The sequence below is a fragment of the Streptomyces sp. NBC_00249 genome (genome assembly GCF_026342355.1).
In the GTDB taxonomy this organism is placed as follows: Bacteria; Actinomycetota; Actinomycetes; order Streptomycetales; family Streptomycetaceae; genus Streptomyces.
Genome location: NZ_JAPEMV010000002.1, coordinates 287,209 through 402,551 on the forward strand (window position 1 = coordinate 287,209; position 115,343 = coordinate 402,551).

General features: G+C 72.6%; 93 protein-coding genes and 1 riboswitch (1 of these 94 running past the window's edge). Of the genes, 47 read left to right on the forward strand and 46 right to left on the reverse strand.

Translation table 11 applies throughout. The annotated features are described in order from the left end of the window. On the forward strand, positions 1-65 hold the 3' end of the coding sequence (locus tag OOK31_RS10115) for a hypothetical protein (RefSeq protein WP_267012094.1). The gene continues 454 nt to the left of window position 1, outside the view; 65 of the gene's 519 nt are visible here — the last part of the coding sequence; the start codon falls outside the window, past its left edge; the stop codon is at positions 63-65. 74 nt (positions 66-139) lie between these two features. On the opposite strand, the gene OOK31_RS10120 is transcribed toward OOK31_RS10115, so the two are convergent. Beyond that, the gene (locus tag OOK31_RS10120) at positions 140-1,300 is read right to left on the reverse strand and encodes a GDSL-type esterase/lipase family protein (protein WP_267012095.1); all 1,161 of its coding nucleotides are present in this window, start codon (positions 1,298-1,300) and stop codon (positions 140-142) included. Positions 1,301-1,454: 154 nt separating this feature from the next. On the opposite strand from OOK31_RS10120, the gene OOK31_RS10125 reads away from it, so the two are divergent. Then, positions 1,455-4,298, forward strand: a complete 2,844-nt coding sequence (locus tag OOK31_RS10125; RefSeq protein WP_267012096.1) for a BTAD domain-containing putative transcriptional regulator — start codon at positions 1,455-1,457, stop codon at positions 4,296-4,298. Here OOK31_RS10125 and OOK31_RS10130 read toward each other — a convergent pair whose 3' ends face one another. Together OOK31_RS10130 and OOK31_RS39525 are read right to left on the reverse strand one after the other, a co-directional pair. Further along, on the reverse strand, positions 4,299-5,027 hold the full coding sequence (locus OOK31_RS10130) for a flavodoxin family protein (protein ID WP_267012097.1): 729 nt from the start codon (positions 5,025-5,027) through the stop codon (positions 4,299-4,301). It lies immediately after the preceding gene. A gap of 144 nt (positions 5,028-5,171) precedes the next feature. Continuing rightward, positions 5,172-5,318: a hypothetical protein gene (locus OOK31_RS39525; protein ID WP_353962691.1), complete on the reverse strand. Its 147-nt coding sequence runs from the start codon at positions 5,316-5,318 to the stop codon at positions 5,172-5,174. A 253-nt stretch (positions 5,319-5,571) separates the two neighbouring features. Then, positions 5,572-5,767: riboswitch (cobalamin riboswitch) on the forward strand. Positions 5,768-5,795: 28 nt separating this feature from the next. Here OOK31_RS39525 and OOK31_RS10135 point away from each other — a divergent pair. Genes OOK31_RS10135 through OOK31_RS10155 form a run of 5 tightly spaced genes read left to right on the forward strand, consistent with a single transcriptional unit; the run spans position 5,796 to position 9,063 of the window. Continuing rightward, positions 5,796-6,494: an energy-coupling factor ABC transporter permease gene (locus tag OOK31_RS10135; RefSeq protein WP_267012098.1), complete on the forward strand. Its 699-nt coding sequence runs from the start codon at positions 5,796-5,798 to the stop codon at positions 6,492-6,494. Further along, positions 6,494-6,871 carry an energy-coupling factor ABC transporter substrate-binding protein gene (locus tag OOK31_RS10140; protein WP_267012099.1) on the forward strand — a complete coding sequence of 126 codons (378 nt, stop codon included), beginning with the start codon at positions 6,494-6,496 and terminating at the stop codon, positions 6,869-6,871. The genes OOK31_RS10135 and OOK31_RS10140 overlap by 1 nt, the downstream gene beginning before the upstream one ends. A 2-nt stretch (positions 6,872-6,873) precedes the next feature. After that, complete coding sequence (gene cbiQ, locus OOK31_RS10145) at positions 6,874-7,623, forward strand: cobalt ECF transporter T component CbiQ (protein WP_267012100.1); 750 nt, start codon at positions 6,874-6,876, stop codon at positions 7,621-7,623. Next, positions 7,620-8,441 carry an energy-coupling factor ABC transporter ATP-binding protein gene (locus OOK31_RS10150; protein ID WP_267012101.1) on the forward strand — a complete coding sequence of 274 codons (822 nt, stop codon included), beginning with the start codon at positions 7,620-7,622 and terminating at the stop codon, positions 8,439-8,441. The genes cbiQ and OOK31_RS10150 overlap by 4 nt, the downstream gene beginning before the upstream one ends. Before the next feature lie 58 nt (positions 8,442-8,499). After that, a complete protein-coding gene (locus OOK31_RS10155; RefSeq protein WP_267012102.1) occupies positions 8,500-9,063 on the forward strand; it encodes a PadR family transcriptional regulator in 564 nt (187 codons plus the stop codon). Positions 9,064-9,125: 62 nt separating this feature from the next. Here OOK31_RS10155 and OOK31_RS10160 read toward each other — a convergent pair whose 3' ends face one another. Beyond that, on the reverse strand, positions 9,126-9,338 hold the full coding sequence (locus OOK31_RS10160; RefSeq protein ID WP_267012834.1) for an EF-hand domain-containing protein: 213 nt from the start codon (positions 9,336-9,338) through the stop codon (positions 9,126-9,128). 254 nt (positions 9,339-9,592) lie between these two features. Between OOK31_RS10160 and OOK31_RS10165 the strand changes: the two genes are divergently transcribed. Both OOK31_RS10165 and OOK31_RS10170 read left to right on the forward strand, forming a co-directional pair. Next, a complete protein-coding gene (locus OOK31_RS10165; RefSeq protein WP_267012103.1) occupies positions 9,593-10,342 on the forward strand; it encodes a tRNA-dependent cyclodipeptide synthase in 750 nt (249 codons plus the stop codon). Then, positions 10,323-11,564 (forward strand): cytochrome P450, encoded by a 1,242-nt coding sequence (locus tag OOK31_RS10170; protein ID WP_267012104.1) that lies wholly within the window; start codon positions 10,323-10,325, stop codon positions 11,562-11,564. The genes OOK31_RS10165 and OOK31_RS10170 overlap by 20 nt, the downstream gene beginning before the upstream one ends. A gap of 235 nt (positions 11,565-11,799) precedes the next feature. On the opposite strand, the gene OOK31_RS10175 is transcribed toward OOK31_RS10170, so the two are convergent. The 8 genes from OOK31_RS10175 to OOK31_RS10210 form a co-directional block, all read right to left on the reverse strand. Next, complete coding sequence (locus OOK31_RS10175) at positions 11,800-12,987, reverse strand: YncE family protein (protein WP_267012105.1); 1,188 nt, start codon at positions 12,985-12,987, stop codon at positions 11,800-11,802. After that, positions 12,984-13,763: a polysaccharide deacetylase family protein gene (locus OOK31_RS10180; protein WP_267012106.1), complete on the reverse strand. Its 780-nt coding sequence runs from the start codon at positions 13,761-13,763 to the stop codon at positions 12,984-12,986. The genes OOK31_RS10175 and OOK31_RS10180 overlap by 4 nt, the downstream gene beginning before the upstream one ends. A gap of 400 nt (positions 13,764-14,163) precedes the next feature. Then, positions 14,164-14,667, reverse strand: a complete 504-nt coding sequence (locus OOK31_RS10185; protein ID WP_267012107.1) for an ATP-binding protein — start codon at positions 14,665-14,667, stop codon at positions 14,164-14,166. A gap of 240 nt (positions 14,668-14,907) precedes the next feature. After that, positions 14,908-15,675: an enoyl-CoA hydratase/isomerase family protein gene (locus OOK31_RS10190; RefSeq protein ID WP_267012108.1), complete on the reverse strand. Its 768-nt coding sequence runs from the start codon at positions 15,673-15,675 to the stop codon at positions 14,908-14,910. Between the two features lie 87 nt (positions 15,676-15,762). Continuing rightward, on the reverse strand, positions 15,763-16,989 hold the full coding sequence (locus tag OOK31_RS10195) for an Ig-like domain-containing protein (RefSeq protein ID WP_267012835.1): 1,227 nt from the start codon (positions 16,987-16,989) through the stop codon (positions 15,763-15,765). Between the two features lie 133 nt (positions 16,990-17,122). Then, complete coding sequence (locus tag OOK31_RS10200; RefSeq protein ID WP_267012109.1) at positions 17,123-17,824, reverse strand: L,D-transpeptidase; 702 nt, start codon at positions 17,822-17,824, stop codon at positions 17,123-17,125. A 137-nt stretch (positions 17,825-17,961) separates the two neighbouring features. Further along, positions 17,962-20,148, reverse strand: a complete 2,187-nt coding sequence (locus OOK31_RS10205; protein ID WP_267012110.1) for a choice-of-anchor A family protein — start codon at positions 20,146-20,148, stop codon at positions 17,962-17,964. 153 nt (positions 20,149-20,301) lie between these two features. Then, the gene (locus tag OOK31_RS10210) at positions 20,302-21,513 is read right to left on the reverse strand and encodes an Ig-like domain-containing protein (protein WP_267012111.1); all 1,212 of its coding nucleotides are present in this window, start codon (positions 21,511-21,513) and stop codon (positions 20,302-20,304) included. A 292-nt stretch (positions 21,514-21,805) separates the two neighbouring features. Here OOK31_RS10210 and glgX point away from each other — a divergent pair, with 292 nt between their 5' ends. Next, on the forward strand, positions 21,806-24,010 hold the full coding sequence (gene glgX / locus OOK31_RS10215; protein ID WP_267012836.1) for a glycogen debranching protein GlgX: 2,205 nt from the start codon (positions 21,806-21,808) through the stop codon (positions 24,008-24,010). A 15-nt stretch (positions 24,011-24,025) separates the two neighbouring features. Here glgX and OOK31_RS10220 read toward each other — a convergent pair whose 3' ends face one another. Continuing rightward, positions 24,026-24,553 carry a MarR family winged helix-turn-helix transcriptional regulator gene (locus tag OOK31_RS10220; RefSeq protein ID WP_267012112.1) on the reverse strand — a complete coding sequence of 176 codons (528 nt, stop codon included), beginning with the start codon at positions 24,551-24,553 and terminating at the stop codon, positions 24,026-24,028. An 85-nt stretch (positions 24,554-24,638) separates the two neighbouring features. Between OOK31_RS10220 and OOK31_RS10225 the strand changes: the two genes are divergently transcribed. Beyond that, on the forward strand, positions 24,639-25,871 hold the full coding sequence (locus OOK31_RS10225; RefSeq protein ID WP_267012113.1) for an MFS transporter: 1,233 nt from the start codon (positions 24,639-24,641) through the stop codon (positions 25,869-25,871). 59 nt (positions 25,872-25,930) lie between these two features. Beyond that, the gene (locus OOK31_RS10230; protein WP_267012114.1) at positions 25,931-26,653 is read left to right on the forward strand and encodes a CDP-alcohol phosphatidyltransferase family protein; all 723 of its coding nucleotides are present in this window, start codon (positions 25,931-25,933) and stop codon (positions 26,651-26,653) included. On the opposite strand, the gene OOK31_RS10235 is transcribed toward OOK31_RS10230, so the two are convergent. Next, on the reverse strand, positions 26,634-27,137 hold the full coding sequence (locus OOK31_RS10235) for an adenylyltransferase/cytidyltransferase family protein (RefSeq protein ID WP_267012115.1): 504 nt from the start codon (positions 27,135-27,137) through the stop codon (positions 26,634-26,636). The two genes, OOK31_RS10230 and OOK31_RS10235, sit on opposite strands and share 20 nt — an antisense overlap. A 157-nt stretch (positions 27,138-27,294) precedes the next feature. Here OOK31_RS10235 and OOK31_RS10240 point away from each other — a divergent pair, with 157 nt between their 5' ends. The 3 genes from OOK31_RS10240 to OOK31_RS10250 are packed head-to-tail and all read left to right on the forward strand — an operon-like array spanning position 27,295 to position 31,417. After that, positions 27,295-28,500 (forward strand): glycosyltransferase family 4 protein, encoded by a 1,206-nt coding sequence (locus tag OOK31_RS10240; RefSeq protein WP_267012837.1) that lies wholly within the window; start codon positions 27,295-27,297, stop codon positions 28,498-28,500. After that, complete coding sequence (locus OOK31_RS10245; RefSeq protein ID WP_267012116.1) at positions 28,497-30,188, forward strand: lipopolysaccharide biosynthesis protein; 1,692 nt, start codon at positions 28,497-28,499, stop codon at positions 30,186-30,188. The genes OOK31_RS10240 and OOK31_RS10245 overlap by 4 nt, the downstream gene beginning before the upstream one ends. Continuing rightward, the gene (locus tag OOK31_RS10250) at positions 30,185-31,417 is read left to right on the forward strand and encodes a hypothetical protein (protein ID WP_267012117.1); all 1,233 of its coding nucleotides are present in this window, start codon (positions 30,185-30,187) and stop codon (positions 31,415-31,417) included. Before OOK31_RS10245 ends, OOK31_RS10250 begins: the two co-directional genes overlap by 4 nt. A gap of 18 nt (positions 31,418-31,435) precedes the next feature. On the opposite strand, the gene OOK31_RS10255 is transcribed toward OOK31_RS10250, so the two are convergent. The 5 genes from OOK31_RS10255 to OOK31_RS10275 form a co-directional block, all read right to left on the reverse strand. After that, positions 31,436-33,112, reverse strand: a complete 1,677-nt coding sequence (locus OOK31_RS10255; RefSeq protein ID WP_267012118.1) for a hypothetical protein — start codon at positions 33,110-33,112, stop codon at positions 31,436-31,438. Positions 33,113-33,275: 163 nt separating this feature from the next. Further along, positions 33,276-34,742, reverse strand: a complete 1,467-nt coding sequence (locus tag OOK31_RS10260; RefSeq protein ID WP_267012119.1) for a CHAP domain-containing protein — start codon at positions 34,740-34,742, stop codon at positions 33,276-33,278. Positions 34,743-34,808: 66 nt separating this feature from the next. Next, positions 34,809-36,257, reverse strand: coding sequence for a M23 family metallopeptidase (locus OOK31_RS10265; RefSeq protein WP_267012120.1), 1,449 nt, complete (start codon positions 36,255-36,257; stop codon positions 34,809-34,811). A 29-nt stretch (positions 36,258-36,286) separates the two neighbouring features. Beyond that, positions 36,287-37,582, reverse strand: coding sequence for a transglycosylase family protein (locus OOK31_RS39365; RefSeq protein WP_323188200.1), 1,296 nt, complete (start codon positions 37,580-37,582; stop codon positions 36,287-36,289). Positions 37,583-37,854: 272 nt separating this feature from the next. Continuing rightward, entirely contained in the window at positions 37,855-39,366 is a 1,512-nt protein-coding gene (locus OOK31_RS10275) for a hypothetical protein (protein ID WP_267012121.1), read from the reverse strand. 92 nt (positions 39,367-39,458) lie between these two features. Here OOK31_RS10275 and OOK31_RS10280 point away from each other — a divergent pair, with 92 nt between their 5' ends. Then, positions 39,459-39,998 (forward strand): WcaF family extracellular polysaccharide biosynthesis acetyltransferase, encoded by a 540-nt coding sequence (locus OOK31_RS10280; RefSeq protein ID WP_267012122.1) that lies wholly within the window; start codon positions 39,459-39,461, stop codon positions 39,996-39,998. Beyond that, a complete protein-coding gene (locus tag OOK31_RS10285) occupies positions 39,995-41,107 on the forward strand; it encodes a glycosyltransferase (protein WP_267012123.1) in 1,113 nt (370 codons plus the stop codon). The genes OOK31_RS10280 and OOK31_RS10285 overlap by 4 nt, the downstream gene beginning before the upstream one ends. 61 nt (positions 41,108-41,168) lie before the next feature. On the opposite strand, the gene OOK31_RS10290 is transcribed toward OOK31_RS10285, so the two are convergent. The 3 genes from OOK31_RS10290 to gmd all read right to left on the reverse strand — a co-directional run bounded on the left by OOK31_RS10290 (position 41,169) and on the right by gmd (position 45,997). After that, positions 41,169-41,858: a hypothetical protein gene (locus OOK31_RS10290; protein WP_267012124.1), complete on the reverse strand. Its 690-nt coding sequence runs from the start codon at positions 41,856-41,858 to the stop codon at positions 41,169-41,171. 104 nt (positions 41,859-41,962) lie between these two features. After that, entirely contained in the window at positions 41,963-44,737 is a 2,775-nt protein-coding gene (locus OOK31_RS10295; RefSeq protein ID WP_267012125.1) for a LamG-like jellyroll fold domain-containing protein, read from the reverse strand. Between the two features lie 246 nt (positions 44,738-44,983). Further along, positions 44,984-45,997 (reverse strand): GDP-mannose 4,6-dehydratase, encoded by a 1,014-nt coding sequence (gene gmd, locus OOK31_RS10300; RefSeq protein ID WP_267012126.1) that lies wholly within the window; start codon positions 45,995-45,997, stop codon positions 44,984-44,986. Between the two features lie 443 nt (positions 45,998-46,440). Here gmd and OOK31_RS10305 point away from each other — a divergent pair, with 443 nt between their 5' ends. Further along, the gene (locus OOK31_RS10305) at positions 46,441-47,385 is read left to right on the forward strand and encodes a GDP-L-fucose synthase (RefSeq protein WP_267012127.1); all 945 of its coding nucleotides are present in this window, start codon (positions 46,441-46,443) and stop codon (positions 47,383-47,385) included. A gap of 13 nt (positions 47,386-47,398) precedes the next feature. On the opposite strand, the gene OOK31_RS10310 is transcribed toward OOK31_RS10305, so the two are convergent. Then, entirely contained in the window at positions 47,399-48,886 is a 1,488-nt protein-coding gene (locus OOK31_RS10310; RefSeq protein WP_267012128.1) for a sugar transferase, read from the reverse strand. Between the two features lie 383 nt (positions 48,887-49,269). On the opposite strand from OOK31_RS10310, the gene OOK31_RS10315 reads away from it, so the two are divergent. Then, positions 49,270-51,540 carry a M4 family metallopeptidase gene (locus OOK31_RS10315; protein WP_267012129.1) on the forward strand — a complete coding sequence of 757 codons (2,271 nt, stop codon included), beginning with the start codon at positions 49,270-49,272 and terminating at the stop codon, positions 51,538-51,540. Positions 51,541-51,988: 448 nt separating this feature from the next. On the opposite strand, the gene OOK31_RS10320 is transcribed toward OOK31_RS10315, so the two are convergent. Together OOK31_RS10320 and OOK31_RS10325 are read right to left on the reverse strand one after the other, a co-directional pair. Beyond that, positions 51,989-52,567, reverse strand: a complete 579-nt coding sequence (locus tag OOK31_RS10320) for a hypothetical protein (RefSeq protein WP_267012130.1) — start codon at positions 52,565-52,567, stop codon at positions 51,989-51,991. 179 nt (positions 52,568-52,746) lie between these two features. After that, positions 52,747-54,270 carry an MFS transporter gene (locus OOK31_RS10325; protein WP_267012131.1) on the reverse strand — a complete coding sequence of 508 codons (1,524 nt, stop codon included), beginning with the start codon at positions 54,268-54,270 and terminating at the stop codon, positions 52,747-52,749. Between the two features lie 149 nt (positions 54,271-54,419). Between OOK31_RS10325 and OOK31_RS10330 the strand changes: the two genes are divergently transcribed. Continuing rightward, positions 54,420-55,424 (forward strand): Lrp/AsnC family transcriptional regulator, encoded by a 1,005-nt coding sequence (locus OOK31_RS10330; RefSeq protein WP_267012132.1) that lies wholly within the window; start codon positions 54,420-54,422, stop codon positions 55,422-55,424. Between the two features lie 10 nt (positions 55,425-55,434). Here OOK31_RS10330 and glgP read toward each other — a convergent pair whose 3' ends face one another. From glgP to OOK31_RS10345, 3 genes are all read right to left on the reverse strand, one after another. Further along, complete coding sequence (gene glgP / locus OOK31_RS10335) at positions 55,435-58,071, reverse strand: alpha-glucan family phosphorylase (RefSeq protein WP_267012133.1); 2,637 nt, start codon at positions 58,069-58,071, stop codon at positions 55,435-55,437. A gap of 173 nt (positions 58,072-58,244) precedes the next feature. Further along, entirely contained in the window at positions 58,245-59,072 is an 828-nt protein-coding gene (locus tag OOK31_RS10340; protein ID WP_267012134.1) for a hypothetical protein, read from the reverse strand. Positions 59,073-59,345: 273 nt separating this feature from the next. Beyond that, positions 59,346-59,927: a GNAT family N-acetyltransferase gene (locus OOK31_RS10345; protein ID WP_267012135.1), complete on the reverse strand. Its 582-nt coding sequence runs from the start codon at positions 59,925-59,927 to the stop codon at positions 59,346-59,348. Positions 59,928-60,261: 334 nt separating this feature from the next. Between OOK31_RS10345 and OOK31_RS10350 the strand changes: the two genes are divergently transcribed. The 4 genes from OOK31_RS10350 (at position 60,262) to glgB (ending at position 67,826) form a co-directional block, all read left to right on the forward strand. Next, positions 60,262-62,256, forward strand: a complete 1,995-nt coding sequence (locus OOK31_RS10350) for an alpha-1,4-glucan--maltose-1-phosphate maltosyltransferase (RefSeq protein ID WP_267012136.1) — start codon at positions 60,262-60,264, stop codon at positions 62,254-62,256. Then, positions 62,253-63,959, forward strand: coding sequence for a maltose alpha-D-glucosyltransferase (gene treS / locus OOK31_RS10355; protein WP_267012137.1), 1,707 nt, complete (start codon positions 62,253-62,255; stop codon positions 63,957-63,959). The genes OOK31_RS10350 and treS overlap by 4 nt, the downstream gene beginning before the upstream one ends. A 157-nt stretch (positions 63,960-64,116) precedes the next feature. Next, positions 64,117-65,550, forward strand: coding sequence for a phosphotransferase (locus tag OOK31_RS10360; RefSeq protein ID WP_267012138.1), 1,434 nt, complete (start codon positions 64,117-64,119; stop codon positions 65,548-65,550). Continuing rightward, positions 65,547-67,826 (forward strand): 1,4-alpha-glucan branching enzyme, encoded by a 2,280-nt coding sequence (gene glgB / locus OOK31_RS10365; RefSeq protein ID WP_267012139.1) that lies wholly within the window; start codon positions 65,547-65,549, stop codon positions 67,824-67,826. Before OOK31_RS10360 ends, glgB begins: the two co-directional genes overlap by 4 nt. Here glgB and OOK31_RS10370 read toward each other — a convergent pair. Together OOK31_RS10370 and OOK31_RS10375 are read right to left on the reverse strand one after the other, a co-directional pair. After that, positions 67,816-68,184 (reverse strand): thioredoxin domain-containing protein, encoded by a 369-nt coding sequence (locus OOK31_RS10370; RefSeq protein WP_323188201.1) that lies wholly within the window; start codon positions 68,182-68,184, stop codon positions 67,816-67,818. The genes glgB and OOK31_RS10370 overlap by 11 nt on opposite strands. Before the next feature lie 70 nt (positions 68,185-68,254). After that, the gene (locus tag OOK31_RS10375; RefSeq protein ID WP_267012140.1) at positions 68,255-68,647 is read right to left on the reverse strand and encodes a MerR family transcriptional regulator; all 393 of its coding nucleotides are present in this window, start codon (positions 68,645-68,647) and stop codon (positions 68,255-68,257) included. Positions 68,648-68,964: 317 nt separating this feature from the next. Here OOK31_RS10375 and OOK31_RS10380 point away from each other — a divergent pair, with 317 nt between their 5' ends. Next, entirely contained in the window at positions 68,965-69,693 is a 729-nt protein-coding gene (locus OOK31_RS10380; protein ID WP_267012141.1) for a helix-turn-helix domain-containing protein, read from the forward strand. A gap of 138 nt (positions 69,694-69,831) precedes the next feature. Here the strand turns inward: OOK31_RS10380 and OOK31_RS10385 are convergent, their stop codons facing one another. Next, positions 69,832-70,857: an ATP-dependent 6-phosphofructokinase gene (locus OOK31_RS10385; protein ID WP_267012142.1), complete on the reverse strand. Its 1,026-nt coding sequence runs from the start codon at positions 70,855-70,857 to the stop codon at positions 69,832-69,834. Positions 70,858-71,171: 314 nt separating this feature from the next. Here OOK31_RS10385 and pta point away from each other — a divergent pair, with 314 nt between their 5' ends. The 5 genes from pta to OOK31_RS10410 all read left to right on the forward strand — a co-directional run bounded on the left by pta (position 71,172) and on the right by OOK31_RS10410 (position 80,506). Then, a complete protein-coding gene (gene pta / locus OOK31_RS10390) occupies positions 71,172-73,262 on the forward strand; it encodes a phosphate acetyltransferase (RefSeq protein WP_267012143.1) in 2,091 nt (696 codons plus the stop codon). A gap of 38 nt (positions 73,263-73,300) precedes the next feature. Beyond that, positions 73,301-74,515 carry an acetate kinase gene (locus tag OOK31_RS10395; RefSeq protein ID WP_267012144.1) on the forward strand — a complete coding sequence of 405 codons (1,215 nt, stop codon included), beginning with the start codon at positions 73,301-73,303 and terminating at the stop codon, positions 74,513-74,515. A 62-nt stretch (positions 74,516-74,577) separates the two neighbouring features. Then, positions 74,578-76,008, forward strand: a complete 1,431-nt coding sequence (pyk, locus tag OOK31_RS10400; protein ID WP_267012145.1) for a pyruvate kinase — start codon at positions 74,578-74,580, stop codon at positions 76,006-76,008. Positions 76,009-76,346: 338 nt separating this feature from the next. Further along, entirely contained in the window at positions 76,347-80,126 is a 3,780-nt protein-coding gene (locus OOK31_RS10405; protein ID WP_267012146.1) for a hypothetical protein, read from the forward strand. 20 nt (positions 80,127-80,146) lie between these two features. After that, positions 80,147-80,506, forward strand: a complete 360-nt coding sequence (locus OOK31_RS10410; protein WP_267012147.1) for a hypothetical protein — start codon at positions 80,147-80,149, stop codon at positions 80,504-80,506. 64 nt (positions 80,507-80,570) lie between these two features. Here OOK31_RS10410 and OOK31_RS10415 read toward each other — a convergent pair whose 3' ends face one another. The 4 genes from OOK31_RS10415 to OOK31_RS10430 form a co-directional block, all read right to left on the reverse strand. Further along, entirely contained in the window at positions 80,571-81,890 is a 1,320-nt protein-coding gene (locus tag OOK31_RS10415; protein WP_267012148.1) for a hypothetical protein, read from the reverse strand. Then, the gene (locus tag OOK31_RS10420) at positions 81,880-82,449 is read right to left on the reverse strand and encodes a DUF6114 domain-containing protein (protein WP_267012149.1); all 570 of its coding nucleotides are present in this window, start codon (positions 82,447-82,449) and stop codon (positions 81,880-81,882) included. The genes OOK31_RS10415 and OOK31_RS10420 overlap by 11 nt, the downstream gene beginning before the upstream one ends. 107 nt (positions 82,450-82,556) lie before the next feature. Then, positions 82,557-83,210: a DUF6230 family protein gene (locus tag OOK31_RS10425; protein WP_267012150.1), complete on the reverse strand. Its 654-nt coding sequence runs from the start codon at positions 83,208-83,210 to the stop codon at positions 82,557-82,559. Between the two features lie 587 nt (positions 83,211-83,797). Continuing rightward, entirely contained in the window at positions 83,798-84,793 is a 996-nt protein-coding gene (locus OOK31_RS10430) for a tetratricopeptide repeat protein (RefSeq protein ID WP_267012151.1), read from the reverse strand. A 250-nt stretch (positions 84,794-85,043) separates the two neighbouring features. Between OOK31_RS10430 and OOK31_RS10435 the strand changes: the two genes are divergently transcribed. Beyond that, positions 85,044-85,682: a TetR/AcrR family transcriptional regulator gene (locus OOK31_RS10435; RefSeq protein WP_267012152.1), complete on the forward strand. Its 639-nt coding sequence runs from the start codon at positions 85,044-85,046 to the stop codon at positions 85,680-85,682. 115 nt (positions 85,683-85,797) lie between these two features. Here the strand turns inward: OOK31_RS10435 and OOK31_RS10440 are convergent, their stop codons facing one another. The 4 genes from OOK31_RS10440 to OOK31_RS10455 all read right to left on the reverse strand — a co-directional run bounded on the left by OOK31_RS10440 (position 85,798) and on the right by OOK31_RS10455 (position 89,827). After that, entirely contained in the window at positions 85,798-87,498 is a 1,701-nt protein-coding gene (locus OOK31_RS10440) for a methylmalonyl-CoA mutase (RefSeq protein ID WP_267012153.1), read from the reverse strand. An 87-nt stretch (positions 87,499-87,585) separates the two neighbouring features. After that, positions 87,586-87,915: a DUF3817 domain-containing protein gene (locus OOK31_RS10445; RefSeq protein ID WP_267012154.1), complete on the reverse strand. Its 330-nt coding sequence runs from the start codon at positions 87,913-87,915 to the stop codon at positions 87,586-87,588. Positions 87,916-87,993: 78 nt separating this feature from the next. Then, complete coding sequence (locus OOK31_RS10450; RefSeq protein ID WP_267012155.1) at positions 87,994-88,503, reverse strand: MarR family winged helix-turn-helix transcriptional regulator; 510 nt, start codon at positions 88,501-88,503, stop codon at positions 87,994-87,996. A gap of 43 nt (positions 88,504-88,546) precedes the next feature. After that, positions 88,547-89,827, reverse strand: a complete 1,281-nt coding sequence (locus tag OOK31_RS10455; protein ID WP_267012156.1) for an MFS transporter — start codon at positions 89,825-89,827, stop codon at positions 88,547-88,549. A gap of 92 nt (positions 89,828-89,919) precedes the next feature. On the opposite strand from OOK31_RS10455, the gene OOK31_RS10460 reads away from it, so the two are divergent. Further along, positions 89,920-90,912, forward strand: coding sequence for a DUF5937 family protein (locus OOK31_RS10460; RefSeq protein WP_267012157.1), 993 nt, complete (start codon positions 89,920-89,922; stop codon positions 90,910-90,912). 107 nt (positions 90,913-91,019) lie between these two features. Next, entirely contained in the window at positions 91,020-92,045 is a 1,026-nt protein-coding gene (locus OOK31_RS10465; RefSeq protein WP_267012158.1) for a glycoside hydrolase family 6 protein, read from the forward strand. A 99-nt stretch (positions 92,046-92,144) separates the two neighbouring features. On the opposite strand, the gene OOK31_RS10470 is transcribed toward OOK31_RS10465, so the two are convergent. Then, positions 92,145-92,441, reverse strand: a complete 297-nt coding sequence (locus tag OOK31_RS10470) for an MTH1187 family thiamine-binding protein (RefSeq protein ID WP_267012159.1) — start codon at positions 92,439-92,441, stop codon at positions 92,145-92,147. After that, a complete protein-coding gene (locus OOK31_RS10475) occupies positions 92,438-92,785 on the reverse strand; it encodes a DUF3817 domain-containing protein (protein ID WP_267012160.1) in 348 nt (115 codons plus the stop codon). Before OOK31_RS10475 ends, OOK31_RS10470 begins: the two co-directional genes overlap by 4 nt. Before the next feature lie 174 nt (positions 92,786-92,959). Here OOK31_RS10475 and OOK31_RS10480 point away from each other — a divergent pair, with 174 nt between their 5' ends. From OOK31_RS10480 to OOK31_RS10500, 5 genes are all read left to right on the forward strand, one after another. After that, complete coding sequence (locus OOK31_RS10480; protein ID WP_267012161.1) at positions 92,960-93,598, forward strand: AIM24 family protein; 639 nt, start codon at positions 92,960-92,962, stop codon at positions 93,596-93,598. Continuing rightward, positions 93,598-94,248, forward strand: coding sequence for an AIM24 family protein (locus OOK31_RS10485; RefSeq protein ID WP_267012162.1), 651 nt, complete (start codon positions 93,598-93,600; stop codon positions 94,246-94,248). The genes OOK31_RS10480 and OOK31_RS10485 overlap by 1 nt, the downstream gene beginning before the upstream one ends. A gap of 11 nt (positions 94,249-94,259) precedes the next feature. After that, positions 94,260-95,063 (forward strand): AIM24 family protein, encoded by an 804-nt coding sequence (locus OOK31_RS10490; RefSeq protein WP_267012839.1) that lies wholly within the window; start codon positions 94,260-94,262, stop codon positions 95,061-95,063. 74 nt (positions 95,064-95,137) lie between these two features. Next, positions 95,138-95,614: a MarR family winged helix-turn-helix transcriptional regulator gene (locus tag OOK31_RS10495; RefSeq protein ID WP_267012840.1), complete on the forward strand. Its 477-nt coding sequence runs from the start codon at positions 95,138-95,140 to the stop codon at positions 95,612-95,614. A 96-nt stretch (positions 95,615-95,710) separates the two neighbouring features. Further along, the gene (locus tag OOK31_RS10500; RefSeq protein WP_267012163.1) at positions 95,711-96,316 is read left to right on the forward strand and encodes a PepSY domain-containing protein; all 606 of its coding nucleotides are present in this window, start codon (positions 95,711-95,713) and stop codon (positions 96,314-96,316) included. A gap of 105 nt (positions 96,317-96,421) precedes the next feature. On the opposite strand, the gene meaB is transcribed toward OOK31_RS10500, so the two are convergent. Then, positions 96,422-97,384 (reverse strand): methylmalonyl Co-A mutase-associated GTPase MeaB, encoded by a 963-nt coding sequence (meaB, locus tag OOK31_RS10505; RefSeq protein WP_267012164.1) that lies wholly within the window; start codon positions 97,382-97,384, stop codon positions 96,422-96,424. A gap of 8 nt (positions 97,385-97,392) precedes the next feature. Further along, the gene (locus OOK31_RS10510; RefSeq protein ID WP_267012165.1) at positions 97,393-98,595 is read right to left on the reverse strand and encodes an acetyl-CoA C-acetyltransferase; all 1,203 of its coding nucleotides are present in this window, start codon (positions 98,593-98,595) and stop codon (positions 97,393-97,395) included. Between the two features lie 135 nt (positions 98,596-98,730). On the opposite strand from OOK31_RS10510, the gene mce reads away from it, so the two are divergent. From mce to OOK31_RS10545, 7 genes are all read left to right on the forward strand, one after another. Continuing rightward, the gene (gene mce / locus OOK31_RS10515; RefSeq protein WP_267012166.1) at positions 98,731-99,159 is read left to right on the forward strand and encodes a methylmalonyl-CoA epimerase; all 429 of its coding nucleotides are present in this window, start codon (positions 98,731-98,733) and stop codon (positions 99,157-99,159) included. Between the two features lie 180 nt (positions 99,160-99,339). Next, the gene (scy, locus tag OOK31_RS10520) at positions 99,340-103,995 is read left to right on the forward strand and encodes a polarized growth protein Scy (protein ID WP_267012167.1); all 4,656 of its coding nucleotides are present in this window, start codon (positions 99,340-99,342) and stop codon (positions 103,993-103,995) included. A 195-nt stretch (positions 103,996-104,190) separates the two neighbouring features. Beyond that, positions 104,191-105,129 carry a cellulose-binding protein gene (locus OOK31_RS10525; protein WP_267012168.1) on the forward strand — a complete coding sequence of 313 codons (939 nt, stop codon included), beginning with the start codon at positions 104,191-104,193 and terminating at the stop codon, positions 105,127-105,129. A gap of 100 nt (positions 105,130-105,229) precedes the next feature. After that, on the forward strand, positions 105,230-106,240 hold the full coding sequence (locus OOK31_RS10530) for an ABC transporter ATP-binding protein (protein ID WP_267012169.1): 1,011 nt from the start codon (positions 105,230-105,232) through the stop codon (positions 106,238-106,240). A 2-nt stretch (positions 106,241-106,242) separates the two neighbouring features. Next, complete coding sequence (locus tag OOK31_RS10535) at positions 106,243-107,022, forward strand: ABC transporter permease subunit (protein ID WP_267012170.1); 780 nt, start codon at positions 106,243-106,245, stop codon at positions 107,020-107,022. Positions 107,023-107,201: 179 nt separating this feature from the next. Beyond that, positions 107,202-108,428, forward strand: coding sequence for an ABC transporter ATP-binding protein (locus tag OOK31_RS10540; protein WP_267012171.1), 1,227 nt, complete (start codon positions 107,202-107,204; stop codon positions 108,426-108,428). Next, a complete protein-coding gene (locus tag OOK31_RS10545) occupies positions 108,425-109,255 on the forward strand; it encodes an ABC transporter permease (protein ID WP_267012172.1) in 831 nt (276 codons plus the stop codon). The genes OOK31_RS10540 and OOK31_RS10545 overlap by 4 nt, the downstream gene beginning before the upstream one ends. A gap of 11 nt (positions 109,256-109,266) precedes the next feature. Here OOK31_RS10545 and OOK31_RS10550 read toward each other — a convergent pair whose 3' ends face one another. Continuing rightward, positions 109,267-109,593, reverse strand: coding sequence for an ATP/GTP-binding protein (locus OOK31_RS10550; RefSeq protein ID WP_267012173.1), 327 nt, complete (start codon positions 109,591-109,593; stop codon positions 109,267-109,269). Positions 109,594-109,837: 244 nt separating this feature from the next. Between OOK31_RS10550 and OOK31_RS10555 the strand changes: the two genes are divergently transcribed. Next, positions 109,838-110,872 (forward strand): LLM class flavin-dependent oxidoreductase, encoded by a 1,035-nt coding sequence (locus tag OOK31_RS10555; protein ID WP_267012174.1) that lies wholly within the window; start codon positions 109,838-109,840, stop codon positions 110,870-110,872. A 92-nt stretch (positions 110,873-110,964) separates the two neighbouring features. Here the strand turns inward: OOK31_RS10555 and OOK31_RS10560 are convergent, their stop codons facing one another. After that, the gene (locus tag OOK31_RS10560) at positions 110,965-111,357 is read right to left on the reverse strand and encodes an SCO5389 family protein (RefSeq protein WP_267012175.1); all 393 of its coding nucleotides are present in this window, start codon (positions 111,355-111,357) and stop codon (positions 110,965-110,967) included. Positions 111,358-111,577: 220 nt separating this feature from the next. Between OOK31_RS10560 and nucS the strand changes: the two genes are divergently transcribed. Beyond that, positions 111,578-112,249, forward strand: coding sequence for an endonuclease NucS (gene nucS / locus OOK31_RS10565; protein ID WP_267012176.1), 672 nt, complete (start codon positions 111,578-111,580; stop codon positions 112,247-112,249). A 383-nt stretch (positions 112,250-112,632) separates the two neighbouring features. Here the strand turns inward: nucS and OOK31_RS10570 are convergent, their stop codons facing one another. Beyond that, positions 112,633-115,275: an ATP-binding protein gene (locus OOK31_RS10570; protein ID WP_267012177.1), complete on the reverse strand. Its 2,643-nt coding sequence runs from the start codon at positions 115,273-115,275 to the stop codon at positions 112,633-112,635. Between the last annotated feature and the right edge of the window lie 68 nt (positions 115,276-115,343).

The window sequence follows — 115,343 nt, forward strand, 5'->3', positions numbered from 1 at the left end:
GGACCACGGTCCTGCACTCGCCGGAGCGGGTCGTGGTGGACATCTCCCACCCGAACACCTGCTGACACCGCTGACAGCGGGTACCGCCGGGGGCGGGCCCGGAGCCGCACACGGCCCCGGGCCCGCCCCCGTACGGCGGTCAGCTCGCCGGGCGGATCCGCATCAGGGCCGGGTCGCCGTTGCCGAACCAGTCCTGGGTGCAGGACCAGCGGCCCGGGGCGGCCGCGGCCACCAGGCCCAGGCAGGCCGCCAGGGCCCGCTGCCCGTGGGCGTTGGGGTGCATGGACTCCTCCAGCGTCCCCTGGGTGTTCGCGTGGTCCAGGAAGCGGAACCACTCGTGCCGGCGGGAGTCCGGGCCGCTCTGCCCCACCTGCTCGGTCCCCACCGCGCACACCTCGTGCCCGGCCAGGGCGTCCCGGACGTCCAGGTGGTCGGTGCCGCGCGCCCCGGCGACGGCCCGGACCATGTCGCCGATCTGCGGGACGAGGGTGTACGCCGCCCAGGTCGCGTCGCGGTCGTTGAAGGGGCAGCCGTCCTTGAACATCCGGTCCGAATCGTTCTGCGAGAGCCGGAAGGACTCTCCGCCGGGGATCGGTGACGGGTAGGACTGCAGGACGAGCCGGTAGTCGCCGTCGGCGTACCCGGCACCCCTCATCGCGGCGCGGATGTCGTCGACCACGGCGGTCACCTTGGCCTTCACGCCCGGCAGCTTCTGCTGGACGAGGGGCGCCCGGGTCTTGGAGCACAGCCTCTTGAAGTACCAGTCGTAGGCGCAGTCGCCGATGATCTGCCCGAAGCCGAGGTCGTTGCCGCCGATGGACAGGGCGATCAGCTTGACCCGCTTGGTCCGGGCGAGTGCGGCGAGCCGGTCGGTCTGCGGGGCCTCGCCGTTGTACGCCTGCCCGCCGGCGGCGGCGCTCAGGACGTGGACGGTCTCGGCGCCGGAGCAGGCCAGGTTGATCCGTTCGTCGATGCCGGGCAGCGGGGCGGCCGCGATCTCCGACCCGTCGGAGCGGTGGCAGCCGCCGACCGCTGCGCTCGCCCCGTACACCTTGGCCGGGTCGTAGGACGAACCGCCGGTCCAGGCGCGGTCGGTGCCGTTGCGGCTGCCCGCGTAGCGGTCGGTGTTGCCGAGCCAGCGGCCGCCCTCGCCGGAGATGAAGCTGTCGCCCATCGCGACGGCCACGGCGGGGCCCGAGGGGGCCGCCGAGGCATCGGGGGCGGTGAGCCCGGCCAGGCCGAGGAGGGCGACGGTCAGCAGCGCGGCGCCACGGGAGGCGGTGCGCCTGCGGGTACGCATGGGGGATTCCTCTCTGAGGAAGGGGAAGGGCCGGTGCGCCCGGGAGCCGGAACCGGAAGGGCTCCGACCCCTGCTCCGGGCGGTGGCCAGAGGTTAGGATCGGCGGCCACCGGCGGCCCATCCGACGGCCACCCGTCCGCCACGGAGCCCCTCCATGACCCTGGTCGTCTCCCTGCTGGGCCCGGTCCGGATCGCCCTCGGCGGCGCGGAGTTGGAGCCGGGCGGGCCGCGCAGCCGGCGGGTGCTGGCGGCGCTCGCGCTGGAGGCGGGGCGGGTGGTGCCGGCGGGCGGGCTCGCCGGGGCGGTGTGGGACGACCCGCCCGCGACGGCCCGCGAGCAGCTGCAGAACGTGGCGGGGGCGCTGCGCCGGCTCGGCGTGCCGGTGGTCCGCACGGAGGCCGGGTTCCTGCTGGAAGCGGGCCACGCGGTGGTGGACGTACGGGAGTTCGCGCGGCTACGGGAGCGGGCCCGGGCGGCGGACGGGCCCGGCGAGGCACGCCGGCTGCTCGGGGCGGCCCTGGACCTGTGGCGGGGCCCGGTGGCCCTCGCCGGGCTGCGCGGGCGGGTGTTCGAGGCGGCCGCCGCGCGGCTGGCGGAGGAGCGGCTGGACTGCGCGGAGCGGGCCCTGGCGGCGGACCTGGAGCTGGGGCGGCACGCGGGGGCCTGCGCGGAGCTTGCCGCGCTGTCGGCCGAACACCCCCTGCGGGAGCGGCTGGTGGAGCTGCACCTGCTGGCCCTGTACCGGTCGGGGCGGCGCGGGGAGGCCCTGGAGGCCTTCGACCGGGCGCGGCGCCGGATCGCGGAGCGGGCGGGCCTGGACCCGGGCCCCGCCCTGCGCGCCCTGCACGCCCGGCTGCTGGCGGACGCCCCGCCGCCGCCCGGGCCCCGCGCGAGCGCCACCGGGCCGGGGGTGCGGCCCGCGCAACTGCCCGCCGCTCCGGTGGCGTTCACGGGCCGGGAGCGGGAGGCGGCGCTGCTCGCCGAGGGGCTGCGGGCGGCGGGCGGCAGGGTCTGTCTGGTGACCGGGCCGCCCGGGATCGGCAAGACGGCGCTCGCGCTGCGGGTGGCGCACACCCTGCGCGGGGAGTTCCCGGACGGGCAGCTCCACGTGGACCTGCGCGGCGCCGACCCCGCGGCGGCGGCCGATCCGACGGAGGTGCTGGCGGGGTTCCTGCGGGCGCTGGGCGTGGACGGCCCGGCGGTCCCCGCCGGGGCGGGGGAACGGGCGGGGCTCTACCGGAGCCTGCTCGCGGAGCGCCGGGTGCTGGTGGTGCTGGACAACGCGGCCTCGGCGGCGCAGGCCGGGCCGCTGCTGCCCGGCGCCGGGGCCGGGTCGGCGGTGCTCGTCACCAGCCGCCGCCGGCTGACCGGGCTCGACCCGCGCCTCGCGTTCGGGCTGCCGCTGCTGGAGGAGGCCGCCGCGCTCGGGCTGCTCGCCGGGGCGGCCCGGGTGGCGGCGGAGCCGGGGGCGGCGCGGGAGCTGGTGCGGCTGTGCGGGCGGCTGCCGCTGGCGCTGCGCGTCGTCGGGGCGGAACTGGCGGCGCTCCCCCACCGGGACCTGGCCTCCCTGGCGGCCCGCCTGGGGGACGAGCGGGCCCGGCTCGACGTGCTGGACGGGGTCCGGGCGGGACTGCGGCTCAGCTACCGGGCCCTGCCGGGGCCCGCCCGGGCCCTGTTGCGCGGGCTGGCGGCGCTGGACGCCCCCGACCACGCCGCCTGGACGGCGGCGGCCGTGCTCGACGGGACCCTGGCCGCCGCCGAGGAGGCCCTCGACGCCCTGACGGCGGCGCACCTGCTGGAGCCGGCCGGACGGGACGAGGCGGGCCGGGTCCGCTACCGGATGCACGACCTGGTCCGGGCCTTCGGGCGGGAGCTGGACCCCGGCCCCGATGTCCTGCCGCGGGTGCTGGCCTGCTGGACGGCGCTGGTGCGGGAGGGCCGCCGCGCCCACCAGGGCCTCGACTACCCGGGGCTGCCCGGGCCCGGCAGCCGGGCCCGGGTCCCCGACCCCGCGCTGCTCGACCTGCCGCGCGCGGAGCCGGTGCGCTGGCTCGGCGCCGAACGGGAGGCCCTGGTCGCGACCGTGCGGCAGGCCGTACGGGCGGACCCGTACGCGGCGCGGGAACTCGCGGCGGCCGGGGAGTACGTGTTCGACCTGCGCAGCGACCTCGCGGGCTGGCAGGCGGTCCAGGAGGCGGGGCTCGCGGCGGCCCGCGCGGCCGGGGACCGTACCGGGGAGGCCCTGATGCTGGTCGGGCTGGGCCGGCTGCGGGCCTGCCGGGAGGAGTGGGGGCCGGCCCGGGAGACCGTCGCCGCCGGGGAGGCCCTGTTCGAGTCGCTCGGGGACGCGCACGGGGCGGCGTACGCGGGCTGGGTGCTGTCCTACCTCGACCGGGTCCAGGGTCGCCTCGACGAGGCGGCGGGGCGGTGCCGCCGGGGAGCGGCGGTCTTCGAGGCGGCCGGCGACCGCTACGGCCAGGCCCACGCGCTGCGCGGGATCGGCCAGGTGCTGCTGGCGCGCGGGCGGACGGGGCCCGCGCTGGAGGTGCTGCGGCGGGCGCTCGCGGTGGCGGAGCTGGGCGGCGCGGCCTGGCCCCGGATGTGCATGCTGCGCTGGGTCGCGGACGCACTGCTGCGCGGTGGCCGCCTGGAGGAGGCGGAGGCCGGCTTCGGGGAGGTGCTGCGGCACACGCGGGGCGCGGGGGACCTCGCCGGGCAGAGCGCGGCGCTGATCGGGCTCGGCCGGATCGCCCTGGCGCGCGGGGACACGGCGGGGGCGCTGCGGGAGCTGCGGGCGGCGGACGAGCTGGGCCGGCGTTCGGGGCAGAGCCTGGTGCGGGCGCTGTCGGCGGCTCCGCTGGCGCGGGCGCTGCTGGCGGCCGGGGAGCCGGTGCGGGCCCGCGCCCTGGTGGAGGAGGCGCTGGCCGGGTGCCGCCGGATGGAGGCGGGGCCGCTGGTGGCGCAGCTGGAGTCGGCGCTGGACCAGGCCCGCGCCTGATCAGCGGTGTTCGGGGTTGGGGAAGTCGAAGCGGCAGCCGGCGTCCCACAGGGAGCGCTGGTTGCCGTGCGCGGGCATGCCTCCGGCGCGCTTGAGGAGGGCGGCCAGGTGCATCAGGTTCCAGGACATGAAGGCCGTGTTGCGGTTGGTGAAGTCGTTGTCGGGGCCGCCGGAGCCCGGGTCCAGGTAGGAGGGTCCGGGGCCGGCCTCGCCGATCCATCCGGCGTCGGCCTGGGGCGGGACGGCGTAGCCCAGGTGCTGGAGGCTGTAGAGGATGTTCATGGCGCAGTGTTTGACGCCGTCCTCGTTGCCGGTGATCAGCGCCCCGCCGACGCGCCCGTAGTACGCGTACTGGCCCCTGTCGTTGAGCAGGGAGGAGCAGGCGTAGAGCCGCTCGATGACCTGCTTCATGACGGAGCTGTTGTCGCCGAGCCAGATCGGGCCGCACAGGACGAGGATGTCGGCGTCCATGATCTGGCTGTAGAGCACCGGCCACTGGTCGCTCTCCCAGCCGTGCTCGGTCATGTCCGGCCAGACGCCGGTGGCGATGTCGTGGTCGACGGCGCGCACGAGTGAGGTGCGGGCGCCCGCCGACTCCATGACGGCGCGGCTCCTGGCGATCAGGCCCTCGGTGTTGCTGGTCTCGGGCGAGCGCTTGAGCGTGCAGTTCACGTAGACGGCGGAGAGGTCGGAGTAGTCGAAGTCCGCGTTCCGGGAGTCGTCAGCCACGCCCCCCACCTTGTGCTCGTAAGGGTGCGGCCGCCAGCGGACCGCACCCGGACGGGCGGCCGGCGCCCTACAGGCTGCCGATCATCGCGTCGGCGCTCGCCGCGTTCAGGGCGAGGCGGACGTCGGCGAGGGTGACGAGCCGGATCAGCGCGCGGACACGGCGGCGGCGCGCAGTTCCTCGCGGCTGACCGAGCCGTCGCCGTCGGTGTCGACGCGGTCGAAGGCGAGGGCGTCCGCGCCGGTGTCCAGGCCCGTCGCGCCGAACAGGCGCTCGTACTCGGCGCGGTCGATGCGGCCGTCACCGTCCGTAGGCGATCAGGTCCTCGCGGCCGAGCTGGCCGTCTCCGTCCAGATCGTAGGTACGGAAGAGCGCGGCGATGCGGGGCAGCCAGTCCTCGGCGGTGACGGACACGTGGAACTCCCTTGACTGATGTGGCGGTTGATGCGGATGGCAGCGGCGAGGGCACGGTGAGTGACGATCAAGCGGAAGGGGATCACCCGATCGGTGGGATTGCGCCGGGTTGTTACCGGTCCGTGCGGCCGACTAGGGTCAACGGGCCTTGGTGTTCGGGAAACCGGTGGGAAACCGGTGCGGCCCTCGCCACTGTGATCGGGAAGTCCGGCTCCACTCCTCCGGGAAGCCACTGGGCCCGCGCGGGAGATCGCACGGACCCGGGAAGGCGGAGCCAGGGCATCAGTACCCGTGAGCCAGGAGACCGGCCGGGGCGCGTCGTCCATCCACGAGGTGCTGGAGAGGTCTCTCTACTCATGCATATAGCCGAGGGGTTCCTGCCCCCCTTGCACGCGGTCGCCTGGGGCGCCGCTTCCGCCCCGTTCGTCGTCCACGGCGTGCGCGCCCTCACCCGCGAGGTGAAGGCCAACCCGGAGAGCACGCTGCTGCTCGGGGCGTCCGGAGCGTTCACCTTCGTCCTGTCCGCGCTCAAGATCCCCTCGGTGACGGGCAGTTGCTCGCACCCCACGGGGACGGGGCTCGGGGCCATCCTGTTCCGGCCGCCGATCATGGCGGTGCTCGGCACCATCACCCTGCTGTTCCAGGCGCTGCTGCTGGCGCACGGCGGGCTCACCACCCTCGGCGCCAACGTCTTCTCGATGGCCATCGCCGGACCCTGGGCGGGCTACGCCGTCTACCGGCTGCTGAAGAAGTCCGGTGCGCCGCTGATGGTGAGCGTGTTCTTCGGCGCCTTCTTCGCGGACCTCGTCACCTACTGCGTGACCTCGGTCCAGCTGGCGCTGGCCTTCCCGGACCCCTCGAGCGGGTTCCTGGGCTCGCTGGAGAAGTTCGCGGGCATCTTCGCGCTGACGCAGATCCCGCTCGCGGTCAGCGAGGGGCTGCTGACGGTGCTCGTGATGCGGCTGCTGATGCAGTCCAGCAAGTCGGACCTGATCCGGCTCGGGATCACGAAGCTGACCGGCGGGACCCCGGCGAAGCAGGAGGCGGCGCTCTGATGACGCGCAACGCGAAGATCAACACCCTGCTGCTGCTCCTGGTCGCGGCGCTGGCCGTGCTCCCGCTCGCGCTCGGCATGGGCGACGGCAAGGAGGAGCCGTTCACCGGCGCCGACGCGCAGGCGGAATCGGCCATCACCGAACTGAAGCCGGACTACGAGCCCTGGTTCTCGCCCCTGTACGAACCCCCGTCCGGCGAGGTGGAGTCGGCGCTGTTCGCCCTCCAGGCGGCGCTGGGCGCGGGCGTCCTCGCGTACTACTTCGGTGTCCGCAAGGGCCGCCGGCAGGGCATCGCCGCCGCTGCCGCCGCTGCCGCCACGGGGGCGGGGACGCGGGAGACGCCCGTCGGCGACCGGACGGCCGGGCCGGAGGCGTAGGGGTGCTGCCGATCGACGTGGCGGCGCACTCCAGCCGCTGGCGGCGCCGCCATCCGCTGGAGAAGGCCCTCCTCGGGCTCGGGCTGACGGTGACCGCCGTGTGCCTGCCGCCCTGGCCGGGCGGGCCGCTGGTGGCCGCCGCGACCCTGGCGGTGCTGCTCGGCCCCGCCGGGGTGGGCGGGCGGCAGCTGTGGCGGGCCTTCCGGATACCGCTGGGCTTCTGCGTGACCGGGGCCCTGCCGCTGCTGGTGTCGGTGGGCGGCCCGGCCGGTTTCCTCGCGGCGGCCCCGGACGGCCCCCGGCACGCGGGGGAACTGCTGCTGCGCACCTCGGCGGCCTCGCTCGGGGTACTGCTGTTCGCCTTCACCACCCCGGTCTCGGACGTCCTGCCCCGCCTGGTGCGGGCCGGGGTGCCCGCACCGGTGGTGGACGTGGCCCTGGTCATGTACCGGATCGGCTTCCTGCTGCTGGACTCGACGGACCGGGTCCGCCGGGCGCAGGCGGCCCGCCTCGGGCAGACGAGCCGGGCGGCGGTGTGGCGTTCGCTGGCCGGGCTCGCGGCGACCTCCTTCGTCCGGGCCTTCGACCGTGCCGCCCGGCTCCAGGAGGGGCTGGCGGGGCGCGGCTACGACGGCGCGCTGCGGGTGCTCGTCCCGCCGGCGACGCTGTCCTGGCGGTTCCTCGCGGCCTCCGCCGCCCTGCTGGCCGGCCTGGTCGCGGGGACCCTCGTACTGAAGGAGCTGTACCTGTGAGCCCGTTGGTGGAACTGGCCGGCGCCGGCTACGCGTACGAGGACGGCCCGGCCGTCCTGTCCGGCGTGGACTTCGAGATCGCCGAGGGGCGGGCGCTGGTCCTGCTGGGCCGCAACGGCAGCGGGAAGACCACGCTGATGCGGCTGCTGAGCGGGGGCCTGCGGCCCGGTTCCGGCGCGCTGCTCCTGGACGGGACCGAGGTGCGCCACGACCGCAAGGGCCTGACCCGGCTGCGGTCCTCGGTGCAGCTGGTGGTGCAGGACCCGGACGACCAGCTCTTCGCGGCCTCCGTCGAGCAGGACGTGTCCTTCGGCCCGATGAACCTGGGGCTGCCCGCTCCGGAGGTCCGCGAGCGGGTGGACTCGGCCCTGGCCGCCCTGGACATCACCGCGCTGCGGGACCGCCCGACGCACCTGCTGTCGTACGGGCAGCGCAAGCGCGCGGCCATCGCGGGGGCGGTGGCGATGGCCCCGCGCGTGCTGATCCTGGACGAGCCGACGGCCGGGCTGGACCCGGACGGGCAGGAACGCCTGCTGGAGGTCCTGGCGGGCCTGCGCCGCGACGGCACCACCGTGGTGATGGCCACCCACGACGTGGACCTCGCGGTCCGCTGGGCCGACGACGCGGCCGTGCTGACCCCGGCGGGCATCCGCTTCGGCCCGGCGGCGGAGCTGCTCTCGGATCCGGAGCTGCTGTCCTCGGCGGGCCTGTGCCAGGCCTGGTCCCCGGCCGTGACGGCCCTCCTGCGCGCCCGGGGGCTGCTGGCGGCGGACGCCCCGGGCCCGCGGGTCCCGGAGGCGCTGGCCGCCTGGCGGTAGGCCGTACGGAAGGGGCGGGGAGGGCGTGGGTCGGGCGGCGGAAACCTAGGATGGCCGCATGTCGCTCCCGCACGCCATCCTCACCGCCCTGCTCGAGAAGCCCTCGTCGGGGCTGGAGCTGACCCGGCGGTTCGACAAGTCGATCGGGTACTTCTGGTCCGCGACGCACCAGCAGATCTACCGGGAGCTGGGGCGGCTGGAGGAGGCCGGGCTGATCCGGGAGCTGCCCAGCGCCGTGCCCGTCCGGGGGCAGAAGAAGCAGTACGAGGTCCTGTCCGACGGCAGCGCGGAGCTGGCCCGGTGGGTGGACGAGAGCCAGGACCCCAAGCCCCAGCGGGACGCGCTGCTGCTGCGGATCCGTGCGGCGGCGGTCGTGGGACCGCAGGGGCTCGGCCCGGAGCTGCGCCGCCACCTGGAGCTGCACCGGGGGCAGTTGGCGACGTACGAGGCCATCGAGGCGAAGGACTTCCCGCCGGACCGGGACACGGCGGAGGACCGGCTGCGCCGGCTGGTGCTGCGGGGCGGTATCGCGCTGGAGACGTTCTGGCTGAGCTGGCTGGAGGAGGCCCTGACCGAGGTCGAGGACCTGACGCGGGACGGGGCCGGCGGTTCCGGGACCTGACGCGCCCCCGCCCCCGGAGCGGGGCGGAGGCGGGCGCGGCGCCTGCTCGTGCGGGCCGGCTGCTACTTGTTCAGGTCGGCCCAGAACTCGTCGAAGCTCAGCAGGCCGTCGCTGTCGAGGTCCTTGGCGGCGACGATGGAGTCCGCGACCGCGGGGGTGACGAAGGCGTCGCCCATGGCCTTCATGGCCGCGCTGTACTCGTCGGCCGTGATGAAGCCGTCACCGTTCACGTCGAACTTGTCGAACGTCGCCCGTGCGCTCTCGATGTCCGCCACTGGGTCCACCCCTTCTTGGTGCTTGTTGACCGGCTCAGGGTAGCCGCACCGCGGACGGCTCCGTCCCGCGGGTCCCGTTCGGCCGGCAGAAAGAAATGTAATTACCGGTCCGTAACACGGAAGCGATAATTCCGGCCAACAATTCCGCCTCCCACTTGTCACGCTCCGGCATCACGGCATAACGTACCGACATTGCCGCCACACCAGGAGCGCAGGGCTCCCAGGGACAAGCGGCAACAAGGGCGATCACATAGGTGACGATCACAGCTGACGCATCATTCGAAGTTCTGCCCTTCACCCGCACCTGCCGCCATATCTGGGAAGACGGCGACCATGTGCTCATCGGAGTGAGTCCTGGCAACAGCTACTTCAGCTCCGAGCGCATATCCAGTCTCTCCCGATGGGCCACGACCCGCTTCGCGCAGGTCGACTTCGTCTACGCAGACCTCCACGTCGACCGGATGTTCGCCGCCTTCGGCTACACCGTCGAGCATGCGGAGAAGCGAGCGGCGAAGGAGATCAAGGCGGTCCGGAGAAGGATTCTCAAAGGCGTGGAGGAATCAGGGCCTCCGCACGCCGAGATCCGCGTGAGGGCACTTTCGGAGTTCCAGACGAACCCCGTCTACCAACTCCTGCACCGACGCGTCCTCCATTTCCTCGAAACCGATGACGTATTCCGCAAGGGATGCGAGGAAATGGCCCTCCACTTTGTCGGCTCGAAGTTGCCGGAGGGTGAATCCATCACGGACGCGCAGTTGCAGGTCTGTTTCGATTACATGGCGGCCGAGCTGCCGTTCTTCATCGACACCCCGAGCATTCTCGACGTGCCGTCCTCGGTGGCGGCCTACCACGTCAAGATGCCCATGACGGACGTCCTCTTCGCCCGGGGCGGTGGCCTGCGCGCGACCCGCAACCAGGCGTACGCCGTCGTGCGCCCCGAGGCCGCCGCCGCACACAGCACCGCACCCACCGAAAGGACCGTCGATGAGCGTCGAGCAGCTTGAGGGCCTGGAGAGCGGGGAGTCTCAGCCCCTCCTCGACTTCCCGCTCTCGCGGCGCGGAGACGTACTGCCCGAGGAGTGCTCCTGGCTGCGCGAGAAGACCCCCGTCGCCAAGGTCCGTACCCTCACCGGGGACCCGGCCTGGCTGGTGAGCAGCTACGCGCTGGCCAAGCAGGTGCTGGAGGACGAGCGGTTCAGCCTGAAGGACACCGCGAACGCCGGGGTGCCCCGCCAGTACGCGCTGACGATCCCGCCCGAGGTCGTCAACAACATGGGCAACATCAACAGCGCCGGCCTGCGCAACGCGGTCATGAAGGCGCTCAACCCCCGCCAGAAGGGGCTCCAGGACTGGCTGCGCGCCAAGGCCGGGGAACTGATCGACCGGCTCGTCGCGGAGGGCGGCCCGGCCGACCTGCGCGCCGGTTACGCCGACCCCTTCTCGGCGGCGCTGCACTGCCAGGTGCTGGCCGTGCCCTTCGAGGACTGGCGCCGTCTGATGTCGGGTCTGGACGTCGCGTTCATGACCGCCCGCGAGCCGTTCGCCGACTCGGCGCTCAACTGGTACAAGGACGTCGGCTACTTCACCGACCAGCTGAAGGCGCAGCTGGCGCTGCCGGCCGAGGAGCGTACGGGGCTCCTCGGCAAGTTCGCCGAGCTGAAGGAGGCCGACCCCGAGTCGGCCCACCTGACGGACGAGATGTTCGCGACCGTCGCCGTCTCGCTGTTCGGGGCGGGCGCGGTCTCCACGTCCGCGTTCCTGGTCCTCGCGGTCCTGGCCCTGCTGCAGAAGCCCGAGCTCGTCGGGTACCTGCGCCGGCACCCGGAGCGCATGGGCAAGGCCGTCGACGAACTGCTGCGCTGGAACCTGTCCGTGGGTGACGGCCTGCCGCGCATCGCGATGGCGGACGTCCAGGTCGGTGACGTGCTGGTCAAGGAGGGCGAGCTGGTGCTCGTCCTGCTGGAGGGGGCCAACTTCGATCCGGAGGCCTTCGAGCGGCCGGACGAGCTGGACCTGGAGCGGGACAGCCCCAACGCCAACCTCGCCTTCGGCGCCGGCCGGCACTTCTGCCCGGCCTCCGCGCTGGGCCGGGCCCACGCCGAGATCGCGCTGGAGGTGCTGGTCGAGCGGCTGCCCGAGCTGCGCCTCGCGGTGCCGGCGGAGAACCTCGTGTGGCGGACGGGGTTCATCAAGCGGCTGCCCGAGCGGCTGCCCGTCGCCTGGTAGCGGCGGCCACTGAGACCGGTGTCCCGGGAGCTGTGCGAGCTCCCGGGGCACTGTCGTGTCCGTACGCAAGGCCCCTAGTGCTGTGGCCGGAAAGGTTTGCCGGGTCGCGGTGTCCGGTGCGGTACATCGCAAGGCGGAGGGCCACGACTCGTACTGGACGTACCGTCGTGGTCCGACAACGCCGCGAGGTGCCGTGCCGGGCGCCGCGACCCGGTGAGCCTTTCCGGTCACAGCACTAGCGGAAGATGCCGGTGTGGCCGAGCGAGTAGCGGCCGGGCTGCGGGTACACGGCGAGGCCGTGGGGGCCGCCGCCGACCGGGATCTTCGCCAGCTGCTTGCCGGTGACGGTGTCGATGGCGTAGACCTCGGAGTTGTAGCGGCCGGACAGCCACAGCACCTGGCCGTCGGCGGAGACGCCGCCCATGTCGGGGCTGCCGCCCTCCGGGAGCTCCCACTTCTTGGTGAGCTTGTTCTGCTTGAAGTCGAAGACCGAGACGGTCCCCTCGCCCCGGTTGGAGACGTACATCTCCCGGGAGTCGCGGCTGACGTACAGGCCGTGGCAGCCCTTGCCGGTGGGCAGCAGTTTGGGGACGTCGAACGTGTCCCCGCTGAGCACCCACATGCCGTGCGCCATCATGTCCGCGACGTAGAAGGTCTTTCCGTCCGGGGAGATCTTGACGTCCTGCGGCATGGCCCCTTCGAAGGGGAGTTTCTGCTGGCCGACGATCTCCATCTTCTCGGTGTCGACCTTGAGCAGTTCACCGGAGAACTCGCAGCTGACGATGAAGTAGCGGCCGTCCGCGGAGAAGTCCGCGTGATTGACGCCGAAACAGGTCACCGGGACGGTTTTCACGCGGTTCATGGTGTGCGGATCACGGAAGACGAGTTCGCGGTCCATGGAGGCCATCACGACCGCGTACTTCCCGTTGGGCGTGAAGTACAGGTTGTACGGGTCGTGCACTTCCACGGGTTCGCCGGCCTCGCCCGTGGCCGGGTTGATCGGGGTGAGGGTGTGGCCGCGGTTGTTGTTGACCCACAGGGTCTTCATGTCCCAGGAGGGCACCACGTGCTGGGGCTGGACGCCGACGGGGATGGTGTCGATGACCTTGTAGGTGGCCGGGTCGATGACGGACACCGTGTTGGAGTTGGTGTTCGGTACGTAGACCCGCGACGGGAAGTCCTTGACCACCGGGGAGAGCTTGTTCGGCCGGTCGGCGGCGTAGACGTCGTTCGGGTCGAGCAGCGGCGGCATCCCGGCCAGTCCCGGCGGGGCGGCCGGTACGGCCTTGGCCGGGCGGGCGGGGCCCTTGGAGCCGAGTGCCTCGGGCTCGCCCTTCCCGCCGGATCCGCAGCCCGCCAGGGCGGCGAGGACCAGTCCGGCGAAGAGCGCGGCGGCCTTGGATGGAAGGCGGTTCCTGTTCATGAGGTCAGCAGCTCCGTGGTGGTCACCGCGCGCAGCTTCCGGCGCGCGAGTTCTTCGAGGAGGGGCGGCATCGCGTCGACCGTGTCCGCGTAGCCGAAGTGCAGGCTCACCACCGATCCGCCCTGGATCGTCCCGGTGACGTTGCGGATGACGGCCGCGGCGCCGGGCGAGGTGAAGTCGAGGGAGTCCACGTCGTACGAGAGGACGTGCGGGTAGCCCGCCCGCTGGGCCAGCGTCCGCACCAGCGGGGTGGCGTACTGGGCCTGCGAGGGGCGGAACCAGGTGCCGATCGAGCCGGTGAGGCGCTTGAGGCGCTGGGCGCAGCCGGTGATCTCGGCGTAGGCCTCGGCCTCGGGCAGGTCGTTGACGGCGAGGTGGCGCTGGGTGTGGTTGCCGAGTTCGTGGCCGCCGTCCAGGACGCGGCGGGCCATGTCGGGGTGGGCGTCGAGCCAGGTGCCGATGGCCAGTACGGTGACCCGCGCGCCGGCCCGTTCCGCCTCGGCGAGTACGGCGCGGGCGACGGCGGGGTCGCCGTTGCCGTGGAAGGTGAGGGCGACGGCGGGGCGCTCGCGCGGGCCGTGCCCGATCTCCGCGGGCTGTCCCGCGAAGCGGCGGGGCGCGGGGGCCGGGCCCGCCGGTGCCGGCTCGGCCCGGACCGGCGTGGCGGGGGCGGCGGGGGCGGCGGCGGTCCGGTCCGTGCCGCAGGCGGCGGTGAGGCCGACGGCGGCGGCTGCGCCCGCGCGCAGGACCGTGCGGCGGCCTGGTGGTGAGAACACCTGCCCATTTAAGAGGCGGACGGCCAAGAAGATAACGATTGACCCAATTCGGGACCTTTGCGGCCCCGGCCTGCGGGGCCGTCTGTTCGCCCTCCGGTCAACGATTCACACAGAGCGTTCGATATTTATTCATGGAATACGAGGTGAGTGGTCCACCTCACCTAGGATTTAGGTGGAAACTCTTACGATATGCACACTTATGTCCGAGTAGGGACTTTTGGCGTTCGGCCCCTCGTCTGCCATAGTCGGAACCACGGCTTCCCTTTGACCCGAGCGAAGTCCTCCGCCGAGGATCACACACCCCATCGATCCTCGGCGCACCCATGAAACCCCCGCAGCGCCCCATCACGGCGACAGGGGGTTTCTGGCTTTCCGGGACCGGACCGGACCGCGCACGGCACTAGCGGTCGGCGACCCGCATCTCGAACCAGGTGATCTTGCCGCGCGGCAGCAGGTCCGCACCCCAGCGGTCGGAGAGCTTGTCGACGAGGAAGAGCCCCCGGCCCGTGGTGTCCAGCTCGTGCACCGGCATCAGACACGGCAGTCCGCGCGACGGATCGCGCACCTCGACCCGGATCCATCCGCGCCGGCGCAGCATCCGTAAGCCGAAGGAGCGGGCCCCGGTGTGGCGTACGGCGTTGCCGACGAGCTCCGACACCAGCAGCACCGCGTGTTCGGCGATCTGCGGGGACAGGCCCCAGAACCGGATCACCACGCTCTGGGTCAGCCGGCGGGCCGTGCTCGCGGATTCCGGCATCGAGGGCAGTGTCACCTCCGCCTCGGCCGGGTTCCCGTACAACTCCAGCGCCTTGAGGCCCTGTTCGTCCTCGACCGCCGCCGTGAGCCGCACGGCAGAAGCGCTGCTGCGCTGCCGCGGCTGTTCCACACCCTCCACGCCCGCCATGCACCCATCATGGACGGCCGGTGCGCCCGTCCGGGCCGTTCCGCAGGAATCCGCCCCCCGGAATCAGTGATTCCGGGGGGCGGTCGTGGCATATGCGCAGGGCAACCGGACCCCTGCGGGACCACCCTGACCTGCGGTGACGTTCCGCTGCAAGGTGATCACCGTGAGTGGATCACCGTCTCTCCTTAAGGTCCCCTTAAGGCCTGGCTAATCCACCCCCAGGGATCACCCCCGGGAAGGTCAGAGGAACTTGGCCTTGCCCGGGCCCTCCTCGACGAAGCTGCGCATGCCGCGCTCCCGGTCCTCGGTGGCGAACAGCCCCGCGAACCAGTTGCGTTCGATGGTCAGGCCGGTGTCGATGTCCGCCTCCAGGCCCGCGTCCACGCACTCCTTGGCGGCGCGCAGCGCGATCGCCGGCCCCTGCGCGAGCTTCGCGGCCCAGGCGTGCGCCTGCTCGTACACCTCGGCGGCGGGCACGATCCGGTCCACCAGCCCGAGGGTGAGGGCCTCTTCGGCCTTGACCATCCGGCCGGTGAAGATCAGGTCCTTGGCCTTGGAGGGGCCGATCAGCCGGGACAGCCGCTGGGTGCCGCCCGCGCCCGGGATCAGGCCGAGCAGGATCTCGGGCTGGCCGAGCTTGGCGTTGTCGGCGGCGATCCGGTAGTCGGCGCACAGCGCGAGCTCGCAGCCGCCGCCGAGGGCGTAGCCGGTGATGGCGGCGACGACGGGCTTGGGGATCCGGGCGACGGCGGTGAAGGCGTCCTGGAGCGCGCGGGACCGGGCGATCATCGCCGCGTGGTCCATGGTCTGCATCTCCTTGATGTCCGCGCCGGCCGCGAACACCTTCTCGCCGCCGTAGACGACCACCGCGCGCACGTCGGCGCGTTCGGTGGCCTCCACCGCGAGCTCGCGCAGCCGGTCCTGGGTGGCGATGTCCAGGGCGTTCATGGGCGGCCGGTCCAGCAGCAGGGTGGCCACGCCTTCGGAGACTTCGAGAGTGAGGGTCATACCGGGAAGGTTAGCGCCGGTTAACCCGAGGTGGCCCGGTGCTGTGGGTCACAGCACCGGGCCACCCGGACTACGTTCGAGGGACCGTTACTTCGTCCACTCCGCCCAGTCCATGTTCCAGCCGTTGAGGCCGTTGTCCGGGGCGATCTGCTTGTCCTTGGAGTTCTTCACGACCACCACGTCGCCGATCAGCGACTCGTTGAAGAACCAGGCGGCCGGGGTGCTGTCGTCACCGGCGCCCCGCTCGTCCTGGAGGCCGACGCAGCCGTGGCTGACGTTCTCGGAGCCGAAGGTGCTGGAGGCCGCCCAGTAGTTGCCGTGGACGAAGGTGCCCGACTGCGACAGGCGCATCGCGTGCGGGACGTCGGAGATGTCGTACTCGCCGCCGAAGCCGACGGTGGCGCCGTTCATCCGGGTCACCTTGTACTTCTCGCTGATGACCATCTGCCCGTTGTAGGTGGTCGTCGAGGGGGCGCCCGCCGTGATCGGGATGTCCTTGAGGACCTGGCCGTCGCGGACGACCTGCATGGTGTGGGCGCTCGCGTCGACCGTGGTGACCTGCGAGCGGCCGACGGTGAAGGTGACCGTACGGGTCTGCTTGCCGTAGACGCCGGGACGGCCCTCGACCCCGTCCAGTGCCAGCCTCACGGTGACCTTGGTGCCCGCGGCCCAGTACTTCTCGGGGCGGAAGTCGAGGCGGTCGTTGCCGAACCAGTGGCCCTCGACCGGCACCGACGGCTCCGTGGTGACGGTGATGGCCTTCTCGACGCCCTCGGTGTTGGTGATGCCGCGGGTGAAGTTGATGGAGACCGGCATGCCCACGCCGACGGTCGTACCGTCCTCGGGCGTGTAGTGGCCCACGAAGGTGTTCTGCGGGGTGAGGGTGGTGAAGGTGGTGTCCTTGGCGGACTCCCGGCCGGCCTCGTCCTTGGCGACCGCGTGCACCTTGTACTCGGTGGCGGAGGCCAGGTGACGGGCGGGCTCCCAGCTCGCGCCGTCGGCGGCCAGCTTGCCGTCCACCGCGTTGCCCTTGGTGTCGGCGACCGTCACCGTGGTGAGCTTGCCGCCACTGCTGGTGATCTTCAGGACGCCGCTCGTCGCGACCTCCTTGGACCCGTCGTCCGGCTTGACGCTGACCACGGCCTTGGACGCCTCGGTGCCGGTCTTCGCGCCGCCACCGCCGCCCTTCGCGCCGTCGTTCGCGCCGCCGCCCCCGGCGTTGCCCCCGCCGCTGCACGCGCTGGTCAGCAGCAGGGCCGCCCCCAGCAGAAGGGCCGGCAGGCCGGTGCGGACGCGGCCGCGTATCGGCTGCAGGTTCACTCGTGTTCTCCCCATGTCCCCCGCGCGCGGACAGTCGCGCGCTTGTCGACAGGAAATCACACGGGGAGATGACGAATAGGCACAGTCGTGTCACCGTTCCGTCCCAAGTGCCCGGGCGGTCGGCGTGTCAGTCGTCGGTACCCGGTTTGACGCCCCATACGTAGACGGCGTCGCCCTCGGTCAGCAGGTCCCACAGCCGTTCGGCGTCCCGCACCGAGAGGTTGACGCAGCCCGCCGAACCGCCGTGCTCGAAGAGCTGCCCGGGGCGGCCGTGCAGGGCCTGGCCCCCGTCGAAGAACTGGGCGTAGGGCATCGGGGAGTCGTCGTAGAGCGTGGAGACGTGGTCCTTGCTGCGCCAGTAGATCTCGTGCCAGCCGGGGCGGGTCTCCTGGTCGTCGCGGCCGGTGCGGATCGGCACCGGCGCGAAGACCACGCGCCGGCCGCTCTGCACCCACAGGAGCTGCCGCTCCATGTCCACGCAGGTCACCCGGTGCTCGCGGACGGGGCAGTCCCCGGCGGCGTTGGGGTTCGCGCGGGCGGCGACGGCGGTCATCGTGCGGAAGGTGAGGATCCCGGCGTAGCCGTCGGCGGGGGTGACGCCCTGCCCGCGCTGGAAGGCGCGGACCGCCACGCAGTCGGCCTTGGACTGCACCCCGTCGACCGGGCGGCGCAGGTGGGCCTCCAGCTCCCGCTGGTAGGGGCCGGTACCGGCCGTGCAGGCCCGCTCGGGCTCCGGCTCGGCCGAGGCGGCCGCGCCGGGCAGGGTGAGGACGGCGAGGAGGGCGGCGGTCAGCGCGGCCGCGGCCCCTGCCGACTGACGTACGGTCATCGGTCCTCCTCGGGCCCGCCCGCCGGGCCCCTGCCACCAGCCAACAGGGGCGGGGGCCGCGCCGCGCGCGCGGGTGCGCCGGTGGGGTGAGCGGATCACCCCACCGGCGCACCGGGGGCCTGGAGCCGGCCCGGGCGTCAGGCGCCCGGACGGCCGCCGTGCCGGTCGTGCTTGCCCTTGCCGGGCTCGTCCTTGCCGGGCTCGTCCTTGCCGTGATCGTCGCGCTTGTTCTTGAGCGTGACCACGACCTGGCCGCCCGGGGTCGCCGCGTTGATCCTCAGCGGGCCGGTGACCCGGTCGCGCGGCAGCACGTAGCCCTCCGGGACGGCCGTCTCGACGAGGTAGTACTCGCCGTAGGAGAGCTCGTCGAAGGTGCAGACGCCCGCCCGGTCGGTGGCGCAGCCCTCCTTCGCCTTCACGTCGGCGTTGATGCCGCGGGTCTGCAGGCCCGGGGTGTTGTTGGTCTCCTTCCAGACCTCGAAGACCGCTCCGTGCAGCGGCCGGTGCGTCTTGGCGTCCTTCTTCAGGACCTTGATCTTCCCGGGGTGGTCGTCGCCGTCGCGGCGGTTCGGGACGTTGACGACGATGCCGGTCGCGATGTCGCCCTCTTCGAGGTCGAAGGGGATGACCGGGTCGGCGAGCGGCGCGTAGCCGGCCGGGGGGACGGTCTCGCGCCAGTAGTACGTCTCGCCGACGGGCAGTTCCACGGTGCAGGTGCCCTGGGCGTCGGTCACGCAGGTCCCGGCGAGCCTCTCGTCGGGGTTCTGGCCGCCGGTCTGGAGGCCGGTCTGGTCGTTGGCCTCGCGCCACAGCTCGAAGGTGGCACCGGCGAGGGCCGCGCCGCTGTCCTGGTCGGCCTTGCGCAGGACGACGCGGGCTCCGGGGGTCGGGGGGTTCGGGGTCCGGGCGTTGACGGCGCGGACCCGGGCGGTGCGGCCGTTGGCCGCGTCCTCCGGCGTCAGGGTCACCGTGTAGACCGGGTTCGCCGGGAGGTCGTAGCCGTTCGGGGCCGCCGTCTCCCGCCAGTAGTACGTCCCCGGCGCCACATCCGCCCGAGAACACTCACCGGCCGCCGGGGTCGTGCAGTCCGTGACCTTCGTGTCCGGGGTCGTCCCACCCGTCTGGAGACCCGCCGCGTTGTTCGACTCGCGCCACAGCTCGAACGTGGCACCGCCCAGGGCGTTGCCCGCCTCGTCGGTCTTGGTCACGGCCACCGTGCCCGTCACCGGCGGGGTGGGGCCGCAGGTGGGGAGGTCGCCGGTGAAGGGGTAGGCGTGGAACTCCTGGCCGCCGCCCCCGACCGTCTCGCTGCCGTGGGTGACGGAGCCGGTGGTGAAGAAGCGGCCGTTGATGCCGGGGAGGGTGACGGTGGTCTCGGAGGTCTGGTTGCCCATCAGGAAGCTGCCCTGGAACTGGCCGCCGCCGGTCAGGTTCACGGTGGTGGCGTCCGGGAAGTTCCACAGCAGCCGCTCGCGGTAGGCGTTGAGCGGGTCCTGGGAGTCGACGAGCGTGCCGCTGTAGGTGTTGATCGTGCGGGTGCCGGATCCCAGGACGTTGACCAGGATCGTCGCGTCCGGCGGGATCTGGGCGAAGCGGATGCCCTGGGCGCCGTTGCCGTTGGACAGGTTGACGTCCGCGGGCACGTTGAAGACCTGGAGCGGGGACCGGTTGTCCCCGGTGAAGAGGGTCTCGAAGCCGCTGTTGACGACGGTGCCCGTCGGCCGGCGCGGGCTGCCGTCGACCTTGGCGTAGCACTGGCTGGCGGCGCTGAGGCCGTCGCGCAGACCGGCGTACGGGGCGACGGCCGCCGCGTCCTTGACCTGCGTGCCGCTCACGGCGCCGGTGAGGGAGCCCGCGTAGCGGACGACGCCGCGGTCGGCGATGAGGTTCTCGCCCGCCGCGACGGTGACGTTCGCGCCGGTGGTGAGGAAGTCGGCCCCGTCGGGCGGCGGGACGAGCGAGCCGGCGCCGACGATGCCGACGTTGTAGCGGGCGTCGGCGCCGGCCAGCTTGTCCTGGTCGAAGCTGCCGAGGACGACGAGGCGGCCCTCGGCCTCGGAGGCGCGCCCCCGGACCCGGAACCCGCCGCCCGCGAAGATGTTGATCGCGTTGTCGCGGCCGACGATGACGCCGTTGCTGCCGATCTGCGGGAAGGGGTTCGGGCAGTCGCCGGGGACGCACGGGCCGAGCCCGCCGGGCAGCGGGGCCCTCAGGGTGCGGGCGGCCGGGGGATGTGCGTCGGGACCCGCCGCCAGGGCCGTAGGGGCTCCGGTGGCCAGTACGGCCCCGATCGCGAGCCCTAGGGTCCAGTTCCTTGCTGACATGACGCTCCGTCCGTTTCCGCGCTGATGGCCCTGACAGGCTGCGGGCACGCATCGGCGCGGCGGACGGACGACACTCTGACAGCTACGGCATTCCGGTCGGACAATCACTCGATTGCTGCGGCCTCCCGGGGGACGGCCGGCCGGTCCGGAAGGTCAGCTGACGGCGGAGCCCGCGACCCAGTCGGCCCAGGACATGTTCCAGCCGCCCAGCCCGTTGTTGGCGGACACGGTCTTGTCCTGCGAGTTCACGACTTCGACCACGTCCCCGACCAGCGTCCGGTCGAAGAACCAGCCCGCCGGGGTGTCCGAGCCGCCGCCCTTGTCGTCGCGCAGGCCCACGCAGCCGTGGCTGGTGTTGGTGGTGCCGAAGGTGTCGGGGCTGGCCCAGTAGTTCCCGTGCAGGAAGGTCCCGGAGGCGGTGAGCCGCATCGCGTGCGGGACGTCCGGGATGTCGTACTCGCCCTTGCCGTCCTCGCTGGTGAAGCCGACGGTGGCGCCGTTCATCCGGGTCACGTCGAACATCTCCATCACCACCATCTTGCCGTTGTAGGTGGTGTTCTTGGGCGCGCCCGCGCTGATCGGGACCGTCGACAGCAGCTGCCCGTCGCGGCGGACCTCCATGGTGTGCGCGGCCGCGTCGACCGTGGAGACCTGGGAGCGGCCGACGGTGAAGCGGATGGTCTTGTCCTGGATCCCGTACGAGCCGGGCGCGCCCTCGACGTCGCGCAGGTTCATCTTCACGGTGACCTCGGTGCCGGCCTTCCAGTACTCCTTGGGCCGGAAGTCGAGGCGCTCGTTCCCGAACCAGTGGCCGACCACCTCGACGGCCGGGTCGGAGGTGACGGTGATGGCCCGCTCCACCTCGGCGCGCCGCTTCACGGCGCTGCTGAAGTTGAAGGAGACGATCATGCCGGTGCCGACGGTCGAGCGGTTCTCGGGCTTGAAGTAGCCGATGAACCGCTCCTCGGGGACGTAGGTGGTGAAGGTGGTGTGGCGGGCCTGGCGCCGGTTGTGGCCGTCGAGGGCGACCGCGTCGACGGTGTACTTGGCGGCGAGCGCGAGCCGCCCGGCCGCCGGGTCGGGGCTCCAGCTGAGCCCGTCGGCGGCGATGGAGCCGGGGACCTGCTCCTCCTGGGCGTCCTCCACCTTGGTGACCTTGACCCGTTCCAGGCGGCCCTCGGGGACGTTCACGGTGAGCGGGCCCTCGGCGGGGACCCCCTTGGCGTTGTCCTCGGGGGTGACGCGGATGGCTTCGTCCGGTGAGCGGGGTTTCCCGGGCAGCGAGACCTCCACCGGGGATCCGCCGTCGCTGGTGCAGCCGGCCAGCCCGCCCAGCAGGCCCGCCCATGCCGCCACGGCGGCCAAGCCCGCCCCTGCCCGCCTCGTCAGAAGAGTCACGGACCGTCCAACGACCGGCCCCCTCCGGGGAAACGTGAGGGCGGGCCACGTTCCGGGCAGAACAGTCCGGGCAGAACAGTGGGAAGGACCAGACGGGGGCGGGCCAGGCCGGGACGCCGGGCCGCACTCCCCCGCCGGTACCCAGGAGCCGTGGAGGCGGGCAGTGTCGAGCGCAGCCGAGCAAGAGGCGGTGGATACCGCCGCCGCGACCGCCGGGAACGGCAGGAGCGGCCAGCAGGATCCGCACGTCGCGGACGGGATGGACGCCGTCCGCGAGCGGGTCCAGGCCCAGGTGTTACGGGCGGCCGCGCGCCCGGCGCCACCGGTGTGGCCCGGGTCCTCGCATCCGCTGGGCGCCCGCTACCACGCCGGTCCCGGCGGGGTCGCGGGCACCAACTTCGCGCTGTGGGCACAGGGCGCGGAGGCCGTCGAGCTGTGCCTCTTCGACGCGGCCGGGGCCGAGACCCGGTGCACGCTGGCCGAGCTCACGCACGAGATCTGGCACGGGTTCGTGCCCGGCGTGCGCCCCGGGCAGCGCTACGGGTTCCGGGTCCACGGCCGCTGGGACCCCTGGACGGGAGCCCGGTACAACCCGGCGAAGCTGCTCCTGGACCCGTACGCGCGGGCCGTGGACGGGGACTTCACGCTGCCCCCGGAGGTGTACGGGCACGTCAGGGACTGGCCGCAGCAGTACATCGCGGACACCGTGCGCGACGACCGGGACTCGGCGCCGCACGTCCCGAAGGGGGTCGTCGTCCACGATGACGACGACTGGGCGGACGACGTCCGGCCGAAGACGCCCTGGGCCGATTCGGTGATCTACGAGCTGCACGTGCGCGGCTTCACGATGCGCCATCCGGGTGTTCCCGAGGAGCTGCGCGGCACGTACGCGGGGCTGGCGCATCCAGCGGCGGTCGAGCACCTGACGAAGCTCGGTGTGACGGCGGTGGAGCTGCTGCCGGTCCACCAGTTCGCGCACGAGGACCACCTGCTGCGCCGGGGGCTGCGCAACTACTGGGGCTACAACTCGGTCGGCTACTTCGCCCCGCACGCCGGCTACTCCTCCAGCGGGACGGCCGGGCAGCAGGTCGGCGAGTTCAAGCGGATGGTGCGGGCGCTGCACGCGGCCGGGATCGAGGTCATCCTCGACGTGGTCTACAACCACACGGCGGAGGCCGGGGAGCTGGGCCCGACGCTGTCGCTGCGCGGGATCGACAACCGGGGCTACTACCGGCTCCAGTCCGACCAGCGCCGGTACGCCGACTACACGGGCTGCGGGAACACCCTGCACGCGGGGCGTCCGCACGTGCTGCGCCTGATCACCGACTCGCTGCGGTACTGGGTGACGGAGATGGGGGTGGACGGCTTCCGCTTCGACCTGGCGGCGGCGCTGGCCCGCTCGATGCACGACGTGGACATGCTGTCGCCGTTCCTCGCGGTGATCGCCCAGGATCCGGTGCTGCGGCGGGTCAAGCTGATCGCGGAGCCGTGGGACGTGGGCTCGGGCGGCTACCAGGTGGGGGCGTTCCCGCCGCTGTGGACGGAGTGGAACGACCGGTACCGGGACGCCGTACGGGACTTCTGGCGGGGCGCGCTGCCCGACGTACGGGATCTCGGCTACCGGCTGTCGGGCTCCAGCGACCTGTACGCGTGGGGCGGGCGGCGGCCGTACGCCTCGGTGAACTTCGTGACCGCGCACGACGGGTTCACCCTGCGCGACCTGGTGTCGTACGAGCGCAAGCACAACGAGGCCAACGGCGAGGCGGGCCGCGACGGCACCAACGACAACCGGTCGTGGAACGGCGGCGCGGAAGGGGAGACGGACGATCCGCGGATCGGCGCCCTGCGCCGACGCCAGCTGCGCAACCTGCTGACCACGCTGCTGCTGTCGACCGGGGTGCCGATGCTGGTGGCGGGCGACGAGTTCGGGCGCACCCAGGGCGGCAACAACAACGCCTACTGCCAGGACAACGAGACGGGGTGGGTGGACTGGTCGCTGCTGGAGGATCCGGCGTGGAGCGAGCTGTTCGCGCTGGCCAGGCGGCTGATCTCGCTGCGCCAGGCCCATCCGGTGCTGCGCCGGCGGGCCTTCTTCTCGGGGCGGGCGCAGGGCGCGGACGGGCTGCGGGACCTGGCCTGGTTCACCCCGGCGGGCGCGGAGATGACGGAGCGGGACTGGTACGCGCCGGCGGCGGCGCTGGGGCTGTACCTGTCGGGGCGGGACATCCCGGGCCGTGACGAGCGGGGCCGCCAGGTGAGCGACGACAGCTTCCTCGCGCTGCTGCACGCCGGGGACCGGCCGGTGGAGTGGGTCCTGCCGGGCCCGCCGTGGGCGGATGCGTACGAGCTGGTCCTGGACACCTCGCGGGAGTCCCAGGCCGCCCCGCCCGCGACCCGCCACCGGGGCGGGGAGGGCCTGACGGTCCCGGCCCGCTCGGTGCTGCTGCTGCGGGTGGTGTCGTAGCGCGGCCCGGGCCGTCTAAGGCCGGCGGGTCTCGACCTGGAGGAGCATGCGCTTGAGGAGGGTGGCGAGGGCCTCGCGGTCGGTGGCGTCGAGGGGGGCGATCATCTCGTCCTCGGCGATGCCGCGCCAGCGCATGGCCTCGCTCCAGCGGCGGTGGCCGTCGTCGGTGAGTTCGACGTCGACCCGGCGGCGGTCCCCGGCGGCGCGCAGCCGGCGGATCAGGCCGGAGCGCTCCAGGGTGTCGAGGCGGCCGGTCATCCCGGCCGGGGAGAGGAGCAGTTCGGCGGCGAGTTCGGAGGAGGGGGCGCGCCAGGGGGCTCCCCGGGAGGCGAGGCGGTGCATGGTCTCGAACTCGAAGGCCTGGAGTCCGGTCTCGGCGAGGGCGCGTTCCTTGCCGTGGGCGACGTGTTTGGCGAGCAGCTGGATGCGGGTGATGACGGCCTCGGTGGGCACGTCGAAGGGGACCTTGCCGGTCCACCGGGCGATGTGCCGGTCGACGGAGTCCTCGGCCTGGCCCGCCCCTGTGTCCATCCCTGTCCCCATGTCCGCATTATGACCCGCGTCCCGGCTCGGTTCCGGCCATTATTTCGTTGACGAATGATTCGCTGCCGAATTACTGTCCGCTGTCATGACACCGACGATCTGGCGGCTGCTGGCCGGGCGCACCTTCGCCGCCTTCGCGACCGCCCTCATTCCGACCACCCTGACCCTCGCCGTGGTCGCCACCGGCTCCGCCGGCGACCTCGGGCTGGTGCTCGCCGCGGAGATGGTGCCGATGCTGCTCCTGCTGCCCGTCGCGGGCGTGGCCGCCGACCGGTTCCCCGCCCGGCGGGTGGTGCTCGCCGCCGACCTGGTGCGGGCCGCCGCCCAGCTGGGCATCGGGGCGCTGCTGCTGTCGGGGCCCGTACGGATCCCCGAGCTGGCCGCGCTGGCGGCCGTCACCGGAGCCGCCGTCGCCTTCGGCAACCCCTCCGCGCGGACCCTGGTGGCCGCCGTCGCCACCGGGCCCGGGCGGCTGCGGATCAACTCCCGGCTGATGGTGGCCCAGGGGCTCGCGAGCGTCGCCGGACCGGGCGCCGCGGGGGCGCTGACGCTGGCCGTCGGGGGAGGCTGGTCCTCGCTGCTGACCGGCGCCCTGTTCATCTGCTCCGCCCTGACCCTGGGCGGGCTGCGCACCCCCGCCGCCGCGCCCGCCGGCGCCGGGCGGCCGGGGTTCGCCGCGGAGCTGCGCGCCGGATGGGCGGAGACCCGTAGGCACCCGTGGTTCCTGGCCAACGTCATGGCGCACGGCGTCTGGCACCTGGGCGCCGGACTGCTGCTCACCCTCGGGCCGCTGATCGCGGTGGAGTCCCTGGGCGGGGAGGCCTCCTGGGTGATCGTCGCGCAGGCCGGCACGGTGGGCATGCTCGTGGGGGCCTGGGCGGCCGGGCGGCTGACCGTGCGCCGCCCGCTGGTCTGGGTCTCGGTGGCCGCCGCCGTCTACGCCCTGGCCCTGGCCGCCTTCGGGCTGCGGCTGCCGGTGGCGGTGGCCGGGACCGCGTACTTCCTCGGCATGGGCGGGGTCGGGCTGCTCAGCCCGCTGTGGGAGACCGAGATCCAGCGGCGGGTGCCGGCCGGGGCGCTGGGCCGGGTCGGCTCCTTCGACGCCCTGATCTCCTTCGCGGCCCGGCCGCTGGGGCTGGCGGTGGCGGCCCCGCTGGCCGCCGTCACCGGGACCGCGGCGCCGCTGCTGATCGCGGCGGTGCTGGTGGCGGGCGCGAACCTGTCCGTCCTGCTGCTCCGGGACGTGCGGGCGCGTCCCGCGGGACCGGAGCACGCGGAGCAGGCGGAGGGGAAGGGTGCGCCCGCCCCCCTGCGATGATGTGGCCCTCCTCCGGACGAACTGACGTACGGAGTACGGACGTACGGACAGGGGCACGCATGGCGAGTGTCGGGACCGCGCTGCGGGAGCTGCGCGGGGCGCAGAAGTCGGCGAAGGGGGTGTCGCTCTACTCGCGGTTCGTCAACCGGCCCGCCGGGCGGTACCTGGCCGCCTGGTCCCACGCGCTGGGGCTCACTCCGAACCAGGTGACGCTGGTCAGCGCCGCGTTCAGCTTCGCCGCCGTGGCCGCGGTCGCGCTGGCCGCGCCCTCGTGGTGGCTGGGCGCCGCCGTGTGGGCCGCGCTCGCGGCCGGCTTCGCCTTCGACTCCGCCGACGGGCAGTTGGCCCGGCTGCGCGGGGGCGGCAGTGCGGCGGGCGAGTGGCTCGACCACGTCGTGGACGCCGCCAAGCTGACCGCGCTGCACTCCTGCGTGCTGATCGCCTTCCACCGTTTCCCCGAGGCGTACGGGACGGGCGGGGACGGCTGGCTGCTGGTGCCGCTGGGCTTCCAGTTCGCCGCGGTCGTCACCTTCTTCGGGGGGCTGCTGACCGAGAAGCTCAAGCCGAAGGCGCCCGCGGGGAGTCCGGCCGCCGCGCCGTCGACCCTGCGCGCGGTGGCCTTGCTGCCCGTGGACTACGGGGTGTTCTGCCTGGTGTTCCTGCTGCTCGGCGGCGGGGAGGTGTTCGCCTGGGCGTACGCGGGCCTCGGGGTGGTGGCCGGGCTGTTCCTGCTGGCGTTCCTGACGAAGTGGTTCCGGGAGCTCAGCGCCGTTCGGCGGTGAACGCCTCGGCCCCCGCGAGGGGTTCGGCGAGCGCGTCCAGGGCGCGGCGCAGCTGGGTGCTGGAGGTGTGCACGGTGTAGGGGAAGTAGACGACGTCGACCCCGTGGGCGGCGAAGTCCTTCTCCAGCCGGGCGCCCTTGGGGGTGCCGCGCCAGTCGTCGCCCTTGAAGATGACGTCGAAGCGGACCTGCTTCCAGGTCTCGACCTTGTCGGGGACGGTCTCGACGAAGGCGGCGTCGACGTACTTGACGCTGCGGACGATCTCCAGGCGTTCGACGAGGGGGATCATCGGGCGGCGCCCCTTGGCGAGTTCGGCCATCTCGTCCGAGACGACCCCGGCCACGAGGTAGTCGCACCGACTGCGGGCGTGGCGAAGGATGTTCAGGTGCCCGATGTGGAACAGGTCGTAGGCGCCGGGCGCGTAGCCGACCCGGTACGGTCTGCGCGCCGGCACGGCGGGTTCGGGCATGTCGTGATCGGTCATCAGGTACCCCCCAGCGGCCGCACCCCCCGGTGCGGCTGATGAGCAGACAATAGCGTGCACGTTCCACGCCCTACGGGTGAACGAATAGGGTGACGTGCGCATCATCCAGGGGAGAAGGGGACGTTCAGTGTCCACATCCGGTCACCGGCGCCTGCTGCTGGTTTCCACCAACTACGCCCCCGAGCATGCGGGCATAGGCCCGTACGCCACCCAGATCGCGGAGCACTGGGCGCGATCCGGCCACGAGACCCACGTGTTGGCGGGCATGCCGCACTACCCCGCGTGGTCGCTCGAGCCGGAGTACAAGGGAGCGCTCCGGCGCACGGAACGGCGCGCGGGGGTCACGGTGCACCGGCGTGCGCACACGGTGCCGGGGCGTCAGACCGCCGTGAAGCGGGCCCTGTTCGAAGGATCGATTCTGCTGCACGGCGCCGTGGCCCCGCCCCGGATGCCGAGGCCGGACGCGGTCCTGGCGCAGATGCCGAGCCTGGCGGGCGGGGTGCTCGCCGCGCGGCTCGCCGCGAAGTGGAAGGTGCCGTACGTACCGGTCGTCCAGGACCTGATGGGCGCCGCCGCCGCGCAGAGCGGGATCAGCGGCGGGGACAAGGCGGCCGCGGTCGCCGGGCGCGCGGAGGCGTACGCCCTGAAGCGCGCCACCCTGGTCGGCGTCATCCACGAGACCTTCGTGGACCGGGTGGTCGGCATGGGCGTCGACCCGGGGCGGATCCGCCTGGTCCCCAACTGGTCCCACGTGGCGCGGCCCACCGCGCCGCGCGGCGAGACCCGGCGCCACCTGGGCTGGGCCCCCGGGCAGACGGTGGTCCTGCACTCCGGGAACATGGGCCTGAAGCAGGGGCTCGAGGTCCTCGTCGGCGCCGCCCGGCTGGATCCCGACGTCCGCTTCGTCCTCATGGGCGACGGCAGCCAGCGCGCGGCCCTCGCCGAACTCGCCGCCGGCGTACCGAATCTGGACATCATCCCCCCTGCCGCCGACGGCGAGTTCCCGGACGTCCTCGCCGCGGCGGACGTGCTCGCGGTCACGCAGCACGCGGCCGTCCTGGACATGAGCGTGCCGTCCAAGCTGACCTCCTACTTCCAGGCGGGCCGGCCCGTCGTCGCCTCCGTCGCGGCGCAGGGCGGCACGGCCCAGGAGGTGAAACGTTCCGGCGCGGGGGTGCTCGTACCGCCGGAGGATCCCGCGGCCCTGCTGAAGGCCGTACGGGCCCTGGCCGAGGACCCCGACGGCGCGGACGCCCTGGGCGCCGCCGGGCCCCTGCACGTGGCGGCCCATCTGGGCCGTGAGGCGGGCCTCGCCCGCATCGACGCACTGATCGACGAAGCACTTGGGGGTCCCCGGCCGTGATCGAGACCAACCGCCCCGCAGCGGCCCCCGCCGAGGACGAACCCGACCTCCTCAGGGACCAGTTCAAGCAGCTGCTGCGCTACCGCCGCCTCCTCGGCGCGGGCGTGGCCGTCGGCCTGCTGGGCGGCGTCTACCTCGGCATCTCCACGGCGGACACCTACGTGGCCACCGCCGACGTCGTGCTGCGCGCGCCGACCGACGACCCGTTCAACCCGAGCCTGGCCCCCGACAAGGCCATCAACATCGGCTCGGAGCGGCAGGTCGCGCTCTCCAGCTCCATCGCCGAGGCCGCCAGGAAGAAACTCGGCGTCGCCGACAAGGACTTCAAGGCCCTGCGGGCCGGCCTCCAGGTCACCAACCCGCCGCAGACCATGGTGCTCCGCTTCACCTACACCGCCTCCTCGCCCTCCGGGGCCGCCAAGCGCGCCAACGCGATGACCGAGGCCTACCTCCTCAAGCGGCAGGAAGCCCTCGACGCCACCCGCACCAACATGGTCAAGGGCTACAAGGACCAGCGCGACCCCGTCGCCAAGCAGCTCGACGAGCTGGTCAAGGAGATCGCCCGGATGCCCGCCGGGGCCCCGCGCGACGCCGCCACCTCCACCAAGACCGACCTGCAGAGCGAGGTCGGCGGCTACAACGGCAAGATCACCAAGCTCGAGGCCCTGGACATGACGCCCGGCCGGGTCACCAGCGCCGCGACCCCGCCCTCGGGCGCCGACGGCCCGGGCCTGCCCATGTCCCTCGCGCTCGGCGCCGCCGTGGGGCTGGCGCTGGGCCTGCTCGCCGCCTGGGTCCGGCTCGTGTTCGACCCGGCGCCGCGCTCCGAGGGCGACGTCTCGCGGGCCCTGCGGGCGCCCGTACTGGGTTACCTGCCCCGGGACAGGACCGGCGGCGGGCCGCTGCTCGCGGCCGGAGAGGCCGATCCGCGGCTCGCCGAGGAGTACCGCTCGGTGGCCTTCCGGCTGGCCTACGACGCCCGGTTCGCCGACCGGCGCCGGCTGCTGGTCGTCGCCCCGCGCGGCAGCAGCGAGACCGCCGCGGCGGTGGCCGTGAACCTGGCCGCCTCCTTCGCCGAGACCGGCAAGGACGTGCTCCTCATCGAAGCCGACCTGCGCACCCCGGTCCTGGCCAGCCAGCTCCCCACCGACACGGGCGGCCGGCCGGGCTGGGGCCGGCTGCCGGGCTTCGACGGCCCCGGGGACACGGACTGGCCCGACGGGCGCCAACTCCTCGTCGACGCCGGGGAATCGGGCACCTTCGACCTGATCCCGGGCGACCGGGTGCGCAACGTCCCCCGCGCGCTGACCTCCCCGCGCACCACCCGGCTGATCTCCGAGGCCGACTCCCCCAACTCCACCGTGGTGGTGCTCGCGCCGCCCGTCCTCTCCTACGCCGACGCCCTCGCCCTCGTCGACCGCGTCGACGGGGTCCTGGTGGTCTGCGACCCGCGTGCCGTGCACCGCAGCGACCTGGCCCGGATCCGCGAACTCATCGGCGGCGCCGGCGGGACCGTGCTGGGCGCGGTCCTGCACACCCCGCTGCCCGCCGAGAAGCGCGGCGGCAGCGGACGCCGGTCCGGGCCCGGGGCGGGTGCCCCGCAGCCGCCGGACGGGCCCGGGCAGGACACCCCGGGTGACGCCACCGAGACCGTCGCCCTGCGCACGGTCCGTACGGGCCGCAGATGAGCCGGCGGGGCCTCGCCGCGGTCGCCTCGGTCCTCGACCAGGCCGCCTCCAGTGCCACGAACATCCTGGTGCTGGTGCTGGCCGCCCGGCTGTCCTCGGCCTCGGGCTTCGCCGACTTCTCGATGGTGTACGTGACCTTCAGCGTGCTCCTCGGACTGAACATGGCCTACGTCGGCCAGAGCGTGGTGCTGGAGAAGGCCGAGCGGCTCGGCCCGGTGTGCCGTTCCTCCGTGCTGTTCACGGCCGCCGCCTCGGCGGTCGCCGCCCTGGTGCTGGCCGCCGTCGGCCTCGCGCTGGCCGGGTCCGCCGGACGGGCCTTCCTCGCGCTGGGCCTCGTCCTGCCGCTGGTCCTCGTACAGGACGGGCTGCGCTACTGCTTCTCCGCCCTGCGGGCGCCGCAGCGGGCACTGGCCGCCGACGCGCTGCGGCTGGTGTGCGTGGTCGCGGCGCTCGCCGCGCAGCCGTCGGGGGCCTCGGCCGGACGGCTCGTGCTGGTGTGGGGGCTGTCCGCGCTGCCGGCCCTGGCCCTCGGGCTGTGGCTGCTGCGGCCCTACGTCGCGGGCGTGCGCGCCGAGCTGCGCCCGTACCTGCGGCGCGGGCACCTCGGGCAGCGGTTCGTCGTCGAGTTCGCGGTGGGCAACGGCTCCAGCCAGCTCGCCGTGCTGGGTCTCGGCGTGTTCGCGACACCGCTGGCCGTCGGCGCGCTGCGGGGCGCCACCACCCTGTTCGGGCCGCTGAACGTGCTGTTCAACTCGGCGAACGCCTTCGGCCCGCCGGTGGTCGGCCGGGCCTCCGGCAAACGCGGTGTGGTCCGGCTGACCGCCCTGATGGGCGGGGTCCTCGCCGTGCTCGGCGCCGGCTGGGCGGTGGTGCTGTACGCGCTGCCCGACCGGCTGGGCCGGCAGCTGCTCGGCGACACCTGGACGGCGGCCGCCGCGCTGCTGCCCGCGACGGGCGCCCAGTACGCCGTCATGGGCCTGGGGACCTGCGCGCTGCTGACCCTGCGGGTGCTGAACCCGAAGGCCACCCTGTCCCTCCAGGTGGTGTTCTCCCTGCTGTCGGTGGCGCTGCTGCTGGGCGGGTACGCCGTGTGGGGGGTGGCCGGAGCCGCCTGGGGCCTGGCCCTGGGCTCCGCCGCGAAGGCGGGCGCCGGCTGGCTGCGCGTGGCCCGGCAGGGCGCCCGGCCGCAGGACGGGGCGGCGCCGGAAACGGCGCCCGCCCCGGCCTGACCGGCCGCCGTCACCGCACTAGTTGGTCTTCATGTTGGTCAGGTGCTCGCCGATGTAGCCGACGATGACCTTGCCGGTGGGGCCCTTGGTGTCGTCGAGGAAGTGGATCCGGGGCGAGGTGCTGCCCTTGCTGTCGATCTTCAGGTGGGGCTGCATCTCGGCCTTCCCCACCGGGTCGTAGGAGCGGGGCACGGGCAGGAGCCGTTCGGTGCCGTACTTGGCCATCGTCTGGTCGGTCTCCACCATCGAAACCTTCTTCACGGGCCACAGGGAGCGGTCCGACTGGCAGTGCTCGTAGAAGCCCCCGTTGAAGCCCTCCCCCGCGTCCCGCCCGTACCGGTCCAGGGCGCGCAGGGCCGCCCAGGTCTTCGCCGCCCAGACGCGCGCCCGGTCCGTCTCGTCGAGGGCCAGTGCCGGACCCGCGTCGGCGCTGACCAGGACGTGCTCGAAGGCGTCCCGGCGGCCCCAGAGGTCCTCGAAGCTCGCCGGCTGTCCCGGAAGCGGATCGACGACCACCGTCTCGTCCACGCGCCCCTCGCGTGCGAGGCGCCTGCGCAGTTCGTCGGCCTCCGCGCGGGCGCGATCGATCTCCTCCAGCACCTGGAGCTGCTCCTCCAGGTCGGTGTCCCACTTCTCGCGCACCTCGCGCAGTTCCGCGTCGAGGGAGCTGTGGGTCAGGGCGGCCAGTTCGGCCGAGCGGCGGTGCTCCTCGATCTCCCCGTCGGCGAGGTCGAGGAGCTCGGTCAGTTCGCCGACCTTGCGGAGCAGGGCCTCCATCTCGTCGCCGTGCCGGGCGGTGTCGAGCGCGGCGCGCCGCTCGTCACGGCGCCGCTGGTCCTCGTCGGGGAAGGCCAGCGCGTGCAGGGCCGGGGGCAGGGCGGCTTCGGTGGACATCCGCTGGACGATGCGCACGAGGTGGTCCCAGGAGCCGCTCTTGGGGTCGCTGAGGCGGGCCACCGTGGAGTAGCGGTGGCGGGGACCGTCGGGCGCCCAGGCCGGGTCCACGCCGGTGAGGAAGACGCGGACCGCTCCGGGCGCGACCCGGTGGTGCTCGGCCTGGACCCGGAAGGCGTCGACGGCGCCGACCCCGTCGAGGAGGTACAGGGAGGCGGCCCCCGCGCTCTTGCGCATCGCCGAGGCCATCCGGTCCAGCCACAGGGGCTCCTCGTGCAGCGGCCGGGCGGCGACGACCACCGGCAGCCGCCGGTCGGGGTCGCACAGGACGTCGATCAGGTGGCCGACCTCGGCGGGGCCGACCGGGACCGGGCTGAGGGTGAGGGGGGCCAGTCCGTCCGTGCAGTCCAGGTTCCCCACGAGGGCCGTGACGAGTCCCGGCCGTTGGGGGACGGGCTTGTGCCCCGGGTTCGGGAAGCACTCCAGGGCCACGGACACCACGGCGGCCTCCCCCGGCGGGGGGACGACCGCGGTGACGGTGGTGCGCCAGGTGGCCTCGGCGGCGTCCTCCCGGAGCTGGAGGCGCATGGCGCTCTCCGAGCCGTCGGGATCGTAGGCGACCTGCGAGCTGAGCACGCGCAGGTCGTCGAGGTGGTGGAGGCCGGAGGCTATCGGGACGGCGCGGCAGAACTTCCGGTTGAGCCAGTCGGCGGTGATCCGGCGGACGTCCCGCAGGACGTCCTGGCCTTGGCGGACGGTGAGCGTGGTGCGGTGGGCCAGCGGGCTGATTGCAGAACTCACGGCGGCTCTTCGGTGCTCGTCGGGGCAACGATGTCCCAGAGCGTAGGGGCCCGTCCGCCCCGGTGGGCGGGCACTGCGAAAATCACACCGGTACGACGGGATGCGGGCCCGGGACTGGTAGGTCCCGGGCCCGCTTCATCGGTCATTCAGCCGCTGGTGCCGGTCAGTTGTAGGTGCCGGTGATGGAGACGCCGGTGTGGTTGCCGGTGACTCCGGTCAGGTCGACCGGGGCGGCGGGGGTCCAGGTGCCGTTGACGGCGCGGATGGTGTGCAGGACCCGGCCGTCGGTGGTGACGAAGGCGGCCTGGAGCTCGTTGTTGACCGCCGCGGCCGCCACGTCGGTGACGGTGATGCCGGCCGGGACGACCGAGGAGAGGTCGTTCAGGACCCACTGGCCGCTGGCGAAACGCGCACCGTGGTAGCGCTTCGCGCCGCCCTCGGTGGTCACCACCAGCTGCATGTCACCACCCGTACCGGCCACGGCGATGTCGCCGATGCCGCTGACGCCCGTCTCGGTGGAGGCGTTGCCCCAGTCGATCCAGGTGCCGTCCGCGTGGCGGACCGTGTGGAACAGGGAACCGCCCGACAGCGCGACGATCTGGGTGTCGCTGCCGGTCTGGGACATCGCCACCTTGGTGACGGGCGCGCCGCCCGGGTTGCCCACCGCGCCGAACGGCGCCCACGTGCCGTTCGCCCGGCGGACCGTGTGGTAGACCTTCCCGTCCGCGACCACCACGACCTGGAGCTCGGTGCCCGAGGAAACCGCCGCGACCTGCGTGATGTTGGCCAGCGGACCGGCCTCGCCGTGGACATCCCCGAAGCCCGCCCAGTTCCCGTCCGCGAGGCGGACGGTGTGGTAGAGCTTGCCCTCGTTGTTGACCGCCAGGACGTGCGTGGTGCCGTCGATGCCCGCCTCGGCGGAGGTCCGCACCCCGCCCGGTACCTCGCCGGCCACGTTCTCGACGTTGCCGAAGCCCGTCCAGGTGCGGTCCGGGTTGCGGACGGCGTGGAAGAGCCCGCCACCGGACTCCACCGCGACCTGGGCCCGCCACTGGCCGGTCGGCGCCGGCGGGGTGGTGGTCGGGGGCGGGGTGCCGGGGACACCGACGGGCGAGACGAAGGCGAGGGCCTTGCCGGCGCCCGGGTTGGTGTAGGTGCGCCAGTTGAACCAGTTCTTGTACGAGACCTTGCGGCTCTCGTTGCCGCCGACGGTCTGGATCTGCGAGCCGTCGTCGGAGACCCCGACCACGAGGCTGACGTGGTTGGCCTCACCCGAGACGGAGCCGTCGTCGTCCCACAGGACGGCGTCGCCGATCTGGGGGCCGCTGGTGTGCAGGGTGCCGTTGCGCTGGCCGTAGCTGTAGAAGGACGCGGCGGCCGCGTTGAGGCCGGAGGTGTTCGCGCCGGCCTGCTTCCAGACCCAGCGGGAGAACTCGGCGCACCAGGCGCTCGGGTAGACGCAGCCGTAGTACGGGGTGCAGTCGTTGCCGACCTGCGACCGGGCGATGTCGGCGACCGTGGGGGCGTAGGCCGAGGCGGGCGCGGCCGCGGACATCCCCATGACGGGGGCGAGGACGAGGGAGGCGATCAGGAAGGAGCGGGCACGAGCCGACTTCGTGGTCTTGAACATGACGGGGGCGTCCTTAGAGGAAAGAAGTCCGGAGGAGGAGGGGGCGGGCGGGCTGCTCGTGCCGCGTCAGTTGTAGGTGCCGGTGATCGAGACGCCGGTCCGGGTGCCGCTCACGCCGGTCAGGTCGAGCGGGGCGGCGGGGGTCCAGGTGCCGTTGACGGCGCGGATGGTGTGCAGGACCCGGCCGTCGGTGGTGACGAAGGCGGCCTGGAGCTCGTTGTTGACCGCTGCCGCCGCGACATCGGTGACCGTGACACCGGCCGGGACGACCGAGGAGAGGTCGTTCAGGACCCACTGGCCGCTCGCGAAGCGGGCACCGTGGTAGCGCTTGGCGCCGCCCTCGGTGGTCACCACCAGCTGGAGGTCACCGGCCGTACCCGCCACCGCGACGTCGTCGATGCCCGTCACACCGGTTTCGGTGGAGGCGTTGCCCCAGCCCAGCCAGGTGCCGTCCGCGTGCCGCACGGTGTGGAAGAGCGAGCCGCCCGACACCGCGACGACCTGGGTGTCGGTGCCGGTCTGCGAGAGCGCCACCTTGGTGACGGGCGCGCCGCCCGGGTTGCCCACCGCGCCGAACGGCGCCCACGTCCCGTTCGCCCGGCGGACCGTGTGGTAGACCTTCCCGTCCGCGACCACCACGACCTGCACCTCGGTGCCCGAGGAAACCGCCGCGACCTGCGTGATGTTGGCCAGCGGACCGGCCTCGCCGGCCACGTCCCCGAAGCCCGTCCAGGAGCGGTCGGCGAAGCGGAGCGCGTGGTAGAGCTTGCCCTCGTTGCTGACGGCCAGGACGTGCGTGTCGCCGTTGATGCCCGCCTCGGCGGTCGTACGGACCCCCGTGGGGATCTCGCCGGTCACGCCCTGGACGTCGCCGAAGCCGGTCCAGGTGCGGTCCGCGTTGCGCACGGCGTGGAAGAGCCCGCCACCGGACTCCACCGCGACCTGCGCCCGCCACTGGCCGGTCGGCGCCGGCGGGGTCGTCGTGTCCTCGCAGTTCTTGCTGGTCAGCGTCGAACCCATGCTGAACGGCGTGCCGTTGAAGACGGACTGCTTGACCGCGCCGTTGTACTGCTGCTCGTAGTGCAGGTGCGCACCGGTGGAGTTGCCGGTGCTGCCGACTATGCCGATCTTCTGGCCCCGACCCACGTGCGTCCCGACGCTGACGTCGTAGTCGTTGAGGTGGGCGTAGAGGGTCTTCCAGCCGCTGCCGTGGTCGATGACCACGTACTTGCCGTACGAGCCGCTCAGCGTCTTGGCGACGCTGACGGTGCCCTCGGCGCTGGCCAGCACGGGCTGGTTGGCGGTGGTGGAACCGTGCGTCCAGTCGATCGCCAGCGTGGAGGGGCTGTGCCCGCTGTAGGTGTTGCCCGCCCAGGCCTGACCGCAGCTGAAGGGCATCTGGTAGCCGGGGCCCGCGGCGAAGGAGGGGGACGCGGCGAAGGCGACCAGACCGGATGCGGCCAGGGCGAGCCCGGTGACGGAGGTCAGCGCACGACGGGTGAAGGTGATGGACATGATGGCTCCTCGGATGTGTCGTGCGCTGGTCAGTTGAAGGTGGCGGTGATGGCGACGCCGGTGTGGTTGCCGCCGACGCCCGTCAGGTCCATCGGGGCGGCGCCCGTCCAGGTCCCGTTGACGTGGCGGAGGGTGTGGAGCACGCGGCCGTCGGTGGTGACGAAGGCGGCCTGGAGTTCGTTGTCGACGGCCGCGGCCGCCACGTCGGTGACGGTGATGCCGGCCGGGACGACCGAGGAGAGGTCGTTGAGGACCCACTGGCCGCTGGCGAAACGCGCACCGTGGTAGCGCTTCGCGCCGCCCTCGGTGGTCACCACCAGCTGCATGTCACCACCCGTACCGGCCACGGCGATGTCGCCGATGCCGCTGACGCCCGTCTCGGTGGAGGCGTTGCCCCAGTCGATCCAGGTGCCGTCCGCGTGGCGGACCGTGTGGAACAGGGAACCGCCCGACAGCGCGACGATCTGGGTGTCGCTGCCGGTCTGGGACATCGCCACCTTGGTGACGGGCGCGCCGCCCGGGTTGCCCACCGCGCCGAACGGCGCCCACGTCCCGTTCGCCCGGCGGACCGTGTGGTAGACCTTCCCGTCCGCCACCACCACGACCTGGAGCTCGGTACCCGAGGAAACCGCCGCGACCTGCGTGATGTTGGCCAGGGCACCGGCCTCACCGGCCACGTCCCCGAAGGTGCCCCACGTACGGTCCGCCTTGCGGACGGTGTGGTAGAGCTTGCCCTCGTTGCTCACGGCCAGGACGTGCGTGTCGCCGTCGATGCCCGCCTCGGCGGTCGTCCGTACGCCGCCCGGGACCGTCGCGGCCTCGCTGTCGACGTTGCCGAAGCGGGTCCAGGTGCCGTTGTCGAAGCGGGTGGCGTGGTAGATCCCGTTGCCGGAGTCGATCAGCACCTGCGCCTTCCACGACTGCGCGGGGGCCGGCGGCGTCGGGGCGTCCGGGTACGGGTCGGCGTGGTCGTACGCGAGTCCGGCGAGGCGGCCGCAGCTGGGCCAGGCACCCGCGCCCTGGCCGGCGAGGACCTTCTCGCCTATCAGGATCTGCTGCTTCTTGGTGGCCTGGTGGGCGTAGGCCGCGTAGGCGGTGCCGCCGTAGGCCCGCCACGTCGAGGCGGAGAACTGCAGGCCGCCGTAGTAGCCGTTGCCGGTGTTGATGCTCCAGTTGCCGGAGCTTTCGCACTGGGCGACCTTGTCCCAGGTCGCGACGCTCGCCGCCGAGGCCGGGGCGGCGCTCAGAGAGACGAGGAGGGACGAACTGACGGCGGCGGCAGCGGTGATCGACGCGAGCGCGGTCAGACGGCGGCGAGCAGGCATGGGAAACCCCCCAGGGTGTACGGACGTGGATGTGCTGCGGACGCGCAGTGGTGCGGCTCCGGGTCCGCGCCCAGTGGCGTCTCCCCGGTTCCCCCCGGCCCTTGCTGCGGCCGTTGAGAGGATCATGTCCGCTGGTCAGGGCCCGTTCCAGGGGTTCGCGGTGGCCGGAAACGGCACTGTCCGCAAGCGTCCACATGGGGCTGCGGGAGGGCATGCGGCAGCCCGGGAGGGCGGTTCGGGGAGGGGGTCCAGCGGGCTTGGGGGGGTGTGCGTCAGCGCAGGGTGGTGCCCTTGTCCTGGCGGTACGTGGCCACGAGCGCGAGGCACAGGGCGGCGATGGCGACCCGGCCCGAGGCCTGGAGCAGCGGACCGCGCAGCAGGATGAAGGAGTAGCCGGCGACCAGCGGGACCACCACCGAGATCAGGCTGCCCGAGGGCGAGCGGCGGGTGGCGCGCTTGGCGTAGCGCCGGTCCACGCGGGCGGAGGCGTACCCCAGGGCGAGGAGCCCGGCGCCCATGCCCAGCGGGCCGAAGTCGATCCACAGCTCCGCCCAGACCGGGGAGGAGAGGTTGGTGTTGACGGTGCCCATCCACTGGCCGACCATCACGCCGGTGTCGCGCGGCTTGCCCGGCCACATGGAGCGGGGCACCGCGAAGAAGACCGATCCGGCGAGCTGGCGGCCGTAGAAGTGGCCGGGGCCGGAGCGGGAGAAGGTGATGGTGTTCGCGAACATGCCGATCTGGTCGTAGTCCTTGAGGGCCATGGGCTCCAGGAACGAGGTCGTCTCGACGGGCTTGTAGTTCTTCTCGTCGTAGCGGAAGCGGTCCGCGAAGGGGAAGACGAGGAGGGCGACCACCACGGCCATCGACAGCGCCACCCGGTACATCGCCGCGCTCACCGGGAAGACGGTGAAGAGCAGCGCGAACAGGACGGTGAGGAACCAGTAACGGGGGTTCGAGACGGGGTTGTTGACGATCAGGTTCAGCACGGCGAGCGCCGCCCAGGTGACGATGACCGACACCGTGCGGCGGGCGAACGTCGAGGTGATCAGCCAGCGCGTGTACAGCAGCAGCGCGAGCAGCGCCGGTACGGTGCCGAAGCCGCGCAGCAGGGCCTGGCCGGCCTGGCCGTCGCCGTTGGAGACGCCCGCCTCCTCGATGCCCGCGATGATCTCCTGCCGGCTGGAGAAGAAGACGGCGGGGCCACCGAGCTTCACGATGAAGGCGGCGCTGCACACGAAGGCCATGGCGGCGAGGAGTTGGAGCCGCCGCCGGTGGGCCATGACCGGCCGGGGTTCCTTCTGGGAGCCGCCGGCGCGGCCCGCGGGCCGGTGGCGGGCGAGCAGCACGCCGACGTCGAAGGCCGTGCAGCCGAGGAGGACGAGGCCGATGGCGAGGGTGAGGTCGGAGCGGGGGCCGACGACGGGGGTCGGGACCCGGCCGAGTACGGCCTGCGCGAGCGGGGCCACGCCCATGGCCATGTAGACGAACAGCCAGAAGGAGCCCTGGAGCAGTTTGCGGCGGCTGGTCAGGACCATCGCGGAGAGGCGGGCCCCCGCGTACATGGTGAGCAGGAGCTGCAGCCAGTAGGCCGCGTCGCGCTGGCCGTCACCGGGCTGGACGGCGACGAACAGCGGGAGGAACACGGTGAATCCGAGGATGAGGGGCACGGACAGGGCCCGGGAGAGCAGGGTCCGCGGGGTGGTGATCGGGCCCCACCGGGACTCGTCCGCGGCGGGCGTCGGCGCGGCCGGCTCGGCGGGCTTGCGTATGTCCGTAGCCACCGTTGCCCCCAGCCCTGTGCGTGATCCGCGCGCAGTCTAGTCTGAGCGTTCCGCGCCAGGGGAGGCGCGTGGTGGACGACGAGGGGCGACTGTTGCGCGATCTTCCTGCCTTCACGCTGGCCGGCTACGACAAGGGGCGGGGGCGGTTGACGCAGGCCCTGTGGTTCGCCGTCATGAACACCGTCTTCATGGCGTGGTTCTGTCCGGCGCGGGTGCGCGTCGCCCTGCTGCGGGCCTTCGGGGCGAAGATCGGCGACGGGGTCCTGATCCGGCACCGGGTGCGCGTGCTGTGGCCGTGGAAGCTCACCGTCGGGGACCACACCTGGATCGGCGAGGGCGCCTGGCTACTGAACCTGGAGCCGGTGACCATCGGCGCGAACGTCTGCCTGTCGCAGGAGTCCATGCTGTGCACCGGCTCGCACGACCACCGGGCCACCGACTTCCGCTACCGCAACGCCCCGATCACCGTCGAGGACGGCGCGTGGGTGGCGGTACGGGCGACCGTGCTGGCCGGTGTGACGGTCGGGCGGTGCGCGGTGGCGGGCGCCGGGGCCGTGGTCCACGAGGACCTGCCCGAACTGACCCTGCAGACGATGGACGGGCGGCGCCGCCCGGTCGAGGAGCCCAAATGAGAATCCTGCACGCGGTCACCCTGCACTCCCCCTCGCACGCCTTCGGCGGGCCGGTACGGGTCGCGCTCAACCTGGCCAAGGGGTTGCGGGAGCGCGGCCACGACGCCCGACTCCTCGCGCTGGGCGAGGACTTCGACCCCTGGCCCACCGAGGTGGAAGGCGTCCCGGCCAAGCTGTTCCCCGCCCGCCGGCTCCTGCCCCTCGGCTTCAGCGGGATCACCTCACCGGCCCTGCTGGCCTCGGCGGGCCGGCTGGTGCGGGAGGCCGACCTGGTCCACGTCCACCTGGCGCGGGACCTGGTGACCCTGCCCGTCGCCCTGGCGGCGCTGCGGGCGGGCAAACCGCTGGTCCTGCAGACCCACGGGATGGTCGACCCGAGCGCGAAGGCACTGGCCAAGGTGCTGGACGCGGTGGCGGTACGCCGCCTGCTGCGCGGAGCGGACGCCGTGCTGTACCTGACCCCGTACGAGCGGGAGGGGCTGGACGCGGTGGTGGGCGCCCCGCTGGCCCGCGCCGTGCGGCTGGTCAACGGCACCCCGGTGCAGCCGCCGCGCCCCGCCCTGTCCGGGCCGCCGCGCATCCTGTACTCGGCCCGCCTCCAGGCCCGCAAGCGCCCGGTGGACTTCGTGGCGGCGGCCCCGGCGGTCCTCGCGGCCCACCCGGACGCCCACTTCGTGGTGGCGGGCCCGGACGAGGGCGAGCTGTCTGCGGTCCGCGCCCGCATCGAGGCCCTGGGCCTCTCCGCCCGCTTCACGGTCCCCGGCGCCCTCTCCAGCGCCGAGGTCCTGACGGAACTCCACCGCGCCCACGTCTACGTCCTGCCCTCGGTCGACGAACCCTTCCCGATGTCGGTCCTGGAAGCCCTCGCGACAGGCGTCCCCCCGGTCGTCACCCACTCCAACGGCCTGGCCCGCGACATCGCAGCCGCCGGCGCGGGCAGAGCCGTCGACCCCGGCCCGGAAGCCGTGGCGGAAGCGATCCTGGACCTCCTCGACCCGCACACCAACACGACCGCCTCCCTCGCAGCCCGCGAACTCGCCACGAAATCCTTCTCCATGAACGCCGTCCTCGACACCCTCCTCGGCGTCTACGAAGGCACCGCCCGCTGAGGGAACGGAAAACGCCGCCGGGCCCGGTTCGGGTGCGGCGGCGTTTTCGTACGGGTGGGGGTTACGCGGGGAGCCAGGCGTAGCAGCCCGTCGAGTGGAAGTCCGTGGTGCCCTGGGGGACGGTGGCGGTGGTGGGGGCGCCTGGCTTCGGCGGGGTTTCCGGGCCCGAGGCCAGGACGGAGCCGTCCTTGGACTTCGCCTCCCAGGTGCAGGTGGTGCTCTGGGTCAGGGCGCGGTAGGTGCCGGGGGCGGGGGTGGTGCGGGGGGAGTCGCCGAAGCCCTGTTCCGCGGCTGCCAGGACCGGCTTCTGTTCGGGGCACAGGAAGGTGATGGCGTCCTTCGCCCCGGTGATCTCCCCGGAGATGACGGCCCCCACGGCCGCGTCCTTGTCGCGCTTCGCGGTGCGTGCCACCCGCTGGCAGGTTTCCTGGCCCGTCTGGAGGACGGCGGCCGGGTCCGTCTTCTCGGGGACGCGGCCGCTCAGGTACTGCTTCTCGTTCTCCTTGAAGGTGCCCGTCTTCGGGGTGAGCTTCGCGTCCGGCAGGACGGGGCCCGTCGGCTTCGCGTCCGGCGCGGCGGGCGCGGCGAGCGTCGGGGAGGCGTCGGCCGGGTCGGGGACCGGGGAGGCGGCGGGCGGCTTCGGGGTGGCCCCGGCGCCGGCGGAGGCCTTGCCGTCGCCGGAGGAGCTGCAGGCGGTCAGCGTCAGGGAGGCGGCCAGGAGGGCGGCAGCCGCTGCGGAGCGTCGGGGCATCGGGTGGCTCCTGTACGTGCGTACGTGCGTACGTGCTGGTGACTCGGTCGGATGGGGGTACGGGGTCCGGCGCGTGCGGCCGGGCCCCGTACCCCGTCAGGCGGTTACTTCGGGCCGAAGGTGAGGACCAGCTGCGGGGCCGCGTCCGGCGCCGTCGACTCCGAGGACCACAGCCACAGCGGGTCGGTGCCGGTGCTGGTCAGGCCGAGGCTGTAGCTGGTGCCCAGGACCGCGGAGACCGCGGCGGTGTCCAGCTCGACGCTCTGGACGGCCGAGCCGTCTGGCACGCCCGCGATGGAGCCGAGCGGGGTGGTGCCGAGGGTGGGCTTGGTGTTGAACGTGGTGCCCGCGCCGCTCCAGGTGCCGGTGACCGGGACCACGGAGACGGTGTCGGCGCTGCCGGCTCCGGTCTGGGTGGAGGTCTTGACCTGGAGGGAGGCCGCCTTCAGGACCTGTCCGGCCGGGGCGGCCGGGAGGGTGAAGCGCAGGTACGACTCGTACGCCGAGGTGCCGCGCACCGCGAGCTGGGTGGAGGTGCCGTAGGCGGTGCTCGGGGCGCCCTGGTTGATGTAGGTGTCCTCGGTGGCGACGACCTTGGTGACCGTGTCGATCGGGGCCTTGGCGAGGTCGAAGTGGGACTTGACCTGGGCCTGGGTGAGCGCCGTCGGGTAGACGGCCGTCTCGTCGAGCTGCCCGGCGAAGAAGTTGCTGGTCGGGCGGGTCGGCCAGCTGCTCAGGTTGTCGCCGCCGGCGTGCCAGTAGCCGGTGTAGGGCGTGGAGGTGGTGGCACTGTTGGTGCCCTTGTTCTGGCCGTCGACGTACAGCGTCATGCCGCCGGGGCCCTGCGTGCCGACGACGTGGTGCCACTTGTTGTCGTTGTACGTGTCGAACAGGCCGGTGGTGATGGTGCGGGCGGAGCCGTTGAAGACGCCGAAGACCAGCCGGCCGGTGTTGGTCATGTAGATCTGCTTGTCGTACGACCCGCTCGCGCTGACGGTGTTGTTGCCGAAGCCGATCAGCTTGCCGCCTCGCGTGGTGTTCGTCTTGAACCAGGTCTCGACGGTGTAGGCGGCGCCGACCGACTGGCGGTGATCGCTGTACACCTGCTGGCTGGTGCCGTTGAAGCCCATGGCGGTGCTGGTGCCGGTGATGGCTCCGGGGCTCTGGCGCAGCGCCGGGGCGCCGACCTGGACGCCGCTGGTGTTGCCGGAGACCGAGGAGTCCGCGACGTACGGGCTGACGGTGTCGTCGTAGCGCCAGTACAGGTGGGCGCCGTCTGCGCGGACCTTGTCCGGGTAGGCCTGGACGGAGGTCGGGACGGTCACGGAGACGTTCGCCGACAGGGCGCTGGTGTTGCCCGCGCCGTCGGTGGCGGCCACCCGGTAGCTGTAGGCCTGGCCGGGCTTGGCGGTGGTGTCGGTCCAGGAGGCCTGGGGGCGCTCCCACTCCAGGGAGTCGGCCGCGACCGTGGCGATCGGGGTGGCCGAGCCGTTGCGGTAGATCCGGTAGGTCAGCTTGCTGTCGTCCTGGTCGTAGCTGGTGCGCCAGCGGACCTGGACCTCGCCGGGCTTGACGCTGCCGACGCTCGCGACCGGGGTGGTCGGCGCGCCGACGTCGCCGGTGGAGGCGAAGCGGGTCAGGGCCTGCTGGGCCTTGCCGTTGATGAGGGTGAACTCACCGCCGACCCACATGTACTTGACGTCGCCCTTCGCCGCGACCGACATGACGCGCGGGCCGATGCCCTCGCCGATGCCGTCGTTGGCGGTGGGGTGCCAGCCGAGCTTCGGCGGGCTCTGCACGAAGCCGCCCACCGGCGCGGGGGCGGCGCCCTGGTGGTCGGTCTGCTGAGCCAGCAGGAAGTTGCGCTTGCCGTCGGGGAACTGGTCCTCCGACGAGCAGTCGTGCGCGTGCGAGGAGCTGTAGAGCACCCCGTCGTACGGCAGGACGTACTGGGTGGCGCCCAGGCAGCGGTCGCGCCACTTCTCGTTGAAGTCGGCGCCGAGGCCGATGCGGCCGTCGAAGACGCCGCCGCCCGAGCCCTCGTTGGCGGTGTAGTAGCCCGTCGCGTCGGCCGCGATGTCCTTGACGACCGAGTTGGAGGGGATGTTGCTGTACGCCTTGGTGAGCGCGCCCGTGGTGGCGTTCACGACGGCCAGGGCGTGCGTGGTCGCGCCGTTGACCGAGAAGAAGTCACCGCCGAGCAGGACGCTCTGGCCGTCGTTGCTGACCTTGACCGCCCGGCCGGGCTCGTCGGCGTTGGCCGTGAAGGGCTTCAGCGCGCCGGAGGCCGCGTCGACGGCGGCGAACCGCTCCCGGGACTGGCCGTCGACGGTGGCGAAGTCGCCCGCCACGTACAGGGTGTCGTCGGTGACGTCGAGCGCGCGCACGGTGGCGGGGACGCCCGGGTGGAAGGAGGCCTTGGGGGTGCAGGTCTCGATGTCGATCGCCGCGAGGCTGGAGACCGGGGTGCCGTTGACGGCGCCGAAGTAGCCGCCCGCGTAGAGGGTCTTCCTGTCCTTGGAGACGGCCAGCGCCCGGACCGTCGCGGTACCGTCGCCCACGGTGAAGGCCAGCTTGCAGGAGGTGGGGTTGCCCGTGGCGGCGTCCAGCGCCACGAAGTTCACGGCCTCCTGCTCGGCTCCTGCGCCGCCTTCGGGCGGGCGGACCGCCGAGAACGTGCCGCCGGCGAAGACGGTGCCGTTCGCCTCGTCCATGGCGAAGACGACGCCGTTCGGCTGCCAGGTGGGCAGTTCGTCGGCGGTGAACGCCACCGGCGGCGTGATGGCGGACGCCTCGGGCATCAGCACCAGGCCTATACCGGTGCCGGCACCGGCCAGTGACAGGACGAGGGCAGCAGTCAGCCCTCTGGATCTACGCATGAGCCCCCCAGGGCAATTGCCCGGTTTGATGGCTGGAATTATCCGAACAGCCATATGTACTGGCGCAGACTAGGGCTCACGCGAGGGCCCGGTCACCTCCTTGACCCATTGCATACCAAGTTGGAATCAACGGGGTTCACCGCGGAGGGCGCGCTTGCGGCATATGGCGGGTCTGCCCCGGCCAGAGCCGCGGAACACCGCGACACCAGCCGGGACATGGCTGTCTGTCAGCCGAAATATAAGGCCTCAGCGGTCGATGCGTACGCTCGCGCCGGCCAGCTGGTCCTCCACCTGACGGACGTCGGCGTCGACCATGATCCGCGCGAGTTCGGGCACCAGGACCGACGGCTTCCAGCCAAGGAGCTCCTGCGCCTTGGAGGCGTCGCCGATCAGCGCGTCGACCTCGCTGGGGCGCTCGTACTTGGGGTCGTACCGCACGTGCTCGTTCCAGTCGAGGCCCGCGTGGGTGAAGGAGGACTCGACGAACTCCCGTACCGTCGCGGCCACTCCGGTGGCGACGACGTAGTCGGTCGGCTCGTCCTGCTGGAGCATCCGCCACATCGCGTCCACGTACTCGGGGGCGTAGCCCCAGTCGCGGACGGCGTCGAGGTTGCCGAGGTAGAGGCGGTCCTGGAGACCGGCCTTGATCCGGGCGACCGCGCGGGTGATCTTGCGGGTCACGAAGGTCTCGCCGCGGCGCGGGGACTCGTGGTTGAAGAGGATCCCGTTGACGGCGAACATGCCGTACGCCTCGCGGTAGTTGACGGTGGTCCAGTACGCGAACACCTTCGCCGCACCGTACGGGCTGCGCGGGTGGAAGGGGGTGCCCTCGTTCTGCGGCGGCGGGGTCGCGCCGTACATCTCGGAGGACGAGGCCTGGTAGATGCGGGTGTCCACACCGCTGGCCCGGATGGCCTCCAGCAGCCGCAGCGCGCCGAGGCCGGTCACGTCACCGGTGTACATGGGCGCGTCGAAGGAGACCCGGACATGGGACTGGGCGCCCAGGTTGTAGACCTCGTCGGGGCGTATGTCGCGCAGCAGGTTCACCAGGGCCACGCCGTCCGCGAGGTCCGCGTGGTGCAGGACGAAGGAGCGGTTGGCGGTCTGCGGGTCCTGGTAGATGTGGTCGATCCGCTCCGTGTTGAAGCTGGAGGACCGCCGCACGAGCCCGTGCACCGTGTAGCCCTTGGAGAGCAGGAGCTCGGAAAGGTACGAGCCGTCCTGCCCGGTGACGCCGGTGATCAGCGCGGTCTTGCCCATGTGGGGTCCCCCTGAAGTCGGTTGTGCTTCGAGATGTCGAATTGAGGCCATGGCAGTGGTCTGGCCGCCCGGGCGCCCCGCGCTCCGCGTCCCACCGCGGAGCAACACCCTCCGGCCCGGGGCCGGATGGGTACCGTACCGGTCGGCCGATCGGTTCGACGCACCCAGCCCGGGCGGCGGGCCCGCACCCGCACATCGGGTCGGCGCATCCACCCCGGGCGGGCTGGCCCGCACCCGCACGACGAGCTCGGCCGAGATCCAGCCCCGCCGGCGTTTGAGGCGCGGGGTCCGGGGCGGAGCCCCGCACACCCCGGCCACCCTCGCCCGCGGCCGAACACCCGCCACCCAGGCGTGACTTGACCCCGCCAGTCGGAGCGGGAGCCCGGATCCCGGAGCCCGGACCACGCGAAACCCCGCGCCAGCGGACTGGCATCATCGGCGGTATGACAAGTTCGCTGCCGCTCCTGCCCCCGCACGCCCGCGTCTTCGTCGCCGGACACCGCGGCCTCGTGGGTTCCGCGGTCGCCCGCCGGCTGACCGCCGACGGGCACGAGGTCCTCACCCGGGGCCGCGCCGACCTCGACCTGCGCGACGCCGCCGCGACACAGGCGTACCTGCGCGACGTCCGCCCGGACGCGGTCGTGCTGGCGGCCGCCAAGGTCGGCGGGATCATGGCCAACAGCACGTACCCGGTGCAGTTCCTGGAGGACAACCTCAGGATCCAGCTCAGCGTGATCGCCGGCGCGCACGCGGCCGGGGTCGGCCGTCTGCTGTTCCTCGGATCCTCCTGCATCTACCCGAAGCTGGCCCCGCAGCCCATCAGTGAGGACGCCCTGCTGACCGGCCCGCTGGAGCCGACCAACGAGGCCTACGCCCTCGCCAAGATCGCCGGGATCGTGCAGGTCCAGTCGTACCGCAAGCAGTACGGGGCCTCGTACATCTCGGCGATGCCCACGAACCTCTACGGGCCGGGCGACAACTTCGACCTGGAGTCCTCGCACGTCCTGCCCGCGCTGATCCGCCGCTTCCACGAGGCCGCCGCCGAGGGCCGCGAGGAGGTCACGCTGTGGGGGTCGGGCACCCCGCGCCGGGAGTTCCTGCACGTCGACGACCTCGCGGCGGCCTGCGCGGTGCTGCTGGGGAGCTACGACGGTGACGAGCCCGTGAACGTCGGCTGCGGCGAGGACCTGACCATCAGGGCGCTCGCCGAGACGGTCGCCGAGGTGACCGGCTTCGGGGGCCGGCTCGCCTGGGACACGTCCAAGCCGGACGGGACCCCGCGCAAGCTGCTCGACGTGTCCCGTCTGACCTCGCTGGGCTGGAAGCCGGGCATCCCGCTGCGGGACGGCATCGCCGCCACCTACCGCTGGTGGCTCGACCAGAGCTGAGGACGCCACGGGTTCAGTACGCTCCGCGCCCGTCGACGACGGCGCGGAGCGTGCGCCCCATCACGTCGACATCGCTGGTGAAGGACCAGTTGTCCACGTACTGCAGATCTAGCTGAATCGTTTCGTCCCAGGACAGGTCCGACCGCCCGCTGATCTGCCACAGGCCGGTCATGCCGGGCCGTACGGACAGCCGGCGCAGCTCGATCTCGTCGTACTCCGCCACCTCCTCGGGCAGCGGCGGGCGCGGGCCGACCAGCGACATACTGCCCGTCAGCACGTTGAGCAGCTGCGGGAGTTCGTCCATGGAGGTCCGGCGCAGCAGTCGGCCGACCCGGGTCACCCGGGGGTCGCGGCGCATCTTGAACATGAGGCCGTCGTTCTCGTTGGCCCCCGACAGCTCGGCCTTCAGCCGCTCGGCGTCCACCACCATCGTGCGGAACTTCCACATGACGAACGGGACCCCGTCGCGCCCGATCCGGCGCTGGGAGTAGAAGGCGGGGCCGCGCGAGCCGGTCCGGATGGCCACGACCACCGCGAGGAACAGCGGCGACAGCAGGAGCAGGCCGACCCCGGCCCCGACGCGGTCGAGTACGGCCTTGAGCAGGGGCTGCACCCCCTTGCGCACGGGCGGCGCGATCCGCAGCACGGCGAGCCCGCCCGCGGAGAGGGTCTCCAGCCGCTTGACGGAGATCTCCACCAGCCCGGGGAAGACCGCCAGTTCGAGCCCCTCGTCGTGCAGCGCCCACGCCACCCGGCGCAGCCGCTCCCCCGCGATCCGCGCCCCGGGCGCGACGAGCACCAGGTCGGCGTGGTGGCTGCGGACGGCGCCCAGCACGGCGGCGGAGTCGCCGCCCGGCGCCTTCGGCATGGCGGGGTCCAGCCGGGCCGCGACGGGTACTCCGCTGGTCAGGGAGCCTTCTCCGACGGGGACCACGCCGACGACCACGTACGGGTGGTCGGTGCGCGCGGCGAGGTGGGCGATGACGTGCTCGGCGGCGTCCGGTTCGCCGACCACCAGGACCCGGCTGACGGCGTGGGCCTCGCGGCGGGCGGCCGTGAGGTGACGGTGGGTCAGTTTGCGGCAGGCGACGGTGATGAGCAGAGCGGGCAGCAGCGCCCCGAAGGCGGCGAGCCGGGGGGTGCTCTCGCCCGTCAACACGCGGACGACGGCCAGGATTCCGATCAGAATCAGCCAGTCATGCAGGACGGGCAGTACGCCGCGGGATTCCCCGAGCGTCCGGGAGGCGTAACGGCGGCGGAGCCCCTGTACGCCGGTCCACGCGAGGGCGGCGCCGGCGGCGCAGTAGAGGGGCCTGGCCTGCTGCGCAGCGTCGAAGACCAGGCCGACGGGCACGGCGGAGCCGACGAGGTCGGCGGTCACGGCGGCGGGCAGGTACCAGTGCGCCTTGTCACCGAGGCGCCGCTCCGGGGCAGTTGCCGCCCCACCCGACTCGGCGGTCGTTCCGGCCACTCTTTGCGCAGGAAAATGAACATGCCTCATGGGCCCCCCTGGCACGTGGTCTATGTCAGCGGCGCGTGTCCGTGGCTTCCCCTGGCAACGGGCAACTGTCGCACCGGGAAACAGTACGACAAACACCCGTACGGTTAATGCCGTTTGGGTGAACGAGGCCACTCCCGGCCCAGGCGTCAGGAACCGGCACCAGCCATTCCGCGCGGCCGGCCCGCCCTTCCCACACGAAGGTGAATGGTTCGGATACCGGATACGTATCTTCGGACAACGGACTATTTCCAGCCAACCTTTTGACGCGGCCCTGACATCACGGCTCACAGGTGGCACTCTTCGATCCGTTCATCGCACCAGCCCTGATCTGCCCGGAGGCCCTACCCAGCCGTCCGGAACCCCCCTTGCAGAAGGAGTCTGCGTTGAGAGCCACCCCCCAGAGGCGTGCCACCGCTGCCGGAGCACTCGTAGCCGCGGCGGCCCTGCTCGCCGTAGGTATACAGGCCGGTACCGCCACCGCCGACGCCACCGCGTCGCAGGCCGCCACGGCCGCCCAGCCCAACCCGGGCGCGGCCAACCTGAAGCTCAGCGCTTCGGAGCGTGCGACGCTCCTGTCCGAGGCCAACTCGACGACCGCGCAGGCCGCCAAGGCGCTCGGCCTCGGCGGCGGCGAGAAGCTCGTCGTCCGCGATGTGGTCAAGGACGCCGACGGCACCACGCACACCACGTACGAGCGGACGTACGACGGTCTGCCCGTGCTCGGCGGTGACCTCACGGTCCACGCCAAGGGCGGCGCCACCAAGAGCGTGACCAAGGCGACGAACCACGAGATCAAGGTCTCGGACACCGACGCCACGGTCACCCCCTCCGCCGCCGAGGGCCAGGCCGTTTCGGCCGCAAACGCCGAGGGCTCCAAGCAGGCCAAGGCCGACAAGGGCGCCCGCAAGGTGATCTGGGCGGCCGACGGCGTGCCCGTCCTCGCCTTCGAGACCGTCGTCGGCGGCCTCCAGGACGACGGCACCCCGAGCCAGCTGCACGTGGTCACCAACGCCAAGACCGGCGCGAAGATCACCCAGTGGCAGGCCATCGAGACCGGCACCGGAAACACCCAGTACAGCGGTCAGGTCACCCTGGGCTCCACCCAGTCGGGCAGCACCTGGAACCTGACCGACGCGGTGCGCGGCGGCCACAAGACCTACAACCTCAACGGCGGCAGCTCCGGCACGGGAACCCTGTTCTCCGGCCCGGACGACGTCTGGGGCAACGGCGCCGCCTCCAACAAGGAGACGGCCGGCGCGGACGCCGCCTACGGCGCCCAGCTGACCTGGGACTACTTCAAGAACGTGCACGGCCGCAACGGCCTGCGCAACGACGGCGTGGCCCCGTACAGCCGGGTCCACTACGGCAACGCGTACGTCAACGCCTTCTGGGACGACAGCTGCTTCTGCATGACCTACGGCGACGGCGAGGGCAACAACAAGCCCCTCACCTCGATCGACGTGGCCGCGCACGAGATGACGCACGGTCTGACCTCGGTCACCGGCAACATGACCTACAGCGGTGAGCCCGGCGGTCTGAACGAGGCCACCTCGGACATCATGGCGTCGGCCGTCGAGTTCAACGCCAACAACGCGCAGGACGTCGGTGACTACCTCATCGGCGAGAAGATCGACATCAACGGCGACGGCACGCCGCTGCGCTACCAGGACAAGCCGAGCCGCGACGGCGCGTCCAAGGACGCCTGGTACTCGGGCATCGGCTCCATCGACGTCCACTACTCCTCGGGTCCGGCGAACCACTGGTTCTACCTGGCCTCCGAGGGCTCGGGCGCGAAGGTCATCAACGGCGTCAGCTACAACTCGCCGACCTCCGACAACCTCCCGGTCACCGCGATCGGCCGCGACGCCGCCGCGAAGATCTGGTTCCGCGCGCTGACGGTGGGCTACTTCAAGTCCAACACCAACTACGCGGCCGCCCGTACGGCGACCCTCCAGGCCGCCGCCGACCTGTACGGGGCGAACTCGACCACGTACAACAACGTGGCGCACGCCTGGGCCGGCATCAACGTCGGGTCCCGCCCGGCGCCCGCCGGCGTCTCGGTCACCCCGATCGCCAACCAGAACACCCAGATCAACACCGCTGTGAGCCTTCAGGTCCAGGCGACCAGCACCAACCCGGGTGCGCTGAGCTACGCGGCGACCGGCCTGCCGGCCGGCCTGTCCATCAACTCCTCGACCGGCCTGATCTCCGGCACCGCCACCACCGCGGCCACGTCCAACGTGACCGTCACGGTGACCGACGCCGCGAGCCAGACCGGTACGGCGTCCTTCACCTGGGTGGTCGGCACCGTCCAGCAGAACGTCTTCGAGAACACCGCCGACTACGCGATCAACGACAACTCCACCGTTGACTCGCCGATCACCGTGAGCCGCTCCGGCAACGCCCCGAGCACCCTCAAGGTGGACGTCGACATCAAGCACACCTACGTCGGTGACCTGAAGGTCGACCTGGTCGCCCCCGACGGCACCCTGTACAACCTGCGCAACCGCACCGGCGGCAGCGCGGACAACATCATCCAGAGCTTCACCGTGAACGCCTCCTCCGAGGTCGCCAACGGCGTCTGGAAGCTGCGCGTCGCCGACCTCGCGGGCGCCGACGTCGGCAAGATCGACAGCTGGAAGCTCACCTTCTGACCCCCACGAGGGGCCCGATGAGTGACAGCTGACACCGCATGACCACGGGGCCGCCCGGGAGAAGACCTCCCCGGGCGGCCCTGTCCCATGTGCCCCCGCCGCGCGGCGCCCCTGGCTGATCCAGGGCGGCACGGGCGTCGGCGTCTCCGGCTGGCGCCTCGCGCGGGCCGTGTCCCGCACCGGCCAGCTCGGCGTGGTCTCCGCAACCGCGCTGGACGTGGTCCTGGCCCGGGTGCTCCAGACCGGCGACCCGGGCGGCCACGCCCGCCGCGCCCTGGCCGCCTTCCCGCTCCTCCGTTCCTGCCCCGGCTCTCGCCCGACGGCGCGCCCTACACGGCGGCGGACGTGGTGGAGTGGCTGGCGGCGGGAGCGGCGGGGGGCTAGGTCCTGTGAACGCGTGAGGGCCCGGCGCCCCGTGGGGTGCCGGGCCCTCACGGGCGACGGGGTGTCAGCCGATCGGGTGGAAGACGCGGTTGAAGAGGTCCTGCGCCCTGCCGGCCTGCGCCTGGGGCGCCTGCTGCTGGTTCACGGCGTGGCGGGGGCGGTTGCGGTCCCCGTCGCCGTAGTCGAAGCGGTCGTCGTCGTCGGAGTCGTGGCGGCCATCGTCGGAGTCGTTGCGGCCGTCGTCGGAGTCGTGGCGGCCGTCGTGGCGGCCGTGGTGCTCGTCGGAGGGCTTGAAGAAGACCGAGCGGACCTCCAGGTTCCGCGCCCGGTCACCGGGCTCGAGGATCTCCTCGGGCTGACCACCGCAGTTGGTGCCCTCGAAGAGCAGCGCCAGCGAGTCGGTGTCGTTCTCCACGGCGAAGGCCGGGTGGTGACGGGTGCCGGTCAGCTGGTAGCAGGTGTCGTTGTCGGAGGGCTCGATGGTCCCGTGGCGTACGTTCTGGTCGCTGTCGGTGAACCGGTAGTGCAGTTCGCCCAGGGTGTCGTGGTCGCGGTCGTGTCCGACGGCCAGGGACTGGCCGGCGGTGGGCAGGACGAGGGCGAGCGAGGCCAGCAGCGCGGCAGCGGTGGTGCGAGGTCGCATGAAGGGTCCGTTTCTCTCGGTCCGTGGAGGCCCGTTCCGGTGGGCATCCGCGAGGCAGCGTAGGAGCGGACCCCCCGGCTGAAGCGGTGCGGCATGCTCAGCTGTTCGAAGGTTCACCCTCCTGGAGCGCGACCTGAGCCATCCGCCGCCCCGTACGGGCGTACGGCCGCCAGGGCGCCTCACACGGAGGAGCGTTCCCCGGCCGGGACCCCCTCGGGTGCTCCCGCCGGGCCCGGGACCCGGCCCGCGGGCCCGCCCGCCGGGCGGCGGATCAGCAGCGCCACCGCGAGGGCGCCCGCCAGCCCCATCGCCCCCGAGGCCAGGAAGGTGTCCCGCAGCCCGCTCGCGAAGGCCGCCTCCACCCACTCCCGCGCGGCCGGGGCGTCCGCCAGCAGCCGTCCCGCCCCGCCGGAGGCCAGGACGTCGGCGGTGCCGCTCGGCTGCCCGGCCAGCGCGCCGGCGAGTCCGGTGTGGAACAGCGCGCCCAGGACCGCGATGCCCAGCGCGTTGCCCATCTGCCGGGCGGTGTTGAGGGCGCCGCCCGCCATCCCGGCCCGGGCGGGGGCCACGGCGGCCATCGCGGTGGCGGCCAGCTGCGGGGTCGCCATCCCGACGCCGACGCCGGTCAGCGCCAGCCCCGGCACCAGCGCGGCCCAGCCGTCCCCCGCGTCCAGCATCCAGGCCTGGAGCAGCGCCCCGGCCCCGATCAGCAGCAGCCCGCCGCCGATGCTGACCCGCGCGGACACCTGGTGCAGGAACCGCCCGGCCAGCGCCGCGACGACGAACCCGGCCAGGCTCAGCGGCAGCAGCACCAGACCGGCCGCCACCGGCCCCATCCCCTCGGCGGACTGGAGCCACAGGGAGACGTACATCAGGTAGGAGAAGGCCGCCCCCGACAGGAGGAGCCCGCCCACCATGACGGCGACGAAGGACGGACTGCGGAACAGGGCCAGGTCCAGCATCGGCCGGGAGCTGCGCAGTTCGACGAGGACGAAGACGGCGAAGGCGGCCGCGGCGAGGGCGAGCAGGCCGAGGGTGGCGGGCGAGGTCCAGCCGTTCTCGCCGACCCGGATCAGCCCGTAGGTGAGGGCGCCGGCGCCCGTGGTGAAGGCGGCCATGCCGGGCAGGTCCAGGCCCGTGGCGTGCGGGTTGCGGGACTCGGCGACCGCCTTGAGGGTGACGAGGACGGCCAGGGCGCAGACGGGCAGGTTGATGAAGAAGATCCAGCGCCAGCCGAAGCTCTCGGTCAGCAGCCCGCCGACGATCGGGCCGGCCGCGGCGGCGGCGCCGTTGACGGCGCCCCAGACGCCGAAGGCGATCCCGCGGTCGCGGCCCTGGTAGGCGCCGCTGAGCAGGGCCATGGTGGTGGCGAACATGGCGGCGCCGCCGATGCCCTGGACGGCGCGGAAGGCGATCAGCGCACCGGGGCCGGTGGCGAGGCCGCAGGCCAGGGAGGCGGCGGCGAAGACGGCGAGTCCGCCGAGGTAGACGCGGCGGCGGCCGATCCGGTCGGCGAGGGAGCCCGCGCCGAGGAGGAGGGCGGCGAGGGCGAGGGCGTAGACGTCCATCACCCATTGGAGGCCGGCGAAGCCCGTACGCATGTCGGCGGCCATGTCGGGGAGGGCGACGGTCACGATCGTGACGTCGACCAGGAGCATGAAGGCTCCGAGGCACACGGCCGTCAGCGGCAGCCATTTGCGCATGGGAGTTCTCCTCGGATCGGGAAGGGGCGGGGTCCGGGCTCGGCACGGCCCCGGCGTCCCCAAAGTTCCCAGGCCCCGCCCGTCTGCCCCACCCAGCGGTCCCCTCCTGCCGGATTCCTGCCGTCACGGCCCCTGGGATGATGGAATCCATGAACGACGACATGGAACTGGACGACCTCGACCGGTCCTTGGTCCAGGCCCTCGTGATCGACGGCCGGGCCGCCTTCAGCCGGATCGCGGAGGTGCTGGAGGTCTCCGACCAGACCGTGGTGCGCCGCTACCGGCGGCTGCGGACGGCCGGCCTGGTCCGGGTCGTGGGGCTGCCGCTGGGCAGCCGCGTCGGGCTCTTCGAGTCCTGGCTGCGGGTGAGCTGCGTCCCCGACGCGGCGCTCCCGGTGGCCGAGGCGCTCGCCCGCCGCCCGGACATCGCGTGGGTGACCCTGAACTCGGGCGGTACGGAGATCCACTGCATGACCCGGGCCCGCACCCGCAGGGACCGGGACACCCTGCTGCTGGAGAAGCTGCCGCGCACCCGCCGGGTGACGGGCGTCTGCGCCCACACCATCCTGCGGAAGTTCTTCGGCGGGCCCGACGCGTGGGCCGGGACGGACCTGCTGCGCCCCGACCAGATCGCGGCCCTGCAGCGGCCGCCCGTCAAGGCGGGTCCCGAGCGGTACGTGATGGACGACGCGGAGCTCGCGCTGCTCGCGGTGCTGGGCCGGGACGGCCGCGCCGGGTACCCGGAGCTGGCGCGCGCCACCGGCCTGTCGGAGTCCACGGCCCGGCGCAGGCTGGACCGGCTGCGCGAGCTCGGGGCGGTCTTCTTCGACGTGGAGTTCGTCCCCTCGCTCTTCGGCTACGAGGCGGAGGCGACGCTGGTGCTGAGCGTGCCGCCGGCCCGGCTGGCCGAGGTGGGGGCCGCGCTGGCGGGCCACCGCGAGGTGGCCTTCGCGGCGGCCGTGACGGGGGCGGCGTCCTTGATGGCGGTGGTGGTGTGCCGGGACACCGACGCGCTGTACACCTACCTGACCGAGCGGATCGGCGCGGTGGACGGCGTGGGCCAGGTGGAGGTGATCCCGACCCTGCGCAGCGTCAAGCGGGCCGGGATGCTGGTCGAGGACGGGCGGCTGGTGGATCCGCCGCCCGCCCCCTGACGCGGCGCGGTCAGCGCAGCAGTACGCCGCCCAGCGCGTCGGTGTCCAGCGGTCCGGCGACCAGCCCCAGTTCGGCCGGGGTCGCCAGCAGCGGGTGCGCGGGCAGGACCCGTACGGTGTAGCCGAAGGGCCCCGTCCGGTCGAGGGCGAGCGGGCCCTCGTACACCCAGCGGCCCTCCAGGTCGGGTCCGGCGGCGGGCTTGAGCGGGAAGCTCCGCCCGTCCCGGATCACGTCCTGCCCGTCGACCCGGCCGGCGACGGCCTGCACCTCCACGTCCTCGGGCGCGAGCGAGTCGAGCGCCACCCGTACCCGCAGCGTGAGGGTGGCCCCCAGTTCGGCGGTGCCGCCGACGGGCGCCGCGGCGACGGCCTCCACGTGCTCGACGGCCACCCGCGGCCAGGCCGCGCGGACCCGGCCCTTCCACCAGGCGAGGTCCCGGGCGGCGGCGGGGTCCAGGGCCCGGTGGGAGAGCGCGGCGGGGGTGTAGAGCCGCTCCACGTACTCCCGTACCATCCGGCCCGCGAGCACCTTCGGCCCCAGGGACACCAGGGTGCGGCGGACCATCTCGATCCACCGCACGGGCAGTCCGGCCCGCCCGGCCCGGTCGTAGAAGCGGGGCGCGACCCGGCCCTCGATCAGCTCGTAGAGGGCGTTCGCCTCCAGGTCGTCGCGCCGGTCCTCGTCGGTGCCGAGCCCGTCGGCGGTGGGGATGGCCCAGCCGAAGTCGGGCTCGAACCACTCGTCCCACCAGCCGTCCAGCACCGACAGGTTGAGGCAGCCGTTGAGGGCGGCCTTCATTCCGCTGGTCCCGCAGGCCTCCAGCGGGCGGAGCGGGTTGTTCAGCCAGACGTCGCAGCCGGGGTAGAGCTTCTGCGCCATGGCCATGCCGTAGTCGGGCAGGAAGACGATGCGGTGGCGCACGCGCGGGTCGTCGGAGAAGCGCACCAGTTCCTGGACGAGCCGCTTGCCGCCGTCGTCGGCCGGGTGCGCCTTGCCCGCGACGACGATCTGCACGGGCCGGTCGGGGTCCAGCAGCAGCCGGCGCAGCCGCTCGGGGTCGCGGAGCATCAGGGTGAGCCGCTTGTAGGAGGGGACCCGGCGGGCGAAGCCGATGGTCAGCACGTCCGGGTCGAGCACGGAGTCCACCCAGCCCAGTTCGGCGTCGGCGGCCCCGCGCTGCTTCCAGGAGGCGCGCAGCCGGTCCCGTACCTCCTGGACCAGCTGCTCGCGCAGGACCCGGCGTACGTCCCACACGTCCTGGTCGGCGATCTGCGCGACGGCGTCCCAGCGCGCGGACCCGCCGACGGCGAGGGCGTCCTCGGTGCGGCCCGCGCCGATCTGGCGGGCGCCGAGCCGGATGACCTCGGGGGCCACCCAGGTCGGGGCGTGCACGCCGTTGGTGACGGACGCGATGGGCACGTCGGCCGCATCGAAGCCCGGCCAGAGCCCGGCGAACATGCCCCGGCTGACGGCCCCGTGGAGGGTGGAGACGCCGTTGGCGCGCTGGGCGAGGCGCAGGCCCATCACCGCCATGTTGAACACCCCGGGATCGCCGCCGGGGTAGCTCTCGGCGCCGAGTTCCAGGATCCGTTCGACGGGCACGCCGGGCAGTTCGCCGCCCTCGCCGAAGTGCCGGGCGACGAGCGCGCGCTCGAAGCGGTCGATGCCGGCGGGTACGGGGGTGTGCGTGGTGAACACGGTGCCGGCGCGGACGGCTTCGACGGCGGCGTCGAAGCCCAGGCCCTGCTCCCCGTCCAGTTCCCTTATGCGTTCCAGGCCCAGGAACCCGGCGTGGCCCTCGTTGGTGTGGAAGACCTCGGGGGCGGGGTGTCCGGTGATCCGGCAGTACGCGCGGACGGCCCGGACCCCGCCGATGCCGAGGAGCATCTCCTGGAGGAGGCGGTGGTCGCTGCCGCCGCCGTAGAGGCGGTCGGTCACCTCGCGGGCGCCGGCGTCGTTGTCCTCGACGTCGGAGTCGAGGAGCAGCAGCGGCACCCGCCCGACGCGGGCCTGCCAGACCTGTGCGTGCAGGAAGCGTCCGCCGGGGAGGGTGAGGGCGACCTTGGCGGGGGCGCCGTCCTCCTGGCGGAGCATCGCGAGGGGCAGCTCGTGGGGGTCGAGGACGGGGTAGTGCTCCTGCTGCCAGCCGTCGCGGGACAGCGACTGGCGGAAGTAGCCGTGCCGGTAGAGCAGACCGACGCCGATGACGGGGACGCCGAGGTCGCTGGCGGCCTTGAGGTGGTCCCCGGCGAGGATCCCGAGCCCGCCCGAGTACTGGGGCAGGGCGGCGGTGATGCCGAACTCGGGGGAGAAGTAGGCGATGGCGGAGGGGAGCTCCGCGGCGTTCTCGTTGCTCTGGTACCACCTCCCGCCGTGGACGTAGTCGTCGAGGTCGGCGACGGCGACGGCGAGGCGCCGCAGGAAGCGCCGGTCGGCGGCGAGTTCGCCGAGCCGGGCGGCGGGCACGGCGCCGAGCAGCCGGACGGGGTCACCGCCGGCGGCCTGCCAGCCCTCGGGGTCGACGGATTGGAAGAGTTCGCGGGTTTCCGTATGCCACGACCAGCGCAGGTTGCGCGCGAGCTCGGCGAGCGGCATCAGGGGTTCCGGGAGGACGGGGCGCACGGTGAATCGACGGATAGCCTTCACGTGTTCCACCTTCGCAGGGGATGACGGACAGGAGCGGCCGCACCACGCTGTGCACCCGCGCATCGCCCCCGGAAGGCTAGCGCCGAACCCCCCGCCCGGCCATGGCGCCCTTCCCGGAGCCCGCGGGCCGGGGCAACGGGGCGTGTGCGGACAGGAACTGCAAAACGCCCGGCTCAACGGAGCAGCAGGTCGTCCAGGTAGGGGCGCAGCAGCGGGGGCAGGGCGGTGCGGTCCAGGGTGCGCAGCAGGGCGAGGGCCGGGGGTGCGAGGAAGGCGCCGAGCTGGAGGAGGGCGTTCAGCTCGGACTCCAGGGCGGCGGGGTCCGTCTCGGCGCGGGCGGCCCGGGCCAGGGCGGCGCAGAGCAGCCGGCCGGTCTCCGGGTCCCAGGAGCCGGGCCAGTCGCAGGCCTGGGCGGCGGCGAGGTCCCGCGTCCGGGGGTCGGGCGCGCGCAGCATGCGTACGTACTCCCGCGCGCGGGGGTCGGCGTCGAGACGGTCCCACTCCCCCAGGCCGCGCGCGCCGGGGCCGGACAGCAGGACCCGCGCGGTGCGGCCGGTGTCGACGCGGCTCACGGCCCGGCCCTGGAACTCGATGCGCTCCAGCACCACCCAGGCCCCGTCGGGGGTGCGCAGCCCCTGGCCGGTGCGGGGGGCGCCGCGCAGGCACCGCACCTCGGTCAGGGTCGCGGCGCCGCTGGGCCGGGCCGGGGCGGCGATCTGGAGGCGGCCGGCGCGGGCGAGGAGCCGGCCCAGGACGTCCGGGGGTTCGCGCAGCCGGCAGAGCCGTTCCAGGTCGGCGTCGGACAGGGCGGCTTCGACGGCCGGGAGCGCCTCCAGCTGCGCGGCGAGCGCGGCCGGGTCCTCCTCCGCGCAGGCGGCGCGGGTGAGCGCGGCGGCGAGTGCCGTCTCCGTGTCCGGATCCCAGACCACGGAACCCGCCTGCCGGGCGGCGGCCTCCCGGTCCCGGGGGTCGGGGCTCTCCAGCTGCTGCGTCAGACCCATGCCCCGCATTTTCCTCTTTTTGACGCGGTCCTCGCACCCCTCGGCCCTGGCGGGCCTCCAGGGCTTCGGCCCGCTGCGCGGGGCGGGGTCCCCTACCCGCCCTTCCACCGTTCCCTGGGGCTCCGCCCCAGACCCCGCGCCTCAAACGCCGGCGAGGCTGGATCAATCCAGGCGGGGCCGGATCTATGAGCCCCGCCGGCGTTTGAGGCGCGGGGGTCCGGGGGCTGGCCCCCGGCAACGGACCCGCACGCTAACGGCTGCCAGCGGCCGGCGTCACGGCACGGGCGCGTCCGTCGACAGCCGGGCGTGCAGGTGTTCGTCGTGGAAGCCGTCCGCATGGAGGAGCGCACCGCGCATGGTGCCCTCCAGGGGGAAGCCGGCCTTCACCGCGACGGCGCAGGAGGCCGGGTTCGCCACCGAGTGGCAGATCCGCAGCCGGTGCAGGCCCGCGGTGGCGAAGGCCCAGCCGGAGACGGCCGTCACGGCCTGTTCCATCGCGCCGCGGCCCCGGCCTTCGGGCAGCAGCCAGTAGAGGAACTCGGCGCTGCCGCCGCGCAGATCGATGTCGCCGAGCCCGATCAGGCCCACGGCCGCGCCGTCCGGGTCCGCCAGCGCCCAGACCGCCGCCTCCCCGGTCTGCCACCGCGTGCCCCAGCGTCCGATCCGGGCCACCGCCGACTCCCGGGTCTCGGGCTCGGGCCGGTTCCAGTGCCGGATGTCCGGGTCCTCGTACGCGGTGACGAGCACCTCCGCGTCCGCCTCCCGCCAGGGCCGCAGCACCATCGCGCAGGGCAGCGGGAGCACCGGCTGCGGGGCTCCTGGGGCGGGTGGGGCAGGGGGTATTTCGCTGTACATGGGTCAGTCCTCGCCGACTTGACGGAGCCTCGGCGGATGTCGATCCGGGCCTTGGCGATCCGCGTGCCACTACGTACGAGTAGTTAACCAACAGCACGGATTGGGCGGGGTGAGAGTGGGAAGGGCTCTGCGGGTACGCGCGGTACACGCACGGCGCACCCGCCCCCAACCTTTCCCCGCCACCCGAGTGAACGCGGACAGGAGCGGCCATGCCCGCAGGCCAGCCGTCTTCCGAGCGGCTAGAAACAGAGCGAACAGAGCGTGCACTACCAGCCGCCATCCCGGCTGGCTTGTTGTCACCGAGCCCTGCGAACTGCCCCCAGGTGATCCCATCATGATCGGTCGCATTCCCGTGCTGGACGTCCGCCCCGCCGTCGACTGCGGCGCCAGACCCGCCAAGGCGGTGGTGGACGAGGTGTTCGAGATCTCCGCCACCGTGTTCCGTGAGGGCCACGACGCCGTGGCCGCCCATGTCGTCCTGCGGGACCCCAGCGGGCGGCTGCGCCCGCCCGTCCCGCTCCGCGAGCTCGCCCCCGGCACCGACCGGTGGGGGGCCCGGGTGTCCGCCGAGACCGAGGGGAGGTGGACGTACACCGTCGAGGCGTGGAGCGATCCCGTCGCCACCTGGCGGGCCCACGCCGCCGTCAAGATCCCGGCGGACCTCGACACCGGCCTCACCCTCCTCGAAGGCGCCGAGCTCTACGAGCGCGCCGCCGCCAAGGTCCCCAAGCGCGACGGCCGCGAGGCCGTACTGGCCGCCGCCGACGCGATGCGCGACGAGGACCGGCCGGTCGCGCAGCGGTACGCGGCCGCGCTCGCCCCCGCCGTGGACGCGGCGCTCGCGCGGCGCCCGTACCGGGAGCTGGTCACCGCCGCCAAGCCACTGCCGCTCCTCGTCGAGCGCAAGCGGGCCCTCTTCGGTTCCTGGTACGAGATGTTCCCCCGGTCCGAGGGAGCGGTGCTGGAGTCCGGCTCGGCTCCCGTCAGCGGTACCTTCCGCACCGCCGCGCAGCGGCTGCCGGCCATCGCCGCCATGGGCTTCGACGTCGTGTACCTGCCACCCATCCACCCCATCGGCTCCACCTTCCGCAAGGGCCCCAACAACACGCTTTCGGCCGGAAGTTGGGACCCGGGAGTGCCGTGGGCCATCGGCTCGACGGAGGGCGGCCACGACGCCGTCCACCCCGAGCTGGGCACCATGGAGGACTTCGACGCCTTCGTCGCGCGCGCCCGCGAGCTGCGCATGGAGATCGCGCTGGACTTCGCCCTCCAGTGCTCCCCGGACCACCCCTGGGTGGAGAAGCACCCGGAGTGGTTCCGCCACCGCGCCGACGGCACGATCGCGTACGCGGAGAATCCGCCGAAGAAGTACCAGGACATCTTCCCGGTCCACTTCGACGCCGACATGGCGGGCATCGTCGAGGAGACCTGCCGGGTCCTGCGGCACTGGATGGACCACGGGGTCCGGATCTTCCGCGTCGACAATCCGCACACCAAGCCGGTCGTCTTCTGGCAGAAGGTGATCGCGGACATCAACAAGTCCGACCCCGACGTGATCTTCCTGGCCGAGGCCTTCACCCGCCCCGCCATGATGCGCGCGCTCGCCGCGATCGGTTTCCAGCAGTCGTACACCTACTTCACCTGGCGCAACACCAAGGCGGAGCTGACGGAGTACCTCACCGAGCTGTCCGGCGACCGCTCGGCCTCCGTCATGCGGCCGAACTTCTTCGTGAACACGCCCGACATCCTCCACGAGTACCTCCAGCACGGCGGGCGTCCCGCCTTCGAGGTCCGGGCGGTCCTCGCCGCCACCCTCTCCCCCACCTGGGGGGTCTACGCCGGCTACGAGCTCTGCGAGAACGAGCCGGTCCGCGAGGGCAGCGAGGAGTACCTGAACTCCGAGAAGTACGAGCTGCGGCCGCGCGACTGGGCGGCCGCCGAGCGCGAGGGCCGCTCCATCGCCCCGCTGATCACCTCCCTGAACCGGCTGCGCCGGCGCAACCCGGCCCTCCAGCAGCTGCGCGACATCCACTTCCACCCGACCGACAACGAGCAGGTGATCGCCTATTCGAAGCACGCGGGAGCCAATTCCGTACTGGTGGTCGTCAACCTCGATCCGCACCACACCCAGGAGGCGACGGTCTCGTTGGACATGCCGGTACTCGGCCTCGACTGGCACGGGTCCCTCGCGGTGCGCGACGAGCTCACCGGCGAGACCTATCACTGGGGCAGAGCGAACTACGTGCGCCTGGAACCGGGCCGTACGCCCGCGCACGTACTGGCCGCTCTGCGACCGTCCCCGCCCACCGGAGGGTCACCCACCACATGATGATCAACGATCCCGTCCACGACACGTTCGAGGACACCCCCGCCAAGGACCGCGATCCCGACTGGTTCAAGCGGGCGGTCTTCTACGAGGTGCTCGTCCGCTCCTTCCACGACAGCAACGGCGACGGCGTGGGAGACCTCAAGGGGCTCACCGCCAAGCTGGACTACCTCCAGTGGCTCGGCGTCGACTGCCTGTGGCTGCCGCCGTTCTTCGCCTCACCCCTGCGCGACGGGGGCTACGACGTCTCCGACTACACCTCGGTGCTCCCCGAGTTCGGCGACCTCGCCGACTTCGTGGAGTTCGTGGACTCCGCGCACACCCGCGGCATGCGGGTGATCATCGACTTCGTCATGAACCACACCAGCGACCAGCACGAGTGGTTCCAGCAGTCCCGCAAGGACCCCGACGGGCCGTACGGCGACTACTACATGTGGGCAGACAACGACAAGCAGTACCAGGACGCCCGCATCATCTTCGTCGACACCGAGACCTCGAACTGGACGTACGACCCCGTACGCAAGCAGTACTACTGGCACCGGTTCTTCTCGCACCAGCCGGACCTGAACTACGAGAACCCGGCCGTGGTCGAGGAGATCGTCTCCGCACTGCGCTTCTGGCTGGACCTCGGCATCGACGGCTTCCGCCTCGACGCCGTGCCCTACCTGTACGCCGAGGAGGGCACCAACTGCGAGAACCTCCCGCGCACCCACCAGCTCCTCAAGCGGGTCCGCGCCGAGATCGACGCGCACTACCCGGACACCGTGCTGCTCGCCGAGGCCAACCAGTGGCCGGAGGACGTCGTCGACTACTTCGGGGACTACGCGAAGGGCGGGGACGAATGCCACATGGCCTTCCACTTCCCCGTCATGCCGCGCATCTTCATGGCGGTGCGAAGAGAGTCCCGCTACCCCGTCTCCGAAATCCTGGCCAAGACCCCGGCGATCCCGGACCGCTGCCAGTGGGGCATCTTCCTGCGCAACCACGACGAGCTGACCCTCGAGATGGTCACGGACGAAGAGCGCGACTACATGTACGCCGAGTACGCCAAGGACCCGCGGATGCGGGCCAACATCGGCATCCGGCGCCGGCTCGCCTCGCTCCTGGACAACGACCGCAACCAGATGGAGCTGTTCACGGCCCTGCTGCTGTCGCTGCCCGGCTCGCCAGTGCTCTACTACGGCGACGAGATCGGCATGGGCGACAACATCTGGCTCGGTGACCGCGACGGCGTGCGCACCCCGATGCAGTGGACCCCGGACCGCAACGCCGGTTTCTCCTCCTGCGATCCGGGCAGGCTGAACCTGCCGGTCATCATGGACCCGGTCTACGGGTACCAGGTCACCAATGTCGAGGCGGCCATGGCGTCGCCCTCCTCACTGCTGCACTGGACCCGCAGGCTGATCGAGATCCGCAAGGCGAACCCCGCCTTCGGACTCGGCTCCTACACCGAACTGCCCTCCTCCAACCCGGCGGTGCTCGCGTTCCTGCGCGAGTTCGGGGACGACCTGGTGCTGTGCGTGCACAACTTCTCCCGCTTCGCGCAGCCCACCGAGCTGGATCTGAGGTCGTTCAACGGGCGGGTCCCGGTGGAGCTCACGGGCGACGTGCGCTTCCCCCCGATCGGCGAGTGGCCGTACCTGCTGACCCTGGCGGGCCACGGCTTCTACTGGTTCCGCCTGCGGAGCGACCAGCGCACCGACTGACGGGGCGAGTACGGGGCGGGCACCACACGAATGGGTCAACGGCCCGCCCCTGTACGGATCATCCTGACCCGACACTCGCACATACCGGAGAAGCAACTGCCGCACATCCGGGACACTCTGCGCATTCTGTGACGGCCCGGGGAAAGGACGCGACGCCATGTCGGAGGCTGCATCCGCCCGGAGCCGGCTGACGGCCGACCGGGCCGCCGGGCTCGGCCCCCTGGAGCCGATGCTGCGGGCCTGGCTGCCCGCGCAGCGCTGGTTCGCGGGCAAGGGCCGCGCCATCAGCAGGCTGAGAACCGTTTCGGCGGCCGAGCTGCTGCCGCCCGGTTCCACCCCCGGGCTGCTGCACCTGCTGCTCGACGTGGACGGGGACTGCTACCAACTGCTGCTGGGCATCCGCCCCTCCCCCCTGCCGCCCGCCCTCGCGCCCGCCCTGATCGGGCACGCCGAGGCCGGCCCCTTCGCGGGCCGGGCGGTGTACGAGGCGCTGGGCGATCCCCGGCTCGCCGCGATCCTGCTGGAACGCCTGCGCTCCCCCGGCACCCTGGGACCGCTCCGCTTCGACCGGGACCCGCAGGCCGCGGTCCCGGCCGGGCTGACTCCCCGGCCGCTGTCCGGGGAACAGACCAACTCCTCGCTGATCTACGGGGATTCGTACATCCTGAAGGTGTTCCGCCGGGTCGGCCCGGGGGTCAACCCGGACCTGGAGCTGCCCCGGGCCCTGGCCGCCGCCGGATGCGCGCGGGTACCCGCCCCGGTCGCCTGGTACGAGGCGGAGCTCGCCGGAGGAGAACCGTTGACCCTGGGCGTCCTCCAGCCCTACCTGCGCGGCTCCGACGACGGCTGGCAGCTGGCCCTGCGCCGCCTCGGGGCGGGCGCCGACTTCACCGCCGAGGCGCACGCGCTGGGCCGGGCCACCGCCGAGGTGCACAGCGCCCTCGCCGACGCCCTGCCCACCCTGGCGCTGGGCCCCGAGCAGACGGCCCGGCTCGCCGCCGGGATGACCGCCCGCCTCGCCGCCACCGCCCGCGAGGTGCCCGCGCTCCAGCCGTACGAGGCCGGCCTGCGCGGCGCCTTCGACGCCCTCGCCGCCTCCCGGGGCGCCGGGGTCCCCGCCCAGCGCATCCACGGCGACCTGCACCTGGGGCAGACCCTGCGCACCGCCGACGGCAGCTGGGCGCTGATCGACTTCGAGGGCGAACCCGCCCGGCCGCTCGCCGACCGGCGCCGGCCCGAACCGGCGGTGCGGGACATCGCCGGGATACTGCGCTCCTTCGACTACGCGGCCCGCTCGCACCGGCCGTTCGCCCCCGCCTGGGCGGACGCCTGCCGGTCGGCGTTCTGCGAGGGCTACGCCCGCACCACCGGCCGCGACCCGCGCGAGGACCCGGTGCTGCTGCGCGCATACGAGACCGACAAGGCCGTGTACGAGGCCCGCTACGAGTCCCGGCACCGCCCCGACTGGCTGCACGTCCCGATGGCGGCGATCCGCCGCCTGTCGGAGCCGCAGCGCCCCGCCCACCGCATGCCCCCGCCGACCCCCGGCAGCACCCCCCACCCGAAGCCCCCGAGGAGGCCGCTCGCGTGAGCGCCGCACGACAGCCGTCACCGACCGTCCGCGACAAGGCCGCACCCGAGCCCGCGAAGCCCCGTACCCCCCGGGCCCGGCGCGGCACCCCGCCGCCCCACGGGGTGCGGCCGGCGCCGGCGCTGGGCGCGGAGGAACGGGCCCGGCTGCTGGAGGGCCGCCACCACGATCCGCACGGGGTGCTGGGCGCCCGTACACAGCGCGGCGGGGTGGCCTTCCGGGTGCTGCGCCCGTACGCGAAGGCCGTCACGATCGTCGCGAAGGGGCTGCGGGCCGAGCTGCTCGACGAGGGGGACGGGCTGTTCTCCGGGCTGCTGCCGCTGACCGGGGTGCCGGACTACCGGCTGCTGGTGGCGTACGAGAGCGACGAGGTGGAGGTCCACGACCCGTACCGGTTCCTGCCGGCCGTCGGTGAGCTGGACCTGCACCTGATCGGCGAGGGCCGGCACGAGGAGCTGTGGACGGCGCTCGGCTCGGAGCCGATGGAGCACCAGGGGGTGGCGGGCACCCGCTTCACGGTGTGGGCGCCGAACGCCCAGGGGGTGCGGGTCACCGGGGACTTCTCGTACTGGGACTCGGTGGCGTACCCGATGCGCTCGCTGGGCTCGACCGGGGTGTGGGAGCTGTTCCTGCCCGGGGTGGGCGAAGGCACGCTGTACAAGTACGACATCACCCGCCCCGACGGCAGCCACACCCTGCGCGCCGACCCGATGGCCCGGTACGCGGAGGTCCCGCCGGCGACCGCCTCGGTGGTGACCCGGGCCCGGTACGTGTGGCAGGACGCGGAGTGGATGGCCACGCGCGGAGCCCGCGCCCCGCACCAGGCCCCGATGTCGGTGTACGAGGTGCACCTGGCGTCCTGGCGGCCGGGGCTCAGCTACCGGCAGCTCGCGGAGCAGCTGCCGGCGTACGTGAAGGAGCTGGGCTTCACGCACGTGGAGCTGATGCCGGTCGCCGAGCACCCCTTCGGCGGCTCGTGGGGCTACCAGGTCACCGGCTTCTACGCGCCGACCTCTCGGATGGGCCCGCCGGACGACTTCCGGCTGCTGGTGGACGCGCTGCACCGGGCGGGCATCGGGGTGATCGTCGACTGGGTGCCCGCGCACTTCCCGCGCGACGCGTGGGCGCTCGCGGAGTTCGACGGGCGGCCGCTGTACGAGCACCAGGACCCGCGCCGGGCCGCGCACCCGGACTGGGGGACGCTGGAGTTCGACTACGGGCGCAAGGAGGTCCGCAACTTCCTCGTCGCCAACGCCGTGTACTGGTGCCAGGAGTTCCATGTGGACGGGCTGCGCGTGGACGCGGTGGCCTCGATGCTGTACCTGGACTATTCGCGGAGCGAGGGCGACTGGTCGCCGAACGCGCACGGCGGCCGGGAGGACCTGGACGCGGTGGCGCTGCTCCAGGAGATGAACGCCACCGTCTACCGGCGCTGCCCGGGCGTGGTGACGATCGCGGAGGAGTCCACGGCCTGGGAGGGGGTGACCCGGCCGACGGACGCGGGCGGTCTGGGCTTCGGCCTGAAGTGGAACATGGGCTGGATGCACGACACCCTGCGCTACGTGTCGAAGGAGCCGGTGCACCGCAAGTACCACCACCACGACATGACCTTCGGGATGGTGTACGCCTTCAGCGAGAACTACGTGCTGCCGATCTCGCACGACGAGGTGGTGCACGGCAAGCGCTCGCTGGTGTCGAAGATGCCCGGCGACTGGTGGCAGCAGCGGGCCACGCACCGCGCGTACCTGGGCTTCATGTGGGCGCATCCGGGCAAGCAACTGCTGTTCATGGGGCAGGAGTTCGCGCAGGGCTCGGAGTGGTCGGAGAGCTACGGGCCGGACTGGTGGCTGCTGGACTCCTCCTACCCGGCGGCCGGTGACCACCGGGGCGTGCGCGACCTCGTGCGCGACCTGAACCACGCGTACGCGGCGGCCCCGGCGCTGTGGGAGCGCGACAGCGTGCCGGAGGGCTTCGCGTGGGTGGAGGCGGACGCCGCCGAGGACAACGTCTTCGCGTTCCTGCGGTACGCGCAGGACGGTTCGCAGCTGCTGTGCGTGTCGAACTTCTCGCCGGTGGTGCGGCACGGCTACCGGATCGGGGTGCCGGAGGAGGTGCCGTCGTGGCGAGAGGTCCTCAACACGGACCTGGAGGCGTACGGCGGGAGCGGCGTCCACCACGCCCGGCCGCTGCTGCCCGAGCCGGTGCCGGCGCAGGGGCGGGCGGCGAGCCTGCGGATGACGCTCCCGCCGATGGCTACGGTCTGGCTCAGGCCCTAGCCGGCCGCCGCTCCGCGGGCTGCTCCAGGTGCTCCTCCAGCTCCTGGAGCAGCTTGCGCTTGGCGCGGGCGCCGCGCAGCTGGAGGACGGGTTCGCCGTCCTTGTAGAGGAACAGGGTGGGGGCGGCCAGGACCGCGTGGCGGGCGGCGGTGGCGGGGTTGCGGTCGACGTCGATCTGGACGACCTTGAGCCGGCCGGCCTCCTCGGCGGCGACGGCGGAGAGCACGGGGGCCAGCTGGCGGCAGGGGCCGCACCAGTCGGCGGTGAACTCCACCAGGACGGGCCGGCCGCGTTCCTGGAGCACCTGGGCGGTGAAGTCCTCGTCGGTCACCTCGGTCACGCCGTGTGCGCGCAGCATGTCGTTCCCCTCTCGTGTGCGGTGTGTGGTGTGCGGTGTGTGGTGCGGTGCGTGCGGGCAGGTGGGCCGGTCAGCCGGTCATCTCGCAGCGCGGCGCGGCCGGCTCCTCGGCGGCCCGCTCGGCGGCCGTCAGCTGCCGGGCGACCTGCTCGCGTACGTCGGCGAGCTGACCGATGAGGCCGTCCAGCTCGGCGAGCTTGCGGCGGTACACCGCGAGCGAGGCCGGGCAGGAGTCCCCGGCCGGGTGCCCGGCGCGCAGGCAGTCGACGAACGGCCGGGTCTCCTCCAGCTCGAAGCCGAAGTCCTGGAGGGTGCGGATCTGGCGCAGCAGGCGCAGGTCGTCCTCGTCGTAGGTCCGGTAGCCGTTGTCGGTGCGCCGCGCGGTGAGCAGCCCGCGGGATTCGTAGTACCGCAGCGTCCGGGTGCTGGTCCCGGCCCGCTCGGCCAGTTCGCCGATTCGCATGGTCCGACCGTATTCCTTGACGTCGGCGTCAAGGCAAGGGGAACGGGAACGGGGGCGGGGGCGACGGGGGGGGTCGGGGGCCCTCGCCACCCCCGTATGCGAGGGCCCCGGTATGGATCACGTACGGGAGGAACGGCGGGTTCAGGGTGTGTGACGGGGATCACTGGACGAGTGTGCCCGGACCCCTGAAATGGAGTGGCTGAATCCGTACGCTGTAAATGGATCTTCGAACAATCCGATTACCGGACAGTCATCGGAAAACCAGCCCAAATCGCCGAGCGCGATAGGACTTTCCTACGAGTTATGGGCTTGTTTGAATGGTCTGTAGTCGCCACGGCTTGGACACTTCTACCGTGTGCCCTGTGCACTCCAGCCCACCTTTCAATGCCCCCGCCGCGCGCCGTCTGCGCGCGGCCCTGGGCATGGCCCCCGGTCATGTCGCCTACGGCCTCCGGGCCCAGTACGGACTGCTCGTCGCGCCCGAGACCGTCATGGCCTGGGAGCGGGGCGAACTGTCGCCCACCTCGGCCGAGCTGACGGCCCTCGCCGGCGTGCTCTGGTGCTCCCCCGGCGAGCTGTACGCCGAACCGGTCACCCTGCGCGAACACCGGCTGTCCCGGGGCTTGGACCCCGAGGACCTGGCCCGCCGGATCGGGCTGGAGGCGAACTCGTACCAGAAGATGGAGGACACCGGGCGCTGGAAGGGCAACGAACGCCAGTCCGCCGCCCTCGCCTCGGTGCTCGGTCTGACCCTGGCCCAGTTCGTGACGGCGACCGGCAAACAGGACGAGCTCGCCGAGATGCTGCGCAGCGCGGTCACCACGCGCTGGCAGGCGTACGCGAAGCCGCTCGCCAAGCTGCTGCCGGTGCCCAAGGCCCACCTGGAACGGGTCCTGGAGGTGCTCCACAACGAGTACCAGTCGCTGATGGTGGCGACCCTGAGCTGGGGCGGCGGCGGGGGCACGGCCGGGACCGGGGACGCGGGCCGGGAGTTCCTGGCGGACATCGTGAACCGGTTCTGGTCGGTGGCCGGCGGTGCGCGATAGGACGCGTCCGGACCGGGCGGGACACCGCGAACGGCCCCGGGCGCTCCCTCGCGGGGGAGCGCCCGGGGCCGTTCGGCGTGGGATCCGTGACGCAGGTCCCGGCCGCGCGGCCCGTACGGGCCTGCCGGGGCGGGCCGGTCAGAAGACCGACTCGGCCTCGTACATCCGGTTCTCCGGGACGGTCTTGAGCTCGGTGACGGCGGAGGCCAGCGGGGCCATCACGATGTCGGTGCCGCGCAGGGCGGTCATGTTGCCGAACTCGCCGCGGTGCACGGCCTCGACGGCGTGCCAGCCGAAGCGGGTCGCGAGGACGCGGTCGTAGGCGGTGGGGGTGCCGCCGCGCTGGACGTGGCCGAGGATGACCGGGCGGGCCTCCTTGCCCAGGCGGTGCTCCAGCTCGACGGCCAGGCGGTTGCCGATGCCGGCGAAGCGCTCGTGACCGTACTGGTCGATGGCGCCCTTCTCGTACGGCATGGAGCCCTCGGCGGGGTGCGCGCCCTCGGCGACGCAGACGACGGCGAACTTCTTACCGCGGGCGAATCGTTCCTCCACCATCTTGACCAGGGCGTCCACCTCGAAGGGCCGCTCGGGCAGGCAGATGCCGTGGGCGCCGCCGGCCATCCCGGACTCCAGGGCGATCCAGCCGGCGTGACGGCCCATGACCTCGACGACCATCACGCGCTGGTGCGACTCGGCGGTGGTCTTGAGGCGGTCGATGGCCTCGGTGGCGACCATGACGGCGGTGTCGAAGCCGAAGGTGCGGTCGGTGGAGGAGATGTCGTTGTCGATGGTCTTCGGTACGCCGACGACCGGCATCCCCGCGTCGGACAGCATCCGGGCGGCCGTCAGGGTACCCTCTCCGCCGATCGGGATCAGCGCGTCGATCTCGTAGCGCCGGGCCAACTCGGCCGCGTTCTCGGCGGCTTCGTGCAGCCGGGCGCGCTCCATGCGCGCTGAACCCAGAATCGTGCCGCCGCGGGCCAGAATGCCGCTGACGGCATTGATGTCGAGGGGGCGGTAGTGGCCGTCGAGGAGGCCCTTGAAGCCGTCCTCGAAACCGATGACCTCGTCACCGTGCCCGACCACGGCCCGGTGTACGACCGAACGGATGACAGCGTTCAGGCCCGGGCAGTCGCCGCCTGCGGTGAGAACTCCGATACGCATCGTGCTGTGTCTCCTGCTCCTGGTCGGACCTGGCCGTTCGCGTGCGGGCGGACGGCCGCCCCCGTACATATGAAGGACGTATGAAGGACGTATTGATGAAGCCTGTCCGATTGTTCCACGGGCCGAGCGGGGAGCGCTCGGCATGCGACCCGGGCCGCAGGGCCTTTCGGCCCCCTCGGGCAGGCCTTTTCCCGGCGGGCGTCCTATCCACCCGCGGAGGTATTGTCAAGAGGTCAAGCCCACCCTAACCGGGACAACCGAGTCCTAGATCCACCACCACACACACCACACTTTCAATGGGACGGAGAGCACGCGTGACGCGCAGCGTGTACGTGACCGGTATCGAGCGGGGGGACGGCCGGCAGGTCGTCGAGCTGGGGATCATGGAACTCCTCACCCGCCAGACGGGCCGGGTCGGCGTCTACCGGCCGCTGCTGCACGACGGGCCGGACCGGCTCTTCGACCTGCTCAAGGCGCGCTACCGGATCGACCAGGACGCGGCGACCGCCTACGGCATGGAGTACCACGAGGCCTCCGCCATCCTGGCGGAGAAGGGCACCGACGAGCTGGTCTCCCAGCTGGTCGACCGCTACCACCGGGTGGCCCGGGACTACGAGGTCATGCTGGTCCTCGGCACCGACTACGCCGACACCAACCTGCCCGACGAGCTGGCGCTGAACGCCCGTCTCGCCAACGAGCTGGGGGCGGTCGTCGTTCCCGTCGTCGGCGGCACCAAGCACCCCGCCGAGGCCGTGCGCGCCGAGGCCCGCAACGCCTACCGGGCGTACGAGAGCCTCGGCTGCCACGTGGTGGCGATGATGGTCAACCGGGTGGCCGCCGAGGACCGCGACGTCATAGCCGAGCGGCTCTCCGCCCGCCTCCCCGTGCCCTGCTACGTCCTGCCGGACGACAAGTCCCTCTCCGCCCCGACCGTCGCCCAGATCACCCGGGCCCTCGGCGGCGAGGTGCTGCTCGGCGACGACGCCGGGCTGGCCCGGGACGCGCTGGACTTCGTCTTCGGCGGGGCCATGCTGCCGAACTTCCTGAACGCCCTGACCCCCGGCTGCCTGGTCGTCACCCCCGGGGACCGCTCCGACCTGGTCGTCGGCGCGCTGGCCGCGCACACCTCCGGCACCCCGCCGATCGCCGGGGTGCTGCTGACCCTGAACGAGCGCCCGAGCCAGGACGTCCTGACGCTGGCCTCGAAGCTGGCGCCCGGCACCCCGGTGGTCTCGGTGGCCGGCAACAGCTTCCCGACGGCCGCCGAACTCTTCTCCCTGCAGAGCCGGTTGAACTCCGCGACCCCGCGCAAGCTGGAGACCGCGCTCGGCCTCTTCGAGCGGCACGTGGACACCACCGAGCTGCGCGGCCTGCTGTCCGTGGCCCGTTCCGAGCGGGTCACCCCGATGATGTTCGAGCACGAACTCCTGGAGCGGGCCCGCTCCGAGCGGCGCCGGGTGGTGCTGCCCGAGGGCACCGAGGAGCGCGTGCTGCGCGCGGCGGACGTGGTGCTGCGCCGCGGGGTCTGCGACCTGACCCTGCTGGGCGAGGAGCAGGCCATCCTGAAGAAGGCCGCCGACCTGGGCATCGACATCTCCGGCGCGCAGCTGATCGACCCGGCGACCTCGCCGCTGCGGGAACGTTTCGCCGAGTACTACGCCAAGGCCCGCGCCCACAAGGGCATGACCGTCGAGCTGGCCGCCGACGTGGTCACCGACGTCAACTACTTCGGCACGCTGATGGTCCAGGAGGGCCTGGCCGACGGCATGGTGTCCGGCTCGGTGCACTCCACCGCCGCGACCATCCGCCCCGCCTTCGAGATCATCAAGACCAAGCCGGAGGCCTCGATCGTCTCCTCGGTCTTCTTCATGTGCCTGGCCGACAAGGTCCTCGTCTACGGCGACTGCGCGGTCAACCCGGACCCGAACGCCGAGCAGCTCGCCGACATCGCCGTCCAGTCGGCCGCGACGGCCGCCGCGTTCGGCGTCGAGCCGCGGATCGCGATGCTCTCGTACTCGACCGGCAGCTCCGGCTCCGGCGCGGACGTGGACAAGGTCCGCAAGGCCACCGAGATCGTCCGCGCGCAGCGCCCCGACCTGGCCGTGGAGGGCCCGATCCAGTACGACGCCGCCGTGGAGCCCTCCGTCGCCGCGACGAAGCTGCCCGGCTCGGACGTGGCCGGCCGGGCGAGCGTGCTGATCTTCCCGGACCTCAACACCGGCAACAACACCTACAAGGCCGTGCAGCGTTCGGCGGGCGCCGTCGCGGTCGGCCCGGTGCTCCAGGGCCTGCGCAAGCCGGTCAACGACCTCTCGCGCGGCGCGCTGGTCCAGGACATCGTCACCACCGTGGCGATCACCGCCATCCAGGCGCAGTCCCAGGGCGCACCGGCCCCCACCGCCTGACCGACCCCCACCGTCCGCGAGAAGGAAAGACCCCCACCGTGACCGCAACGCGCATCCTCGTCCTCAACTCCGGCTCCTCGTCGGTCAAGTACCAGCTCCTCGACATGGCGGACCGGTCCCGTCTCGCGTCCGGCCTGGTGGAGCGGATCGGCGAGGACACCTCCCGGCTCGTGCACGAACCGTTCACCGGCCCGGCGGCCGGCGGCGGCAAGCGGGAGCGGCTCGGCCCGATCGCCGACCACGAGGCCGCGCTGACGGCGGTCGCGGCGGAGCTGGCCGCCGACGGCATGGGCCTGGACTCTCCCGAGCTGGCCGCCGTCGGCCACCGCGTGGTGCACGGCGGTACCCGGTTCACCGAGCCGACCGTGATCGACGACGAGGTGCTGGCGGAGATCCGCAGCCTGATCCCGCTGGCCCCGCTGCACAACCCGGCGAACGTGACCGGCATCGAGGTGGCGCGCTCGCTCCGCCCGGACGTCCCGCAGGTGGCCGTCTTCGACACCGCCTTCCACTCGACGATGCCGGAGCACGTGGCCCGGTACGCGATCGACACCGCGACGGCCGACAAGTACGCCGTCCGGCGCTACGGCTTCCACGGCACCTCCCACGCCTACGTCTCGCGGGCGACGGCCGCGCTGCTGGGCCGGCCGGTGGAGGACGTGAACGTGATCGTGCTGCACCTGGGCAACGGCGCCTCGGCCTCGGCCGTGCACGGCGGGGTGTGCGTGGAGACCTCGATGGGGCTGACCCCGCTGGAGGGGCTGGTCATGGGCACCCGTTCGGGCGACCTGGACCCGGCGGTCGTCTTCCACCTGGCCCGGGTGGGGGGTCTGTCGATCGACGAGATCGACTCGCTGCTCAACAAGAAGAGCGGTCTGCTGGGTCTGTGCGGCGACAACGACATGCGCGAGGTGCAGCGGCGGGCGGACGAGGGCGACGCCTCGGCCCGCCTCGCCCTGGCCGCGTACGTCCACCGGCTGAAGAAGTACATCGGCGCGTACACGGCCGTGCTCGGGAAGGTGGACGCGGTGGCCTTCACGGCGGGCGTCGGCGAGAACGCGGCCGCCGTGCGGGAGGCGACGGTGGCCGGCCTGGAGGAGCTGGGCCTGGTGCTGGACCTGGAGGCCAACGCGGTGCGCTCCGCCGAGCCCCGGCTGGTGTCCGCGGACTACGCCCGGGTGGCCGTGGCCGTGGTCCCGACCGACGAGGAGCTGGAGATCGCCACCCAGGCGTACGCGCTGGTTACCCAGTAGTCACTTGGACTTTCCACCAGACGGAATATTCCGCTACGAAACAAACGGATAGGATCCGCTCCATGCGCCGTTCCAAAATCGTCTGCACGCTGGGCCCCGCCGTCGACTCGTATGAGCAGCTGAAAGCGCTCATCGAGGCAGGTATGAACGTGGCCCGATTCAACTTCAGCCACGGATCCCAGGCAGAACACCAGGAGCGGTACGACCGCGTCCGGAAGGTCTCCGAGGACACCGGGCGCGCGGTCGGCGTCCTCGCCGACCTCCAGGGCCCCAAGATCCGCCTGGAGACCTTCGCCGAGGGTCCCGTCGAGCTGGTGCGCGGTGACGAGTTCACCATCACCACCGAGGACGTCCCCGGTGACAAGTCCATCTGCGGCACCACCTACAAGGGCCTCCCGGGCGATGTCGCCAAGGGTGACCAGATCCTGATCAACGACGGCAACGTCGAGCTCCGCGTGACGGAGGTCGAGGGCCCCCGGGTCAAGACCATCGTCATCGAGGGCGGTGTCATCTCGGACCACAAGGGCATCAACCTTCCGGGTGCCGCCGTGAACGTCCCCGCCCTGTCGGAGAAGGACGTCGACGACCTCCGTTTCGCCCTGCGGATGGGCTGCGACATGGTCGCCCTGTCCTTCGTCCGTGACGCCAACGACGTCAAGGACGTCCACAAGGTCATGGACGAGGAGGGCCGCCGGGTCCCCGTCATCGCCAAGGTCGAGAAGCCGCAGGCCGTCGAGAACATGGCCGCCGTGGTCGCCGCCTTCGACGCGGTCATGGTGGCCCGTGGCGACCTGGCCGTCGAGTACCCGCTCGAGAAGGTCCCGATGGTCCAGAAGCGGCTCATCGAGATGTGCCGCCGCAACGCCAAGCCGGTGATCGTCGCGACCCAGATGATGGAGTCGATGATCACCAACTCGCGCCCGACGCGCGCCGAGGCGTCCGACGTCGCCAACGCGATCCTCGACGGGGCCGACGCGGTCATGCTGTCCGCCGAGTCCTCGGTGGGTGCCTACCCGATCGAGACCGTCAAGACGATGTCGAAGATCGTCACGGCGGCCGAGGAGGAGCTCCTCTCCAAGGGCCTGCAGCCGCTGGTCCCGGGCAAGAAGCCCCGTACCCAGGGCGGCTCCGTCGCCCGCGCGGCCTGCGAGATCGCGGACTTCCTCGACGGCAAGGCCCTGGTCGCCTTCACCCAGTCCGGCGACACGGCCCGCCGCCTGTCCCGCTACCGCGCCACGCAGCCGATCCTGGCCTTCACCACCGACGTCAACACCCGCAACCAGCTCACCCTGAGCTGGGGCGTCGAGTCGGCCATCGTCCCCCACGTGGACAACACGGACGCCATGGTCGACCTGGTCGACGCGGAGCTGCTCAAGCTGGGCCGCTACAACGAGGGCGACACCATGATCATCACGGCCGGCTCGCCCCCCGGCGTCCCGGGCACGACCAACATGGTCCGCGTCCACCACGTGGGCGGCGGAGCCCGCGACTGACCCTGCGTGACCCCTGCCTGACCCCTGCCTGACCCCTGCCTGACCCCTGCCCGACTCTGCCGCACAGAGACCGAGGGCGGCATCCCGGATCCCGGGATGCCGCCCTCGGTGTTTTCCGGACCGCACCCCCGACCGGACCCCTGTGAACTTCCTGTGCGATAGCTACCTTCCAGTAGACATGGCTGAAAACGTGCTACCGGCGGTAAGCCGGACCATGAAACTGTCAGTTCACGCCTCGGGGGAAGGCCGAAACTGATCACACGCGCCTGACCAGCGCCCTTACGTCCGCATGCCTTCCTTCGGGCTGTCCGCTTCGCTCCGAAGAACAGGCACAGCACGTGAAGAGATCCACCCTTTTGCGGGGCAGAAGCCCTGCGGTCCGCGCTGCCGTACGGCGCGGCCTGGCCGGAACCGCCCTGGCCACCAGCGCCGCCCTGCTGGCCGGCCTCATCAGCGCCGCCCCGGCCTCGGCCGTGGAGATACCGCCGGACGACGAGCCGGCGTACCGGCCCATCAGCCTGGGCGCACAAGCCCGGCTGGACCGCTGCTCGGGCGGCTTCGCCCTGCACGTCGGCGGGCCCGAGCTGAAGAAGTCGGCGGCCAAGGCCCTGACCGGCACGCCTGCGGAGCTGGCCACGGCCACCGACCCGGTCATGGGCATGGACCCGCTGCGCCAGGCCATGTTCAAGGACCGCGACGCCTACGAGGGCTCCTTCCTGGAGTCCAGCGACCGTCGGGACCGCTGGGAGGCGTCCAACAAGGTCTACTGGGAGACCGGCAACCGCGGCGGGGTCGCACGGTACGCGCCCCAGTTCGACAAGGACATCGTCGCCTTCACCTACGACCAGCGGAACCTGTACTACCGGCTCGGTGAGGACGGGCACGCGCCCGCCACCAAGGCCGCGGCGGACAAGGCGAGGGAACTGGCCGCCCAGCTCAAGGGGCAGGACCCGAACCTGGACTTCGTCACCGGTTCCGTCGTCGACGACGCGGACAAGACCGAGCTCAACTACGGCGCCGCGACGGCCAGCGACGTCGCCCGCTACCTGCGGCTCGGCGGCTTCATGAAGCAGACGCCGGCCGAGGGCTCGGTCGAGTTCCGCCTTGAGGTCGAGGCGATGAAGGCCGCCTGGGGCGCCTGCGACAGCCGCAACCCGATCGACTACTACCGGGTCATGTCGCCGATCGTCGTCACCGCGCACCTGGAGTGGGAGCAGGAGTACGCCGGCCAGACGACCCCGCGCAACGAGATCGTCAACGCCGAGGTGACCGCCGCCGGGGAGACCCGCAAGGCCGCCGCGGCCATGACCGAGGCGCTCGGGCAGGCTTGGCTCGCCGACCAGATCCTGACCTGGCAGAAGTACTGGGCCGGCCAGCCCGCGAACGCGTCCAACCGGCCCGCGGCCGCCGTGTTCACCCAGGCCGGCAAGGACCTCACCACCGCCCGCACCAAGGCCGCCGACCAGGTGAAGATCGCGGCGACGGCTTCGACCGCCGCCAAGACGGCCGCCGACAAGGCCAACACCGCCCAGAACACGGCGTGGGCCGTCGCGGACGCGACCAAGACCCCGCGCGGGCGCGGCCTGCTCTTCGCCCAGCAGTCCGTCCAGGTCGCCAAGGCCTCGGCGGCGGCCGCGGAGGCCGCCTCGAAGGCGACTCTGACCGCGTCGAACGCCGCCAAGGCGACCGTCGCGGACAGCAAGACCCTGTACGCGCTGGCAGAGACCCAGTCGCACGCCCTGAACACCGAGTTCCGTCGCATAGCCGCCCAGGAAGCCGCCGCCCAGGCCAAGGCCGCGGCGGACTCCGCCGCGGCCCAGGCAAAGGAAGCGGCCGACAACGCCACCAAGGCGAAGGCGGCGCAGGCAAAGGCCGAGACCGCCCAGGCCACGGCCAAGACCGCGGCGGAGAACGCCAAGGCACAGCGCGTCAAGGCGGAGCAGGAACGCGACGTCGCCAAGTCCGAGCACGCGAAGGCGACGGCAGCGCGGAACAAGGCCCAGGCGGCCGAGGGCCGGGCCACCACCGAACGCGACGCGGCCGCCAAGGCCCGTACCGCGGCCGAGAGCGCCGGTGACACCGCGGCGGGCAAGCGGGACGTGGCCGAGGCCGCGGAGATCAAGGCCGCCATGGCCCGCGACGACGCGGCGGAGGCCGAGCGCACGATGCGGGCGACGGACGCCCGCGCCGCCGCCCTGGAGTCCGCGGCGGCCGCCGCCGAGGGCACGGCCGCCGCCGGTGACAGCCGCAAGGCCGCCACGGAGGCCCGTACGGCCGCCAACGACGCGAAGGGCGCGGCGGGCAGGGCCCGCACCGCCGCCAACGAGGCGGGCACCGCGGCGGTCGACGCCCGCGCCGCCGCCACCCGCGCCGAGGGCGCCGCCTCCCGCTCACAGGCCGCGTACGAGAACGCGACGTCTCAGTGGTGGACCAGCTACGCGGCCGCTCAGACCGCGCACGCCGCGGCCGCCGAGGCCATCGACGCCTCGGACGCCGCCTCCGCAAACGCCGTCAAGGCGGAGCAGGAGGCCAAGAAGGCCCAGGCGGCCTCGGTCCAGGCGAAGAAGGAGGCCGTCGCCGCCAAGGCCGAGGCCGAGAAGACCTCGGCATGGTCCGCGATCACCGCCGGACACGCGTTCGCGACCGCGCAAGCGGCCGTGGCGGCCCGAGACTCGGCCGCGGAAGCGGTGAAGCCGGCCAACACCGCCATCGCGGCGGGCACCCCGTACCGGGAGTCGGACTCGGCGGCGGCCTTCGCCGTCCTGATCGGGCAGACGGCCAAGTCCCTCGCCGACCAGCAGGCGGCCGCAGCCACCGCGAAGTCCAACGAGGCCACGAAGGCGGCCGCCGACGCCAAGGCGCTCGCCGACAAGGCCAACGGCGACGCCAAGCTCGCCGCGCAGGCAGCGGCGGCCGCCGCCGCGGACACGGCCGCGGCCCTGAAGTCGGTGGCCGCGGCGCGCGCCTCCGCCACCACGGCGGCGAATGCCGCAGCGGCCGCGAAGACGGCGGAGACCAAGACGACCGAGTACAACTCCCAGGCCGGCGCGGAGGTCGTCCTGGCCGGAAACGCGTCGAGGGATGCCGCGAGCGAGGCGGCGGCCGCGAACAGCGAGGCCACCGAGGCGGAGAAGAGCGCCGCCAACGCCCGCACCGCGGCGAACGCCGCGACCAAGGACGCCGACGCCGCGAGCAGCACGGCCACCAAGGCCGAGTCCGACGCGACGGCCGCCGAAGGCGCCGCCGCCAACGCCCAGCAGTCCGCGAAGGACGCGGACGCGTCGGCGGACCGGGCCGAAGAGGCCTACCGCAAGTGGGAGGAGGAGCTCCGCGCCCAGCAGCTCGCCGCCGGCACGTCCAACGGCGGTCCCGGATACGGCGGGGCCGATCTGAACCTGAGCGAGGAGGACGCGCTGCGCAAGGCCTGTGGACAGGCCTGCGTGGACGAGTACCGCGCTGCCCTGGCCGCGGCCAACAAGGACGTGATCGACTGGGTGATCGAGAACGGCGGCAAGATCCTCCTCGACGTCCTGGGCGTCACCGACGCCAGGAAGTGCTTCTCCACGCTGGACGTGGAGAGCTGCCTGTGGACGGCACTGAACGTCGTCCTCATCGGGGCCGCGGTACTGAAGATCCCGCAGGTCGCGGTGGCCGTGACCAAGATCGCGATGGGTCTGGGCAAGTTCTTCGCCACGTCGGCGGCCGCCGCCCAGACGCTGGCGCGGCTGAGGCCGATCGCCATTGTCAGCGCACACGTGGAAATCGGTGCCATCCGCACCCTCACCGCTGCCGGCACCCACCCCACACTCATCAAGCGGGCGGTCGAAGCCGCCGGCTGGAAGTGGACGATCAGCACGGGTCACGCTTTCCACCGGGCGCACAGGGCCAAGAAGGGCGAGACGGCCTACGCCGCGCTGGACACGACGCACCTGAATCCCGACGACATCGAGAAGGCCCTCATCCTCAAGACCGTGGAGTTCCTGGGCATGGGTGGAAAGATCGCCGGTCCGGGTCCGACGGAGCTGGTCGTCACCATCGACGGCATCCAGATCACGGGCCACATCTTCAAGTTCGGCGAGGACGCCATGTCCATCTCGACGTATTTCCGGAGCGCGTAGTGAGTGAACCGAGAATCACTGTGACAGAACTGCTGAAACTGGGACACGGTGTCGTCCCCGAGGACAACGTGGACGCGACACCGGAGCAGTTCGGCCTCGCCGAGTTCGAGTACGTGGAAACGATCATCTACGCCGGCCCGGACGAGATCCTCTCGATGCTGCGCACGCTGAAGGCCGAGAACTTCATCGGGCTGCCCCCGTGGGCCCGGAACCTGGCCTACCGGATCGCCTGCCTGCAACGGCCGGACGACGCGGAGCTGCTGCGCGAGGCCGCGTACGACCTCCTCGCCTTCGGCCCCGACTGGGACGACATCGCCGAGGACCTCCAGGCCAAGGCCGACCTCCTGGACCCGCCGGGCGGGGCCGGGGCCGCCTCGTAGCCCTGGAGCACCACCGGCTGTGGCCCGCACCCCGAGGGGGTGCGGGCCACAGTGGCGTACGGGGTTACTTCTCCGGCGGGCCGATGTAGTTCTTCAGGCCCGGGACCGTGAGGTTGCCGCCGAACTGGCCGGCCTGGACGACCTTGACCTTCGTGAAGAACGCGAAGGGGACGTTCAGGGGCGGCGGGCTGTTCGGGGTGAACTCGATCGGGATGAGCCCGAAGAGGTTGCCCTTGAGGCTCTCCGTGTACATCGTGACCTTGCCGCCGCGGATCGTGGAGGTGGAGCCCGGCCGCGACTTGAGGTGCGCGACGTTCCCCTCCTTGCCGACCGTCTGGTAGAGGTCCTTGATGTCCAGGGAGTCCGCCGTGAACTTCAGGACCTTCTTGACCTTGCCGCCCGCCGTCTTCACCTCGACGATGCCCTCGTAGTCGAGGCCGTAGAGGGTCAGCAGCGAGCTGTCGAGGTACCAGGGCTCGTCGGGCAGGAGCGGGATGCCCGGCTCCAGCTTGGCGTTGGCGAGGGCCTCGGCGTCGAGGGTCGGGCAGGGGAAGGGTTGCTTCCCGTCCGCGTCCTTCGTCGCCGTCGGGGAGGGGGAACCGGAGGGCGAGGCGGTCGGCGAGCCCGTGGGTGTGGGCCCGTCCGTGTCCTTCGCGTCCTTGGCTCCCGTCTCGTCCTTCGGGGTCTTCGCCGTGTCCTTGACGTCCTGCGGCAGCTCCTCGACCTTGACGCCGGCCTTCCTCGCCGCCTCGCGGATGGCGTCCGCGGCCGGGTCGGGGGTCTTCGCGCCGCTCGGGGTGGGCGCGGGCGTCGGGGTGGCCGGCTTGGCCGCGTCCTTGAGGGGCTTGCCGAGGCTGTCGACCAGACCCTTGAGGGCGTCGCCGACGCCGAGCGGGTCCAGCGGGTTCGCGGTCTTGGAAGCCGTCGGGGTCGCGGAGGCGGAGGTGCTCGCGGACGGCTTGGGTGCCGGCGGCGGCGTCTGCTTCTGCGTCGTGGCCGACGGGGTGGCCGAGGGGCTGGTGGCCGGCTTCGGGGACGTGCTCGCGCCGGGCGAGGGGGTCGCGGTGGGCGACGTGCTCGGCGAGGGCGTCTTGGTGTTGGAGGTGGAAGGCGTCGGGGACGCCGACTCCGAGGGCTCGTCGGACCGCGTCACGCACGGGCCGGGCAGGAAGGGGATGTCCTTCTCGTCGGCCAGTGCCATCTTCGGGGCCATGCCCATCCCGACGAACACGGCCGTCGGCATCGCCGCCAGCGCCATCGTCTTGCCGACGGGTATCTGGAGCTTGTTCAGCAGCGACTTCCGGGGCGCCGCGTGCCGCGGGCCCTTCTTCTCACGGGACTCTGCGCCTGGGGCCACGCCCCGCTGCGTCTCGTCACCCCGCACTGTTCCTCCCGCCATCGGCGTGGGCAGTCGTCTCGGTCGCGTACGCCGTCTCCGTGTCGCGGGGGGCGGGAATCCCGAAGGGGTTGCCCGCCATCACCTGCGCCTTGTCCGGGTCCGTGCCCTCTTCCTGTTCCTGCTCGGCGCCCTCTTCGGCCGGAGCTCCGGGTGCCCACGCCAGCGCGAGGCAGCCGCCGATCATCGCGGTGATGAAGCCGATGAAGAAACCACCGAGGTTCGACTTCGGGATCGACACCAGGGCCAGCAGGATCGCCGCGACACCGGCGAAGACGCGGATGCCCTGCTGGAACCAGAGGGCGAAGCCCAGGGTGATCAGCAGGACCCCGAGGATCAGCGAGACCGAGCCGGACGTCGTCGCCATCGCGAGGGTGACGTTGGCCAGCCGGATGTCCGCGAAGGGGAAGTAGATGATCGGCACGCCGCCGAGGAGGGTGAACAGGCCGGCCCAGAAGGGACGGGCACCTCGCCAGGCACGGAAGCGGTGGCGCATGACAGTGAGCCAGTGATCGTCTGCGGCGTGAACCGGGGCCTGGGGGTTCATGGACAACAGCTCCCTGGAAACGGTGGTACGGAGAACTCTGTGGAGCCCGGACGGGCGCCCGACGACGGCTGCCGCCGCGCGCCCGTCCGGTCACATACGGGACGGGATCAGTTCTCGTCCTCGTAGCACGGCTTGTCGCCGCTCAGCAGGCGCAGCTTGAGGTCGGGCAGCGTGAAGGTACCCGCCGTCGTCGCCCACGCCTTCTGCCGGACCTTGGTCAGCGTGGCCTTCTTGGCCCGCTGCGAGAACAGTCCGTTGTCCGCCACCGTGTGCGGCGCCGGCTTCGTGACGTGGTTGGGATCGCCCACCGCGACACCGATGTCGAGCTGCTCGAAGTGGGCGTCCGCGTCCAGCTCGGCCACGTCGAGGTAGATGTTCTCCGCGACCGCCGGGGTGCCCTTGTTGCCCGTGCGCAGCTGGAGCGTGATGGCTCCGAGGCCGGGCACCGGCGTGACCAGGGACTGGCACATGTTGGTGATCGTGGCCTTGCTGAAGCCGGAGACCGTCACCGGGTGCTTCTGCTTCTTGTCCGGGTCCTTCTCGCCCAGGATGGCACCCTCGGCGACACTGCCGTACTGGATCAGGTTCTCACCGACCAGCTTGTCGGCCGACACCTTGAAGCTCTGACCCGAGACGCTGAACGACGCCGCGAGCGCGCCCTGCGCCAGACCCACACCGACCGCGGCCGTGGCCGCCATGCTCGGCACCATGACGAGCGCGAAGCGCTTCCATCTGGTCCCGCCACGAACCTGAGAACTCATTTCGTTCCTCCTTCTCGGACGTACATCTCCGGTCCGGGCCGTGCCCGTCCTGGGATGGGAGAAGTGCTACGTCCTCGGGAAGGAGAGCGCAGGAGGGCGAGGTATGGCTGTGCCACATCCCGTACACCGGCGTTCACCCCCGAGCGACAACCACTGGGCCACGCGTTCGCGCAACCTGGAGGACAGGCCCTGCCGGGTACGGCAGGGACCCCCCTGTCCCGCGGCCGGTGCCACTGCCACCGGCCGGCCCGGTGGGGACCCTCCACCGCGGCTCCGGATGAGCGGCTCTGCGGGAAGGACCGAGCGTCGCCGATCGTGGTCCATTCGCGGCCGGGGCACAAGGGGGTTCGTTACTGGCGGGTAACGGCTGGATAACCGGGGTGCGACCCGGCGCCGTCGAGTGGCCACACAGGGTGTCACCCAGGGCCACGACAGATCGGCGGAAGAGCGAACCAACCGGACAGTTCACGGGGTTCGACTTACTGCGAGTAACAGCGGCCGCGTTTGCCAAGTTTTGGCAAAGCGCGGCCGCTGTTTACCTCTGTGTCAACAAATCACCGGCGGCGGGGCCGGGCCCGCCGCGGCGCCTAGAACAGCACGCGCGCCAGGGCCGTACGGGCCGCGGAGACCCTCGGGTCGTCCGTTCCGATGACCTCGAACAGTTCCAGCAGCCGCACCCGCACGGCGTCCCGGTCGTCACCGAAGGTCACCCGGACGGTGTCCACGAGCCGCGCGAAGGCGTCGGCCACGTGCCCGCCGGCCAGGTCCAGGTCGGCCGCCGCCATCTGCGCGGCCGGGTCCTTCGGGTCGGCGGCGGCCTCGGCGCGCACCGTCTGCGGGTTCAGGTGCTGCACCCGGGAGAGGAGTTCGGCCTGGGCCAGGCCCAGCTTCGCCTCGGTGTTGGCCGGGTCGTCGGCCAGTACGTTCTTGTACGCCTGCACGGCGCCGCCCAGGTCACCCGCGTCCAGCGCGACGACCGCCGCCTCCAGCAGCGCGTCGTACGGACCGGCCGGCATCTCGGCCGGGGCCGCCGCCGGGGCGCCCTCGGCGTCGGGGTCGACCTGGAGGCCGAGGAGGCCGAAGCGCTCCTCGGCGACCTGGACCAGCTGGGCCAGGGTCTCGCGGATCTGCTGCTCGGGGGCCACGCCCTGGAACAGCGGCAGCACCTGGCCCGCGACCACGGCGAAGACGGCCGGGATGCCCTGGATGCCGAACTGCTGCATCAGCATCTGGTTGGCGTCGACGTCGATCTTCGCCAGGACCAGGCGGCCGTTCGCCTCGACGGTCAGCCGCTCCAGGAGCGGGCTGAGCTGCTTGCACGGCTCGCACCACTCGGCCCAGAAGTCGAGGACGACCGGAACCTCGTTGGAGAGCTGGAGGACATCGCTTTCGAAGCCGGCCTCGTCGACGTCGACGACGAGCGCGGACGGCGGTACGGCACCGCCGGGCGCACCGCCCGGGACGCCGCCGCCCTGCCGGGCCGCGTCCGCGCGCGCCTGCTCGGCCTTCGCCTTGGCTTCGCCGGCCGCCTTCACCGCGGCGAGGTCGACGACGCCGCTCATGGACATGTTTCTGGGCTGCATGCGTACATCCTCCCCCGAGTGCGCGCGCCGATGAAAAGGATCCCGAAAGATCGCTCGTGAACTGCTGTACTGGACGCACCTGACCGCTGTGCGGCGCCGGGTCCCCACCTGGCGCCAGTAGCCTTCGCGTGGTTGTCGCTCTTACGCTACGAGCCGTAGCGTAACTCCCTCCGGCCCCCGCTGCCCAGTGATCTGAAGCACACCGAAAGGGCCCCCGCCGGTTCCACTACCGACGGGTATGGTCTCGGCCATGCGCAACCCCAGCCACCGCACGAACCCCCCGCCCGGTCGCACCGGCCGCCCCCGCAGTGCGGCGGCGGACGCCGCGATCCTGGCGGCGACGCGGGACGCGCTGGTGGAGCTGGGCTGGTCGAAGCTGACGATGGGGGACGTCTCGGCGCGGGCGGGGGTCGCCAAGACCACCCTGTACCGCCGCTGGGCCGGCAAGAACGAGCTGGTCGTGGACGCGGTCGCGGAGCTCTTCGACGCGCTGGAACTCCCGGACCGGGGCTCGCTCGAAGCCGACATCGAGTACGTGGTGCTGCAGTTCGCGGCGCTCCTGCGGCGCCCGGAGGCCCGTACGGCCCTGATGGCGGTGGTCGCCGAGTCCACCCGGGACGAGGCCCTGCGCGACCGGATCCGGTCGGCGATCGTGGACCGGCAGAAACGTCTCGTCGTACTGGGTCGCGAACGGGCCCAGGCCCGCGGCGAACTGCCCTACGAGGAGGACGAGTCCCTCACCGGCCACACCACGGACCTGATCTTCGACGTGATCGCGGGCACGGTGGTGCACCGGGCGCTGGTGAGCTCCGAGCCGGTGGACGCCCTCTGGGTGGCCTCCTTCACGGGCCTGCTGATGCATGGCCTCCAGGGCGCGGCCTCCGCCTGACCTCCGGCCCTTGTTCATCACCACGCGTGCGCTCACGCCCCGTACGGACGCGGGAAGGCCGGTCATGGCCCCACCGTAACGGGGGCCACGACCGGCCCGTGGGCCTGCCGGTCCGTCAGAAACCGGGCGGCTCCGTGTAGGTGCCCCACTCGTCGCGCAGGACGTTGCAGATCTCGCCGAGCGTGGCCTCGGCGCGTACGGCGTCGAGCATGGCCGGGATCATGTTCGAGCCGTCGCGGGCGGCGGCGAGCATCTCGTCGAGCGCGGCGCCCACCTTGGCGTCGTCGCGGCGGCCCTTGCGCGCGGCCAGCTCCTGGACCTGTACGCGCTCCACCTCGTGGCTGACGCGGAGGATCTCCAGGTCGCCGGTGACGGAGCCGTGGTGGACGTTGACGCCGACGACGCGCTTGTCGCCCTTCTCCACGGAGCGCTGGTACTGGAAGGCGGATTCGGCGATCTCGCCGGTGAACCAGCCGTCCTCGATGCCGCGCAGGATGCCCGAGGTGATCGGCCCGATGGGGTGCCGGCCGTCGGGGTGGGCGCGCAGGCCGCGCTCCCTGATCTGCTCGAAGATCTTCTCGGCGTCGGCCTCGATGCGGTCGGTGAGCTGCTCGACGTACCAGGAGCCGCCCAGCGGGTCGGCCACGTTGGCGACGCCGGTCTCCTCCATCAGCACCTGCTGCGTGCGCAGGGCGATCTCGGCGGCCTGCTCGCTGGGGAGGGCGAGGGTCTCGTCGAGGGCGTTGGTGTGGAGGGAGTTGGTGCCGCCGAGGACGGCCGCGAGGGCTTCGACGGCGGTGCGCACGACGTTGTTGTACGGCTGCTGGGCCGTGAGGGAGACCCCGGCGGTCTGGGTGTGGAAGCGCAGCCACATGGCCTTGTCGGACTTCGCCCCGTAGACCTCCTTCATCCAGCGGGCCCAGATGCGGCGGGCGGCGCGGAACTTGGCGATCTCCTCGAAGAAGTCGAGGTGCGCGTCGAAGAAGAAGGAGAGGCCGGAGGCGAAGTGGTCGACGTCCAGGCCGCGGGAGAGGCCGAGTTCCACGTAGCCGAAGCCGTCGGCGAGGGTGTACGCGAGCTCCTGCGCGGCCGTGGCCCCGGCCTCGCGGATGTGGTAGCCGGAGACGGACAGCGGCTTGTAGGCGGGGATGCCGTTCGCGCAGTACTCCATGAGGTCGCCGATGAGGCGCAGGTGCGGCTCGGGTTCGAAGAGCCACTCCTTCTGGGCGATGTACTCCTTGAAGATGTCCGTCTGGAGGGTGCCGTTGAGCACGGCCGGGTCGACGCCCTGGCGCTCGGCGGCGACGAGGTACATGCAGAAGGCGGGGACGGCGGGCCCGCTGATGGTCATGGAGGTGGTGACGTCGCCGAGCGGGATGTCCTTGAAGAGGACCTCCATGTCGGCGGCGGAGTCTATGGCGACCCCGCAGTGCCCGACCTCGCCCAGGGCGCGGGGGTCGTCGGAGTCCCGGCCCATGAGGGTGGGCATGTCGAAGGCGACGGAGAGCCCGCCGCCGCCGGCGGCCAGGATCATCTTGTAGCGCTCGTTGGTCTGCTCGGCGTTGCCGAAGCCCGCGAACTGGCGGATGGTCCAGGTGCGGCCGCGGTAGCCGGTCGCGTGCAGACCCCGGGTGAAGGGGTACTCCCCGGGCCAGCCGATGCGCTCGAACCCCTCGTACGAGTCACCGGGCCGGGGCCCGTAGACGGGGTCGACGTCATCTCCGGAGAGCGTCGTGAAATCGGCCTCGCGCTTGCGGGCCTTGTCGTACCGGGCCTGCCAGCGACGGCGGCCCTCCTCGATGGCGTCAGCGTCCATACCCACGAATTTACTAGGACGTCCTAGTAAATGTCGATGGGCAACCCCCGGAGAGTCTTCCCCGGGGGTGTCCGCTCAGGTACCGCTCTAGGCCTTGGCGGTGGCCAGGGCGTCGTCGATCAGCGGCTCGACCTCGGCGCGGACCTTGCTCTCTACGAAGAAGGCGGCCAGCGGGATCGTGCCGGAGACCAGCACCCACAGCAGCTTGCCGAAGGGCCACCTGGCCTTGGAGCCCAGGTCGAAGGCGAAGACCAGGTAGATCATGAAGAGCACACCGTGGACCTGCGAGACCGCGAGGGTCAGGCCGGCGCCGGTGTCGAAGCCGTACTTCGCCACCATGCAGGCGCAGAGGATCAGGAGCATGACCGCGGTCACGTAGGCCATGACGCGGTAGCGGGTCAGCACGCTTCGTTTCATGCCGTCGAGCCTAACCGTCCGTTTTGCGCGATCTTGACGCGGCCCCGCCCCGGCGGCCGCGCCCCCGGCCGCCGCGCCTCACTTCTCCTCGAAGTCGGCGGCGGCCACCCGCAGCGGGCGCAGCAGGGCGAAGATCTCCCCGCACTCCTCGGCGTCGTACACCCCGAGCCCGAAGTCGACGGCCATCAGGGCCTCGGTGGCCGCCTCGACGACCTCACGGCCCTTCGGCGTGATGGAGGCGAGGGTGCCGCGCCCGTCCTGCGGGTTGGGGCGCTTGGCCACCAGTCCGGACCTCATCAGCCGGTCGACGGTGTTCGTCACGGAGGTCGGGTGGACCATCAGCCGCTCGCCGATCTTCGACATCGGCAGCTCCCCCGCCTGGGAGAAGGTGAGCAGCACGAGCGCCTCGTAGCGGGCGAAGGTCAGTCCGTACGGCTTGACCACCGCGTCGACCTCGCCGAGCAGGATCTGGTGGGCGCGCATGATCGAGGTGATCGCGGCCATCGAGGGCACCGGACCCCAGCGCTGCTGCCAGAGCTCGTCGGCGCGGGCGATGGGGTCGAAGGGGAGACTGAGCGGCTTGGGCACCCACCAGACCCTACCGGTCGGTCATTTGGCGGCCACCCCCGTCTCACTCCTCGGCGCGCACCGCCGCCCGCACCTCCAGGAGGAGCAGCGGGACGACGAGCACCCCGAGCACGGCGGCCCCGGCGGCGACCGCGTGCACCGGGAGGAACTCGGCGGCGGCTCCGGCGAGGGCCATGCCGACACCCTGGAGGGTCATCAGTCCGGTGCCGAGCAGGGTCATGGCGCGGCCCCGCAGCTCGTCGGGGACGGCGTCGGCGTACATCCGGTCGAGCCCGAGGGTGTAGGCCTGCGCCAGCCCGGCGAGGAGCAGCGCCACCAGCAGCACGGCCACGCCGGGCCGGGCCGCCCAGACGAGGAGCGGGAGCGGGGCGGCACAGGCGAGGGGGGCCACGATCCGCGAACGCGTTCGGCCGGTGAGCGCGGACCCCGCCCAGAGTTCTCCCGCGACGGCACCGACGGGCAGGGCGCACATGAGCACCCCGAGGGCGACGGTCCCGGCGCCGATGCCGGTGGCGTAGGGCGTGAGCAGCGCCTCGGGAACGACGGCGAAGCCGGGCGGCAGCCAGCACAGCAGCGCCAGCGCCCGCACCCGGCGGTCCCCGAGCACGGCCCGCAGCCCGCCGAGCGGCGAGCTGCGGACCCCGGCGGCGGCGCGGGCGGGACGGTCCCGGGTACCGAGGCGCAGCAGCAGTGCGGAGGTCAGGAACCCGGCGGCGGTGAGGGCGATCGCGCCGCGCGGGGCGAGGACGGTCAGCAGCACGCCGCCGAGGCCGAATCCGGCGAGCTGCGCGCTCTGGGAGACCATGCGCAGCAGGGAACGGCCGAGGACGAAGGGCTCGCCGGGTCCGAGGATGTCGGCGAGGGAGGCGCTGCGGGCGCCCTGGAACAGCGGCGCGACGAAGGCCGTGGCGCAGCGCAGGACGAGGAGCCCGGCGACGGGCGTCCCGGGCCACACCATCGCTGCCGCGCAGGCCGCGCAGACCAGGTCGCAGCCGACGAGGACCCGCCGGGCGGGCAGCCGGTCGGCGAGCGGGGCGAGGAGGGTGCCGCCGAGGGCGTAGGGGAGGAAGCCGAGCGCGAAGGTGAGGGCGCTCATCAGGGGGGATCCGGTGGCCCGGTAGACGAGGACGGTGAGGGCGAGCTCGCTGACGACGACGCCGAGCAGCGACAGCAGGTGCGCGGCGAAGACGACGCGGAACTCCGGCACCCGCAGGACGGTGCCGTACCCGGCGCGGGTCGCAGTCCCCGCCGGGTCGGGGTCGGGTGCCGGGCGGGGTCCGGTGCGCGGGGCCGCGTCACCGGCGTGGTCTGGTGTGGAGGGCATGGGCGTCAGCGTGGGCGGGGCCGGACCCGCCGGACCAGACATTCGGGTCCGGCCGAATCCGCGGCAGCGCGGGGAGGGAAGGGGGAGACGGGATGGGGTACGAGTTCCGGTTCGGGGAGGGCGATCTCCTGCGGTGCCGGTTCGCGCTCTCCCCGCGCTGGGAGACGCAGGAGGCCGTACGGGTCCTGATGCGGCCGCACCGGCAGGCGTACCACCTGCCCTGGCTGAGCCGGATCCGGTCCGCCGCGGCCGGGCTGGACCTGCGCCCGCTGTGGCTGCTGATGCCGCGCAGGGGTCACCATCCGGACCTGCTCAGCCCGCCCCCGACAGGGCCCGGCGTGACCTTCGAGGAGGAGCTGGCGCGGGTGCGCGCGGCGGACCCGGAGGCGGCCCGCGAGGATCTGCGCCGCTCGCTGGCCTGCACGCCGGGCGCGCTGGAGAGCGAGCTGGGGCGGCGGATGCTGGCGGACCCCGGCCGGGCCGTGCGGGAACTGGCCGATCTGACGGAGGCGGCCTGGCGGGCCCTGGTCGCCCCGCACTGGCCGCGGCTGCGGGCCCTGCTGGAGGCCGACGTCCTGTTCCACTCCCGGCGGCTGGCGGCGGGCGGGCTGGAGGCCCTGTTCGACGGTCTCCACCCGGATCTGCGCTGGCACGGGGAGAGCAGCACCCTGAGCGTCGAGGGCCCGGCCCGCCACGCTCGCCACTTGGGCGGCCAGGGGCTGTTGCTGATGCCGAGCGCGTTCGTCTGGCCGGAGGTGGTGGGCGGCTACGACCCCCCGTGGCAGCCGACGCTGGTGTACCCGGCGCGGGGCATCGGCGCGCTGTGGACGGCGTCGGAGGGCCCGGCCCCCCGCGCGCTGGCGGGGCTGATGGGGAGGGCGCGGGCCGAGGTGCTGTGCGCGCTGCACGAGCCGGCCTCGACGACGGCGCTCGCGCGGCGGCTGGGGCTGGCGCCCTCCACGGTGTCGGCGCACCTGAAGGCGCTGCGGGCGGCCGGGCTGCTGGTGACGGCGCGGTACGGGCGTCAGGTGCTCTACGAGCGGACGCCGCTCGGTATCGCGTTGGCGGCCGGGGGTCGCCCGTAGGGAGTGCGGTGTCGGAACCGGGGGGAGTTGTCCCTTATGTCACGATGTCCCGGTTCCGCGTTCCGCTCCGCCGCCCCTCCGCCGCCCCTTCGTCCCGAGGAAGCCGGATGCCCCCCGCCGCCCGCAGACGTCGCCCCGTCACCGTCCTCGGCCTCCTGCTGCTCCTGGCCTGCGCCCCCGCCTGCTCCCCCGGTCCCGTGCCCGCGCCCGCGCCGCGACCCGGGCCCTCGGGCGGGGTCGCCGAGGCGGACGGGTCGCCGTTCTGGGTCGACCCGCAGGGTGTCGCCGCCCGCCAGGTCGCCGCCTGGGAGGCGCAGGGCCGCTACCACGACGCCCAGGTGCTGCGCCGGATCTCCGAACGCCCGACGGCCCTGTGGGTGCGGGGCGGTGATCCCGGCCCCGAGATCCGCCGGGCCAGGGCGGGGGCCAAGGCCGCCGGCCGGACCGTGCTCCTGACGGCGCACCGCCTCCCGTACCGCGGCTGCGCCCCGCACCCGTCCGGCGGCGCCCGGGACGCCGCCGCCTACCGCGCCTGGACCGCCGCCTTCGCCGCGGCCGTCGCCGACGCGCCGGCCCTCGTCGTGCTGGAGCCGGACGCCCTCGCGCACACCCTCGACGGCTGCACCCCGGCGGACCGTCAGGACGAGCGCTACCGGCTGCTGTCGGAGGCCGTGGACCGGCTCAAGCGGAACCCGCACACCCGGGTGTACCTGGACGCCGGCGACCCGGCCCGGATCCCGGACCCGGCCCGCCTCGTGGATCCGCTGCGCAGGGCGGGCCTCGCGCACGCCGACGGCTTCGCCCTCAACGTCTCCGGCCACCAGGACGACGCGGCCGCCCGCGCCTACGGGGCCCGGCTCTCGAAGGCCGTCGGCGGCAAGCACTTCGTCCTCGACACCGGCCCGGGCGGGGCCGGTCCGGCGCCCGGCGGCGGCCAGGACCCCGCCCCCTGCAACCCGCCGGGCCGCTCGCTCGGCACCCCGCCCACCGACCGGACGGGGGACCCGCTCGTGGACGCGTACCTGTGGATCAGGACGCCGGGCACCTCGGACGGCCCCTGCCGGGGCGGCCCGGCGGCGGGCGAGTGGTGGCCGGAGCACGCACTGGGCCTGGCCCGCCGCGCCCTCGACTGAGCGGTCGGGACTGAGCGGTCGGGACATCAGGACGCGGACACGAAAGCGCCCCCGGCCGCAAGGGCCAGGGGCGCGTCACGCATACGGGGTCGCCGGCGGTCAGCCCTCCGCGAGGTGCCGCTCGACCGTCTCGACCTTCGAGGTCATCCCGTCCGAGACCCCCGGCCGGATGTCGGCCTTGAGGATGAAGGAGACCCTGGGTGCCCGCGCCTCCACGGCGGCCACCGCGCGCCGCACGACGTCCATCACCTCGTCCCATTCCCCCTCGACGGTGGTGAACATGGCGTCGGTGCGGTTCGGCAGCCCGGACTCGCGTACGACGCGCACGGCGTCGGCGACGTACTCGCCGACCTCCTCACCCACCCCCAGCGGGGTCACCGAGAACGCGATGATCATGCGCCGGCCGCCTCGCGGGCCCGGGCGGCGGCCACGACGCTGTCGGCCTCGTCCCGCTTGAGCAGCTTGTCCCCGTACAGGCCGCCGAAGGGCAGCAGCGCGAGGACGAAGAACAGGGCGACCTTCTTGAGCGGCCACTTGGCCTTGTTCCAGACGTCCAGCAGGAAGATCGCGTAGATGACGAACAGGATCCCGTGCAGGATCCCGAGCGGCATCATCAGGTAGTCGATGTCCGAGACGCGGCTGAGCAGCGAGCCGAAGATCAGCAGGGCCGGGAACGACAGCGCCTCCGGAACGGAGATGAGGCGCAGCCGGTGCAGGGCGGAAGCGGTCTGGATGTCCACGTGTGAACCTTCGCGGGTGGAGGCCTGGGGGTCCGTTCCAGTGTCTCAGCCGCCCCCGGAGATCTTGCCCCGGGTCCCCGCACACCGGTCGCAGACCTCCCGAAGTCGGTAAGTGTGGCGTATATCGGCCACGGGGCCCTGTTCGGCCCCGCCCGCTGCGGCTACCTTCATCCCGTGGCTCAGTTCCGACTCCAAGGCAGCAAGGTGCTCGCCGTCGACCTGACCGGTGACGCCGTGAAAGCGAAGAACGGCGCCATGGTCGCGTACGACGGCCAGATGGCCTTCAAGAAGATGACCGGCGGCGGCGAAGGCCTCCGCGGAATGGTGACCCGCCGGCTGACCGGCGAACAGATGACGGTGATGGAGGTGCAGGGGCACGGCACCTGCTTCTTCGCGGACCGTGCGAGTGAGATCAATCTGGTCAATCTGCGCGGCGAGAAGCTGTACGTCGAATCCAGCAACCTGCTGTGCACCGACGCCGGCCTGCGCACCGGCACGACCTTCACCGGCCTGCGCGGGGCCACGACGGGCAACGGTCTCTTCACGACCACCGTCGAGGGCTCCGGCCAGGCGGCGATCACGTCCGACGGCCCGGCGGTGGTGCTGCGGGTCAGCGCCCAGTACCCGCTGTCGGTGGACCCGGGCGCGTACGTCGCGCACACGGGCGACCTGCGGCAGTCCCTCCAGTCCGGGGTCAACTTCCGCACCCTGATCGGCGAGGGCTCCGGCGAGTCCTTCCAGATCCGCTTCGAGGGCGAGGGCCTGGTCTACGTGCAGCCCAGCGAGCGCAACACGATCGGCGGCGACGTCTGATGCCGTTCCGCGAGATCAACTCGAAGATGGTCGAGGCCCAGGTGGTCCCCGGCCAGAAGATGTACAGCCAGCGCGGGGCGATGCTCGCCTACCGCGGCGAGGTCTCCTTCACCCCCAGCCTGACGGGCGGTCAGGGCGGCGTGATGGGCATGATCGGGCGCCGCGTGGCGAACGAGCAGACCCCGCTGATGACGGTCGAGGGCAGCGGCACCGTGATGTTCGGCCACGGCGGCCACCACATCCAGGTGATCAGCCTCACCGGCGAGACCCTCTACGTCGAGGCCGACCGGCTGCTGGCCTTCGACGGGACCCTCCAGCAGGGCACGATGTTCATGGGCTCGCAGGGCGGTGTCATGGGCATGGTGCGCGGCCAGGTGACCGGCCAGGGCCTGTTCACCACCACCCTCAAGGGCCACGGCTCGGTCGCCGTGATGGCCCACGGCGGAGTCATCGAGCTCCCGATCCACCCGAACCGCCCGGTCCACGTGGACCCGCAGGCGTACGTCGCCCACCACGGCGACGTACGCAACAAGCTCTCCACCGCGCTCGGCTGGCGCGACATGGTGGGGCGCGGCTCGGGCGAGGCGTTCCAGCTGGAGCTGTCCGGCCAGGGCGCGGTGTACGTACAGGCCTCGGAGGAGAAGCTGTGAACTTTGGTCCCGTGACCGGCGGCCCGGGCGGTCCGACGGTCTTCGACCCGTACACCCTGCCCTCCGACGACAACGTCAACCCGTACACCTTCTGCGTGGAGCTCAAGGGGAGCCAGTGGTTCCTGCAGAAGGGCAAGATGATCTCGTACTACGGGAGCATCGAGTTCAACGGCATCGGCAACGGCCGCTTCGACCGGCTGCTGCGCACGAGCTTCCACTCGCCGCTGCACGCCGCCGACTGGGTGGTGGCCGAAGGGCAGGGCAAGATGCTGCTCGCCGACCGGGCCTTCGACGTGAACTCGTACGACCTGGACAAGGGCAACCTGACCATCCGGTCGGGGAACCTGCTCGCGTACCAGCCCACGCTGGCCCTGAAGCAGTCGATCGTGCCGGGCTTCCTGACCCTGATCGGAACCGGGAAGTTCGTGGCGGCGTCCAACGGTCCGGTGGTGTTCATGGAGCCGCCGCTGCGCGTGGACCCGCAGGCGCTGGTCGGCTGGGCGGACTGCCCGTCGCCGTGCCACCACTACGATCACGGCTACATGTCGGGCGTGATGGGCGGGCTGCGCTCGCTCACGGGCATCGGCGGGACCTCGGGCGAGGAGCACCAGTTCGAGTTCGTCGGCGCCGGGACGGTGCTGCTGCAGTCCACCGAGCTGCTGATGGCGGAGCAGGCGGTCGGCGCGGTGGGCGCGGGCGCGGCCACGGGCAACCAGCAGGGCGTCCCGGGTGCGGGCCAGGGCCCGATGGGGCAGCTGGGCGTGCCGCGGATGCCGGGGCAGCTGGGTGATCTCCAGCGCCGGCTCGGACTGTGACGTTCCGCACGTCGCGGATGTTCCTATTTTTGTACGTAATTCAACTTCTTAGGTAGAGTTCATTCATGGAGACCATGGAGACCGAGACGGCCACTCGCTGGCTTACCGACGCCGAACAGTGCGCCTGGCGCACCCACCTGGACGTCAGCAGACTGCTGATGCACCAGCTGGAAAAGGATCTCCAGCCCTTCGGACTCACCAACAACGACTACGAGATCCTCGTGAACCTCTCGGAGTCGGACGGCCACCGGATGCGCATGAGCGACCTCGCGACCGCCACGCTGCAGTCCAAGAGCCGGCTGTCCCACCAGATCACCCGCATGGAGACGGCGGGCCTGGTGCGCCGCGTGAACTGCGAGTCCGACCGCCGCGGCCTGTACGCGGTCCTCACCGACGAGGGCATGGACACCATGCGCAAGGTCGCCCCGCACCACGTGGCGTCCGTCCGGGAGCACTTCATCGACCTGCTTCCGCCGGAGGCCCTGGCGGCGCTGCGCGAGTCGCTGCGCCCCGTCGCGGACCACCTGCGGGACAACCGCGGCAAGGTCTGAGGGACCCCCGCCCGTCGCGCCGTACGCGGCGGGCGGCCGGAGAATGGGCGGTACCGCTTACTGCCGGCCGCCCGGCCGGCCGGAGGAGGTCCAGCCATGAAGCGCACGCGTACGTGCACCCTGTACGTCCCGGCGGCCGTCGCCGCGGCCCTGCTGTTCCCGGGCCCGGCGGCGGCCGTCGCCGCGACGTCCGCCGACGCGGCGGGATCCGTCCCCGCCTCGGCCGTCGCACGGGCCGACACCGACGCCGCGGGAGCGGCCGCCGCGGCCCTGAAGAAGTACCCGGGGTACGTCGAGTCCCTCGACAAGGACGGTTCCGTCTGGCACGTGAACGTGATCGCCAAGGGCGGCCAGGGCCACGCCGAGGTCGAGGTGGACTCCGCCGGCGCCGCCACGGTCCGCAACCGCGACTCCGACAACGAGGCGAACGAGTACAAGACCCTCCTCGCCGCCAAGATCAGCGCCGACCGGGCCATGAAGGCGGCCCTGGCGGCGCACCCGGGCAAGGTCTGGTCGGTCGACTGGGACGACGAGAACGACAACGGCGTCGCCGACCACTGGTCGGTGCAGGTCAGGTCCTCGAACGGCGACAAGAAGAACGTCGCCGTCGACGCCACCAGCGGCAAGGTCACCGCGTCCCGCTCGGACTCGAACGACAACGACAACGACTCCGACTCCGACGGCAACGACGACGGAAACTGAGCCCCGCCGCCGGAGCCCCGCCGCCGAAGCCCGGCAGCGGGACCCGGCAGCGGGACCCGGCAGCAGCGGCCGGGGGCGGATGCGCCCCGGCCGCCGCCACCCGGATCAGCCCTCCGTGAGGCTCTCCAGCAGCGCGTCGGCGGCCGCGTAGGGATCCAGCTCCCCCGCCGCCACCCGGGCGGCCAGCGCGTCCAGGTGCGCGTCCCCGCGCAGGTCGGCCAGGCGCCCCCGCAGCACGGTGATCGCGATGGTCTCGACCTCCCGCGCCGCGCGGGCCGCACGCCGCTCGGCCAGCACCCCGCGCTCGTCCATCCACGCCCGGTGCTTCTCCAGCGCCTCGACCAGCTCGTCGATGCCCTGGCCGCGCGCGGCGACCGTCTTGACGATCGGCGGCCGCCAGTCGCCCGCGCCCCGGGACTCGCCCAGGCTGAGCATGTGGTTCAGCTCCCGGGCGGTGGCGTCCGCGCCGTCCCGGTCGGCCTTGTTCACCACGTACACGTCGCCGATCTCCAGGATCCCCGCCTTGGCGGCCTGGATCCCGTCGCCCATCCCCGGTGCCAGCAGCACCACCGAGGTGTCGGCCTGGGAGGCGATCTCCACCTCGGACTGCCCGACCCCGACCGTCTCGACCAGGATCACCTCGCAGCCCGCCGCGTCGAGCACCCGGATCGCCTGCGGGGCGGCCCAGGCCAGCCCGCCCAGGTGTCCCCGGGTGGCCATGGAGCGGATGTAGACACCCGGGTCGGAGGCGTGGTCCGACATCCGGACCCGGTCGCCGAGCAGGGCCCCGCCCGAGAAGGGCGAGGACGGGTCCACCGCGAGCACGCCGACGCGCTTGCCGGCCGCGCGGTAGGCCGACACGAGGGCCGAGGTCGAGGTCGACTTGCCGACCCCGGGGGAACCGGTCAGGCCGACCACGTACGCGCCGCCGGTCAGCGGGGCCAGGGCGGCCATCACCTCGCGCAGTTGCGGGGACGCCCCCTCGACCAGTGAGATCAGCCGGGCCACCGCCCGCGGCCGGCCCTCGCGGGCCTGTGCCACCAGCGTGGGGACGTCCACCGTCGTCATACGGGCACCTACGCCTTCGGGACGCGGATCACGAGGGCGTCGCCCTGGCCGCCGCCACCGCACAGCGCGGCCGCGCCGACACCGCCGCCGCGGCGCTTCAGCTCCAGCGCCAGGTGCAGCACCACACGGGCCCCGGACATGCCGATCGGGTGGCCGAGGGCAATGGCGCCACCGTTGACGTTCACCTTTTCCGGGGTCACGCCGAGGTCCTTCATTGACTGCACGGCGACCGCCGCGAAGGCCTCGTTGATCTCGATGAGGTCCAGGTCGGAGACCTGCAGGCCCTCCTTCTTCAGGGCGTGCAGGATCGCGTTCGACGGCTGCGACTGGAGGGAGTTGTCCGGGCCGGCCACATTGCCGTGGGCGCCGATCTCGGCGATCCACTCCAGGCCCAGCTCCTCGGCCTTCGCCTTGCTCATCACGACCACGGCGGCGGCGCCGTCCGAGATCTGCGAGGAGGTGCCGGCGGTGATCGTGCCGTCCTTGGTGAAGGCCGGACGCAGCTTGCCGAGGGACTCCGCCGTGGTCTCGGGGCGGATGCCCTCGTCGGTGGAGAACAGCACCGGGTCGCCCTTGCGCTGCGGGATCTCGACCGGGGTGATCTCCGCGTCGAAGACGCCGTTCTTCTGCGCGGCGGCGGCCCGCTGGTGGGAGGCGGCCGCGAACTCGTCCTGCGGGGCGCGCTCGATGCCCAGGCGGGTGTTGTGCGTCTCGGTGGACAGGCCCATCGGGATGCCCTCGAAGGCGTCGGTGAGGCCGTCGTAGGCCATCGCGTCGAGCATCTCGACGGCGCCGTACTTGAAGCCCTCGCGGGACTTCGGCAGCAGGTGCGGGGCGTTGGTCATGGACTCCTGGCCGCCCGCGACCACGATGTCGAACTCCCCGGCGCGGATGAGCTGGTCGGCCAGCGCGATGGCGTCGAGACCCGAGAGGCACACCTTGTTGATGGTGAGCGCGGGCACGTTCATGGGGATGCCGGCCTTGACGGCGGCCTGGCGGGCGGGGATCTGGCCCGCGCCGGCCTGGAGCACCTGGCCCATGATCACGTACTGGACCTGGTCGCCGGAGATCCCGGCCCGTTCCAGCGCGGACTTGATCGCGAAGCCGCCGAGGTCGGCGCCCGAGAAGGACTTCAGCGAGCCGAGCAGCCGCCCCATGGGCGTGCGGGCCCCGGCGACGATCACTGAAGTGGTGTTGTTCGTTCCGGACATGAGGCACAGCCCCTTGGATGAGGAGTGAACGAGGGTTTACCCGAATGTACTGAGCGGTACCCGCGCAGTCACCGGGCAGTCGGTGTGATCGCTGGCACGTTGCGTGACCACCCTCCTCGGCGGTGCACTGGTCCCATGCTGACAAGAATCGACCACATCGGGATCGCCTGCTTCGACCTGGACAAGACCGTCGAGTTCTACCGTGCCACGTACGGGTTCGAGGTGTTCCACACCGAGGTCAACGAGGAGCAGGGCGTCCGCGAGGCCATGCTCAAGATCAACGAGACCTCCGACGGCGGTGCCTCCTACCTCCAGCTCCTGGAGCCCACCCGCGAGGACTCCACGGTCGCCAAGTGGCTGGCCAAGAACGGTGAGGGCGTCCACCACATCGCCTTCGGCACCGCCGACGTCGACGGGGACGCCGAGGCCATCCGCGGCAAGGGCGTCCGGGTCCTCTACGACGAGCCCCGGACGGGTTCCATGGGCTCCCGGATCACCTTCCTGCACCCCAAGGACTGCCACGGAGTCCTCACCGAACTGGTCACCAGCAACCCTGAGCACTGATGCCCCCATTCCCCGGCCGGTAGAGTGGCACTGGCTCGGCCGGGGTTCGGTGCGGAGACGGGGTCGGGGCCCGAACCCCTGCCCCGGTATCTGACACCATTCCCCGGGGGCGTCGTTCAGCGGGCGAGCGATGCTCATTTGGGAGTGAGCTTGCGACCAGGGGACGGATGGGACCGCGCTGTGCTCGGCTACGAAAGCCAGGAGAGCCATCAGGCTGAAGCCGACCATCTCACGCGCTTCGAAGCCGAGATGGAACGGCTGAAGAAGGAGCGCGGGAAGGCCGTCCAGCACGCCGAGGACCTGGGATACCAGGTCGAGGTGCTGCGCGCCAAGCTCCACGAGGTACGCCGCAATCTCGCGTCCCGCCCCGCCTACGACGGCGCGGACATGGGTTACCAGGCGGAGCAGCTGCTCCGCAATGCCCAGATCCAGGCCGACCAGATGCGCTCCGACGCCGAGCGCGAGCTGCGCGACGCCCGGGCGCAGACGCAGCGCATCCTCCAGGAGCACGCCGAGCACCAGGCACGGCTCCAGGCCGAGCTGCACGCGGAGGCCGTCAACCGGCGCCAGCGTCTGGACCAGGAGCTCAACGAACGCCGCCAGACCGTCGAGGCGCACGTCAACGAGAACGTGGCCTGGGCCGAGCAGCTGCGCGCCCGTACGGAGTCCCAGGCGCGCCGGCTTATGGAGGAGTCCCGCGCCGAGGCCGAGCAGTCCCTGAACGCGGCCCGCGCCGAGGCCGCCCGGGTCGCCGAGGAGACCCGGCGCCGGATGGCCGCCGACGCGGAGGCCTCGCGCGCCGAGGCCGAATCCTCCCTGCTGCGCGCCCGCAAGGAGGCCGAGCGGCTGCTGTCCGCCGCCTCCGCGCAGGCTCAGGAGGCCACCGAGCACGCGGAGCGGCTGCGCAGCACCAGCACCGCCGAGGCCGAGCAGACCCGGCAGCAGACCATGGACCTCGCCCGGGTGACCGAGTCCCGGGTGCAGGAGGCGGACAGCGCCCTGCGCTCCGCCCGCGCCGAGGCCGAGACGCTGCTCGCGGAGGCCAAGGAGAGCGCGGCCCGCCAGCTCGCCTCCGCGGAGTCCGTCAACGAGCAGCGCACCCGCACCGCCAAGGAGCAGGTCGCCCGGCTGGTCGGCGAGGCCACCAAGGAGGCCGAGGTCCTCAAGGCCGAGGCCGAACAGGCGCTGGCCGACGCCCGGGCGGGGGCGGAGCGGCTGCGCAGCGAGGCCGGCGAGCAGGCCCGTACGGCCGCCGCCGAGGACATGGCGGCGCAGCTGGCGAAGGCGGCCCGCACCGCGGAGGACGTACTGAACAAGGCTTCGGAGGACGCCCGGGCCACCACCCGAGCCGCGTCCGAGGAGGCCGAACGGATCCGCCGCGAGGCGGAGTCCGAGGCGGACCGGCTGCGCCTCCAGGCGGCGACCACCGCCGACGAGCTCAAGGGCGCGGCGAAGGACGACACCGAGGAGTACCGGGCCCGCACCGTCGAGCTCCAGGAGGAGGCCCGGCGGCTGCGCGGCGAGGCCGAGCAGCTGCGCGCGGAGGCCGTCGCCGAGGGCGAGCGGATCCGCGGGGAGGCCCGCCGCGAGGCGGTCCAGCAGATCGAGGAGGCGGCCAGGACCGCCGAGGAGCTGCTCGGCAAGGCCAAGTCGGACGCGGACGAGCTGCGCGGGGGTGCCTCCGCCGAGAGCGAGCGGGTCCGCGCCGAGGCCGTGGAGCGGGCCACGACCCTGCGCAAGCAGGCCGAGGAGACCCTGGAGCGCACCCGCGCGGAGGCCGAGCGGCTGCGGGACGAGGCCGAGGAGCAGGCGCAGGCCGTGGCCGCCGAGGCGGACGCCGCCGCCCGCGCCCGGCGCGAGGAGACCGAGCAGGCCCTCGCCGCGAAGCGCGCGGAGGCCGATGTCGAGCTGGTCCGGCTGCACACCGAGGCCGAGGGCCGGCTGACGACGGCCGAGCAGACGCTGCGCGACGCCCGCGCGGCGGCGGAGAACATCCGCCGCGAGACCACCGAGGAGAACGACCGGCTGCGCGCCGAGTCGGCGGAGCGCATCCGCACCCTGCAGACCCAGTCCGAGGCGGAGGCCGAGGAGCTGCGCGCGGAGGCCGCGGACGACGCGGGCCGGGTCCGCGCGGAGGCCGAGCAGGTCTCCGTACGGCTGCGCGCGGAGGCCGAGGCGGAGTCGGAGCGGCTGCGCGGCGAGGCCCAGGAGACGGCGGACCGGCTGCGCGCGGAGGCCAAGGCCGCCGCCGAGCGGGTCGCCGAGGAGGCCGCCGAGGCGCTGGCCGCCGCCCAGGAGGAGGCCGCCCGGCGTCGCCGGGAGGCCGAGGAGACCCTGTCGGGGGCCCGGACGGACGCCGGGAACGAGCGGGCTCAGGCCCGCGAGCAGAGCGAGGAACTCCTCGCCCAGGCCCGCAAGCGCTCCGAGGAGGCCACCGCCGAGGCGGTCTGGCTGACGGAGGAGGCCGAGCGGCGCGCGTCCGAGGTGGTCGCGGCGGCCGAGGCCACCGCCCAGCAGGTACGGGACTCCGTGGCCGGGCTGCACGAGCAGGCCGAGGAGGAGATCTCGGGGCTGCGCAGCGCCGCCGAGCACGCGGCGGAGCGTACGCGCACCGAGGCGGAGGAGGAGGCGGACCGGGTCCGCTCCGACGCCCACGCCGAGCGCGAGCGCGCCGGCGAGGACGCGACGCGTATCCGCAGCGAGGCCCGGGTCGAGACGGACGCGGCGAAGGCGCTGGCCGAGCGGACGGTCGGCGACGCCATCGCCGAGGCCGAGCAGGTGCGCGCCGACACCGCCGAGTACGCCCAGCGGGTGCGTACGGAGGCGACGGACGCCCTGGCGGCGTCCGAGCGGGACGCGGCGCGGACCCGGGCGGACGCCCGGGACGACGCGAACCGCATCCGCGGCGAGGCTGCGGAATCCCTGGAGGCCTCGCGCGCCGAGGGCGGCCGGATCGTCGCCGAGGCGACGGCCGAGGCCGAGCGGCTCACCGAGGAGACCCGCGCGGCGAACGCCGTCACGGTCGGGGACGCGCAGGCGCAGGCCGAGCGGCTCACCGCCGACGCACAGGCGGCCGCGGAGGCCACCCGCGCCGAGGCGGCGGCCACGCTGGACGAGGCCCGCGCCGAGGGCAACCGGCTGCGCACGGAGGCCGCCGAGCAGGCGGACCGGCTCATCACCGAGGCCACCGCCGAGGCGGAGCGGCTCACGGAGGAGACCCGCGCGGCCAACGAGCTCACCGTCGGCGAGGCGGAGGCCGCGGCGGAGGCGCTGCGCGCCGAGGCGGCGGACACCCTCGACTCGGCCCGCGCCGAGGCGAACCGGCTGCGCACGGAGGCCGCCGAGCAGGCGGACCGGCTCGTCACCGAGGCTTCCGGCGAGGCGGAGCGGCTCACGCGGCAGGCGGCCAACACCCTGGCCGCGGCCGAGCGGGACTCCGCGCGGATCCTGGTCGACGCCCGCGCCGAGGGCGACCGGCTGGTCGAGGAGACCCGCGCGGCCAACGAGCGTACGGTCGGCGAGGCCGCGGCCGAGGCCGAGCGGCTCGTCGCGCAGGCGGCGCTGACCCTGGACGAGGCCCGGGCGGAGGGCGGCCGGATCATCGGCGAGGCCACCGCCGAGGCGGACCGCGTCACGGTCGCGGCGAACGAGACGCTGGCCGGTGCGGAGCGCGAGGCCGAGCAGACGCTCGACGAGGCCCGTACCGAGGGCGGCCGGCTGCGCACGGAGGCCGCCGAGCAGGCGGACCGGCTCATCACCGAGGCCGCGGCGGAGGCCGACAAGCTCACCGAGCGGACCCGCAAGGACAACGAGCGCACGGTCGGCGAGGCCCAGGGCGAGGCGGAGCGGCTGCGGGCCGACGCGGCGGAGGCCCTGGCCTCGGCGCAGGAGCACGCGACCCGTACCCGGTCGGAGGCCGAGCGGGTCAAGTCCGAGGCCGCGACCGAGGCCGAGCGGGCCCGTACCGAGGCGCGCACCGAGTCGGAGCGGCTGCTGGACGAGGCGCGCGAGGCGGCCAACAAGCGGCGTACGGAGGCGGCCGAGCAGGTCGACCGGCTCATCACGGAGGCGGCGGCCGAGGCCGACAAGCTCACCGCCGACGCGGGCCGGCAGGCCCTGGCCGCCACCACGGCGGCCGAGGAGCAGGCCGACGCGATGGTCGACGCGGCCCGCAAGGAGGCCGCGCGCATCAGCTCGGAGGCGACCGTCGAGGGCAACTCCCTGGTGGAGAAGGCCCGTACGGACGCGGACGAGCTGCTGGTCGGGGCGCGCACCGACGCCGCGGCCATAAGGGAGCGGGTGGAGGAGCTGCGCTCGCGCGTCGAGTCCGAGGTGGAGGAGCTGCACGAGCGGGCCCGCCGGGAGTCGGCCGAGCAGATGAAGTCGGCCGGCGAGCGCGTGGACAAGCTGGTGCGGGCGGCGACGGAGCAGAGCGTCGAGGCCGAGGCGAAGGCCAAGGCGCTGGTGTCGGACGCGAGCAGCGAGGCCGGCAAGGTCCGTATCGCGGCCGTGCGCAAGGCCGAGGCGCTGCTCAAGGAGGCGGAGCAGAAGAAGGCGGACCTGTCGCGGCAGGCGGAGAAGGCCCTCGCGGAGGCGAAGGCGGAGGCCGAGCAACTGGTCGACGAGGGCCGTCGTGAGCTGGAGGTCCTGGTGCGCAGGCGCGAGGACATTCAGGCGGAGATCTCCCGTGTCCAGGACGTTCTTGAGGCGTTGGAATCTTTCGAGGCACCTTCGGGTGGCGGAAAGCCCGTGATGGGCGGCCAGGGCGCGGGGGGCGTGAAGGCCGGCGCAACAGCGGGTTCCACTCGTTCGGGTGGTAAGGCGTCAGAGGGCTAGTCAGAACCCCTGGATGTGTGCTCCTAGTGGAGGTTCAGGCGAACGAGTGACAAGCATTCTGTCGCCTTGCCACTCAAAAGGGGTGTCATTGTCCAGGGCAAACACGGATTGACTCGATGACACGCCGTCCGGGCGCCTAGGATTCCCCTTAACACCTCACGTAGCACCTCATCGGTCTCATTCGACAGGAACCCCATGAGCGACACTTCCTCCCCCTTCGGCTTCGAGCTCGTGCGGCGTGGTTACGACCGCGGTCAGGTGGACGACCGCATTACCAAGCTGGTCTCCGACCGCGACAGCGCCCTAGGACGTATCAACTCTCTGGAAAAGCGGATCGAGGAGCTGCACCTCGAGACGCAGAACGCCCAGGCCCAGGTGAGCGACGCCGAGCCGTCGTACGCCGGGCTCGGCGCCCGGGTCGAGAAGATCCTGCGGCTGGCCGAGGAGGAGGCGAAGGACCTGCGCGAGGAGGCCCGTCGTGCGGCCGAGCAGCACCGTGAGCTGGCCGAGTCGGCGGCCCAGCAGGTGCGCAACGACGCCGAGTCGTTCGCGGCGGACCGCAAGTCGAAGGCGGAGGACGAGGGCGTCCGCATCGTCGAGAAGGCCAAGGGCGACGCGACCACGCTGCGCGCCGAGGCCCAGAAGGACGCGGCGTCCAAGCGCGAGGAGGCCGACGCCCTCTTCGAGGAGACCCGCGCCAAGGCCGCCCAGGCCGCCGCGGACTTCGAGACCAACCTGGCCAAGCGGCGCGAGCAGTCCGAGCGCGACCTGGCCTCGCGTCAGCAGAAGGCCGAGAAGCGCCTCGCGGAGATCGAGCACCGCGCCGAGCAGCTGCGCCTGGAGGCCGAGAAGCTCCGTACGGACGCCGAGCGCCGGGCCCGCCAGACCGTGGAGACCGCGCAGCGCCAGGCCGAGGACATCGTCGCCGACGCCAACGCGAAGGCCGACCGGATCCGCAGCGAGTCGGAGCGCGAGCTGGCGGCGCTGACCAACCGTCGCGACTCCATCAACGCGCAGCTCACCAACGTCCGTGAGATGCTGGCGACCCTGACCGGCGCGGCCGTCGCGGCCGCCAACCCGATCGTCGACGACGAGCCCGTCACCCGCGGGGTGCCGGCTCAGCAGAGCCGCTAGTACGCACCCGTCTACTCGCTGGTAGCGAAACGGGCAGTTCTGGGCCGTATGTCACCTGTCTGAGGTGGCGTACGGCCCTTGGGCGTTCTAGCGTGGCCGCATGATCGAGCTTGAGGGCCTTACGAAACGATTCGGCGCGAAAACCGCCGTGGACAACCTCAGCTTCCAGGTCAGACCGGGGGTGGTGACCGGCTTCCTCGGCCCCAACGGGGCGGGCAAGTCCACGACCATGCGCATGATGCTCGACCTCGACAACCCGACCAGCGGTACGGTCCGGATCGACGGGAAGCACTACCGGGACCTGCCGGAACCGCTGAAGTACATCGGGGCGCTGCTGGACGCGAAAGCCATGCACGGCGGTCGCAGCGCGTACAACAACCTTCTCTGCCTTGCCCAGTCGAACCGGATCCCGCAGCAGCGGGTCGCGGAGGTGCTGGATCTGGTCGGCCTGACGGCCGTGGCGAAGAAGAAGTCGAAAGGATTTTCGCTCGGGATGGGGCAGCGGCTGGGAATCGCCGCCGCACTGCTCGGGGATCCGGAGATCTTGATGTTCGACGAACCCGTCAATGGTCTGGACCCGGAGGGAATTCTCTGGATCCGAAATCTTATGAAGGGTCTGGCGTCGGAGGGGAGGACGATCTTCGTCTCCTCCCACTTGATGAGCGAAATGGCGCTGACCGCAGACCATTTGGTGGTCATCGGACAAGGAAAGCTCCTTGCCGACATGTCGATGTCCGATTTCATCCAGCAGAACTCGCGCAGTTACGTCCGACTGCGCTCGCCGCAGCAGGAACGGCTCAAGGACGTCCTGCACGAGGCGGGGATCAACGCGATCAGCGTGCCGGCCACCGGGACGCTGGAGATCGACGGGGCGAGCTCGGAGCAGCTCGGCGAGCTGGCCGCCCAGCACCAGATCGTGCTGCACGAACTCAGCCCGCAACGGGCTTCACTGGAGGAAGCGTTCATGCGCATGACGGCGGACTCCGTCGAGTATCACGCCCACGCGCCGGGTGCGCCCGGCACGGGCGCGGGCTTCGACAACCCGGCCCGGCCCGCCGACGTTCCCGCGTGGGGCGCCGGTTTCGACGCGACGCGCAAGGGCGGCGAGTGACCATGGCCGCCTTCCCCGCCGTCCTCACGTCCGAGTGGACCAAGATCCGCACGGTCGCCTCCACCAGCTGGACCCTCGCCATGGCCTTCATCGCCACCGTCGGGTTCAGCGCCGCCTTCTGCGCCCTGATCAAGGCGAGCTTCGACGACATGGGCGCCGTCGAACGGGCCACGTTCGACCCCACCCTGGTGAGCTTCAGCGGCATGCAGTTCGGCCAGCTCGCCATGATCGTCTTCGGTGTGCTGGTCGTCAGCACCGAGTACAGCTCGGGCATGATCCGCACCTCGCTGGCCGCCGTCCCCGGACGCGCGGCCTTCCTGCTGGGCAAGCTCACCGTCGCCACGGTGCTCGCCCTGATCGTCGGACTGCTGACCAGCTTCGTGTCGTTCTTCCTCGGCCAGGCCATCCTGGGCGAGCACAGCATCGGCATCGACGGGGACCACGTCCTGCGCGCGGTGATCGGCGCCGGCCTGTACATGGCGCTGCTCGCCCTGTTCTCCATGGGTGTGGCCGCCATGCTGCGCAGCTCGGTCGCCTCGATCAGTGTCCTGATCCCGTTCTTCCTGATCGTCTCGAACCTCCTCAGCGGCTTCGAGGCGACCCGCAAGTACGGCCAGTACCTGCCCGACAAGGCCGGGGGGAAGATCATGCAGATCGTGCCGGACGCCATGGGCAGCGCGGAGACCCCGTACGGCCCCTGGGGCGGTCTCGGGATCATGCTCCTGTGGGTGCTGGCCTCCGTGGTCGGCGGGTACCTGGTGCTCAAGAACCGGGACGCGTGACGGACTGACCTGCCCCGGTGTCCGTCGTGAGGCGGACGCCGGGGGTACTACGGGAGATCCCCGGGTCGGATCTCAGGGGTAGCTCAGGGATCCGGACGGGGAGGGAACCACGGACGGCTCGATATCCTCTTAAGGCTTACGCGGACGAGAGCCGTCCGGGCCTGGCAAGGGGCAGCACGATGATCGAGGCAGTCGGCCTGACCAAGCGCTTCGGCGCCAAGACCGCCGTCGACGCGTTGTCCTTCCAGGTCAAGCCGGGTCACGTGACCGGTTTCCTGGGGCCCAACGGGTCCGGCAAGTCCACCACCATGCGCATGATCCTCGGGCTGGACCGGCCCACTTCCGGTCATGTCACGATCAACGGCCAGCCCTTCCGGGAGCTGCCGAACGCCCAGCGGCACGTCGGCGCCCTCCTCGACGCGAAGGCCATGCACGGCGGCCGCCGGGCCCGTACCCACCTGCTGGCCCTCGCCAAGCTCTCCGGGATCCCCGAGAAGCGGGTGGACGAGGTGCTGGGCGTGGTCGGGCTCCAGGAAGTGGCCCGCCAGCGCACCAAGGGCTTCTCCCTCGGCATGGGCCAGCGGCTCGGCATCGCGGCCGCCCTGCTGGGCGACCCGCAGGTGCTGCTCTTCGACGAACCGGTCAACGGCCTCGACCCCGAGGGCATCCTCTGGGTCCGGAATCTGATGCGGCACCTCGCCTCCGAGGGCCGGACCGTCTTCGTCTCCTCGCACCTGATGAGCGAGATGGCGCTGACCGCCGACCACCTCATCGTGATCGGCCGGGGCCGGCTGCTGTCCGACATGAGCACCCACGACTTCATCACCCACAACTCGGCCGGATTCGCGCGGGTGCGCGCCGCCGAGGACGCCCCCGGCACGACCGGTGCCCGCACCGGCCGGTCACTGCTCGGTACCGCGCTGACGAAGGCGGGCGGGCGCGTGCTCCAGGAGCCGGGCGGGGCGCTGCGGGTGACCGGGCTGGAACTGCCCCGCATCAGCGACCTCGCGCACGAGGCCGGCGTACGGCTGTGGGAGCTGTCCCCGCACCGGGCCTCGCTGGAGGAGGCCTACATGCGGATGACCCAGTCCTCCGTCGAGTACACCTCCACCGAGGACCCGCGCGCCGAGCTGTGGGAGCCCGAACCGCTGGCCCTGCCGGAGTGGGAGGAGGAGACGGCCCCCGAGGTCCCGAGCGAGACCGCGGCGAGCTTCTTCGCTCCCCCGCCGCCCGCGGCGGGCGGGCGGCCCTTCCTGATGCCGGGCAGCCCCGCCGAACTCGCGGCCCCCGCCGCCGGGACCCCCGCCGCCGCTCCCGCCGAAACCGCTCCCGCCGGGTCCGCGCCGGCCGAGGTCGGAGCCTCGGCCGGGAAGACCGCCGAGAAGACCCCCGAGGACCCCCGATGACCGGCCCCACGACCACCGCCGGGACGTACAGCTCCGCGCTCCCCACCCCCCGGCCGCACCTGGGTCACGCCCTGGCCTCGGAGTGGACCAAGCTGACCTCCGTACGCTCCACGCTGTGGACGCTCGGCTCCCTCGTGGCCCTGGTCGTCGGCATCGGCATGATCGCCGTGCTCCAGACCTCCTCCATCGACTACACCTCGATCCCCTTCACGGGCCCCGCCCTCTTCGGCCTGATGGTCGGACAGGTCGCGGTGATCGTGCTCGGGGTGCTGACGATCTCCTCCGAGTACGGCACCGGCCTGATCCGCAGCACCTTCACCGCCGCCCCGGAGCGGCTGCGGGTGCTCACCGCGAAGTACCTGGTGTTCGGCTCGGTCGCCTTCGCCACCACGCTCGGCTCGGTGGGCTTCGTCGGCCTCGCCGCGGCCCTGCTGCACAGCGGGGCGGCCGCCGGGGCGCACGGCTGGGACGAGGTCACGGGGGCGGTCGCCGGATCCTTCTACGTCACCCTGCTCGGCATGCTCGGGCTCGCCGTCGGGGCCGTCGTACGGCACTCCGCGGGCGGGATCGCGGTCATGCTCGGCGTGGTCACGATGCCGCCCGTGCTCGGCGGCATACTGACCGTCTGGCCGGCCACCGAGGCCGTGGGGCTGACGGTGCTCCGCTACAACGCCCCGGTGGGCCTGATCCAGCTCATCGGACTCCAGGACAGCGGCGTCGACGGCCAGCCCGCACCGAGCGACCTGGCGCAGCTGTCGCTGATCGTCGCGGTGACGGCGGCGGCGATCGTCGCGTCCTACGTGGTGGTGCGCCGCCGGGACGTCTGACGCGGAGCGGCTTAGTACTTGGGCGCGTTGCGGGACCGCTGCACCTTGGAGGTGCGGCGGTCCTTCGCGTTCCAGCAGGCCTTGTGCCAGTGCCGCCGGTCGTCGACGCCGCCGTACTCGGGCCAGGCCACCAGGTGCGGGGTGCCGGAGGGGATCTCCTGGTCGCAGCCCGGGCAGCGGTAGCGCTTGCCCGCCGCGCTCGCGCCCGCGACGTGTCTGACCTTCCACTCCTCGCCCTGGTACTCCTCGGTCCGCTCCAGCCCGTACCGGTCGAGGCCGGTCGCAGGTCGTTCGTCCGGAGTCTCGCCGCCCCTGGGGCGGTTGTGGCGCGGTGACACGTATACCTCACGAAAGGGCGGCCGACAGTGACTTTCTCCCAGACTACGCGCAGCGGGCCCGGGTACCCGCAGGGTGGCTGAGAAGGCTGACCGTCACACGAGAACTGGCCCGACAATCTCAATAACTTTCCTGTCAGGCCGTGCCTTTGGCACGTGTCAGACGTTGTTGCCATCAGACGTTGATCCCATCAACGAGTCGGTCAACCTGGGGGAGGCCGCGTCAGCCGCGAGGAGGCTAAGGGCGATGCGCGTAGGAGCGTTTGTACTGGCGGCCCAGTTCCCGGGCCAGGGACAGGGGGAGGCACTGCACCGGGCGGTGCGGACCGCCGAGGTGGCGGAGGAGGCGGGGCTGGACTCCGTCTGGCTCGCCGAGCACCACTTCGTCCCGTACGGGGTCTGCCCGTCGGCGGTGACCCTGGCGGCGCTGCTGCTGGGGCGGACCCGGCGGCTGCGGGTGGGCACGGCGGTGAGCGTCCTGCCCAACACCCACCCGGTGGCCCTCGGGGAGCAGGCGGCCCTGCTGCACGTCACCTCCGGGGGCCGGTTCACCCTCGGGGTGGGGCGGGGCGGGCCGTGGGTGGACCTGGAGGTGTTCGGCGGGCGCCTGGAGGCGTACGAGAACGGCTTCCCGGAGGACCTCGACCTGTTGCGGCGCTGGCTGACCGAGCCGCGCGTGGGCGCCGCCGGGGAGCGGCACGCCTTCCGCGAGGTGCCCGTCGTACCGCGTCCGGCGGAGGCGCTGGACGGTGACGGGACAGGGCCGGAACTGATCGTCGCCTGCACGTCGCCGTCGTCGGTACGGATGGCCGCGCGGCGGGGGCTGCCGATGCTGCTGGGCATGCACTGCGGGGACGAGGACAAGGCCGCGATGGTCGCGCTGTGGCGGGAGACCGCGCTGGCGGCCGGCCACGCCCCGGAGGCCGTACGGGCGGCCGGGCACGTCTCGGCCGGGGTCTGCCAGCTCGCGGACCGGACGGCGGACGCCCGCGAGACGCTGCTGAAGGCGATGCCGGGCTGGTTGCGGCAGGGCCTGGACGCGCACGTGACGGTGGACGGCCGGCAGCGCGCGATGCGGGACCCGGTCGCGTACACGGAGCTGCTGTGCGACCTGCACCCGGTCGGTACCCCTGAACTGGCCGCGGACCGGCTGGCGGCGACCTCCGAGCGCACCGGGATCACCCGGTTCGCGCTGCTGACGGAGGGCTCGGGCGACCTCGCGGCGACGGAGGAGAACGTACGGCGGCTGGGCCTCGAGGTCCTGCCGCAGCTGGGCCCGTAAGGGCACGGGGCACGGGCCTGCGGGCTGGGGCTGCCGCTCCGGTGTCAGTCGCACCTCCCGCGACACGGAGCGGCAGCGCGGTACCGGTCCCGCTAGCAGTCGCGGAGCTCCGGCGACTGGTTGAGCAGCTGGCCGCGGATCGAGGTGAACTTGGCCAGCCGGTCGTCCACCGAGGAATCCAGCGGGAACACCGCTACACGGTGGCAGTTCTGGAATGCCAGGCGCACGCCGAAGTGCCGCTGCAGCGCACCACGTATCGCGTCACTCGCCAGCGCGCGCAGCAGCTGCCCGCGCGCCTGCTCGTCCGGCGGCGGCGTCTGGTTGTCGGCGAACTCTCCGCCCTCAACCTCCAGCTGGGCCGTCAACGAGCTGATCATCTCCCATGCGTAAGGCAGGGAGGTCCGGACGCAGTCGACGAATGCGGCTTCGTCGACCTCGCCTCGCTCGGCCTGTTCGAGTAGGGCCGGTGAGACGTCGAGCGACATGGGTTCTCCTCTCGTGACCCCGGCCGTTCGGGTTGCCGGAGTCTTACGGGCAGGGAAGGAGGCCGCGACGCAGCGTGCACGCTCGGCAACCTCCCGCTCACCACGGTAGGCGCCCGCCGGGTACCGCACCAGGAGAATGCGCATACAACGCGCCATCGGCGAACGGGGCTTTCAGGGGCGAATCGCGTGGAGGCCTTCCCGTCGAGTAGCGTTGCCGACCATGCGTCTCGTCATTGCCCGCTGCTCCGTCGACTACGCGGGCCGGCTCACCGCCCATCTGCCCTCGGCACCCCGTCTGATCCTCGTGAAGGCCGACGGCAGTGTCTCGATCCACGCGGACGACCGGGCGTACAAACCGCTCAACTGGATGTCGCCTCCGTGCACCCTCAAGGAAGGGAGCGGGGACGACGCCGGCGTCTGGACGGTCGTCAACAAGGCGGGCGAGAAGCTCATCATCACCATGGAGGAAGTCCTCCACGACTCCTCCCACGAGCTGGGCACCGACCCCGGGCTCATCAAGGACGGCGTCGAGGCACACCTCCAGGAGCTGCTGGCCGACCGGATCGACACCCTCGGCGAGGGCTACACCCTGATCCGGCGCGAGTACATGACGGCGATCGGCCCGGTGGACATCCTGTGCCGGGACGCGTCGGGCGCGACGGTGGCCGTGGAGATCAAGCGCCGCGGGGAGATCGACGGCGTCGAGCAGCTGACCCGCTACCTGGAACTGCTGAACCGGGACCCGCACCTGGCGCCGGTCCGGGGTGTGTTCGCGGCCCAGGAGATCAAGCCGCAGGCGCGGGTGCTCGCCAATGACCGGGGCATGGACTGCGTGGTCCTCGACTACAACGCCCTGCGCGGCATCGAGGACGACAAGCTCCGCCTGTTCTGATCCTTTTGACGCGCCGCACTCACTCCTTTTGACGCGCCGCACTCACTCCTTTTGACGCGCCGCACTCACTCCTTTTGACGCGCCGCACTCACTCCTTTTGACGCGCCGCACTCACTCCTTTTGACGCGCCGCTCGCGCGGTGCGGCCCTGGCGGGCCTTACCGGCTTCGCGCCGCTGCGCCGGACTCCGTCCGGCGGGGCCGGTGCGGGGCCGGTTTGCGTGGCGGAGCCCGGTGGGCCGGCTGCGGGTGGGTGGCCGCTGCGCGGGGTGGTCCTCAAGCGCCGGACGGGCTGGATTGATCCAGCCCGTCCGGCGTTTGAGGACCGGGGTCCGGGGCCGAGCCCCGGGGAACGGGCGAAGGGCGGGGCGGGGAGAGCGCCCGGCTACGCCGTCGGGGTGCCTGGCGAGGTGGTGGGGGTTTCGGGGGCCGCCGCCGAGGTGGTCGGGGTCTCCGGGGACTTCGTCGGGGTCGAAGGCGTCGGATCCGGGGCCGGGGACGTCGGCGGGGTGACGACCGGGTCCGGGGACGGGGAGCGCGGCGGCGTCGGCGGGGCCGGGGTCGGCTTCGGGGCGGGCGGGACCACCACCGGAGGCCGCTGCGGGCCGGACGTACGGGACGGCTGCGCCGGGTCGGCCGGCTGCTGCGGGGCGTCGCCCGAGACGGGCTCCGGGCCCGCGCCCGGGGTGGAGGCGGCCGGCTCCGCGGGAGGCTGCGGCGCGGAATCGTTCACGCTGCTCCCCGGCACCTGCGGCGGGGTCACCGCCGGCGCGTCCGGGGTCGAGGACACGGCGGGAGCCTTCGCTTCCTCCCCGTCCCCCGACGCCAGCGACAGGCCCACGACCGTGCCGAGCGCCACCACCGTCAGCGCCCCGGCGGCGGCCAGCAGCACCGTCTTGCGCCGCCCGCCGGGCTCGGGCTCCGGGTGCGGGGGAAGCGGCGCGGCGGGCTTCGGCGCCTTCGGGTAGGTGTCCCCGAACACCTGCGACAGGGTTGCCGGGGACGGCGGAACCACCGGCGTCACCTGCGTGACGGCCTCCGAGCCCGGCCTCACCACGAGGGCGGCCGGGCCAGCCGGAGCGGCCGGAGCGAGCGCCGGGAACGGAGTCAGAGCCGATGACGGCGCCTGGGACGGGGTAGGGCCCTGGCCCTGGGACGGAGCCAGGGACGAGGACCGGGCCTGGGCCGGGGACGGAGCCTGGCCCTGGGACGGGGCCAAGGCCGGGAACGGGGCCAAGGGCTGAGCCGGGGACGGGGTCTGGGGCGGGGCCGAGGGCGGGGCCGGCTTCGGGCCCGGGGTCGGTGGGGCCAGTCGCAGGGGTGGCGATGCCTCGACCGCCAGGGCTTCCCGGTCGGTGACGAGCGCCAGCGCCCGCCGCCCCGACACCGTTCCACGCTTGTCCGCGAGCGCGCCCCGCAGCCCGATCGAGGCCTCCAGCTCGGCCCGGGCCCGCTCCACGCGCCCCTCGCACAGGGCGAGCACGCCCAGCTCGTGGTGGAAGTACGCCTGCTCGGCGACCTCGCCCGCCTTCCGCGCGGCCTCCGCGCCGGCCCGCAGCACCCGCTCCCACGCCTCCCAGTGCAGGGACGCCGCGAAGGCGGGGGCCGCCGTGCGGGCCAGGAGTACGGCGGCCACCACATCGGCCCCGGCCAGCGCGGCGAGCACCGCGTCGGCCTCGGCGGCTATCCGTTCCGGGGTCACCGAGGCGTGCCCGGTCCACCAGGCGTAGTGCCGGGCGGCGGTACGGGCCTCCTCGGCGGCCGTGTCCCCGTACCCGGCCTCCTCCAGCTGCCGTGCGACGCCTTCGGAGAGCCGGTAGCGCGGCCCGACGGGGGTGATGAGCCCGCAGGCCAGCAGTTCCGCGACGGCGGAGTCGGCGTGGGTGTCGCCGACCAGCGCGGGCAGGTGTGCGGGGTGCGGGAGTTCCCCGCCGAGCGCGCAGGCGGTGCGCAGGGCGGCCCGGGCCGATTCGCTGACCCGGGAGGCCAGCAGTTCGGCGGGGGCGGCGGCCTCGGCCAGGGTGGGCAGCGGGACGTGGGCGGGGTCGCGGGGGCGTTCCTCGAAGACCCCGGGTTCCTCGTCGTCGTCGGGCGCGGGGACCCGGTTCAGTTCGTCGCGCTGGCGCAGCAGCGCGGCGGCCTGGACGAAGCGCAGCGGCAGGCCTTCGGAGGCGAACCGCAGGTCTCCCGCCCAGGCGGTCTCCTCGTCGGTGAGTGCCCGTCCGGTGGCCGCTTCCAGCAGCAGGACGCAGTCGGCCCGGCCGAGGCCGCCGAGGAAGACCTCTTCCAGGTGGGAGTCGTCGGCGGGGGGCTTGGTGTCGGGGGCGGCGACGAGCAGGTAGGCGCACTCGGGGGTGGCGCGCAGCAGTTCGTCGAGGGCGGCACCGCCGAGCTCCAGGTCGTCGAGGAGGACGATGGCGCCGATCTCCCGCACCCCGGTGAGGAGTTGCTCGCGGTCGGGGCGCCGGCCCGGGGATTCGTACACGGCGGCGTACAGGGAGTGGAGGAGTTCGGAGGGCTGCTGCTGGCCGTGGCCGTCGAGCCGGACGACCCCGTCGGGCGCGAGGCCGGCGCAGGCTTTGGCGACGGCGTCGAGGAGGGTGGATCGGCCGGATCCGGCGGGTCCGGTCAGCCGTACGGAGCGGCCGCGGCCCAGCAGGCGTACGAGCCGCTGCCGCTCCTCGTCCCGCTCCTGGAGCGGCCGGGCGGGCAGGGGCGGTCCGGGCAGTACGGGGGGTCGTGCGGCGGTGTCCCGGTCGGCGCGGGAGGCGGCGTCGCGCTTGGCGGGGAGGCCGGGGCCGGGGCCGGCTCCGGGCCGGGTGGGCTCGATCTCGCTGCCGTCGACGGGGTTGACGGTGAGGGTGTACTGCGCGGCGGTCAGCGTCACGATCCGCGCGGGCGCCAGGCCCGCGGGAGGCGCAGCCGCCGAAGCGCCTGCCGGCGTACCGGCCTGCGTACCGGAATGTGTCCCCGCGGGCGCGCCCGTCGGCGGCACCCCCTGACCGGGCTGTCCCTGTGTGCGGTCCATGACCAAGTCCCCCGATCGCGTCGCGCGCGCCGTAGCCGTCCTTGCGTCCGGCCCTCGCTCCTCGCTCA

What these genes read in the sequence shown, in the direction of transcription:
- OOK31_RS10120 (WP_267012095.1), bottom strand. Translation starts at nt 1,300, where the DNA reads ATGCGTACCCGCAGGCGCACCGCCTCCCGTGGCGCCGCGCTGCTGACC.
- OOK31_RS10125 (WP_267012096.1), top strand. Translation starts at nt 1,455, where the DNA reads ATGACCCTGGTCGTCTCCCTGCTGGGCCCGGTCCGGATCGCCCTCGGC.
- OOK31_RS10135 (WP_267012098.1), top strand. Translation starts at nt 5,796, where the DNA reads ATGCATATAGCCGAGGGGTTCCTGCCCCCCTTGCACGCGGTCGCCTGG.
- OOK31_RS10140 (WP_267012099.1), top strand. Translation starts at nt 6,494, where the DNA reads ATGACGCGCAACGCGAAGATCAACACCCTGCTGCTGCTCCTGGTCGCG.
- OOK31_RS10155 (WP_267012102.1), top strand. Translation starts at nt 8,500, where the DNA reads ATGTCGCTCCCGCACGCCATCCTCACCGCCCTGCTCGAGAAGCCCTCG.
- OOK31_RS10170 (WP_267012104.1), top strand. Translation starts at nt 10,323, where the DNA reads ATGAGCGTCGAGCAGCTTGAGGGCCTGGAGAGCGGGGAGTCTCAGCCC.
- OOK31_RS10175 (WP_267012105.1), bottom strand. Translation starts at nt 12,987, where the DNA reads ATGAACAGGAACCGCCTTCCATCCAAGGCCGCCGCGCTCTTCGCCGGA.
- OOK31_RS10185 (WP_267012107.1), bottom strand. Translation starts at nt 14,667, where the DNA reads ATGGCGGGCGTGGAGGGTGTGGAACAGCCGCGGCAGCGCAGCAGCGCT.
- OOK31_RS10190 (WP_267012108.1), bottom strand. Translation starts at nt 15,675, where the DNA reads ATGACCCTCACTCTCGAAGTCTCCGAAGGCGTGGCCACCCTGCTGCTG.
- OOK31_RS10200 (WP_267012109.1), bottom strand. Translation starts at nt 17,824, where the DNA reads ATGACCGTACGTCAGTCGGCAGGGGCCGCGGCCGCGCTGACCGCCGCC.
- OOK31_RS10205 (WP_267012110.1), bottom strand. Translation starts at nt 20,148, where the DNA reads ATGTCAGCAAGGAACTGGACCCTAGGGCTCGCGATCGGGGCCGTACTG.
- glgX (WP_267012836.1), top strand. Translation starts at nt 21,806, where the DNA reads ATGGACGCCGTCCGCGAGCGGGTCCAGGCCCAGGTGTTACGGGCGGCC.
- OOK31_RS10220 (WP_267012112.1), bottom strand. Translation starts at nt 24,553, where the DNA reads ATGGGGACAGGGATGGACACAGGGGCGGGCCAGGCCGAGGACTCCGTC.
- OOK31_RS10225 (WP_267012113.1), top strand. Translation starts at nt 24,639, where the DNA reads ATGACACCGACGATCTGGCGGCTGCTGGCCGGGCGCACCTTCGCCGCC.
- OOK31_RS10230 (WP_267012114.1), top strand. Translation starts at nt 25,931, where the DNA reads ATGGCGAGTGTCGGGACCGCGCTGCGGGAGCTGCGCGGGGCGCAGAAG.
- OOK31_RS10235 (WP_267012115.1), bottom strand. Translation starts at nt 27,137, where the DNA reads ATGACCGATCACGACATGCCCGAACCCGCCGTGCCGGCGCGCAGACCG.
- OOK31_RS10250 (WP_267012117.1), top strand. Translation starts at nt 30,185, where the DNA reads ATGAGCCGGCGGGGCCTCGCCGCGGTCGCCTCGGTCCTCGACCAGGCC.
- OOK31_RS10260 (WP_267012119.1), bottom strand. Translation starts at nt 34,742, where the DNA reads ATGTTCAAGACCACGAAGTCGGCTCGTGCCCGCTCCTTCCTGATCGCC.
- OOK31_RS10265 (WP_267012120.1), bottom strand. Translation starts at nt 36,257, where the DNA reads ATGTCCATCACCTTCACCCGTCGTGCGCTGACCTCCGTCACCGGGCTC.
- OOK31_RS39365 (WP_323188200.1), bottom strand. Translation starts at nt 37,582, where the DNA reads ATGCCTGCTCGCCGCCGTCTGACCGCGCTCGCGTCGATCACCGCTGCC.
- OOK31_RS10285 (WP_267012123.1), top strand. Translation starts at nt 39,995, where the DNA reads ATGAGAATCCTGCACGCGGTCACCCTGCACTCCCCCTCGCACGCCTTC.
- OOK31_RS10290 (WP_267012124.1), bottom strand. Translation starts at nt 41,858, where the DNA reads ATGCCCCGACGCTCCGCAGCGGCTGCCGCCCTCCTGGCCGCCTCCCTG.
- OOK31_RS10295 (WP_267012125.1), bottom strand. Translation starts at nt 44,737, where the DNA reads ATGCGTAGATCCAGAGGGCTGACTGCTGCCCTCGTCCTGTCACTGGCC.
- gmd (WP_267012126.1), bottom strand. Translation starts at nt 45,997, where the DNA reads ATGGGCAAGACCGCGCTGATCACCGGCGTCACCGGGCAGGACGGCTCG.
- OOK31_RS10305 (WP_267012127.1), top strand. Translation starts at nt 46,441, where the DNA reads ATGACAAGTTCGCTGCCGCTCCTGCCCCCGCACGCCCGCGTCTTCGTC.
- OOK31_RS10310 (WP_267012128.1), bottom strand. Translation starts at nt 48,886, where the DNA reads ATGAGGCATGTTCATTTTCCTGCGCAAAGAGTGGCCGGAACGACCGCC.
- OOK31_RS10320 (WP_267012130.1), bottom strand. Translation starts at nt 52,567, where the DNA reads ATGCGACCTCGCACCACCGCTGCCGCGCTGCTGGCCTCGCTCGCCCTC.
- OOK31_RS10325 (WP_267012131.1), bottom strand. Translation starts at nt 54,270, where the DNA reads ATGCGCAAATGGCTGCCGCTGACGGCCGTGTGCCTCGGAGCCTTCATG.
- OOK31_RS10330 (WP_267012132.1), top strand. Translation starts at nt 54,420, where the DNA reads ATGAACGACGACATGGAACTGGACGACCTCGACCGGTCCTTGGTCCAG.
- OOK31_RS10340 (WP_267012134.1), bottom strand. Translation starts at nt 59,072, where the DNA reads ATGGGTCTGACGCAGCAGCTGGAGAGCCCCGACCCCCGGGACCGGGAG.
- OOK31_RS10345 (WP_267012135.1), bottom strand. Translation starts at nt 59,927, where the DNA reads ATGTACAGCGAAATACCCCCTGCCCCACCCGCCCCAGGAGCCCCGCAG.
- OOK31_RS10350 (WP_267012136.1), top strand. Translation starts at nt 60,262, where the DNA reads ATGATCGGTCGCATTCCCGTGCTGGACGTCCGCCCCGCCGTCGACTGC.
- treS (WP_267012137.1), top strand. Translation starts at nt 62,253, where the DNA reads ATGATGATCAACGATCCCGTCCACGACACGTTCGAGGACACCCCCGCC.
- OOK31_RS10360 (WP_267012138.1), top strand. Translation starts at nt 64,117, where the DNA reads ATGTCGGAGGCTGCATCCGCCCGGAGCCGGCTGACGGCCGACCGGGCC.
- OOK31_RS10370 (WP_323188201.1), bottom strand. Translation starts at nt 68,184, where the DNA reads ATGCTGCGCGCACACGGCGTGACCGAGGTGACCGACGAGGACTTCACC.
- OOK31_RS10375 (WP_267012140.1), bottom strand. Translation starts at nt 68,647, where the DNA reads ATGCGAATCGGCGAACTGGCCGAGCGGGCCGGGACCAGCACCCGGACG.
- OOK31_RS10380 (WP_267012141.1), top strand. Translation starts at nt 68,965, where the DNA reads ATGGTCTGTAGTCGCCACGGCTTGGACACTTCTACCGTGTGCCCTGTG.
- OOK31_RS10385 (WP_267012142.1), bottom strand. Translation starts at nt 70,857, where the DNA reads ATGCGTATCGGAGTTCTCACCGCAGGCGGCGACTGCCCGGGCCTGAAC.
- pyk (WP_267012145.1), top strand. Translation starts at nt 74,578, where the DNA reads ATGCGCCGTTCCAAAATCGTCTGCACGCTGGGCCCCGCCGTCGACTCG.
- OOK31_RS10420 (WP_267012149.1), bottom strand. Translation starts at nt 82,449, where the DNA reads ATGAACCCCCAGGCCCCGGTTCACGCCGCAGACGATCACTGGCTCACT.
- OOK31_RS10425 (WP_267012150.1), bottom strand. Translation starts at nt 83,210, where the DNA reads ATGAGTTCTCAGGTTCGTGGCGGGACCAGATGGAAGCGCTTCGCGCTC.
- OOK31_RS10430 (WP_267012151.1), bottom strand. Translation starts at nt 84,793, where the DNA reads ATGCAGCCCAGAAACATGTCCATGAGCGGCGTCGTCGACCTCGCCGCG.
- OOK31_RS10435 (WP_267012152.1), top strand. Translation starts at nt 85,044, where the DNA reads ATGCGCAACCCCAGCCACCGCACGAACCCCCCGCCCGGTCGCACCGGC.
- OOK31_RS10440 (WP_267012153.1), bottom strand. Translation starts at nt 87,498, where the DNA reads ATGGACGCTGACGCCATCGAGGAGGGCCGCCGTCGCTGGCAGGCCCGG.
- OOK31_RS10445 (WP_267012154.1), bottom strand. Translation starts at nt 87,915, where the DNA reads ATGAAACGAAGCGTGCTGACCCGCTACCGCGTCATGGCCTACGTGACC.
- OOK31_RS10455 (WP_267012156.1), bottom strand. Translation starts at nt 89,827, where the DNA reads ATGCCCTCCACACCAGACCACGCCGGTGACGCGGCCCCGCGCACCGGA.
- OOK31_RS10460 (WP_267012157.1), top strand. Translation starts at nt 89,920, where the DNA reads ATGGGGTACGAGTTCCGGTTCGGGGAGGGCGATCTCCTGCGGTGCCGG.
- OOK31_RS10465 (WP_267012158.1), top strand. Translation starts at nt 91,020, where the DNA reads ATGCCCCCCGCCGCCCGCAGACGTCGCCCCGTCACCGTCCTCGGCCTC.
- OOK31_RS10470 (WP_267012159.1), bottom strand. Translation starts at nt 92,441, where the DNA reads ATGATCATCGCGTTCTCGGTGACCCCGCTGGGGGTGGGTGAGGAGGTC.
- OOK31_RS10485 (WP_267012162.1), top strand. Translation starts at nt 93,598, where the DNA reads ATGCCGTTCCGCGAGATCAACTCGAAGATGGTCGAGGCCCAGGTGGTC.
- OOK31_RS10495 (WP_267012840.1), top strand. Translation starts at nt 95,138, where the DNA reads ATGGAGACCGAGACGGCCACTCGCTGGCTTACCGACGCCGAACAGTGC.
- OOK31_RS10500 (WP_267012163.1), top strand. Translation starts at nt 95,711, where the DNA reads ATGAAGCGCACGCGTACGTGCACCCTGTACGTCCCGGCGGCCGTCGCC.
- meaB (WP_267012164.1), bottom strand. Translation starts at nt 97,384, where the DNA reads ATGACGACGGTGGACGTCCCCACGCTGGTGGCACAGGCCCGCGAGGGC.
- OOK31_RS10510 (WP_267012165.1), bottom strand. Translation starts at nt 98,595, where the DNA reads ATGTCCGGAACGAACAACACCACTTCAGTGATCGTCGCCGGGGCCCGC.
- mce (WP_267012166.1), top strand. Translation starts at nt 98,731, where the DNA reads ATGCTGACAAGAATCGACCACATCGGGATCGCCTGCTTCGACCTGGAC.
- OOK31_RS10525 (WP_267012168.1), top strand. Translation starts at nt 104,191, where the DNA reads ATGAGCGACACTTCCTCCCCCTTCGGCTTCGAGCTCGTGCGGCGTGGT.
- OOK31_RS10530 (WP_267012169.1), top strand. Translation starts at nt 105,230, where the DNA reads ATGATCGAGCTTGAGGGCCTTACGAAACGATTCGGCGCGAAAACCGCC.
- OOK31_RS10535 (WP_267012170.1), top strand. Translation starts at nt 106,243, where the DNA reads ATGGCCGCCTTCCCCGCCGTCCTCACGTCCGAGTGGACCAAGATCCGC.
- OOK31_RS10540 (WP_267012171.1), top strand. Translation starts at nt 107,202, where the DNA reads ATGATCGAGGCAGTCGGCCTGACCAAGCGCTTCGGCGCCAAGACCGCC.
- OOK31_RS10545 (WP_267012172.1), top strand. Translation starts at nt 108,425, where the DNA reads ATGACCGGCCCCACGACCACCGCCGGGACGTACAGCTCCGCGCTCCCC.
- OOK31_RS10555 (WP_267012174.1), top strand. Translation starts at nt 109,838, where the DNA reads ATGCGCGTAGGAGCGTTTGTACTGGCGGCCCAGTTCCCGGGCCAGGGA.
- OOK31_RS10560 (WP_267012175.1), bottom strand. Translation starts at nt 111,357, where the DNA reads ATGTCGCTCGACGTCTCACCGGCCCTACTCGAACAGGCCGAGCGAGGC.
- nucS (WP_267012176.1), top strand. Translation starts at nt 111,578, where the DNA reads ATGCGTCTCGTCATTGCCCGCTGCTCCGTCGACTACGCGGGCCGGCTC.
- OOK31_RS10570 (WP_267012177.1), bottom strand. Translation starts at nt 115,275, where the DNA reads ATGGACCGCACACAGGGACAGCCCGGTCAGGGGGTGCCGCCGACGGGC.